We start from the raw sequence: 115343 nt of genomic DNA, 5'->3' as shown, positions 1-115343 counted from the left end.
TCTGATAAACTTACCAATCTTGGTAACCCTTGGGTCGTCCTTGATTTTGAGGAAAGTTTCTCCTGCGGCACGTTCTTTTTTCTCCTTTAGGTGGAGCTTTTCACATACAATTTTGTCGTCCAACATCAGCACGCTACGACAGGCCACCCCACGCTCCCGACATTCATCACACAGGGCAGGCAAAGACTGACCTTTGGCATCCATGGTGTTATACTGGTTCTGTATATAATTACTTACTTTGGCAAATTTCGAATCAACAGGGTTCTCCATAACAGTGTTTGGGATCACAGCCGGTTTCCCGCCATCTTCGTAAACAGGTGCTGAAGCATTAGACTTTTTATATTGGTTTAGGTGCGACATATCCTTTAGCAAGGCATCAGCATCTTTGCGCATAGACCTAAACTTATAAAAGTCAAAGATTTTATAACCAGTACCAGCCCTTTTAGCTGCATAAAAGATTGGCCCTCTACTTTCCAGCTTTATAGCAACCCCTAGTAAAAAGAAAAAAGGAGACAAGAAAAGTAAAGCCACAGAAGCAAACACCACATCGAAAGCACGTTTTACAAAAGGCATTTTGTACTCCTGTAACCCATTGAGTGCCGCACGCTTCTTTTTATCTGATAAGGCATTTTTTATAAGGAAACTAACCCTCAGCTTAAAGTCTTCGCCTGAAAAATCATACGTAAAGATTTCATTTACGCGCGCTTTGAGCAGTTTTAACCTTCTCTCGTTATCGATATCCGGAACAAGGAAAACAAACGGCAAGTGCGCAGACTCTGGGGCATTTCGCAGGTGTTGCAAAAGCGACATCCCATTAGGGCTGTTAAATTTGCCAGACGAAACCACTGCATTTACCACTCCACCCTTTTGTATCCAATTGTATAGTTTAAAGCCGTTATCAAACACAAAGACCTCAAAACTTTCTGAGGTCTTCTTCAAAAAGTTCTCCACCCTTTTTTGATCATTATCAATAAGGGCTATTTTATGGTCAGGCAGGCTTCTTCTTAAAGAACCCTGCCCAACATCTACTTTACTATCAGTATATGTTGACTTTTTCATACCTCATCAGACTTTAATTGTTCTTCTTAACAGGTTATCAACCCTTGCTTCAAGTTCTTCCGGATTAAAAGGCTTCACCATAAAATCATCAGCCCCCGCTTTCAAACATTTAATTCTTACCGAGCTTAGTTCATTGCTCGAAAGAACCAACAAAGGAATGTCTTTAAAAAAACCACTTGCTCTGATGTGCTTTATGAAATCTACCCCTTCCATTTCGGGCATGTGAAGGTCACAAATGATAAGGTCTGGCAGGTTTCCTTCGTTCATCCACTCCAAGGCCTCTGTTCCAGTACCCATGGTTTTTACATTATACTTCTTATTTAATGTATATTCTATAATTGCAAGCGTAGAATTAATATCATCAATTGCCAACACAGTAATATCATTATATCCCTTTTCCATATCTCTTCTCTCTTACTGTCTGTATGTTATGTATTCTTTCACCCCACAAGAGGGTATTTCCTCTATAAGCACTATATTATTATAACCTTGGCCATACATAATTGTTGATGTTCTTTAAAATCGTTGGTAACTTCTTTTCCAAATAGATTCTTTATTTATAAAGCACTCCCGAAGGAGGCTTTTTGTTTAGGTTTTTTTTAATGATAAATTACTTTTTATTGTTACCTTAAAGCCCAATTAAACTAGTAGGCCTTTTTTAATGTGGCAAAACAACTTCAAATCAGTCGCTTCACCTGTTTTTCAACTCTAGCATAGTTGCAATCCAGATGCGGTGATTTTATATCCCTTGCCACCCTAGCACTTATATTGATTGAGGGTTTTATAAAACAGTTTAAAAAACATGAGCAACCCGCTGCAACAGAAAGAAGCAGAGTTATATGCGGATTTAATAGTACCGGCTCCCGTACCTAATTTATATACCTATAGTATTCCAGATCATCTAAAAGGATTGGTACACCCAGGATTTAGGGTCATAGTGAGGTTTGGAAAAAAGAAAATTGTAACTGCTGTTGTAGCGCATATACACAACAACCCTCCTCAAGTATATGAGACGAAAGATATAATGGAGGTTTTAGATGATGAGCCCACCATGAATTCTTTTCAGCTGCGCATGCTACATTGGATGCAAGACTATTACCTGAGCACACCAGGTGAAGTGTTAAATGCAGCGCTGCCTTCTGGACTCAAAGTACACAGCCAATCATGGATTCAACTAAACAGTTCTTATAGTGGAGACTACCCTTTTTCAGACACTGAAGAAAATATTATAGGCATTCTTCAAATAAAGCTTGAGATCACTTTTGATGAATTGGCGAAAATGGCCGGTATCAAAAATATTTTCCCACACATAAAGTCTTTGTTGGCAAAAGAAAAAATCGTTGTTTTTGAGGAAGTAAAGGAAAAGTTTACGCCCAAAACCATCAAAAAAATAAAACTTTCACCGCTATACGAAGATCAGAAAAACCTGCAAAACTTATTTCTAACCTTAGAAAAAAAGCCTCAGCAGACTGACGTTCTTCTTCATTACCTTAAACAAGTGCCAATTCAGAAAAACTCTGAAGGACTCGAAAAGAAAAGACTAGTGGAAGTAACAGGCGCGGACTCCACCATACGCACCCTGGTAAAAAAAGAAATATTTGAAGAATTTGAGGAGGTTGTGTCCAGGTTTGGCAAAATAAGTAAAGAAAAACAGGATCTTCCCGTTTTATCAGAGCATCAGGAATCCGCGAGACAGGAGATCATGAAGCTTTTTCAAAACCAAGAAACCGTTTTATTGCATGGCATAACAGGCAGTGGCAAAACGGAAATTTTCATACACCTTATAACTCAAGCATTGCAAAGTGGCATGCAAGTGCTGTATTTGCTACCAGAAATCGCACTGACTACCCAAATGGTTGTAAGACTAAAAAAAGTATTTGGGGACAAAATGGGCATATACCATTCAAAGTTTTCGGTCAATGAAAGGGTTGAAACATGGAAAGGGATCATCAGTGGTCGTTTTTCATTTGTAATAGGCGTGCGATCTTCAATATTTCTTCCTTTTGACAATTTAGGATTAATCATAGTAGACGAGGAGCACGAAACTTCATACAAACAACAAGAACCTGCCCCAAGATACCATGCACGGGACACAGCTTTAGTCCTAGCCAAAATGCATGGAGCCAAAACTTTATTAGCGTCAGCTACCCCATCTATAGAATCTTACCATCTATGCCTCACCGGACGCCGTGGACTGGTGACCCTAAACAAACGGTTTGGAGACACCCCGCTTCCTGAAATCATTATTTCTGATACCAGAAGGGCTAAAAAGTTCAAGGAGATGCACAACGATTTTTCTCCTATGGTTTTAGGGGCACTAGAAGAGTGCTTAAAAAATAAAGAGCAGGCTATTATCTTCCGAAACCGTCGAGGTTTCTCGCCCTACTTGACGTGCGAAGAGTGTGCGCATGTCTTTAAGTGTACCAATTGCGACGTCAGCCTTACCTACCACATGCACTCCAACAACCTACGCTGTCACTACTGTGGATATAGAGAAGAAGTAGCCAAAGAGTGCCATGCTTGCGGATCGACAAGAATAGCCACAACCGGATTTGGCACAGAAAAAATAGAGCAAGACTTATCATTACTACTTCCTAACGCCAAAATTAGCCGTATGGATACAGACACTGTTCGAAGCAAAAACGGTTATGAAAAAATTATCAAAGCTTTTGAATCTAAGGAAACGGATATATTAATAGGAACGCAAATGGTCAGCAAAGGCTTTGATTTTGGAAATGTAAGCACCGTAGCCATTATGGATGCGGATCAAATGCTTAACTTTCCAGATTTCAGGTCTTTTGAAAAAACCTTTCAACTGCTGGTACAGGTCAGTGGCCGCGCCGGACGTAGAGACAAGCGGGGTAAAGTAATCATTCAGTCCAGTGATCCCCAACACCGCATTTTAAAGAAAGTGATAGACAATGACTACACCGGCCTTTTTAAAGAAGAGCTTGCAGAACGCGAAACTTTTTTATATCCTCCGTTTTCAAGAATAATTAAGATAACCATTAGGCATACAGATAGAAACCTAGCCGAACGTGCTGCTTATAAACTGGTAAACCTTTTGAGACCCAACTTAGGCAATCATAGAGTACTTGGCCCTGAGTGGCCCATTATTAGCAAAATAAGAAACTACTATCTCATAAATATACTTTTGAAACTCGAAAAAAATAAAGTGGACATTCCATACGCAAAGCAACTTATCAAAAAAGAAACCGTAAACCTTCTGAACGAAAAAACGTTTCGTCAAATACAAGTAATCTTTGATGTAGACCCGGTTTAATCTGAAATATGCGTATTTCAGATTTTAACTTTTTTTAAATATTTAAATTAAAAAGCAGTTTTTTGTGTTAAAGATCAGACAGGTAAAACAATCATGAAAAACTTAACATATTATATACTTGCAGCGTGTGTCCTATTACTTTGGTCTTGTGATGAAGCTGTTCAGGAGCACCCTATCAAAGAGACAGACATAGTTGCCCAGTCTCCCGATAGTGTAGAAAACACCTCCGACGCAGATGAAGCACCTAGCAAAGAGTTGTTTTTTAACGCAATATCCAACGAAGATAAAAACAAGTTAGCCCTAACAGAACAAGTACCTTTGGGGTCTAGCTATACAGATGTACAAACCTTGTTTTCTGAAACCGAAATATCAGAACTAGACAAATCAAAAGCGCTGTCTACAGCTACACTCCCAATCAACATTATTGACCGCAAAGGTTCTATAGTATTCAATTTTTCTTCAGATTCGTTGAACAAGTTGACATACACGCTGACAGAGACTGATTTTGAAAAAGGAGAAGAGCTATATATAGATCTACAAAACTTTTACAGCTTAAGGTATGGTCCTGCTATAGAGGATAAAGTTGAAGAGCATAACAGGTTTACCAGGGCTTGCCATTGGGACTCTGAGCTATACATAGTAACTATGACCTGGAACATGAACTCAAACCAAATTTCATGGACTATTGCCCAAAAACAAGAAGAAACAAAGGTCAATTGATTTTACAGACCGTTATAATAAAAAAAGACTGCTAAAATTAGCAGTCTTTTTTATTATTATACTGGTATACCAGCTAAAACAGCTATAGCTAGTTCCTCATTTTTTCAAGTTTGCCCTCATCCAGTAGTGTTATTGTACTACCAGACAAATCTACCAACTTCTCTTCCTTAAAATCGGCTAGGGTTCTAATAACAGTTTCTTTTGAAGCCCCTACAATATTGGAAAGATCTTCTCTGGAAACCGCCATTTTAAACTGGCTATCAGATTCTTTTTTATACCTATCCCTAAGCATAATTAGAGATTCAGCCACACGTTTTCTTACTGAGTTATAAGCAAGCTTCAAGAGCCTCTCTTCCTTCTCTATAAGGTTATTAGCAAGCATTTTAATAAATTTAGCAGAAACATCCCTATTCTGATGTACCAAAGAGAAAAAGTCCTGCTTTGGGATAACCACCAGTTCGGTTTCCTCTAAGGTTTCAGCAGATTCAGAATAATAGTTTTCCTCCAAAAGATCCGTATAGCCTATAAAGTCACCTTCTTTATAAAGACCAGTAATATACTCTCTGCCGTCTTCATTGCTTTTAAAAGTTTTTACTTTGCCTTTATTAATAAAATAAATGGCATTAGGGTAACTTCCTTCAGAGAAAATATTGTGTTTCTTTTTATAAGTAATGGTTTTCTTCTCATCAGCCAGCATCTTGTTCAACCCTTCAAAGCCTCTCGCTTCGTTCATGAACTCGTCTAGGCCTTCAGCACTTTTAGAAAATTCTGTTTTTATAATCTCATTCTTTTTCAAACGAATTTCAATAGCGTCTAGCAGTTCTAGGTCATCAAAAGGTTTGGTAAGGTAGTCATCTGCACCCAGATTCATACCTTTTCTAAAATCTTCTCTTTCAGATTTCGCAGTAAGGAAAATAAATGGTATGCCGGCAGTAGCAGGGTTCTTGGCAAGCATATGCAGTACACCAAACCCATCGAGTTCTGGCATCATAATATCGCATATAATCAAATCAGGCATTTCTTTTTTAGCCAAATCAACACCTATTTTACCATTTTCAGCAGTAAGCACATCAAAGTTTGCAAGAGACAAGATCTCCGCTGTATTTTCCCTGATATCAGGATTATCTTCAATTAGAAGTATCTTTTTCATAAAAACTTAATCATTTTAAAGGTATTCGTACAAAAAAAGTAGTGCCAACATTCTCCTGACTGGTATATTCAATGCTGCCATTTAATATATCAATATACTTCTTAACTATATTTAATCCCAACCCAGTTCCTTGCACATTTCCACAGTTGTTGGCCCTAAAAAAACGAGAAAAGAGGTGTGGCTGATCCTTTTCAGGAATCCCAATACCTTGATCTTTCACCGTTAAGGAAATTTCCTTTTTGGTAGTGCTTATAGTAAAATCAACAGCTTTTCCAGCAGGAGAATACTTAATGGCATTACTAAGTAAATTTATGATAATATTTTTCAAGATTTGCCTATCTAGATTGATTAAGCGAGTTTCTCCTGAAAAATGACAAATGATTTCCTGCCCAGATTTAGCAACAGACCGCATCTCTTCAGCAACCTCTTCCATAAAATCTTTCAAGTCGGTTTCTACTGGATTATTATAAATATTCCCTTCCTCTAACCTACTAATGGACAAAAAGTCATCTAAAATACCTTTAAGATTGTTTACCGAACTCTTAATACGGTTAATATGCTTTAAGCGTTTGTCTTCATCGGCAGGGTCGGTGTATTTTGATACCAGTGAAACCGAAGAAAGAATAGTACTCAGTGGCGTACGAAATTCATGAGATGCAATAGTAACAAATCGAGACTTCAGCTCATTAAGCTCTTTTTCTTTTTCTAGAGCTTTGCTAAGTTCAATTTGAGCGACCTTTAAACTATTATTCGAGAACTCTAGTTTCCGCACTGTTTTTTCCAACTCTTTTGTCCGCTCCTCAACCCTTGCTTCTAACTCAAAGTTCAGCTTTCGGATTTGGCCAAGGTTATACGCATGTTGTAAGCTATACCTGATGGCCCGCTCTAGGTAATGAGGGTTCAAATTCCCTTTGATCAGATAGTCTGCCGCACCTGCCCGCATTGCTTGCACATCTACCTCCACATCGCCTTGTCCGGTCAGGAGGATAAGAGGAGCGTACGCTCTTTTGCTTGTAGCCTCTTTAATAAGCTCAAGCCCGGTGCGCGCTCCTAAACGGTAGTCTATCAAATAAACATCGTGTTCTCTATTAATTATAGACTCAAGTGCCTTGTCATAAGAAGGCTCCCATTTCATTAAATAGTTCCGATTGGGAATTTCGCCAACTATATCTCTGGTAATAATAAAATCTTCCTCATCATCATCCACGAGGAGTATATTTACTTTATCCTTATAAGGCATTGTCATATTTTATTTAAGAACCTGAGTTTTTCTTATTCTTTGGCAATTCGACAATCTCAAACCAATACTTGCTCAGCGTTCTCATAATCTCTACTAGAGAAGAAAAAGTGACCGGTTTAGTGATAAAAGAGCTAACTCCGATATCATAAGTTTTTAAAATATCTTCCTCGGCTTTAGAGGTAGTAAGGATCACAACAGGTATTTTACGCAAGTCAGGGTGTTCCTTAATTTCCTTAAGGGCTTCCCTACCATCTTTGCGAGGCATGTTAAGATCTAACATGATCAAACCTGGTTTAGGATACTTTTCTTTGTCTGAAAACTTTCCGCGGTTCAGCAAGTAGTCCATAAGTTGCTCACCATCTTCAACAAACTGAAGACTATTGACCAATCTGCTTTCATCCAAAGCATCTTTAATCAACATCCGGTCTTCAGCATCATCGTCGGCTATAAGTATCACAATGGAGTTATTTAAATTATTCATGCGTAATTAAGATTTTATAGCGAATTTTTCAACTTTTTGGTTGTCTAAGTGAGAGAGAAACTATAAAAGTAGTTCCTACTCCAGGTTTACTTTGAGCTGTGATATCACCACCGTGCCTCATCGCAATTTTTCTACACACAGATAGTCCAATGCCTGAACCTTCATATTTTTGCCCCTCTAAGCGCTGAAAAATATTAAAAATTTTCTCTAAATACTTGGTATCAAAACCAATACCGTTGTCTTCAAAATAAATTTCAGCCAGTTCATCGCCCGGGGTACCTGTTAAATGTGGTTTTCTCTGCACATGCTTTGCATATACTTTGACACGAGGTGCTTCGTCATCCTTTCTAAACTTAATAGCATTAGCGATCAAGTTTTGAAAAAGCTGCCTCATTTGTGTTTCATCGGCTTCTATGGTAGGCAGGTCCTCGGCAGTGACCTCAGCCTGATTTTTTTCAATACTGATAACAAGGTCAGATTTAACTTCTTTAAAAATCTTGTTAAGGTCTACCGCAGAATATGACTCTGCCTTGGTAGTAATCCTTGAAAAGTTGAGTAAATCATTAATTAAACGTTGCATCCGAAAGGCTGCGTTGAGCATCCTGTTCAAATAATCTTTCCCTTGCTCGCTAAGTTTGTCACTATCTTTAGACTTCAGCCGATCACCAAAGGCCTGTATTTTTCTCAAAGGCTCCTGAAGGTCGTGAGAGGATACATAAGCAAAATCCTGAAGTTCGGAGTTACTACGTTCAAGTTCGGCAGCATAGCGTCTCAACTGTTCTTCAGCCATTTTTTGCTCTGTGATATCATGCACAAAACCTGTAAATATGACCCTATCCTTCAGTTTCACCTCACTAATACTTAAAAAGAAAGGGAAAGTTGTGCCATCTTTCCTCAGTCCTGTTACCTCTCTCCCTATACCAATAATCCTATGATGTCCGGTTTTTAGATAATTATTAACATAGGCGTCATGATGACTCCTATCAGGCTCAGGCATAAGCATATTAATACTTTTACCTAAAAGTTCATCCTGCTCATATCCAAAAATACGGGCAGCGGAAGGATTGACCATTTCTATAATCCCTCGTGTATTGATAGTAATAACTCCATCAACAGCAGCATTGATAATAGAAGTGATTTTATGCTCGCTCTCGACCAAAGCCTCTTCAGCCATTTTTAACTTACTGATATCATGAATAATTCCTGTGTAAATTTTCTCTCCATCAATTTCAGTTTCACTGATACTTAACAAAAATGGGAACAAAGTGCCATCTTTTTTCTTTCCTTTAACCTCCCTCCCTTTACCAATTATTTTAGCTTCTCCTGTCTTTTCATAGTTATGAATATACTGGTCATGCTTAGAGCGATCAGGTTCAGGCATAAGCATTTTTACATTCTGCCCAATAAGTTCTGACTCAGAGTATCCAAAAATTTCTAGTGTCGCAGGGTTAACAGTTTGAATAATCCCCTTATGATCTATAGTAATAATCCCATCAATTACACTATCAAAAATTGCTTTTAGCTGTTTGGCGTGAGAGCCACCGGGTGTATTCTTGCTCATTATAATATTTACGTTACTACAAACTTCTACTTAAGAACCAAAAAAAGCTAAAATAAATCTTAAGTCAAAACATGATTTTTATCATTAGAAATCTCATTTAAAAAAGTAACAAATCAATGGCTATGGTTAAAGGAGAAAAGTACGGTTAATCAAGGTTATTGAGAATCTAATTAGAAATAAAAAAAGGCAACTTCAAAAGCTGCCTTTTACCGGTATATGAGTCCCTAGATGCCATTTACAACTTTATACATAATCATAAACATGCCTCACCTTTTCAGCTGCTTTTTCCCATGTACAATCTAACAAGTTTTTATTTGCTTCTTTAATCAAACTTTCTTTCAAGGACTTATCTTCCAACAAAGAGCTAATATGCTCGCCCATTTTTTTCACATCCCAAAAATCAGCTTTCAGAGACCCGTTTAATACTTCTGCTACTCCAGACTGCTTAGAAATAACACAAGGCACTCCAAACTGAGCCGCTTCCAGAGCCGACAATCCAAAAGGTTCAGAAACAGATGGCATGCAATACACATCGCTCATAGCGTAAAGATTATGAACCTTTTCTTTGTTGAGGAAACCTGTAAAATGAAACTTATGCCCTATCTGCCTATAGGCACCTCCTTCTATTAAGCTTTTCAACCTGTCCCCTGTTCCTGCCATCACAAAGCGTACATTGGGATTGGTTTTAACAACCTGATCTGCTACTTCCAGAAAAAATTCAGGCCCTTTTTGTTCAGTAATTCTTCCGAGAAACAATACAAGGTCTTCAGGAAAATGCTTTTCTGCTTTAAATGGCACCACCGGGTCAGTACCATTATGTATAGCAACAATCTTGGCAGGGTCAACGCCATAATGATGCTGGGCAATACTGCCAGTATAATAGCTTACAGGAATGACCATATCGGCAGAATGCATTCCTAGCCTTTCAATTTCATATACCCAACTCCTACTATGTGCGCCGGCACGATCATATTCTAAGGAGTGTACATGCAGCACAAGAGGCTTTCCAGTCATTGCTTGTACTTCCAAACCCGCTGGAATAGTCATCCAGTCATGACAGTGGATAACATCAAAATCTTTTTGTGCGGCCAATAATTTAGCCTGTCTGGCAAATTCATATACTTTTTCATGCACATCTGCCCCATATAGTTCACCTGACTTAAAGATATTCTTCAGACGCACATTATCGACTGTTTCAACATCTTCTTGAAGGGCTTTCATTTTTTCTTGTGTAACTAGTGTGTCATACAACGTAGATGAATAAGGAAGGACATCTACAGGTATTTCACTTACTTTCTCAGAAAAACCTTGATATAAAACGCTTGAGCTAGAAGAGCGTCTTAATTCGTCCACGTCAAGGTTGTTTAATCCTATTAGCTCTACATTATTTACTCTGAAGTCTGGACTCGATTTAGGCAATATAACAGTCAGGTCCGCATACGCTGACAAAGCCCTGCTCAGCCCTAAACAAGCCACACCAAGGCCTCCGTTGATGACAGGAGGAAATTCCCAACCCAGCATCAGCACTTTAGGTTTTCTCATATTTATCCGGTTTGAAATTAGTTGATTATACCGCATTAAACTTACAACTAAACCTATTGTTTGAGCATTTGTATATAATTTTATAATCTTTTAAAATTGAAATACTTACAAACAAAATTCGAGCAACCAAGGGTGTTTTTGCACATAGAAACCCCTCCAAGGGTTGTTAACCACTTGGAGGAGGATGGAGCTTACCACTTGTTCTGGCTTTTAATTTTTAGGATAAGAATATTAACCCCTGCCCTTGACACTCTTCTAGTCATCCTGACGAAGGAAGGATCTGTTTGGGTAAAGGACTTTTGGCAGCTTTTGTTATTTTATTTCCTAAGTGCTAGTGTCTGACAAATCCCTCTCCCGATAGCTATCGGTGTGGGATGACAGGTTATTACTAAGGTTCTAACTAGCAGAAAGTCAAAACTTAACCGTCATTGCGAGGCGCAAGATAGTGGTGGGTAAAGTTCTATGGATTGAAGTTATAAGCCATTAGTTTTCTTATGAAAAAATGCCGCGGCAATCTGTTTGAGATAAGCAGTATAGGTTGATTGTTTGTGGGGTAATGAATATTAGACTTGACGATGAGATTGCTTCGTCGTTTCTCCTCGCAATGACGTTGGGGTGAGTTGTAATTGAGGGTGTTATGTACCAGACCTGACGATTAGAGCATCATCAAATCATTAAATTGGTCGCCTTATTAATACACCTAATGAGCTAATGTTTCCTAAAGCTCATTCTCCATTTCTTCTTACCTTTTTTGCTTGTCCAAAAAAGGTAACCAAAAAAAGACACTATGGCTGAAAGGCATATATTGCCACGCACTAAACGCACAGCCCCTCCCTGCCAGAAAAATGCCTTAACTGACGATTCATTGTCAAAGGCAGTATTTTATGGCGGCATTTTTAAAAATCCGGCACCCCACAAGCCGCAATATGCCCACACCAGCCATAGAGTCCCTGCCCGCCCTTAGTAGCTACCGGGTTGCTGATTATAAAGTTATTCCTTTAGTCTACTTTTCGGCTCTTACCAGTTTGGAGTTATCGCTGGCTTTAGTTGTTAGTTTTTGAGACTCTGCTTTTCTCAATTTGTATCCAATGCCGTATTACCCTCTGCCCTTGACACTTCTTCTTGTCGTCCTGACGCAGGAAGGATCTGCTTGGATAACAGCATGAGTGTCTTTATCTGTACCTATTACGAAGGCAGGTGCCAGCGTCTAACAGATCCCTCGTGCCTCGGGATGACAGGTTATATATCATTGCATCATCATATCATCGAATCATCCTTTTGTTTCTTATGAAAAAATGCCGCGGCAATCTTTTTGAGATAAGCAGTGTTGGTTGATTGTTAGGGTGTCAAATACCAGACCTGACGATTAGAGCATCATCAAATCATTAAATTGATCCTTTATTAATAAACCTAATGAGCTAATGTTACCTAAGGCTCATTCTCCATTTCTTCTTACCTTTTTTGCTTGTCCAAAAAAGGTAACCCAAAAAAGACACTATGGCTGAAAGGCATATTGCCACGCGCTAAACGCACAACCCCTCCCTGCCAGAAAAATGCCTTAACTGACGATTCATTGTCAAGGGCAGTTTTTAATGGCGGCATTTTTAAAAATCCGGCAGCCCACAAGCCGCAATATGCCCACACCAGCCATAGAGTCCCCGCCCGCCCTTAGCAGCTACCGGACTGCTTATTATTGAGTTATTCTTTTGTCTACTATTCGGCTCTTACCGGTTTGGAGGTTATCGCTGGCTTTGGGTGTAGCTTTTGGGGATGGTGTTTTTAAGCTTTAAAATCAACACTATAGCTGTCTCCCCGCACCTGTTGCGGGGGGCTGTTGGGGTAAAGCAGGAATGTGAATTGCCAAATATTAGGCAGGTGCCAGCGTCTAACATTAAGGTTTTAATTAGCAGAAAATCAGAATTTAACCGTCATTGCGAGGCGCAAGATAGTGGTGGGTAAAGTTCTATGGATTGAAGTTATAAGCCATTAGTTTTCTTATGAAAAAATGCCGCGGCAATCTTTTTGAGATAAGCAGTGTTGGTTGATTGTTAGGGTGTCATACTAGACCTGACGATGAGATTGCTTCGTCGTTTCCTCCTACCGATGACGTGGGGGGGGGGGGCAAAGGTAGAAAACAAACAATGTAGTTCATGCCGATAAAAAATCGGCTCTACATTCATACCTCGTATCATCGGGGGCTGTTGGGATAAAGCAGGAATGTGAGTGGCCAAATGTTAGGTAGGTGCTAGTTACTAACAGCCCACTTGTTCCTCGGGATACCCCCTATATTTCTTTGTCATGACATGTAACCGGCTTGTAAGAATTGTCGTTTCATTCTTAAATAGATCCTAAATCTCTTTTACAAATAGGGTTCCATGCTACTTTTGTAAATATCTGGATATTTAACACTTAAAAGTAATGCAAAAAAGTGTAGATATATTCTTTTGAATAATTTACAGAAACTAATAAGTTTACCACTGAAAGGAACAGCCTTAAAAAGATGCTAAAAATACTTTGCCCTACAGATCTTACAGATCATACATCAAACTCCCTGATTTACGCCAATGATTTGGCCAAAAAGTCAGACACAGAAATCATTGTGCTTCATTCCTTTTTTATCCCCCCTCCACTTCCTGCCGGCACAAAGGTAAAATCCCCTGAAGATGTATACCACTATGGCCAAAAAATGCTACAAGAGCGATGTGAAGAGTTTGTCAACCAATACATTTCTTCTGAAACCCAAAGCAAATGCATCGTAAGGCGTGGTTTTGTGCTAGAAGAAATTCTTAAAGTAATAAAAGAAGAAAATATTGACATCATATTCATGAATACCGAAGGTGCTCATGGTCTTAAAGAGCTATTTCCTGGCACCATTACCTCTAAAATCATTGAGAATGTCCTTTGTCCTGTACTGGTCATTCCAGAAAACCATACCTTCCACCCATTAGATGACATTGTATATGCTACTGACATGAAGGGCAATGAAAAAGAAAATATTAGCTTTGCCTTTAAGTTTGCCTCTATTTTTAATGCCAAAGTTACTTTTCTCAACATAAGTAAAAAACTAACACCTAAAGAACAGGAAGCTTTTAAGGCAAAAATGTCGGAAGAAGCCTCTGTTCATAATTACCAAAGCATAGACTTCGTAATAATAGAAAGCAGCAATGTTTTTGATGCATTAACAAATTTTGTTGAATCAAACGATTCCAAACTTTTAATATTAAGCACCAGAAAACGTCCTGTTTACCAACGCCTTTTCCAAAAAAGCCTTACCCGTAGAATGGCGCATCATGCTTTTGTTCCGGTTTTGGCCATGCACAAGGAATAAAAAAACACTTATGTGTAGCAAATCTTAATTTTCTTAAAGCAAAAAAAGACCTGAACTCTCATCCAGGCCTTTCTGCAGATAAAAAAATTACAAGCTAAAAAAATACATGAGTGAATACATCAAGTATTCACTTATACAATACTTACCTTTGATGGCTTTCAGAAGCCACGAAACTTTCAAACTTGCCTGACTTTTCAGTAAGCTTAATCCGGTATATAATTGCGTTTTTATCAGGAACATCCTCATGAGAAATATCCCAGCTAACTTTTGCCAACAACTCATCGTTTGAATGCACCAGAGACTTAAGTTTCTCTGAATACTTATGCATGGCATTTTTAGCGTCTGGCCCTGACAATTCTTCAAATACTCCCCAAGCCACCACACTCTTCCAGTGCGTGATATCTTTAACCGATTCGACCTCAAAACAAACCAGCGGGTTTTTTCTAAGAAAATCAGTCTTCATACCTTCGCCGGTCATACCATAAATAGATGAAGACGCTGCATCATAACTATAGGCTACCGGCACAATATATGGCTTATCTCCCACACTGCACCCAATGCGTCCAATATACTGCTGAGTCAAGACTTCATCAATTTCACTTTTCGAAAGATCTCCATGCATATTTTCCACTGTTTTCAAAAGGTACTATATTAACTTTTGCATCCATGAAATGTTCACTAAAATAACGACAAAAAAAATCACTCTAGAACCACAGCATTTTCAAGCTCTTTTTTCTCCCTGAAATCCACAATATTACCAATAGTAATATCTGCAATATTTCTCATAGCATTATTAGTAAAGAAAGCTTGATGCCCTGTTATTAACACATTAGGGAAAGTAAGTAGCCTCATAAACACGTCGTCTGTTATGATCTGATCAGACAGGTCCTCAAAAAACAAATCCCCTTCCTCTTCATACACATCTAAACCAAGGTGTCCAATTTTACTTGTTTTTAATGCTTCAATTACTGCTTTGGTATCCACAAGGGCCCCCCTGCTTGTATTGATCAGCATCACACCATCCTTCATCTTTTCAATAGTATCTTTATTGATAATATGATGCGTATCAGGCGTCAAAGGACAGTGAAGCGATACAATATCTGACTCTGAAAATATCCTGTCAATACTGGTGTATTCAACACCAAGCTTCTTGCACTCTTCATCTTCATATTTGTCATACCCCAAGACCTTACATCCAAAACCTAAAAGGATCTTTGCCGTAGCCTTTCCTATTTTACCTAAACCTATAAGGCCAGCAGTTTTGCAATGAAGGTCAAATCCCATCAACCCGTTAAGGCTAAAGTTACCCTCCTTTACCCGGTTATAAGCTCTATGGGTTTTCCGGTTTAGCGTCATGATAATAGCAATGGTATGTTCTGCCACTGAGTAAGGGGAATAAGCAGGTACCCGCACCACAGGAATATTATGCTCCGCTGCAGCTTTTAAGTCAACGTGGTTAAAACCTGCAGAACGCAAGGCAATTAATTTTACCCCCATCTCAGAAAGCTGCTCAATTATTTCACGGTTGCAAGTGTCGTTTACAAACAAGCAAACAACATCAGATCCTGAAGCTAGCAAAACTGATTCTTGATTGAGGTGCACTTCTACATAGTTACAGTCAAATCCTTTACCAGCACAAGCTGAGTCAAAAAAAGGCTTTTCATATTTTCTGGCACTAAAAAAGGTAATTCTCATAAAAAATTTAGATTTTTGAATGAATAAAATGCTTAACTAAAAGCTTAATTAAAAGTTAAAATTGACAAAAGCAAGAAAAAGCCCCTATGATATAAAGCAGATTTAGCTATAAGAAATATCATACCCATTTTTCAACTTGCACCTGATTTTTGAAAAAAGAAACAAAACATGAAACACCTACTTACTTTATTTATCTTTTTAGGCACATTAAGCACACCTTTTTTTACTTTTGCCCAGGTTGGGATTGGCGTTTACCCTTCCGGTTCAGAACCGGGACTTTCTTTTAAAACTTCTCAAAGAACAAAGTTTTTTGCTGACATAAGACTGCAAGACCTTCAGTACACCAATTTTGCAGATCAGCAACATATAAAAACCGAGTTACTGGCTAAAAGAAGGTTTAACTGGTTTGACAGGATCAATTTTGTTATTGGCATCGGGCCTAGGGCTGAGTTTTATGGGCATCAGGATAACTTTTTTGGGGTAGTTGCACCAATAGCTGTAGAAGGCTTCCCTTTCCCATTTCCCAATGCAGGGTTATTCTTTGAGGTGGCACCTTATTACAGCTCCGACTTTAACGGAAACTTCCACAGTGGCTTTAGAACAGTGTCTGGAATAAATTTTTTCTTTGTATCTAGAAAAGACGAGTTACCTCCCCCAGAAACGCCGTAAAACATAAGCTCCTAATTCTTTCAAAAACTTCCTTGAGCAAGTTGCATAATCGCAAAGTTTCTAATCCATTAAGTTTTTCATGGGCTGTTTTTTTGCATTTTTCAACCTGTAATATGCATTATATTTCGTCATGAGAAGCAAAACAACATTAGCCCTTTGGAATCGCAAAGCATAGCAGCACTGTGGTTAAGACACAAATGTGAGCGAAGCGACTGATTTTTAAAGCTACCTTGATACGTAACAATAAATTCCATTATTGCATATTTTAGGTTTAATCCGAGGGCGCCTACTATGCACTTCCCCTTCCAAGGAACAAAAAGACCAGCCCTTCAGCAAAGCAAAAACAGTCGTCAAACAATTTCTTTTTCAAGACAAAACCAATTACCTTAGCTAACTTTTTATAATATCCCATATTTTAACAGCTAATGGCCTTCAAAAAAACTTTTGTTCTACTTTTCTTCTTAAGCTCTTTTACTACTTACGGACAACAAGTAGTAATAAAAGGGCAGGTAACAGAGGAGCTATCCAAACAACCCCTCCAAGGCGTAAAGGTATCATTATCTACACCCAAAAAAGAGGGGGTTACCGACAAGGCTGGTTTTTACTCATTTACCATTGACCCGGCAGACTCGGTGGAAATTTCTTTTTCACTAATCGGTTTCACGTCAGTAACTAAGAAAGTTCCAGCCACCGAGGACTTTTCCCTTGACGTGGTATTGTCTACAGAAGACTACTACTTGGATGAAGTGGTGCTAGAAGGACAAAAACAAAAAAAAATTAGCGAAGGCGCTGAAATCAGCAGCATAGACCTTCCGGTAGAACAAATAAAAAGCATCCCAACTTTATTTGGAGAAAAAGACGTACTAAAAGCCCTTCAATTAATGCCAGGCGTACAAACAGGTTCAGAGGGCATGGCTGGTCTATACGTCAGAGGTGGCGGGCCTGGAGAAAACCTTTTCCTTGTGGACCATGCCATGGTGTATAACCCTTACCATCTTTTCGGTTTCTTTTCTTCATTTAATGGAGATGCCTTACAAAATGTAAATCTTATAAAAGGCGGGTTCCCTGCCAGGTATGGAAGTCGATTATCCTCCGTCATTAATATGGAGCTAAAAAGTGGGAATCCTGAAAGAATAACAGGAGAAGCCGGAATTGGCCTTATAGCCTCACGCTTTACACTAGAAGGACCTATTGTAAAAGACAAACTAACTTTTATGATATCCGGAAGGCGTACCTATTTAGATGTACTCACTAGGCCGTTTATGACAGGAGATTTTCGGGCAGGATACTATTTTTATGATCTTGCAGGAAAAATTTCATACAAAGTAGACCCTAAAAACACCATCTACCTCAGTGGATATAACGGGAATGACAGGTTTTCAATTTCTACTCAATTCGAAGATAATCAATCCAAAGGCAATTTAGGGTGGAGAAACCAAGCATATACGCTAGGTTGGGACAGAATTATTAATAAAAGAGTTTTTTCACAAACAGCCCTTACTTACAGTGGGTATAATTTTAATATCAGGTCTGAAGATAACTGGGGCGGAGAAACTTTTTTTCTGAACTTCAATTCCCTTGTCAGCGAAATTTCGGTAAAACAACAGTTTGAATACTTCCATTCGGACAAGCATAAACTATTTGCCGGAATATCATTAACCCATCATACTTTAAACCCTGAAGCTTTGGTGTTCCAAGGCTCATATATTAACTCTGACCTCGACTTTAGCTCCAGGACCAGGGCTCTTGAAACGGCTATTTTTATAGAAGATGAATTTAGGCCTTTTAGAGCTTTAACCATCAATGGAGGAATTCGCTTGTCAAGCTTCTATGTCAACGGAGAGCACTACATCAATCCTGAACCTAGACTAACAGCAGGCTACCAATTAAAACCTGATTTATCAATTAAAGCAGGGTATGCGGAAATGAACCAGTTTGCCCACCAGCTAACTAGTGGCGGAATAGGCATGCCCATAGACCTATGGGTTCCTGCTACAGAAAATGTCATGCCAGCCCGGTCACGACAGGTAACATTAGGTATGGCCAAGGATTTCATGCCGTTAAATACTACTTTTTCTATTGAAGGATACTATAAAAAAACCGACAGGATGGCCGGATATAGAGAAGGTGCAAGCTTTATCTTATTTGACGACCCTTACAACTTAGAAGATGGGCGATCTTGGGAAGACAATGTAACACAAGGCCAAGGCTGGTCATACGGTATTGAGTTTTTGTTACATAAAAAAGCAGGTCGCTTTTCTGGGTGGGCTGGCTACACCCTTTCCTGGACTCAACTCCAGTTTGACGATGTTAACTGGGGCAGAAAGTTTTATGCTCGCTATGACAGAAGACACGATATTTCATTGGTAGGTTTATTTAAAGCTTCTGAAAAAATCCATTTGTCAAGCACTTGGGTATATGGGACAGGAAATGCCATTACCATGCCCAACGCAGCTTTTCAACCATTCACTCCTTCAGAACAAAGCAGTCGCCCTACGGCAAGTTATACATCATACTACTATTATGAAGATAGGAACCAATTTAGAATGGCTCCATATCACCGTTTGGACCTAAGCATCCAATTTATTAAAAAGCTAAAAGGAAGAAAAGTAAGAACATGGGATTTAAGCGTTTACAACCTATACAACAGACAAAACCCTTACTTCTACTTTTTAGAAAACACCTACAGCAACACAGGAAACCAGACTGTTTTAAAACAAGTGTCATTATTTCCTATCATTCCATCTATTACCTATAACCTAAAATTCTGACATGCGCCTTGTAATCATATTTAGTTTATGCTTTATGCCCTTACTGTCCTCGTGCATTAAAACAGTTACCGACCGAGAACTGCCAGCCCCTGTTGAGAAACTGGTAGTTGGAGCATTTTTATCTCCTGACGATGAGAATATAGAGGTTAAAATTGCTAAAAGTTTCCCTCCAGGCAGTAGCACTAGTGGCGAAGACTACTATGTGAAAGATGCCGACGTTGTTATATCAAATGGAGAGCAGGAAGTAACCTTAAATTACTACCCTATGGAACAGACCTATATGACAACAACATCTGATTTACCTATCATTCCAGGTAAAACTTACTTTTTGAATGTGACCACCCCAAGCGGACTTAAAGCAAGCAGCTACACTACAGTTCCGAAAGAAAGTGTTCAAAACATAAATATTTCTATAGATTCATCATTGATTGACTCCTCAGCAAGAGAGCCTTATTATGATGTAAAAGTTTCTATTGATTGGCATAGCCCTGAACCAACGGATCACTTTAAGCTAAGAGGCGACATTGCGAGCAATTACAACAGCTCTTACTATTACACTAGCCCATCTCTATTCTTTGGCAGCCATGGATCCAGCCTTTTGGTTAACGACAAGCAGATAGCCAATGGAAAGGTTGGCCCATTCACAAGCTCTTTTTCCAAAGGTATAGGCGAAAGTGGTAAATTAATCATCACGCTTTATACCATTGATGAACACTACTATCAGTATGATGAAGACCTAAAGAACACTTTTTCAGGTGACCCCTTTTCTGAACCCAAAAATATCCATTCAAATATTGAAGGGGGACTAGGCATTTTCACTAGCTATCGTAAGCATGAATTTGTAAAAGAGTGGTAAATTTTTAATATTGATATCTATGTATCTTAATTTACAATTCCCTCTGCACATGTAAACACCATGAATGTACATGTTCATCTAAGGGAGAAAATCCCTACTTTTTATACTTTTAGTCTTTTACGGCTAAAAAAAGAACTCTTAAAGATGATTAATTACAATAATAGAACGTTTAAGTCTATAGGCAACTCAGAAAATGGAGAGGTTTCAGACGAAACGGTTTTTCATTATTTCCAAGAAGGAAACATAGTGTGGGCCAACTACTCGGGAGGACAAATCACTAAAGGCACTTTAATTGCAAAAGCAGCCCCTAATGGAGTTCTTGAAATGGTTTACCAGCATATCAATAAGGACAATGAAATCAGGACTGGAAAATGTACTTCAACACCTGAAGTCTTACCTGATGGTAAGGTAAAGCTCCATGAAAGCTGGCAATGGACCTCCGGGGATTTTTCTGAAGGAAATTCTGTTATTATTGAGGTGTAAACTTTACTGGAGTTTACATACTTTTTATATAACAGTATCAAGATCCAAAGGCAAAATTATTCTATCAAGTTACAATGGCAGCGTTAGGTATTATTGGTTTAACCATCATTATTGCAAGCGGGGTTATCACCTATTATGGTCTCCAAAGTTACAGTTACCTTAACAGATACTCTTTTAGGGTAGATGATATCTTAGCCAGAAAAGACTATAAAAGGCTTATAACGTCTGGATTTCTACATGTTAGCTGGCGCCACTATATTTTCAATATGCTCACCTTATACTTTTTCAGCAGCGGACTTGAGGACTTTATAGGGGCAGGAAAATTTTTGGCCATCTACTTTGGTAGTTTGTTAGGAGGAAATTTATTGGCATTGTTCATCCATAGGAACCATTACAACTACAGTGCTGTAGGAGCTTCAGGTGCAGTTAGCGGGATTGTTTTTGCCGCCATTGCTTTGTTCCCTGGTATTAGCATAGGGTTCTTTTTTCTTCCAGTACATATTCCTGGATGGGTTTACGGGCTACTTTATGTCCTGTACTCTATTTACGGAATAAAATCTCAGAAAGACAACATAGGGCACGAAGCACATTTGGGAGGCGGTGCCATAGGCTTACTTATCGCTTTGGCGTTTTTTCCAGAAGCCATAACAAGCAACACTTTACCGATTTTAGCTATACTTATTCCTTCTATACTATTTGTTTGGCTTATAGCAAAAAAACCTAACATAATAACGACCGGTACTAGCTTCGGACAGAAAAAGAAGTATTATGACATTGATGAAAAGTATTGGGCACAGAAAGCAGAAAGAGAGAAAGAGCTGAATTACCTCCTCGACAAAATTAGCACCAAAGGTATGGAAAGTTTATCTGACAAAGAAAAAGAAAGGCTAAAAGATCTTTCAGAAAAAACTTGGTAACACTATGAGGGGTTAGCAGAAATTAATTAAAGTGATGAGTAGTCATGTACAAAATAGGTCTAAAGATGTTGCAATTGACTTATAAAATCAAGCGATAACCGTTAAGGAACCACTCCAAGGTTTTTAAACACTTGGAGAGGGAATGGAGCTTACCAAAGTTCTTTGTCTGAAACTTTAGCCTTTAGTTTCTTATGAACAATGCCGCGGCAATCTGGTTGCGGTAAGCTGTATTGGTTGATTTTTGTGAGACAATGATACCAGACCTGACGATGAGATTGCTTCGTCGCTCCTCCTACCGATGACGTGGTGGGACAATGGAATGAATAGTGGTTTTATTAAGATTTTTTGTTATACCTTAAAATTATAATTAGCAGAAAACCAAAAATGTAACCGTCATTGCGAGGCATAAGGTAGTGGTCGGGAAAGTTCTTTGCATGAAACTTTAGCCTTTAGTTTCTTATGAAAAAATGCCGCGGCAATCTGGTTGCGGTAAGCTGTATTGGTTGATTGTTGTGAGACAATGATACTAGACCTGACGATGAGATTGCTTCGTCCTTCCTCCTCGCAATGACGTGGTGGGTAATGGAATGAATAGTGGTTTTATTAAGATTTTTTGTTATACCTTAAAATTATAATTAGCAGAAAACCAAAAATGTAACCGTCATTGCGAGGCATAAGGTAGTGGTCGGGAAAGTTCTTTGCATGAAACTTTAGCCTTTAGTTTCTTATGAAAAAATGCCGCGGCAATCTGGTTGCGGTAAGCTGTATTGGTTGATTGTTGTGAGACAATGATACTAGACCTGACGATGAGATTGCTTCGTCGCTCCTCCTACCGATGACGTGGTGGGACAATGGAATGAATAGTGGTTTTATTAAGATTTTTTGTTATACCTTAAAATTATAATTAGCAGAAAACCAAAAATGTAACCGTCATTGCGAGGCATAAGGTAGTGGTCGGGAAAGTTCTTTGCATGAAACTTTAGCCTTTAGTTTCTTATGAAAAAATGTTGCGGTAAGCTGTGTTGGTTGATTGTTCGGGGGAATATTGTTAGACCTGACGATGAGAGCATCATCAAATCATTAAATTGATCGCCCTAATAATAAACTTATGAGCTAATGTCACCTAAAGCTCATTGTCCATTTTTCCTTACCTTTTTTGCTTGTCCAAAAAAGGTAACCAAAAAAAGACACTATGGCTGAAAGGCATATTGCCACGCACTAAACGCACAGTCCCTCCCTGCCAAAAAAATGCCTTAACTGACAATTTATTGTCAGATGCAGTTCTTTATGGCGGCATTTTTAAAAATCCGGCACCGCACGAGCCGCAATATGCCCACGCCAGCCATAGAGTTCCCACCCGCCCTTAGTAGCTACCGGACTGCTGATTATTGACCTATCCTTTTGTCTACTTTTCGGCTCTTACCAGTTGGGAGGTTATCGTAAATTTTGGCTGTTAGTTTTTGGGGCTCACACGTAAAAGTTGGGGAGTCTTGGTTTGATTTGTTAATTTTAAGGCAAGATGAAAGAAAGCATTATTGCCCCTTTTTTGCCGGAAGGCATACTAGATTTTTTTGAAATAGAAGCTGTAATAGAGCTATGTGACCTGAACAGCAAAAGAGCTTTTTATAAAATCAACCTCATTGAGCAGAACCGGCTATTAGGAAAGCATAAACCTGAAGAGTACGAGTCTAAAGGTTTTTATGAACCTAAAATTGTTCAAGATTTCCCTATCAGGGGAAAAGCCGTTTATCTTGAATTTAAGCGACGAAGGTGGAGGCATAAAACATGCAAGAACAAAATAGTTTACAATGACTATTCATTTGTAGCTGAAGGCTCTAAAATCACTCAAGAGCTTTCAGATTTTTTAAAAGGTACAGGTCGAGACCCGCGAAGATACCATTGGTAACATTGGCAGCTATTATGAGGTCAAAGGGGATTTGTTGAGGAGGCACTATAAGAAGAAAAGCAGTGGGTTTAAGCAGTGGGAACAAAAAGAGCATGCAGAGGACTATTTGGTCTTTCCGGACAATATCGGAGAGCATCTTAGTATAGACGAAGTTGCACTGTCAAAAGGAGAGTTGTACACTTTTATTACCAATAAAAACGGGAGAGGCAAAAAAGGCTCTTTGGTAGCTTCTGTAAAAGGCACATTGTCGGCAAATATCATACAAGTCCTAGAGAAAATCCCTCTGGAACAAAGGAATAAAGTAAAGGAAGTAACCCTTGACATGGCAAAAAACATGGAGTCATCCGCAAGAACATGTTTCCCCATGGCAAATTTGGTTACAGACCGCTTTCATGTAGTAAGGCTGGCCCTGGAGGCTCTACAACATATAAGGGTCAATCAAAGATGGGTTGAACTAGATATGGAAAACAAGGCTATCGAAGCTGCCAAAAAGAATGGCGTTAGGTATAAAGCACCCTTATTGCCCAATGGGGACACCCCAAAGCAACTTTTGGCCCGCTGCAGGTATGTCTTTGCCAAAAAGAAAGCTGATTGGACTCAAAGCCAAGAGCAGAGAGCCAACATAGCTTTTGAAAATTATCCAGACCTCAAAAAAGCTTATGACCATGTTCTTGGGTTTAGGCTAATATATGAAAGCAACACAAAAATATCCGCTGAAAAAAAGTTTGCTGAATGGATCAATAAAACTCATGAGATGGGAACCAAGGAATTTTTAACGGTAGCAAATACAGTAAGCAACCATATGAGCAATATTCTAAACTTCTTTGACAATAGATCTACCAATGCAAATGCGGAATCTTTTAATTCAAAAATAAAGCTCTTCAGGGCAAACTTAAGAGGCGTTGTAGATACAAGGTTCTTCTTGTTCAGGCTCTCTAAGCTTTTTGCTTAAATCCCCAGAAAAATACGGTGACCCGTTTTTGGGGTAGTGTTTTAAACTCTAAAAACAAACACTATACCTGCATCCCCGCACCTGTTGCGGAGCCTGTTTGAATAAGGACTTGTGGTTGTTTCATTACCCCGTGTTGATACCAACGTAAATATTATTACCCTTTGCCCTTAATAATCATAATTGTCATGCTGAGGGACGAAGCATCTGTCGGGGTAACAGCATGAGTGCCTTTATCTGCTCTTATTACCAAGGGTGCTAGAGTCTAACAGATTCCTCCTGCGTCGGAATGACAGGTTATTATAAAGGTTATAATCAGCAGAAAACCAAAATATAACCGTCATTGCGAGGCATAAGGTAGTGGTCGGGAAAGTTCTTTGCATGAAACTTTAGCCTTTAGTTTCTTATGAAAAAATGTTGCGGTAAGCTGTGTTGGTTGATTGTTCGGGGGAATATTGTTAGACCTGACGATGAGAGCATCATCAAATCATTAAATTGATCGCCCTAATAATAAACTTATGAGCTAATGTCACCTAAAGCTCATTGTCCATTTTTCCTTACCTTTTTTGCTTGTCCAAAAAAGGTAACCAAAAAAAGACACTATGGCTGAAAGGCATATTGCCACGCACTAAACGCACAGTCCCTCCCTGCCAAAAAAATGCCTTAACTGACGATTCATTGTCAAGGGCAGTATTTTATGGCGGCATTTTTAAAAGTCCGGCACCCCACAAGCCGCAATATGCCCACACCAGCCATAGAGTCCCCGCCCGCCCTTAGTAGCTACCGGACTGCTGATTATTGAGTTATTCTTTTAGTCTACTTTTCGGATCTTACCGGTTTGGAGGTTATCGCTGGCTTTGGGTGTAGCTTTTGGGGATGGTGTTTTTAAGCTTTAAAATCAACACTATAGCTGTCTCCCCGCACCTGTTGCGGGGGGCTGTTGGGGTAAAGCAGGAATGTGAATTGCCAAATATTAAACGGTGCCGGTAAGCTGTATTGGTTGATTGTTAGGGTGTCAAATACTGGACCTGACGACTAGATTGCTTCGTCGTGCCTCCTACCGATGACGTTGGGGGTAATTTGGTGATTGTGGGGGTGTTATTATCTTATAGGTTGTAATAACATCTATCCTTAAATCCTGCCTATCCTTCCATCTTTCGAATCCCGGTTCAGACAGTATAATACCAGACCTGACAATTAAATTGCTTCGTCCTTCCTCCTCGCAATGACGTTGGGGGTGAGTTGTAATAGAGGGTGTCAAATACCAGACCTGACGATTAGAGCATCATCAAATCATTAAACTGATCCCCTTATTATTAAATTTAAGGAGCTAATGTTACCTAAGGCTCATTCTCCATTTCTTCTTACCTTTTTTGCTTGTCCAAAAAAGGTAACCAAAAAAAGACACTATGGCTGAAAGGCATATTGCCACGCGCTAAACGCACAACCCCTCCCTGCCAGAAAAATGCCTTAACTGACGATTCATTGTCAAAGGCAGTTTTTAATGGCTGCATTTTTAAAAATCCGGCACCCCACAAGCCGCAATATGCCCACACCAGCCATAGAGTCCCCGCCCGCCCTTAGTAGCTACCGGACTGCTGATTATTGAGTTATTCTTTTGTCTACTATTCGGCTCTTACCGGTTTGAAGGTTACGCTGGCTTTGGGTGTACCTTTTGGGGATGGTGTTTTTAAGCTTTAAAATCAACACTATAGCTGTCTCCCCGCACCTGTTGCGGGGGGCTGTTGGGGTAAAGCAGGAATGTGAATTGCCAAATATTAGGCAGGTGCCAGCGTCTAACATTAAGGTTTTAATTAGCAGAAAATCAGAATTTAACCGTCATTGCGAGGCGCAAGATAGTGGTGGGTAAAGTTCTATGGATTGAAGTTATAAGCCATTAGTTTTCTTATGAAAAAATGCCGCGGCAATCTGTTTGAGATAAGCAGTATAGGTTGATTGTTTGTGGGGTAATGAATATTAGACTTGACGATGAGATTGCTTCGTCGTTTCTCCTCGCAATGACGTTGGGGTGAGTTGTAATTGAGGGTGTTATGTACCAGACCTGACGATTAGAGCATCATCAAATCATTAAATTGGTCGCCTTATTAATACACCTAATGAGCTAATGTTTCCTAAAGCTCATTCTCCATTTCTTCTTACCTTTTTTGCTTGTCCAAAAAAGGTAACCAAAAAAAGACACTATGGCTGAAAGGCATATATTGCCACGCACTAAACGCACAGCCCCTCCCTGCCAGAAAAATGCCTTAACTGACGATTCATTGTCAAAGGCAGTATTTTATGGCGGCATTTTTAAAAATCCGGCACCCCACAAGCCGCAATATGCCCACACCAGCCATAGAGTCCCCACCCGCCCTTAGTAGCTACCGGACTGCTGATTATTGACCTATCCTTTTGTCAACTTTTCGGCTCTTACCAGTTGGGAGGTTATCGTAAATTTTGGCTGTTAGTTTTTGGGGTAGTGTTTTAAACTCTAAAAACAAACACTATACCTGCATCCCCGCACCTGTTGCGGAGCCTGTTTGAATAAGGACTTGTGGTTGTTTCATTACCCCGTGTTGATACCAACGTAAATATTATTACCCTTTGCCCTTAATAATCATAATTGTCATGCTGAGGGACGAAGCATCTGTCGGGGTAACAGCATGAGTGCCTTTATCTGCTCTTATTACCAGGGGTGCTAGAGTCTAACAGATTCCTCCTGCGTCGGAATGACAGGTTATTATAAAGGTTATAATCAGCAGAAAACCAAAATATAACCGTCATTGCGAGGCATAAGGTAGTGGTCGGGAAAGTTCTTTGCATGAAACTTTAGCCTTTAGTTTCTTATGAAAAAATGCCGCGGCAATCTGGTTGCGGTAAGCTGTGTTGGTTGATTGTTCGGGGTTAACTAATATGTGCCAGAGTCTGACCAGGTCTTATGGACGCTGACAGGTATTGCGCTGCCGGGCTACTGATTATGGAATTACCCTTTCCGTCTACTCTTCGGCACTTACCATCATAGAACTTACCGTCAAGGATGTTACAATTGACTTATAAAATCAAGCTATAACCGTTATTGAACCCCTCCAAGGTTTTTTGAAACACTTGGAGGGGGTGTGGAGCTTACCGCTAGTTTTATAGCTGTTAGTTTTGAGGATTATCTTTTACTCGTAATTTAGCCATGCCGATAAAAAATCGGCACTACAGGAATGCCGTTTTGTTCATCCTTAACATCAAACCTCTTATCTTTACCGATAAATTTTCACCCAATGCTATTCAACTACATATACTGGGACATACAGCCTGAAATATTCAACATTCTCGGATTTCCTGTGCGGTATTATGGCCTTCTTTTTGTTACCGGCCTGATTCTATCTGTGTATGTAATGAAATGGATTTTTCGTAAAGAGCATATTCCGGCCGAACACTTAGATAAACTAACCCTATATTCAATAATAGGAATTATTGCAGGAGCTCGGTTAGGACACTGTCTGTTCTATGAGCCTGAATATTTTCTGGCAAACCCTCTTGAAATGTTCTTACCAATACAAAAAACACCAGAGGGCGTATACTTTTTTTCAGGTTTCTCAGGACTTGCGAGTCATGGTGGTGGCCTAGGTGTATTAATAGCCTTGTTATTTTACTCCTATAAAACCAAACAACCGTTAATAAAAACCTTAGACTATATGGCAATTGCCGCCCCTCTGGCATGTGTTTTTATCCGCATGGCCAATCTGGTAAATTCTGAAATTATAGGTTACCCTACCACAAAGCCTTGGGCATTTGTTTTCCTTCAAGTAGACAACCAGCCGAGACACCCAGCCCAGCTTTATGAAGCGATTTGTTACCTTATGATATTCTGGTTACTACTATACCTTTATAGAACAGCAAATCAAAAATTAGGGAATGGTTTTTTCTTTGGCCTTTGCTTGAGTCTCATATTCATTTCACGGTTTCTAATCGAATTTGTAAAAGAACGGCAGGTGGCGTTTGAAGAAAACCTGCTCCTGGACTTGGGACAAATTCTCAGCATCCCATATATTATAGCCGGTGCTGTTTTTATTATCATAAGCCTTATAAAACAAAAACAGCAAAAGTCCACTGCTCAACTAGCTTAACCTGGAATAAAAAAACATGATCAGACATATACAACCTAACGATTACGACAAAATCATACCAAAGCTTGATGACTGGTGGGGGCGCAAACAAATGACAGACAAACTCCCACGTTTGTTTTTTGATCATTTCTCAGACACAAGCTTTATCATTGAAGAAAAGGGACTTATTAAAGGTTTTCTCATAGGCTTTATATCTCCGGCAAATCCTACCATTGGCTATGTTCACTTTATTGGTGTCAATCCTGACTTCCGAAAAGAAGGTATAGGAAGAAAACTTTATAGTGCTTTTATTGAAAAGGCAGAGCCATCAGGGGTAACAGTAATAGAATGCCTCACCTCTCCTGAAAATAGACTTTCAATTACCTTTCACAAAAAAATAGGTTTTTCAATAAAGCCAGGCGACGGACAAACAGAAGATGGATTTATGTTTACCAGAAACTATGACGGCCCGGGAGAACACAGGGTACTTTTCAATATCAGTACCAGAAAGTTCAGAAGCGTAAACAACAGTTCAGAACATCATGAAACGTTCTGAAGAGCATGAAGAGCAACTCGTCAGGAGAGCGTTTACTGAAAAGGGTTTGAAACTGAATTTTAGGATAATTATAATCTAATTTACAAATACTTAAGTTTTTTTTCTGAAAGAAATAGAAAGTCAGCCCGAATCAAATTTTGAGATAAACAGAAATATGCGGATTCTACACAAAGAAAAACAGCAAAATGTTTATCATTTCAGGAGTTTCACATCGTCCAGAAAAAAGCAATTATTATGTCTTTCCATGCCGATGCGCGGATAATAGTCTATTGCCTTAGGGGCAGACAGTAGGATAAGCTTTGCCTGAGGGGAGGCAATTTTGGTTTGTCTTATAAGCTCTTTGCCGATTCCTTGCTTCTGATAAGCCTCGTCCACGGCCAGGTCAGAAAGGTAAGTACAATACACATAATCTGTAATTGATCTGGCAACACCTACCAGCCGCCCTTCATGCCTTGCAGTAACAATCAGGTTTGCATTTTCCACCATTGCCCTGATTTTATCCATATCATCAACCGGCCTGCGTTCACCTAAAGTTGAGCGGATAAGAATATCATGAAACTCCTCCGCCAGAAGGTTATTTTCAGTCTGATAAACTATCATATCTTAAAATCCATTAAAAGTCCTCATCCTTAACTTTTACTTTCATATTATCCCATGTCTGCGGATGGAGTACAGGATACTTTTGGCAGTTTTGCCCCTGCATATAATTAATAATGTCAACAGCCCTTTCCTCAGAAGCAGGGTGTGTGGACAGGTATTTCAGGGCTGCCGGCATTTCATGGTCTTTTTCTGAAAATTGATACATCAGTTCGGCAAAAGGCTCTGGGTCAATATCAGCCTTAATAAGATAGTCTACTGATGTAAAATCAGCTTCTCTTTCCATATCCCGGCTATAGGAAGCCGCAGAAAGTAGCTTCATTAGCTGAGCGGCAGCCTCCGCACCGCCATTGCCCGCAGTCAGAGAAACAAGCACTGCCAAACCAGCTTGACGTATAAGTTTTTTCATTACATGCTTCTTTTCAATATGCGCAAGCTCATGACCAATCACGCCGGCCAGTTCCGCCTCACTGGAACACTTTGCCAACAAACCAGTATACACAACCATATGCCTGCCAGGAACAACATAAGCATTAACAACATCTTTCCGGACTACATGCAATTGAATACTTTCTCTTTCAATATCGTTGGCACTACATAGGTGATTTAACAAAGAATCTACAGGAGAATATATAGCAGGAGCCTCCACTTCCTCTTCTTCATTATTTAAATATTCTTCAAAAATTTCCCCTAGCTGATTTTCAAGTCGCTCTTCTGAATTATTCATTCCCAAAACAGAAAGCCAATTTACCTGGCTAAGCAAAAACCAGACTCCTCCTACAAAAAGGACAGCTATAGATAATTCAGACAGTACTTTCTTCATGCGCAGGTTTGCAAATTAAGTTTGTTAGGCTACCGTAAAAAAACCATTCCACATGTATTCCATTGCGGGTTTTCACAGCCGTGTAAATTGTGAAAATAAACTCTACTATATTAAACAGAAGTACAGTAAACAACCAGGAAAAGTATTGATTATCTGCTATCTGGTCTCCAAACACAATAGCAATTGTCCACCATACGAGAGAGGTGTTAAAAACCAGCAGAGAAACTTGCGACAATAAGGCCTGGATACAGTGCCAACGTACAAAGTAAGTGGCTTTCCTGTTTCCCATAAAAAAAATAAACGTAGCAATCAGGTTGACTATGGGTAGAGGCAATCCGGCAATTAGTGCCACAAGAGACATAACATAACTGTTAGATGCCCTTTCTGACTCATGATCGGATGGCGTATAAACAAATTCTTTAACTGAAATCATAAGCCTGCGCAAATAATTCTTATCCAATTTGCCAGAACAAGGATAATTAGCGGAACCGCTATATACTTCTTCCGGAAAAATGTTTCTGCTTTATTATAAAAAAGGTGTAGCGAGCTTTTATTTAACATAAGATCGAATAATATCCACAAAGGCGCAAGAACCATAATAGACAAAACAATTACCCCAAAAGGGTTCAACAGCACAGACTCTGCAAGTCCTCCGTTCAGTAAGGCCATTACTGCACGTGTTGAGCCACAGGATGGACAGGGGATACCTGTTACATTCTTGATCATGCACATACTAAAGGCGTTTTCTTTATTAGTATTGTACATATAAAAAGCTATTGTAAGCCAGATATACCCCGCCAGACAAGCAACTGACAGCAACATATACAGTTTGTTCCTGCCCATTGCCATATTAGCCAATCACCTTCATTAGCTTCTGCAGGTTCTTTTCCCTAGCAGCACCTTGTATCATAAACCAGTCAACAATAGCCCAAACTAAAAAACCTCCACAGGTCAAAAGCTTACCGATCCCCATTCCCGTATCGCCAATCATAAACCTGTCAATGCCAAGTTGGCCAGCAACAAGTGAAACAATAAGCATGGTGGTAGGATCCTTAAGAGAAACCGCTTGAATAGCTCCCCATTTGTCATCGCTAGCCGCTAAAAGCTTTTCTCTTATCGACTCAATGTGATGACTTTCAAAAAATTTACTGTTGGACATAATAAACATGTCCACTTTTTGTGCGTCCATAAATAGTAATGTGTATTTGGTTAAAGTATAATTAAAAAATTCAAATTCTATTTAAATAAGATCTCTTCGCAAGAAAAATCCCCTAAAGTCCTACATTCATCCATAAAAATGATACTATATACGCCAAGCCATTGGACAAGTTTCACATAAATAGCAAAAAACACAAGATAAATGTAAAAAAACTCCCCCTAACCTTCTTCAAATGAAACAACCGCCTCTTTACATACACTGTTGTTGAACTTAAAATTAATATCCTACCACAAAACTACCTTATCCATAAAAAACACCTTTTAAACTTATTTTTATACCAAATAATTACCTTAATCAGTATTTTTCCCTATCTTTCCGCCCACTTTATGACAGGCTTATTTCCGCATTGGTAAAAAAACTGTGGGAATTAGTAACAATTCACTAGCAGTATATGCCTCATAAAGGTTTTAGAAAAGGAAAAGTTACCATTCAATCATTGATTGAGTCATAACTTTAAGTAGGGTTATTTTACATCATTATTACTATTATGTATCATCCAAGACTAAGAGGTTCATACCATGAAATGGGGGTTAAACACGCCACCAATCTAATCAAAAACGAATATCAACTACCTGATTTAGACCAAAGCAAACTAGAGTTTGGCAAGGAAAGCTACAAAGAACTTCAACATTTCTTTCCAGAGGTTATTGATGAGATAAAAGGTTTGGCAGAAACCCTAGGTGTTTCAGAAGAACATATCGCCACACTGTTGTTAAGCCCCGGAGCTCCTGAAAAAGAATCCCAAGGCACCTCTTTTGCCTACAAAAATGAAGATCAGGTACTGTTTGCCAGAAGTTTTGATTTTCACTATAACGAGACAAAGTTTACCGAAGCCAGTCTCGTAAAACCAGATGGCAAATTTGCCTACTTAGCCCATTCAAAAACTTTTATTGGACGCGAAGATGGGTTCAATGAAAAAGGCCTAGCCATAACTGCCACCCACGTAGACGGAAAATCACATAAGCCGGGCGTAAACTACTACTTTATTGTTAGATATATTTTAGAAAACTGTAGCAGTACAGATGAAGCCATCCATATAATTGAACAAGCCCCCCTTTCCGTCTCTAGCAATTACTTAATTTCTGACAAAAAGAGATCGATGGTCGTTGTAGAAGCAGCACCGGAGAAAACTATGGTCAGAAAGCCTGAACGCAACTTCATTTCTTGCACCAATCATTTCCAATCTCCTGAAATGAAAGCTTTTGAACAGTCGGAAAATGAATGGAGTAAATCGACCATAAGACTACAGGAAACCAAAGAGCTCTTGGCAGAAAAAGAGGAAGACTTAACCATTGATGATATAAGAGAGGTCTTGGCAGACAAAAGTAAAAGTTTACTCCTAGACCTTCCTGAAATAGGTTTTGGAACGTGTTGGGCTACTATCACAGAACTAACAAGTTCAAAAATACTCAGGGCAGAAGGGCAGCCAACTGCTAAGAGATTTAAACCTGAAATCAGACTTGACTGGTTATTGTCAAAAGAAGCCAACAAAAGAACACCGAAAAGAAAAAAGGCTGTTCAAGATTAAGTCTCTCATTTTTAATCAATAAGAAAAAGTCTGACACCCACTCCTGTCAGACTTTTTTTATTAACCACTTTCCCCACCCATTACCACACCCTAATAGAAAAAGCAAAAGGCCTCCCACACAAACGATGGCGATTTTAGGATCCAAAATATTTTAAAAGTTTTCAACAATCAGGAGCCAAATAGCAAAAATAGGGGTCTAAAAAAATGATTTAGCTTATTTCCTGACTCCTTAATGACTTATAGATTTGAGTTAAAAGACCAATAGCATAAGAAAGACTTTACCCCTGATAATAAATTTAGGATTCAACAAACTACACCTTTTTTCTTAGAAATTGGCCTAGATTTTTTTTTGACATAAAAAAAGCACCTTATGACCAGATATGTAATCAAGCGCAATGGAGAATACGAACCTTTTCAGCTATATAAGATCAGTGATGCCATTCACAAAGGATTCTTAAGTGTAAAAAAAGACCCTGAGGATTCCATTATCCTAAAGCTTGTAGAAAAACTACGGCACAAAGAACTATGGTCTGTAGAGGATATACAAGACTTGATTGAGCAAGAACTTTTCAAAGCAGGTCATTTTGAAGTCATGCGCTCCTTTATGCTCTACAGGCATACGCGTAAAATGCAACGCGAACATGCCAATGGACTGAGCGAGGACACCACCTATGTTAATAGTACCCAGACCATCGAAGAGTACATTAGCCGTACTGATTGGAGAATCAAGGCTAATGCCAACACCTCCTACTCAAATGCAGGTTTAGTCAATAATGTAGCAGGAAAAGTTATAGCCAATTACTGGTTGGACAAGGTCTACTCAAAAGAAGAAGGATATGCCCACAGAAATGGTGACATTCATATACATGACCTAGACTGCCTGACCGGATACTGCGCAGGATGGAGCCTCCGTGTACTCCTCAATGAAGGTTTCAATGGTGTAAGAGGGCGTGTAGAGAGCACACCTCCCTCCCACTTCAGAGAAGCTTTAGGTCAAATGGCCAACTTCTTGGGAATCCTCCAGAGCGAATGGGCCGGCGCCCAAGCTTTTAGTTCGTTCGACACCTATTTAGCTCCTTATGTGTTCAAAGACAATTTAGCATACAATGACATTCTAAAAGCCATAAGAAGTTTTGTTTATAACCTTAACGTGCCGGCACGCTGGGGGCAATCTCCTTTTACTAACATTACCTTAGACTGGGTAGCCCCTGACGACCTAAAAGACCAAACACCTACAAAAAACAACAAGCACCTAATGGAAGGGCTAACAAGTCAGGAACTGCAAACAAAAGCAAAACAACGTGGCGCAAACAACCTAACAGACCTATGCTATAAGCATTTCCAACAGGAAATGGACATGATCAACAAAGCCTATTATACCGTTATGACAGAGGGAGATGCTAATGGACAACCGTTCACCTTTCCCATACCGACAGTAAATATTACCGAGGACTTTGACTGGGAAGGCGAAAACACGGATATTTTATTTGAAAACACTGCAAAAATTGGCTCTTCGTATTTTCAGAACTTTATTGGCAGTCAGTATATATATGATGCAGAAGGAAACCGCTTAGAAAACCCGGAGGCATATAAACCCAATGCCGTAAGGAGTATGTGCTGCCGTTTGCAACTAGACCTGAGAGAGCTTTTAAAAAGAGGGAACGGTTTATTTGGAAGTGCAGAAATGACCGGAAGCATAGGTGTAGTAACTATAAACATGGCCAGGCTGGGGTACTTATACAAAAACAACCTAACAGGCCTATACCAACGTCTCGACCATTTGTTGAACATTGCCAAATCAACTTTAGAAAAGAAAAGGAAATTTATTCAAGAAATGTATGACCGGGGGCTTTACCCTTATACCAAGCGCTACCTGCCCCATTTCAGAAACCACTTTTCTACTATTGGTGTCAATGGCATCAATGAAATGATCAGAAACTACTCCAATGACAAACTAGATATCATAACCGAAGAAGGGAAAACTATAGCGCTGGATCTACTGGAACACATCAAAAACCGCATGAAAGAGTTTCAAGAAGAAACCGGCAACCTTTATAACCTTGAAGCCACCCCGGCAGAAGGCACAACGTATAGGTTTGCCAAAGAAGACCAAAAGCGTTTCAAGGACATTATTCAAGCCGGAGAAGACGAAAACATCTACTACACCAACAGTTCTCAAATACCTGTAGACCATACAGACGACCCTTTCGAGGCTTTATTGCTTCAAGACGAGCTACAGTGCAAATATACCGGAGGAACGGTATTGCACTTATATATGCGCGAAAAAATCAGCTCGCCAGAGGCATGCAAAAAACTTGTCAAAAAAGTAATCACAAACTTCAGGTTACCATATATAACAGTAACACCAGTATTCAGCCTTTGCCCTGTTCATGGATACCTCAACGGCGAACATGAATACTGCCCACACTGCGATGACGAATTAATTCAATCTTTAAATACTCAAAACAAACAACAAGACTATGAAAGACCCGATACAATTGCTACTTGAACAAAATGAAGAAAAAAGGTCAAAATGCTTGGTTTTTACAAGAGTTATGGGCTATCACAGGCCTGTAGAAAGTTTTAACACTGGCAAGAAAGGTGAACATAAACAAAGAAAACATTTCCTTGAAAACAGAAGAAGCTGTAAAACCGGTCTATAGCATTACCCCCTTTACCATGCTGGACTATCCAGAACATACAGCCTGCATTCTATGGTTTGCAGGCTGTAACATGAAGTGCCCATACTGCTATAATCCAGAAATTGTATATGGGAAAGGACAAAAATCCTATGCCGAAGTGCTTGAGTTTTTACAAACCCGAAAAAATCTGTTAGAAGGCGTAGTACTCAGTGGCGGGGAGTTTACCCTGCACAAAGGGCTCGAAGCTTTCTTGTACAAAGTAAAAAAACTAGGTCTCAAAGTTAAAGCAGACACCAACGGTTCCAATCCGCAGATACTAAAAAGACTCACCCAACAAAAGCTCATTGATTATATAGCTCTAGACTTCAAAGCACCTCTTAACCATTTTCAAGAGGTTACAAGGTCTCATCTATTCCCAAACTTTGAAACCGCTATAGACTACCTACTTTCTGAAAACTTTCCATTTGAAGTGAGAACCACTGTCCATACCAAGCAGCTCGACCAGCAAAGCCTGCAAGACATGCTATCGTATTTGGAAGGCAAAAATTACCAAGGAGAATGGTTCCTACAAAACTTTGTAAATAATACTCCAACCCTAGGAAACCTACCAAACTCATATAAGAAAATAAAGCCATTCGACATTCCGTCACAAAAAATCAAAATCATCGTCCGAAATTAATTCTCCATAAAATATATAATTCGGTTTAAATAGCGTCATAGCAAATAACTAAAAGCTCACTTCAAAGTTGTTTAAGTCGAACAAGTCTTTGATCCCATTGTTTCACTATGAACAAACAAAAACTTAAGCGCTTTTTTTCATTATTTTTAGAATCATGGCAAATTTTTAAAGAAAACCACCCAGGAGAGTTCGCCTCAGCCATTGCTTACTTTTCACTTTTTGGCTTACCCTCCATTTTTGTAATAGTTATCTTTTGCCTCAGCTTCTTTTTTGAAACGAACACTTTATACCATGAGCTACAAAAACAATTGGCAGTAATTATTGGAGAAGACTCGGCAAATATCCTTGGGATCATAACCGAGAGATACATGATACAAGCCTCCAAAAATATCTGGTTACTCATAGCCTATACCTTTACCGTCCTCTCACTGGCTACCCAGCTTTTGGTATTCTTTCAGGACATCCTAAACAACTTGTGGCAGGTAAAACCAGCTTTCAAGAGCTTTTGGAAAAAAATGTGGGTTGAACGAGGATTAACCTTTATACTTGTCTTGGCAACAGGAATATTATTTTTTGCAAATGTTGCCTTAGAACGAGGCATTGAATATGCCACAGGCGGAGAAACTGGTACCAATGATCCTATTGTTATACTTATAATCAATATCCTAACCATACTTTTTGTTTGGCTTTGGTTTGCCGTACTTTACAAGATACTCCCCTTCGTAAAAATAAAGTGGGAGCCAACCATAGTCGGTGCAGCCATTACCACCCTTCTTTTCCTCATAGGCATTTGGTTGCTATCTGTATTAGTGGTTGACGAAGGCATAGAAGACCTGTATGATTATGCAGCCCCTATTGTGTTAGTTGCTCTATGGCTTTTTTACAATTCGCTGGCATTCTTTTACGGAGCTTCCTTCACCAAAGCCTATGCACGCATGAGAGGAAAACACATAGAGCCAGCCCATTATGCCTACAGGTTTAAATGGGTCAAGGACAAAGACTTTGACAATAAATTATAGGGCGGCTGTTCCGGGGCTTTAGCAGCCATAGGCGCATAAAAGCAACCTTTTAGCTTAAGCCCCGGAACACCAGGCTCTCCGCTATTACTCCTCGCCCTCCTATCGTCGGGACTGCGGGGTAACCGCTTCGATCCTTGCCGCAAAAGCACCGACACAGCTTACCTTCCGCCACATTCCTCAAAAAAACCTACTTTTTTGAAAACGAAAATATTTTCTTTGTAAAAAGAAATGCGATAATACCTTATGAAATATAGACTTCTTACCCCTGAAGAATTAGAAGAATTAAAACCAGAGTTCATCAACTTTTTAGCCGCCAACACCATTACGGCCGATGATTACAAAAGATTACAAGAAAATGACCCGGAGAAAGTCAAAGAGCTGATTACTATATTTTCAGATATAGTAATGGAAAAAGTTCTTTCTAAAATCACCTTCTTGGAACATCGCGAGACCAACAGCCTTATGGCCTTTGAGTGCCTCGACGACCGCATGGTATTAATTGGTTTAAATATACAAGGAGAGGCGAACTTAAAAGATGACTCTTTCATTAAGGAAATCAACGAAAACCCCGAAAAGCTAAATGACCTGCAAGTTGAAATTTTTAAGACTGAAAAACCTTACAGAAAGGAAAAGGAACAAGAGATATTTGAACTGGTCCAAAGTGGGGCTATGGTAAGCGATGGGAATATGTATCAGTTACTAAAAGCAATAAAGCAGTAAAACATGCGCAATAAGCAACTTTTTAGCAGGCTTTTTGCCAGCCTAACATTTCTCGCAGCACTGGCTATTGCTGTATTTGTTTATGCTTTTCTGTACTCTAAAGAATTAAAAGAAGAGCAGGTCATTTATTGTGGAGGTATTACTTTTCCTGACGATGGGATAAACCATAAAAAAGCTAAAGCAGCAGGTATTCATTTCAATGAAACAGGTGCCTCACTATTCAAAGAAAATTGCATAATGTGCCACAGCTTTGACAGATCAATGGTCGGGCCTAATTTGAAAGGCGTTGAAAACAGACACTCTGAGGAAGGATTAAAGAACTTTATAAAAGATCCTGGTGAAGTAATAAAGTCAGGAGATCCTTACGCAAAAGAACTTTATGAGCTTTACCAGATGCTCATGCCTTCTTTTAAGCATATGAGTGAAGCAGAACTAGACTCAATTGTTGAATACATAAAATATGAAAGCATAATAAGGTAATTCGAAAGGGTTCAGAAATTAATATTGCTTTAAAACTAAAAAAATAGCATCTTAAAAAATTACCCTTAAGCAACCTTATTACAACTACCCAATTTCCCAGCTATTGAAAAGAAGTCATGAACAGCAAATTAAGCAATAGACACAGAACCCTCTCTACGATAATTTACGTATGATGCAAAAATGAAACAATATCCTTCTAAAAAACCAACAGAGCAACAATTAGCGGAACAAAAGGCCGATAAAGCTATAAAATTAACTATCAAGGGTATTTCAATTTTAGTAGGAGCAACAATTTTCATCAATCTACTGCTTATTGCCGACCTACACCTGCCCGGCCATACATCCCGCCATAGCATTACAGCAGTTGAACCTATCTTTGACCAAGGAAGCAGGTTTAATAAAGCAGGCAAACATATTTATGACAAAGTCACCTTGTCAAACGGGAAAACCATCAAAACAGCAGCCGGTGCCGTAGAGCTGCACCAAGAAGTAAGTGTATCTTCTTCACTTCTGTTGGGCAAAGTAAAGTCTCTGAGCGTTAGCCGAAACAATAGATCAAGAACCATTGAACCATATCAGCACGCCATCCATCGCATTTATCCCTTAGTGATGATATTCCTCGGAATGGCTTTCTTCAAAATAAAAAAGGACAATCACAAACTAAGCGGCGGCACCTTCATTGTCTTTACAAACTTAGGCTTTTACCTGCTTGCTGAAATTTTCAATTAGCAAGAGAAAGCTATGGGAAAATCCAGCGTTTAAACATGTTCACCAATTGATTTCTAAAGATATTTTCACCATATTAGGAAGTTAACATTATCTAAAAAACAGGCAAACGATCAAAAACAACAAATGAACAGCAAGTGGTATCGTGAACTTGAACTTACTCCTGGCGCAGATAAAGAGCAAATAAAAAAAGCCTTTCGGCGCTTAGCCAAAAGGTACCACCCTGACATCAACCAAGCGCCTGGAGCACAGGCAAAGTTCATCCGGCTGAGACAAGCCCATGACCACCTGATGAACCCAGAAAAGTACAGGAGGCCTACCAAAGCCAACTACACTAAAACCAGTTCTACAAAAAACACCAGAAGAAGCCGTTACAGCACCTCGCAAAAAAACAGCAGCACAAACCGTAATAACGCAAAAGAAGAACAACGCAAAAAAGCAGACGAGCGAAGAAAGAAAGCTGAGGCAAAACGCTGGGCAAGGAATGAAGAAGCTATGAGAAAAATCTGCTATTTCATGAAATACCCGGTAGCTTTTCTTTTATTGTTTAATGCACTTCTTGTCATAGATTATACACTTCCCGCTGTAAAGTCTACAGAAACCACTGTTTTAATTTACCAATATGGTAAAAAAAGTGCTAGACACACCTCTAATCCTAACGCTAGGGACAAGGTTTACTTTACCAACGGGAAGGCACTTACTGTAAAACCTTATAACCTTGGACTTAACGAAGAAGTAACACTATACTCAACTCGCCTTTTTGGATTTATCAATTATGCTGAAATTTTTAATGGCGAGAGGATATTAAAATTTGAAGCGTTAATTCACCCAACTAAGACGTTCTGGCCTCTCATAGCCATTTACTTCATATGTTCCTTAATGTTTCTTCTTATAGTTAAAAGTACAGAGATTAAAATGAAAATTGGTATTGCAGGTTTATTTGATGGGATAATACACCTAACGGTCATTTATTTTCTCTCATAAAAAAACGGAGACCTATGGCCTCCGTTTTCACGCTGTATTGTCAAACCTTACTTCTCACCCCTCAAATCTTTCTTCACTAAGGTTCTTGTTTTTAACTTATCAACTTGATTGTCTGCTGATATCTCTCCTCTACCATTCCCTCTTAAGCTGCTTTCCTACGTTTTGCCCCTTCTCACTCCTCAACACTGCCAAACGCACAATCAACCCTGCTAGCTACTACCCTACTTTCCAACTTCACATAAGCTATCCAACCACACTTCAAACTCCACTTGCCAACAACACCCAACTTCACAAACCAAACCAACGTGTATCACTTACCAACCGCACTGCAACTTCCGTATCACTTCCGTATGCCCCAACTCCTCTACCTACAGCACCATACGTCAGAACAACAAGTCGAAATAAAACAGCAATTTAAAATCCAACTCCCTCTAATTCCGTCTCTCTATAAATTCAACTGGCGGTATAAGCAAATTGTTAAAGCTATATGAAAATTTTTCGCACCAAACACACAACCAACTGACTAACAAATAAAAATAACACAAACCAATTCACATCAGCCGTACTGAACACGGTATGAGCAAATCTTGAAAAAGTTCCATAAAACGAAAACAATTTAACCATTGTTGAAAAATAAGAAGGGCAATAAACATTTTAGTATGAAAGTAGCAGTGGTCATAAGTACAGTAGGTTTTCATTGGGAAGAGTTGTATGACGCTTACAAAGAGTTTCAAAAAAGCGGGTCTGAGATCAATTTTTATACGGTAAACGGGCATCAACCTAAGGGAGATCCGAAAAGTCTGGAGAAAAATGAAGTCATGAGCACATTTGGCTTGGGGCTATCTGAATCTTTTTCACCTGATACCGAAATAGGGAAAGAAATCGTCAATAAGTTTAGCCAAGTACAGCCGGTTGGAAACATGAATACGGATGAAACAGATATTATTTACCTACCGGGAGGCCATGGCTGCTTATTCGATGTAAACATAGACAGGGAGCTACACCAAAAAATATTAGAAGCTTATCAGAAAGGCAAGTTGCTATCGGCAGTATGTCACGGTACATCCACCTTTGGGTTTGTAAACGACGGAAGCAAACCCATAGTAGCCGACAAAAAGATGACAGGCTTTCCTGAAAAACTTGACAATATTTTATTAAAAGCAGGATGGGTTCACGAGAAATTTGTGCCTATCCCCTATTCTAACGAAGATAAAATGAAAAAGTCAGGAGCCAAAGTCAGCAACTTCAACTTTCTAAGGTCACTATTCACCCCTGGCCATACAGAAGTGGACTATCCTTTTGTAACTGGAGTAGGTCCTAAAGCTGCAGAAAATGTAGCAAAAAAAACATTGAAACTAGCAGAGAAAAGACTGCAAAAAGCACAAGCTTAATAAAAGGAGCAAAAGCATAATTCCGTCAACCCCGCCGTCAATCCAGCCATTTGCTGGGTTGGCGGCTATTTATCTTTATCTTGTTCTGATTCATCATCGTAGTCATTATCATCCCAGCAACAAGACCCTCCATGCACATTCTCCAACCAGGATTCTATGTCCTCATCCTTATTAGGCTCTTCGGTACACTTGCTCTGATTCACTGGTCTGCACCAATGGCAGGCATTGCCAGCTTCATCAAAACCACTATTATTACACGAAGGACATACATATCCACATCCTGCCATACTTTTTCCTTTTTTTACATATCAACCTAAAAGAAATAGAAAAAATTTAAATCGCACTCAACAAATATAATATTAATCAGGTTCTTTTATAAAACGTAAAGGGAGAAAGGTATGTGGAGGTTAGTAATAATATCGTTTTTAATCACATTTTGTGTAGTAGAATCAAAAGCACAGGTAATTACAGATTTTGAAGCCGCAGGAGCTTTAGAAGGATATAACAGAATATCAAGTCCGGGAGAAGGCATGTCAGAGTTCAATGCCGGAACAGAACTAGGCTCGGATCCTGCATTTGCACTTAGGCTAAGGTTAGGATATAGGATAGCATGCAGACATGACATATTCTTTACCTATGCCCCGCTTCAGCAGCGTTATAGTGGCACATTTGATGAAAGCTTTAGCCTTAACGGCAATGTCTTTCAGGCAAATACAGGAACAGCACTTACTTACACGCTAAACAATTACAGAGCAACATACAGGTACTTCTTTTTATTGGGAGACAGGGTACAAGCAGCAGCTGGTATCTCTGGAAATGTTATGGACAAAGCCATTTTCCTAAGACAGGGAGATATGGGCACGCAACAAACAGAACTTGACATAACGCCTTTAGTCCATTTTCATGCCGAAGCTAGATTGTTTAACAGGTTAGGTATATTGGTAGAAGGTGACGGTATTTATACAGACAATGGCCGGTTTCTGGACTACCAGGTGGCTTTACCTTACGCAGTTTCACCACATGTCACTGCGCGGATAGGTTATAGAATGATGCATACCGAAACAGGCATTAATGGAACAGACAACTCAGTACTATTTCACTATGGACTGTTTGGCGCTTCGTTTAACTTCTGAGTTTTTTCCTAAATTCCTCATGCGGCAATTGTATATTTGCAAAACGGAAAACATCAATTGCACATGACAAGGCAAAAACTGTTCTCCGGAGCTGAGTATAGCTCCGGTTTTTACATTTCAGTATTTCTCATCTTTTGGCTTACGATCAACCTCATTCAAGGCGGATTGATCCAGCTAGCGCATGACGAAAGTTACTACTGGATGTTTAGCCGTTTCCCAGACTGGGGGTATTTTGACCACCCACCTGCAATTGCTGTTTTGATTAAAGCGGGATACACGCTCTTCCAAAATGAATTTGGGGTACGTTTTTTCATCGCCATCAGCAGCACACTGGCTGTTTACCTCATTTGGAAAATGACTGATAAAGACAAAAAGGATGTCCTGCTTTTTGCAGCTATTGCTTTTTCTATCAGCATGTTCAATGCCAGTGGCTTCCTAGCTGTACCGGACATACCGCTGATCCTCTTTACTGCATTGTTCTTTTATGTATATAAATATTTTTTACAGCACCCAGGCATCAAATCAGAGTTGCTCCTTGCGGTCACCATAGCCTTACTTTTGTATAGCAAATACCATGGGGTATTAGTTTTGTTTTTCGTCATTCTGTCTAACCCACTCCTACTCATCAGGGTTTCCTTCTGGAGAATTGTACTTTTTTCTTTTGTTTTATTTCTCCCACATATATTGTGGCAAATAGATAACGACTATCCTTCTTTAAGATATCATTTGGTTACACGTTCTACAGACCCTTACCAGGTACGGTATACATTAGATTACCTGTTGGGACAACTGTTAGTAACAGGCCCATTTATTGGCATTTTTGTACTATACACTGCTTTTTCGTATAAAGTAAGCAATCAGTTTGAGCGGGCCTTGAAATACACCATGTTTGGTATTTTCTTTTTCTTCTTCTTGTCAACATTTAAAGGTTGGGTAGAAGCAAACTGGACAATTCCAGCATTTATTCCATTAATTATCCTCAGTTACAATAAAGCATTATATCATGAAAAGCTAAGAAAATGGATATTGTACCTAACCATTCCCTCTGTTATTTTTATAGCAGGAGCACGTTTTCTAATGGTTTCTGACATTACATGGAAAAGCCTAGGTTTCAAGACCCAATTTCATGGTTGGGACCAATGGGCGCAAGAGATAGAAGAAATTGCAGAAGGCCGTCCTGTAGTTTTTATCAACTCATACCAATGGGCTTCCAAATATAACTTTTATTCAGACCAAGGCACCGGACACAGTTACAACACCAGCGGAGCCAGGGGAAACATGTATGATTTTTGGCCTTTTGAAGACTCTCTACAAGGAAAAAATATTATAAAAATTCACAGGTCACCCCTGCCAGATTCTGATTCATTAAAAACAGTATTTGGAGAATATATTTACTACCGGCACATAAACAACTTTAGGTCATACAACAAAGTAGACATTGAAGTACTGCCGGAAAACCTGGAGTTTGACCAAGGTGACACTATTCGTTTACCCATCAGAATCAAAAACAACTTTAAGCAAACAGTAGACTTTAACGCAAACCCTGACCTAATGGCCAAGTTGCTCCCTAGAATGTTTGAAGAACACCCCACGCCTACACAACTCAAACAAGATATTATAACGAACCGTTTGGAACCAGGCGCTTCCGTAGACCAAGAAGTAAAAGTCATTATGCCCGATTTTGCTGGAACGTATACATTAAGGATAGATATTGCCCCCGGATGGATGAAACCTGGGCAAAACAGCAAAAACTACACGGTAATTGTAAAATAAACCCGAAATATACAATAGGAACTTCTATTACGTGACAAAGCTACCTCAAGTCAGTCAGTCGCTTGCTCGATTTTTTGTTTTGCCCCTCATGACGCCCCCTATTGCATAATCTGGATACTCCATCAAGCCCCAAAGCCATGAGCAGACCATTCTGCATGAGGTTTTGGCTCTACATAGTGGTGGTGATATTCAGCATATTTTTTGGTAAATTTTGCACCAAGAAAAAGAATCAGGCAAGAGTAATTTACCCATAAGAGAATCAAAATAACAGAACCCGCCGCTCCATAAGAAGAGGCTGGATCCATATTGCCAAAATATATACCCATGGCAAATTTGCCTATCATAAACAAAAACGAGGTAAACAAAGCACCTTTCCATAAGCTTTTCCACTGAACACGTACATCTGGGAGGAATTTAAACAACAACGAAAACAGAACGGCAATAAAAGTAAGAGAAACAACAAAATGTAATACATAAAAAAAGTAATACAAAGAAGTGGGCAAAGCTTGCCTTACCCATGAACCAAGTGCTGACAACCCTGCTGTAACGAGTAAAGATATAAGTAAGAGAAACCCGATGGCAAGGATAATCCCAAATGAGGCAATTCGGTCTCTGGCAATTTTCTTGACCCCAGTACTTTCTTTTTTTGTCCGAACCCACCAAACCCGATTCAGCGATCTTTGCAGAGATACCAACACAGAAGTAGCACCAAACAAAAGTACCGCTATACCGATAATAGTCATTAATTTGGTGTTTTCATCTTCGTAGGCATTGGCTATCATGGTTTGAACCTGAACAGCCGCTTCCTGTCCAATGGCTTCTGATATTTGAGCTTCTATCTCACCCTCCACAGCATCATGCCCAAACACATATCCTACCAAAGAAATGACAATGATCAATAAAGCCGGAAGAGAAAATATTGCATAAAAGGCCACAATTGCACTTAAGTCAAATGGTTCATCATCTATGTATTCAACCACAGCACGTTTCAAAACCTTAAAAAAATCTCTCATATTTCACTTATGCTCCTTGTAAGAAAACTGCATGTGAACCCAAAAGTTATCGGGAACCAATTCCATTAACCAACTCGTTGATTTAGTTGTAGGCTAAAGAAAAAGGAGATATGAAAGGGAAAGGTATAGTATTGACAGGAGGACTGATAGGCGGAACGGCCCTTAAAGGTATGGCACAGGTACCTGAAACAGGGTTTATCAACCTAAGTCCACAGTTTTTCTTCAGCGTTATAGCAGGTGTTATACTAGCACTTGCATTTCAGCTGCTATTATCGGCACTTGCTACCGCTACAGGTATATCCCTGATCGGTAATATAAAGGATAAGTTTACAGGAAATAAAAACGAGAACAAGTCAGACAAGAAAGACGAAAGCAGTGAAAGCAGCACACCGCTTGGTGTAAAAATAACATCGGCAGCAGGTTTGTGGTCTGTTTTGGCGTCTGCCATTTCGTTGTTCTTTGCCAGTTGGTTAGCAGTAAGGTTTAGCCTTATAGCCGATGTTGGTCTAGGTATTACTTTAGGGCTTGTCATTTGGGCTCTGACCATGACCACTGTCGCTTATTTGGATTACAGAGTAGGCAGATCCATTACCGGAACTATCTGGAACATGGCAAGAGAAGGATTTAAAGCTTCTGCAGACACTGCAAAAGCTATCTTTGGAAAATCTGAAGAAGACAAAATGGCCAATGTTGCGCAAAAAACTGTAGGTGCCATTAGGTCTGAAATTGCAGGGGTAATGGACAATAACAAAATCGTCAAAAACTTTGACGATTACATCCAAAAAATGCAGCCTAAAGATCTGGATTATGATAAAATAAAAGATGATCTAGTATCCATTTTAAATGAACTGGAATTTAAGCAAAAGACTGAGTTTACCGACGAAGGATTGCTTAAAAAGACTTTTGTGGAAATTGCAGAATCCACCCCTACTATTTCTAAGGAAAAAGCGAGTAAATTAAAGCAGACTTTTGATGAAGCAAAGGGTATTGTAAAATCTGGCGGTAGCAATGCTGATAAATTGACCGAGGCTTTTGACAAGTTTACGCCAGGCACAGATGAGGATGCTGAAAACTTTAGAAAGAAAGTAGCTGATTACTTAAACGCTACGGATAAAAAAGAGTTTACAGCAGACCGTCTGAAAAAAGATATCGAAACAATCATGAGAGATCCTGTTAGTTCAAAGGACATCATGAGAAGAAAAATAAAAAGCCTGGATCGTGCAGCTATTGTCAATGCTATTTCTGCAAGAACAGACATAGACGAAGAGGAAGCAAAAAAAGTAGTTAGCCAGGTTCAAAATGTAGTACTTAACTTAGGCAACAAGCTTAGGGAAAATAAAGAAAAAACAGCGGAAGTGGCTACTGAAGGATCAAGCAAAGCGACCAAGCAAATGGATAAGGCAGAAGGAGTCCTTACACAATTCGAAAATAAAGTAAGGAAGTACTTTAACTCTATGGATCGCGAAGAGCTAAATTACGACAGAATGAAGCAGGATTTCACCCAAATGCTTCATGATCCAAATGCGGCCGTCCCTATCCTGAAAGAACGGTTCCAAAAGTTTGACAAAGATACCATGGTAGCCCTTATCAGTGCCAACTCATCACTGAGCAAAGGCGAAGCGGAACTCATCTTTGAAAAATTTGAGGAAGCTAAACAGGACACTTTGGATTTTGCAGAAAAAGTAGAAGAAAAAACCAAAGAAACATTAGAATATGCCAAACTCTATGCGCTTCAGCAGGCTGAGAACACCAGAAAAACAGCCATGTCAGCTTCATGGTGGGTAGTGGCTACACTGGTCATCTCAGGAGTTGCTGCAGTGCTGGGAAGCCTTATTCCATTCTAAAATCATATAAGATAGGCAACAAAAAAGCTGTCCTTTAAAATAAGGGCAGCTTTTTTGTTTCTCAAGATATAAATAAAATCCAAGTTACACAGAAGGTCCTAGTGTATAGTCCTAGTTAAGTTAAGGATAAGCATTCCTGCCAGAAAAGCTACTACCAAATATATCATACATGGAATAACCACTTGTCGAAGGATATTCTTTTCTTCACCCTCCATCTTCACAGCAGCTTGAACTACCGCAATATTTTGAAGCGCCAGGGCATTTCCAATTCCAGAGCCTATCAATTGCATTCCGAGAGCAGCCACCGCACCAGCACCAGCAGCCAAAGCCGCTTCATATATCTCACGACCAAAGAGCAAATTTGATACAGTAGCACTACCGGCAGCAAAACTACCAAAGGTTCCAGCGGCAACAGCCGTAAACAGCACCCCTGCTTCAGATAAATAAGGCGTAAGTTGCCAGATAACACTAAATTCTCTACCCACAAAAAGCAAATTCTGAGCAAGTGCCGCAATAAAGAATATAGCTACCCAAGGCTTGGGAAGCACTTTAAAAGCATCTAGTGCTGCTATTTTAATCTTACTGCTCCGAAATTTTGGAGAAATGAGGTACAAAACCAATATAGCCGTTAAGAATGCCATGCCTGGTTGAAATACAGCAAAATTGCGCGTTGCTTCATACCACAGGTCAAGAATGATAACATTCCTGAAAACCAATTTGCCCACAACAAGCAACACACACAAAAGAGTATAGGGCATAAAAGCTTTTACAAGTCCGGCAAGGTCAGGCTTTGACACACCAGTCTGTGTTTCAGGCACAAGAAACTTATATCGAATACTTATGATGCACAAAAACAAGCCCAACAAACCACCGGCCATAGAAGGAAACTCCACCCCGGCAAAAGAAAGTAAGAAGTACGGGACTAAAAAACAAAGTCCTGCCCAAAGCGCAAAAGGCACTGCCTGTTTAAAATCTTTCTTCAATGTACCTCCGGTAAAGCGGACAACAAAGAACAAGATAAAAAGCGGCACCAGCAAGCCTGCCAACAAATTGACAGAAGCAGCAAACACTCCAGCAGCATTAGCACTTTCAATGCCAGCAAATCCAATTTTGACAGGCGTACCAACAGCACCAAAAGTAACAGCAGTAGTGTTGGCCATAAGTGGAAGTACCACAGCCACCATCAATGGAAAGCCCAAAGAGGCCAACAACGGTGCCACGATCATTGCAGGAGTTCCAAACCCTGACGCTCCTTCAATAAACCCTCCAAAAAGCCAAGCCAGCAAGATAGCTTGCAAGCGTTTATCCGAAGTAACACTGTTTAACGACCCCTGTATTTTATCAATAGCTCCATTTATTTTCAGAAAATTCAGAAAAAAAATGGCTCCAAAAAGGATAACAGCCAATTCTACCGCAATAAAAAAAGCATGGGTCATGGGTACAGCCAGCAATGGCATTTCAAACCCTCTCGCAATAGAAGAAATAACAACACCTGTTACGTAACTGGCCATTGCTGCTTGCCAAAGCGGCCGACGCCAACCGATGGTAAGCAGCAATAGTACAGCAAAAGGCAATACAAAAACTAATATGTTCATCTAACGACTTACTTCTGATGAAATGCAAGTAAAGGGACTTTTGCATGGTAAGCGAGCTGTTTGGTAAGGCTTCTTTCCATGAACTTTTCCAAAAGGTTCCTCTTCCTTGTAGAAGTAACCAACAGGTCAGTAGGGTTTTCTTTCATGTATTTTTCCAAACTTTTCTCCACATCGTCGCTTTCTATAAGTTTCAATTCAATACGGGGGTAACTATTACGCTCCCTTACTTCACGCATAAACCTAGCACTAACAGCCTCTTGAATCTCCTTGCCTTCGTCTGATATATTGATAATAGTAATCTCTGCATCGAGTGCTTTCGCTATAATAGTAAGCTTAGAAAGGTCTTTAATATCAGAGTCGTAATAATCGCTGGCAAAAGCAATAGTTTTAATACCTTTGTATGGTACCCGCTCAGGCACTGCCAAAACTGGACAAGAGGCATTTTCTATAACGTCTGCCGCATTGCTTCCTATAAAGAAAGATTTAACAGCCCCCGCCCCTTGGGTACCCATTATGATCATATCCACATCCCTGTCCTTAGCAAACTCAACAATCATAGAACCTGCGAAACCTTGTTTCAGAATATAAGAAGCGCTCACTTCAGGGTTCTTTTCCTTAATTGTTTTACAAAGAGCCTCTAAATCCTCAATAGCCTTATGCTTGACCCTTTCCAACTCTTCTTCAATAACACTATAAGGCATATCAGTATTAATAAGAGCAATAGAATAAGCATGAAAAACAAGAATTTCTGCATCTAAGGAATCTGCAAAGGCAACAGCATAATCCAATGCTATATGAGCATTATCTGAAAAGTCTGTTGGAAAAAGGATTGTGCGCTTCATAATATTAAAATTAATTGGTATTTGACAAGAACAGTATAAAGGTAGAAACCTCTTCTCTATAAATTAAAGGCATTAAGCACTATTGGTTATGATCAAAGTCAACAAAAAATGGTTCAGACCAAAATAAAGGTTTAATATATAAAATTAAAAGTTATTCCTTGCTTTTTAATTTACTTACAATATTTACAGCAGCCTCTGCAAAAGGGAGCAAAATAAGGTCAGCTTGATGCTTTTGTAGCTTCTCCGCATCAGAACGTCTATGTGCTGTAAGGGCTATTTTACCTTTAAAATCTAGCTCACGCAAATACTTAAGCAACGAGATACTCACGTTAACATCAGGAAAAGTACTAATAACAAATTTGGTGTTTTTTAAAGGTAAATGTTCCGCCAGCTCAGGGTCTTCCACATCACCATAGCGGGCATCCCTACCCATTTCCTGCCAACGTTGTACGACAATAGGGTCGAAATCTACACCTAGTATATTATAGTTTTCCCTTTCCAAGCTTTCTGCAATATTTTCTCCATAACGGCCAAGCCCAAAAACAATGGCATCAATTTTCTTTTGCTCCATTTGCTTGGCAATAGCCTCCCGATATGGCACAGGTTTTTCAAAAACCTTGAGCATAGGAGAAAGCTTTTCAAAAATTGGATGAGAATAAATGATCATATAGGTGGAAAGACCAATGGTAATAAGTCCTACCAAGGTAATAAGCCCTACAGTTTCAGAATCGATATGCCCTAGAGAAAAACCTAGAGCCGCCAGAATGAGCGAAAACTCACTGATTTGCGCCACCGTCAAACCCGCCAAAAAACCTGTACGGCGTCTATACCCCATCAGCCCCATAATAACAAGCACTATCAAAGGGTTACCTAAAAGGACAAAAATCGAAAATACAAACGCAGGAAGTATATGAGCGCCCATTTCAGAAAGGTCTAAGTGCGCACCCAGGTTGATAAAGAAGAACAAAAGCAAAAAATCCCTTAATGCCACGAGCCTGCCGCTGATCACTTCCCGATAATGAGTAGAAGCCAGGGACACACCAGCCAAAAACGCTCCTACTTCTTTAGAAAAGCCAATACTGTCCCCTATGGCTGCAAGTGCTACCGCCCAGGCAATGGCAAAAAGCACCAGCAACTCCTGTGACTTTGCCAATTGATGAACAAGATAAGGCAATACATACTTCATCAACAAAGCAATGGACGCCAATAATATTATCCCCTTAATAAAAACAGTCAACATAGCAGTTGTCGTGCTTTCCTCTGCCGCACCAGCCCCATAGGCAGACAAGACGATCATGAGCAAAACCACTACAATATCCTGCACGATCAGAAAACCGAGGGATATCTGTCCATGTAAAGAGTCTATTTCCTTTTTGTCAGATAATAATTTTACAATAATAATGGTACTGGAAAAAGTTAAAGCAATAGCAATATAAAGAGAGGTAATATTACTATACCCTAAAAGCAGCCCGATCAAATAACCAATGACTGAAGTAAAAATCACCTGTCCCATACCCGTTAAAAAAGCAACTTTTCCCGTTGAACGGATTAGGGCAACATCAAGCTTAAGGCCAACAGCAAATAGCAAAATAGCAATTCCTGTTTCGGCCAATAGTTCCACCTCTTCTTCAAGGCTGAGGATATCAAAACCAGCAGGCCCAGCCAAGATGCCTACTACAATAAAAGAAATAATAAGGGGTTGTTTGAGCAGTCTTCCTACAGCCCCTATCAAAGCAGCAAGGGCTAAAATTAAGGCAAACTCGGTAAAGGTATTAGGGGCTAACTCCACAACTGTACAGCTTTGATACTTTTTTGATTATAGGTTCAAATTAAAAGAAAATTCCAAAGCTGTTAAAATAAATGTGTATAAATTTAATTTAACCTCAGCGGATCAATATAAATTTTATATCAGAAAGTGCATGAAGCGCATGCATTACCCCTGCCGGAATACGCACTACAGCCCCTGTTTTCAGGAAATGTTCACTTCCGTTCATTACTAAAGCCCCATCTCCTTCAGTAATTGTCAGTATAGTATCCTCATGATTTGTATGAGGCTGCAACTCCTGCCCCGCCTTTATAGCAAGTAACAGCACCTTAGATGAGTTATGCTTGAGCAATATACTTGCAGGCCTATCATCCGCATAGGCCAACTCTGTCTTCAAATCTGAAATCAGCTTATCCATATTATGAAATTTTATGCAATATAAAATCAACCAGACTGCAAAAATATGACTGTGGCAACAGAAAAATATGACATTTGTCATCACTGGGAAATTTTAGTGCGCTAGTGGAGAACTGCTGAAAACAAAAGCAACAAAAACTGCAAACAAGTATTTATACGCAACATTGTTGCAATTAAAACATATTCATGCTTACTTTACAAAAAAAATAATAAGTGTATGAAAAACCTTCCAGTAACAGTGTTGAGTGGCTTTTTAGGCGCAGGTAAAACAACATTGCTAAACCATATTTTACATAACAAAGAAAATCTTAAAGTAGCAGTCATTGTCAACGACATGAGCGAAGTAAATGTGGATGCAGCGTTGGTAAAGAACGAAAACGTGCTTTCTAGGACCGAAGAAAAGTTAGTCGAGATGTCTAATGGTTGTATTTGCTGTACACTACGTGAAGACCTTTTAAAAGAGGTAGAAAAGTTGGCCAAAGAAGAGCGGTTCGACTACCTGCTTATAGAGTCTACAGGGATTTCAGAACCTTTGCCGGTAGCACAAACTTTTTCTTATGTAGATGAGGAGTCCGGTATAGACCTGACAAAGTTCAGCACACTAGACACTTTGGTAACAGTAGTAGATGCGTTTAATTTTTCAAAAGACTTTACCAGTGGAGACACGGTATGGACGAGAGACCTCAACGAAGACCCATCTGACAACAGAACCATCGTCAACTTGCTAACAGATCAAATCGAATTTGCCAATGTAATCATTATAAACAAAACTGACCTGGTTTCCTCTTACCAGTTAGGAGAACTAAAAGCTATACTAAAAAAACTAAACCCTGAGGCAAGGATCATAGAATCTCAAATGAGCAAAGTTCCGCCTAAGGAAATATTAAATACAGGGTTATTTGACTTCGAAAAGGCTTCATCTTCTGCAGGGAGGATCAAGGAACTAGAAACTGAGCATACTCCCGAAACTGAAGAGTACGGACTAGGGTCATTTGTATTTCGAAGTAGGGCACCTTTCCACCCAGAACGTTTCTGGAACTATGTCAACCACCTCTGGCCAGAAAACATCATCAGAAGCAAAGGCTTGTTTTGGTTAGCCTCAAGACCGGATGATGCCATAGCCTGGAGCCAAGCAGGAGGATCACTGAAAGCGGACAAAGCCGGTGTATGGTGGGCATCCAAACCTCGCGATGAGTGGAAATATTACCAAGTAGATGAAGACTTTATTTTATCACGCTTTGACCCAACTTGGGGAGACCGAATGACAGAAATTGTGATTATAGGCCAAGACTTGAATAAAGAGCAAATAATCTCAGAACTCCAAAAATGTATATGCTCTGAGGAAGAAGCAAAAGCTATCCAACAAAACCAGCTCTTACAAGATAGTTGGCCCTTATAAACCAACCTAAATAACAAAAGCCATGGATAAAGTATCCATGGCTTTAATATGCTATATATATACTATTTTTCTTTTACCCCAAACCCTTAATGACAACTATGCACCTCCTGCCCTTCTGCACCTACGGCGGGACTTACATAAGGGATGCCCAGGTTGAGGCCGCGGAGTATCAATACCAAACCCATAACCACCATCATGGCAGGGACGGCTTTGCGAATTTTAGACTTTATAGACTCGCTGGCAAAAGCGCCGCCCAAAGAAACGGCCATCATCACTGGCAGTGTCCCAAGACCAAAAGCAGCCATGAACAAGCTACCAGAAATCATACCACCGGTAGCCATACTTCCTGCCAAAGCCATATAAACCAACCCACAGGGCAAAAAACCATTTAATATTCCAGTGAACATTAAACCAGGGTAAGAACCATTGTTAAATACCCTTGTCAATCCTCTTTTGATTGAATTTACCAATCCAAACCCAATAACATTGATCTTGCCTTTTACCAAAGAAGGGTATAAAACAGCAGCAATTACCAATACGCCCAATAAAATAGACAACACCTGCTGATAACCTGCCAGATAAAACACCTTCCCTACGTTAAAACAGCCTAACCCTATCCGACAAAACCCACAAAAAAAACTGTCTATAGACAATCAAAACAATAACATGGACTTATACCCACAAATAATAAATTAAACTTGCACAACTTAAGACTAAACACTAAGTTTGCACGCATAAACTAAATCAAACAAAAAAAATAAAAAAAACATTACTCATTGCAACTTTTGCAGTCACTTTATTAATTTCTTTTAACTTACACGCCCAGATCAGAGTACCCGGAGGAACTCAAAACATCGGAAGCACATCAAATGGTAATGTAGGAATAGATGTCGCACCTAGGAATGATTCTAAATTTCATATAAATGTAACAGAATCTAATAGGCACGGAATGAGAATTCAACAGAACCAAAATACTAAATTACTTTCCCATTACAATGGAGGGTTATCAATAGGAACTTATCACACACCTCCAGCAAATGGCCTACGAGTACAAGGCGCATCTCATATATTCCATCCTAGCAGCGGAGGCAATCCATTAAACGCTTTAACTGTTGACGTACAAACATTTGGCACTGCAGCAAATGCCCGCAACAGCTATTTTTTCCAAATTAGGGACATTGGCGCAAATAGTATGAGTCCTTTTTATGTAAGAGGAGATGGAAAAGTTGCAATTAACATGAACCAAGGAGCAGACTGCTTGCCTGATGACGCCAGGTTATCAGTCAACGGAACTATATATGCAACAGAAGTAAAGGTACGTCTAACTCAAAGCCGGTGCTTCCCAGATTATGTATTTGCCAAAGACTATAAACTGAGACCATTAGAAGAAGTAGAGTCATTTATAAAAGAAAACAGCCACCTTCCTGAAGTTCCATCAGCCGCAGAAGTTGAAGAAAACGGCATTAACGTTGCCGACATGGACATCATCCTTCTAAAAAAAGTAGAAGAACTTACCCTATACATGATTGAAATGAAGAAGGAGAATGAGAAGTTGAAGAAGGAAATAGAAGTATTAAAGAAATAATGCTTGAACCTCGCTAACTACAAAGACCATAAAGGTTTTGTTTATTCAAAAATCAACTTGAACAAATAATATGAGAACTAAACCAATGCCTAATAATGAAATTTAGATTACTACTGTTATACTACATTTTTGGGATAATAACTTCTGGTATTTCGCAAAACACACGCACATGCGGAATGGGAGAGGCACAGCCAAAAAACTCTAATGGTTTATGCTCACGGCTATTGAACATAAATCCCAATTACCCATTAGGCTTCTTTAAACCTAACAACAATACAACCTACAAAGAAGTGCGGGTAAACTTAATATTCATACAATATGATGAAAATGATCCTAGGATGTTCGAAGAAGGCAACCCAGAACATCAGTATATTTTAGACGAGGCTATAGGAAGACTACATCATAGATTAAAAAACATCCTTCCACCCAATGATGGAGAATGGGAAAACCTTACGAACGGCCATCCATCTTTGTGCCGAAGCCCTGACCATATCCCTGACACCAAAATACGGTTTAATGTTTCCAAACATTATATAGTAGATCCATATTTATGGAACAATCAAAATAATGGTTTCGGACTTCCCTGCCCATCAAGCAACTCGTATTTTAATCAATTAGACGCATTAGTAAGCAATAATTCATCAATTGAGCCGGGTATCAATGTTTTCTTTACTGAGAACAAAGATACTTATGATAGTTTAACAGCATACTGTAATGGTACCATTAACGGTATTGATTGTGCTGAAAGACCTTATTATGATGACTTCAATAAATCATCGAGAGTTTCCATGACTGATCATTATAATGGCTATATCGCAGGCCAATGCTTACTTGAAGATGAAGAGAACACTCGCTCATGGCAGACAATACTAGACGATAAGGCATTTAATTTATACAAAGCACTAATTCATGAAATAGGCCACTGTTTTTTCCCATGCATAAACCATTGTAATGATTGTGAGACAAAGGTAAAACCCTGCAATGAAATAGAAGGGGAAATAAACAATCATGTAATGCATAATGCTGACCCCTATTACGCTGGAAGAACATATTTAAGCGGAGACAATATAGCTGAAATGCATCGTACATTGTCAATAACCAACATGAAAAATTTTGTTGAAACCTGCTATGCAGATGGCATACTCTTTATAGAAGAGGACATGGTATTAGATACTGACATAAGGCTTTATGAAAAAATCCGTGTTCGGCCAGGGGCAAAGCTAACTATAGATTGTAACATAACCCTTCCCGCTGATTGTGAAATATGGGTTGAAAATGGCGCAGAACTAATAATTGATTCTAATTCTGACATAAATTTTGCCTGCGATCAAAAGTGCGGTATTTCTTTCTATATACATGGAGACTTAAGGGTTAAAGAAAAAATGTTAGATATATCATATATTTTCAATGTTTATAGTACAGGAAAAGTAATATTGGAAAATAGCCCTGGCGTTTGTTTTTACAATGAAACTAGTCTTTTCCACTTCAACATCCACGAGGGAGGCACCTTTCATATTAATGGCCAAGATTACACTTCACAGTTGAGAGCCTTTAAGGATTTAAACTATGATCTTAACCTAACGTCTTCTTCCATATCAGGAAATCATTCTGCAAGCAATACCATTCTAGTAAACACAACAAATGGACAAAGCAGTGGAGCAACAGTATTAACTGCGGGGAATGAAATCAATATTCGCCCTGGCTTTGTAGCTAGGCCTGGATTTTCTGCCGGTATTCAGAGGTATATAAATAACTGTAAAGAAATAGATTGTTTTTCAGATGCACCTCAAAATAAAAAAGCTAAAGTCTATAATACCGACTTAAAAATAAAAGACGTTGAAATACCACAAAAGGTTAAAGCTGATTCTAGTTATAGCTTAACCTTATACCCCAATCCCAGTACAGGCACAATTAACCTAAATATTACAGGAAAAGATTTAAATGAATATCAAATATTCATAATTAACTCATTAGGACAAAATGTCTTTTCTATTAATACAAATAAAAGAGAAAACATAATCGATCTCAAGCATTTGCCCAAAGGTGTATATTACTTGTACACAATCAACCAAAACGAAAAACAAGGTAAAAGCTTCATATTAGAATAAATTATTGCAAGATTTTGAAGAAGGAAAATGGGGTAAAAACAACAACCTCATTTTTCTTCCAAATCTTAAAACCATAACATTTTCCGATAAGTTTATAACTATAGAAGTATAAGCCCAAAACAAGAAGGAATCTATTTCAATGACAACTATGCACCTCCTGCCCTTCTGCTCCCACGGCGGGACTTACATAAGGGATGCCGAGGTTGAGGCCGCGGAGTATCAATACCAAACCCATAACCACCATCATGGCAGGCACAGCTTTGCGAATTTTAGATTTTATAGACTCGCTGGCAAAAGCGCCGCCCAAAGAAACGGCCATCATCACTGGCAGTGTCCCAAGACCAAAAGCAGCCATGAACAAGCTACCAGAAATCATACCACCAGTAGCCATACTTCCTGCCAATGCCATATAAACCAACCCACAGGGCAAAAAACCATTTAATACTCCAGTGAACATTAAGCCAGGGTAAGAGCCATTGTTAAATACCCTTGTCAATCCTCTTTTGATTGAATTTACCAATCCAAACCCAATAACATTGATCTTGCCTTTTACCAAAGAAGGGTATAAAACAGCAGCAATTACCAATACGCCCAATAAAATAGACAATACCTGCTGATAACCTGCCAGATAAAACACCTTCCCTATAAGCCCAGAGAACAAACCCATAAATGCGTATGTGGCCGTTCGACCAAAGTTATAGAGCAACCTACCAGCGACTTTGCCAATCATATGCTTATCTCTGACAGGAAGGGCCATAGCCAAAGGCCCGCACATACCTATACAGTGCAGGCTACCAGCCACGCCGATAAGAAAGGCGGCCATGAACATTTGTGTCTCCATATTAAAGAACAATTATCTGTTCATCATAATAGTTATTCCCGCCAGACTGCCAATCTGTTTTTAACCGGTATTTCCCTTGTCTAAACTTTGACACCGGAAATACCTGCTCGCCAGAAGTCCCAGGAAAGATGCGTTCTTTGATATCAGATCCAGAATGGTCGGGCCTGTAAAAAACGATTTCACCGCTCAGCGTCTGGAAGTCTACCGATTCAGGGAATTTGACCACCACTGAGTCATTTCTTACAGACCATTTTAGCGGTTTATCAGCGGCATTAACGCTTTTATCAATCTGTTCCTGAAATTTGATCTCACGAACATAATAATCGTCAAACACCAAATCAACGTTTTGTTTATAAGTACCTACCACCAAATAAATGATAAACGCCATAAAAAAGGCAAAAGCCACTGCTATACTATATCCCCAATTCATAGCTATAAGTTTTTAAACATTCTCATTAAATAATACTCAATTAACCGGTGCCATAAAGGTAGTTTTAACTTTTTCTACCATCTTTCCGTCAGAAAACACACCAATTTCCAAACGGGTTTTAGGTTCTGTAATTTGCTGTTGGTCCAAGAGAACAAACATAGACCCAGAAGCAAGCCCATGTTTCTCCAAGCTAACATCATTGCCCCCTACCATTCTTATTTCTCCTTCGAAATTCAAAGGCATAAAGTAGAGAGGCATATCCTGACTGCTTTTATTAATGACTTTATAATTATACAAATTGCTGACATAGCCATTTTCCTGGATTTGGTACATCATACCTGGCGTTCGGAGAATAGAAGTTTGCACATCTGTTCTAGTAATTATAAGTACACCCAAGACAAAAACAAGCACTACCAGGACAGCAGAATAAGACATCATGCGCTTGGTAAAGCGAAAAGGTTGCCTATTAGCAATACCCTCTTCACTGTCATGCCTAATTAACCCTGTTGGCTGGCCAGTCCTTTTCATTACAAAATCGCAGGCATCTATACACGCCGTACAGCTAATGCATTCCATTTGGGTACCGTTCCTAATATCTATACCCGTAGGACAGACATCGACACACAAGCTACAGTCTATACAACTTCCTTTACCAGCGTTTTCCCGGTCTTCATTTTTCCTAAACTTCATACGAGGTTCGCCCCTTTTATAATCGTAGGCGACCAGTACAGAGTTCCTGTCCATAAGTACGCCTTGCAAACGCCCGTATGGACAAACAGTCGTACAAACTTGTTCTCGAAAACGTGCAAAAACCCCATAAAAAACACCTGCAAAAAGCACTAGGCTACCGAAAGTTTCTGGATGCTCAAAAGGTGACGATTTTATTAAGTCCAAAATGGCTTCCGAACCTATCATATAAGCCAGAAAGGTATTGGACACCAAAAAAGCTATTCCATAAAACACACTATGTTTAAATACTTTCTTGCCAATTTTCGCACCACTCCACGGTGCCTTATCCAATGCCTGTTGCTTCTTATAATCACCCTCAATCCAGTACTCAATCTTTCTAAACACCCCTTCCATGAAGATGGTTTGGGGACACACCCAGCCACAAAAAATCCGTCCATATATTACAGTAAACACGACTATAAAAACCATCATTATCAAAGAGGCAATAACGAAGAGATAGAAATCTTGAGGCCAGAAGACTTTGCCGAAAATAATAAACTTGCGCTCAATGACATTGAGCAGCAAAACAGGTTCCCCACCGATCCTCAAAAAAGGACCGGTGAAGAACAAGGTCAGCAAAAACAAAGACACACCCGTCCTGGCATTGGTATACCTACCCTGCGGTTTTCGAGGGTACAGCCATACCCTTTTCCCTGATTTATCAACAGTAGAAATCGAATCTCTAAAGGCAGCAGTATTTCCTGAATGCTCAGACATTGATGATCTGTTTTAATTTGTTTGTAATTACCTTTTATGAATTTCCCCTTGCGGCTCTTTAGCGTTCGGAGGGTTTGTTCCATGCATATGATAAATAAAGCTGGACACTTCCTGAATTTGCAAAGGCGTAAGTTGTCCTTGCCAGGCTATCATACCTTTCTGAGGAATTCCATATTTTATTGACTTAAAGATATCTTTAATATCACCACCATATAGCCAATACTCGTCTGCCAAGTTAGGCCCAACCCCTCCCTCACCAGCGACACCGTGGCAGGCAGCACAATTCTGGCTATAGATCGCTTCTCCACTGGCAAGGTGCGATACATCATCCAGCACTTCCACATTGTTTTCATCTATAAGATTCCCCGCTTTTTCTCTATGTTCGGCAATCCTCGCTTCCGCAATTTTCATTTCTGCATAATACTCCTCTGCCGAAGAAGGCCCATCATAGTAATGATAGTAACCCAAATAGACCACAGAGAAAACAATGGTAGCGTAAAACATAAATTTCCACCAAGGAGGCAAATTGTTATCAAGTTCCCTGATTCCGTCATATTCATGTGAGGTCAACACCTCATGCTCACGTTCAACAGGAACAGCATCAGTCAATTTGTCTTGTAAAGCAGCCCACCAAGATTGCTGAGGCTCCACAGCATTGGAGGAAGCAAACTTATTCTCAGCCTGCAAGAAATTGATCAATGCACGGAAGGCCACCAGTACAAACAACAAGACTAACACCACAAATATGATAAGAATAAGAAGTACTGACAGAAAAGCATCCTGGTTTGACAACAAAGACTGTAAAAGTCCTTTATCTTCTGCTGCAAAAGCGGACACAGGCAGTAAGTTAAGAGCCGCCAGGAGCATAGCAGGAATAAACCACTGCTTTTTCATTGTTAAAAGTTTGAAATTCATTGCACTTTCTGGTTTGAATGAAACAATACATTATCCTGACCTTCCTCATCTGCTTGTCCATCTAAGGGTAAATGCTCCATCTCTCGGAGATACTCTTTATTGGCTCCAAAAACCAGTATGAGTACTACCAAAAAGAATATGAAGAAAATAAGAAAGGAAATGATAGGATAGATTTCTATCCCACCGATTTCTGACATATGATGCTTTATAAACTTTAGCATTATCTTATATTTTATTCGTTACTTTCACCTTTGATATCTATACCTAACCTTTGCAGGTATGCAATCATGGCTATAATTTCTTTATCACTAGTTACTCTGATACCGCTTTGGGCGAGATTGTCAGATATTCCTACAGCCTGAGTTTGCAGGTCAGCCAGTGCCTTGTCTTCATACCCTTCAGGATATGGGACACCTAATTTTCTCATGGCAGAAATTTTCGCTTCTAAATTGTCAGTATCTAGCTTTCTGGTAATCATCCATGGATAAGCAGGCATGATTGAGCCAGGAGACATAGACTCTGGATCCAACATATGGTTGTAATGCCATGAATCAGGATATTTGCCACCTTCTCTATGCAAGTCCGGCCCTGTACGTTTAGATCCCCACAAGAATGGGTGGTCATAAACAAACTCTCCAGCCTTCGAATACTCGCCATACCTTTCTGTTTCTGACCTGAACGGCCTGATCATCTGGGTATGACAGTTATTGCAACCTTCTTTGATATACAAATCCCTTCCTTCTAGTTCGAGTGGTGTATAAGGTTTAACACTGGCAATAGTAGGCACATTAGACTTCACAAGGAAAGTCGGCACCATTTCAACCAATCCACCTATCAAAATCACTATTAAGCTAAAGATCAGAAGTTGCGTAGGGCGCTTTTCTATAGCTCTATGCCAGTGCTCTTTAGCATCATGCTTCTCTTCTTTAATAGCTGGCACCTGTGATGGCTCATTGGCAAGGAAAGAGCCCTTTTTAGCTGTCATGTAAAGGTTGTAGCACATAGCCAATGCACCGACAATGAACAACCCTCCACCAAATGCGCGCAGCAAATACATAGGTTTAATCTGCGTTACCGTTTCAAGGAAGTTAGGATAAGCAAGGAAACCATCAGCGGTAAACTCTTTCCACATTAAGCTTTGTGTAAATCCAGCCCAATACATAGGAAGGGCATAGAAGATAATACCTAGCGTACCAATCCAGAAGTGGAAATTGGCAAGTTTCTTTGACCATAGTTCAGTACGGTACATCTTAGGGAATAGCCAATAAAGCATACCAAAGGTAAGGAAACCGTTCCACCCTAGGCCACCTACGTGTACGTGCGCCACTACCCAGTCGGTAAAGTGTGCAATAGCGTTTACATTCTTTAATGAAAGCATAGGCCCCTCAAAGGTTGCCATACCATAAGCCGTCAGCGCAACGACCATGAATTTTAGCACGACATCTTCCCGGACTTTATCCCAAGCACCTCTTAAAGTAAGAAGTCCATTGAGCATCCCCCCCCAAGAAGGTGCGATCAACATAATAGAAAACACTACCCCTAAAGATTGTGCCCAGTCAGGAAGTGCGGTATATAGCAAGTGGTGCGGACCTGCCCATATATAAATAAATATCAATGCCCAAAAGTGAATGATCGATAACCGGTATGAATATACTGGACGGTTAGCAGCCTTAGGCACAAAATAATACATTAAACCCAAGTAAGGAGTTGTCAGGAAGAATGCCACCGCATTGTGTCCGTACCACCACTGGACCAGGGCATCTTGCACACCTGCATACCATGAATAGCTTTTCATAAAGCTTACAGGTAGCCCAAAGGAGTTTACAATATGAAGAACCGCAACAGTAACAAATGTGGCAATGTAAAACCAGATAGCCACATACATATGCTTCTCCCTCCTTTTTAAAATGGTGGCAAACATATTCCAGCCAAAAACCACCCATATACCTGTAATAGCAATATCGATTGGCCATTCAAGTTCAGCATATTCCTTACTGGAAGTGATTCCCAAAGGCAGGGTTATGACGGCAGAAAGAATAATCAATTGCCATCCCCAAAAATTAATGTTGCTCAATGCATCGCTGTACATCCTTGTCTTACAAAGGCGCTGAAGGGAATAGTAAATCCCTGCAAAAATCCCGTTTCCGACAAAAGCGAAAATAACAGCATTGGTGTGCAAAGGCCTGATACGACCAAAAGTTGTAATTTCTGAGAAATTAAGCGCAGGAAACACCAGTTGAAGTGCGGCTGTAAGTCCCACTATCATACCAATGATTCCCCAGACAGCGGCAGCGATAGAAAAGTTACGTACAATAGTGTTATCATACATAACGATCTCCTGATCGATATTACTGACCACATGCCTGTCCCGGTCTTGTGTTAGGTTGTCTTTAAGCATGGTTATTTATGAGAATTGGATTGTTGTTTACTAGGCTTTTCATCATCAAACAGCATTCTGACCGAAGGAGTAAACTCATCGTCAAACTGGCCAGACTTCATAGCCCATAAAAATGCAGCAAGGAAAGTCCCTGCGACCAATAGGCTAATCAAGATCAAAATGAAGATTACACTCATGGTTTTTTAGCTTTGTTTACTTACAAAGGAAGGCATACTTAAGCCTCCATAGAATGACCATGAACAGAAGGAAAAATGACATTTATCACTTTTGAAAAAAGCAAAGGCGAGTCATTTGATTTTCTAGAAAAATTGCCTACCAACCTAAGAAAAATTCAAAATCACAAAAAAACAACTAAACCACAAACACTTACAGCACTGCAAACACAAAAAGACCTGAGATCACTCAGGTCTTTTCTTCCATTTTAACAAACACAAATATGACTCTTTACCGCTAATCTAAATTGGAACAAAGATAAAGTTTAAATTCTTGTGTTTTTTCTCATCAAAATCAACAAGCGTTCCATTACAAACCACTTTGGCTTTATACCCTAGATTTAAAAGGAGCATAAAACTCTTGACCCTGTTCATATTATCGGCAAGTTCACAATATATTACGGGCTTATATTTTTTAATCAATTCCCTTCCTCCTTCTAATACAGCCCATTCAAAGTGCTCAACATCTAGCTTAATGCCAGTAACAGGGCCACAGTCATGCTTCAAGCATTCAAGCTCATCTAATCTTTTTACATCAGTAACAAAAAGCTCTCCCTGGCTCTGCTTAGGTATTGACTCGTCCACCATATGACACAAGCCTTGCATTTTCACAGAATCTTTAACCGGCATCACCATAGACATTTCCTTTTCCTCATTACCTAGTGCATGTTGAAAAAAGCTTACATTGCCACACCCAAAAAAATCTGAAACCCTTTTCAAAGCTTTGTAATTATTTGGGACAGGTTCGAACGAAAATATCTGGCTTTTCTTAAATTTTCTAGAAAGTGTAACTGTCATTAGGCCAATATTTGCTCCTATATCCAGTACAACACCCTCCTCAGGCAGCAACTTCATAAACTCCAGAAAATCTCTTTCCGAAGAATCATACCTCATCATCCAAATCTTGTAGAGCGAAAACCCAAAAAGATAGTTCTCAAACCCTAGGCTCTTCTGGAGCGCTTTCTTGATTTTTGTTTTCATACATCGCCAGTTAAAAGTTACTTCTTCTTCTCTCACTATTAAAAATATAAATATTATGTCCACCAAAAGGTTATCGAAACTTGCTTTTTTTTAAAAAAAAAAGAGAAAGAAGCAAGAGTATGCTAAACTAATAAGGCAAGAAGGTTTTATGAAAACATCAATTCCCTATGCTTGGGAACCTATTTAGGACCTGCTGAAAAAGTCACAAGTGTGTGTAGCCTTACACGAAGACGTATTGGAATACTTCGAATGTAAGACCAAAAAGTAGATTGTGCATTTGTGGCTAGTCTCAAAAAAGTATTGATTAAACCTGAAATATGCAATAGAACTTTCTATTACGTAGCAAAACAACTTCAAATCAGTCGCTTTGCTCGCATTTTTGCTTTAACCATAGCACCACTATGCTTTGCAGCAAAAATGCGCTGATTTTTTGTTCTTTTGCCACTCATTACGAACCCTATGGCATGATTCGAGTTAAAGAAGAAAATAGAAAAACTATGTTCAAGCAGTTTTTAGCAACCAATGACAACGACTTTTCCACATTTATCATAAGGGTAACCTTAGGAGCCGTCATATTTCCACACGGGGCACAGAAACTATTTGGGTGGTTTGGCGGGGCTGGATTCTCCGGTACTATGGAGTTTTTTACAACATCCCTGGGAGTACCGGCTGCAGTGGCTTTCTTGGTAATAATGGCAGAGTCTATTGGCGCTGTAGGTTTGATTATTGGGTTCTTAACCAGATTTATGGCACTGTCTATCGGAATTGTTATGATCGGTGCTATTTTTATGGTTCATTTGCAATATGGCTTTTTCATAGATTGGCAGGGAAATCAAGAAGGACATGGGATAGAGTTCCATCTGCTTACAATAGGCATGGCCACAGCCCTTATCATTAAAGGTGGCGGATGGGCGTCTACAGACGGACTGTTAGCGGAGCCCAAAGGCCGCGGAAGAGCTAAATACTGGTAACGACAAACATTAAAAACTATGGCAATTTCCAGAGACACACTCCGAGTAGGAAAGAAATATAAAATAAAAAACTTTGGAGAAGTAACAGAGTTTATTGTAGAAGAAATAAGCCCTAAAAACATAAAAATCAAATCATTGCTCACACTGGAAACCTTAACACTAGAAGAACTTACCCAGTATGGCAAAGGCAGTGATTATGACCTTAGGGAAATAGGCGAATAGCAATAAAAAAGCTCAGGGAATAACCCTGAGCAAAAATTCACAAAACTTATTCAAAGTCCACTTCACCGTCTGAACAATAAGTCTGGAGCAAAGCCTCAGCCTTTGCATGGCCAAATTGAGCAGCCAAAGTGGCTTTACGACAACCATCCGCAAAGGAGTCCTCGTCTTTGAAACAACATTTTGCCATTCCATATAAAGCACCTGCATGCTCATCATCGATACGAAGAACTACATCATAGAATTTCATCGCCTGGTCATAGTCTTCTAATTTGTAATAAGAATCACCAATTTTTAAAGCGGCATCAACACTATTTCTGTGATCGTCAAAGAACTCCCTATACAATTTTGCTGCCGAAGCATAATCGAGCATATGGGCTGAATATATATCGCCAAGGAACAATGAAACACTATCCCTTTTAGGAGTTTCTTCATATACCTTATCTAAGTGAACATACGCTTCTTCATATTTACCGATCTTATACAAACACTTTCCATAAACAAAATGCATGTCTATCGTAGGAGCATCGCTATACAACATGGCCATTTTAATTTGTGAAACACATTCTTCATAATTCTTCCATTCCATCAACAAGCCAGCCTTAAACAAATAGGCATCTGCATATTCATTATCACGAATCAAGGCATTTTTAGCATATTGCATAGCCCAATACTCATCGCCCTGCTCTAAAAACTGTTTAGCTTCTTTTAGATAGTTTCTGGCGGAGTAGTAATTCATATAATTGAAAAAAACTACAGCAATAGTCACTAAACCAACAAAAACACCTATACCAATAAAAACATATTTTGAAGAATTGCTTTTTTGTGGCTTTTCAGGCTTGACTACCTTCTTCTTTTTGCCTACTTTTTTTGTAACAGTCCTGTTCATCTAATTTTATTTTTACTTCTTTATACTTGATAAAATCTCCTTTTTCATTAAAATAGCCAAGCTTTGCTTTCTGGATACCTGAGCTAAAAAAATATAACACAGGCGTTTTCCCTACAAATTTGGGAATATCCAATCCCGCCAACGCAATGTAAGCAGAATTATAAGCGCGATCCACTACCCTCGCTACCGGCTTAAAAACATGTTCCTGGTCGCTAACCACCAACTTACCTGACATAGTCATTAATTTGTTTAAATGTGTTCTGTTATAAAAAGGACACAAGTTAAATATATGCCAACGACCCTTAATAAGATCTTTATAGGTGATTATGTGTGATATGAGGAATACCACAAAAATAACTTTAAAAAAGTTGACTATAAGCCAAAGGTCTGAAGATTGCACCCCACTATAATACAGCACACTTGCATACTCAAACATTTCAATAGCAAAAAGCCCTGCCAAGAAGCGCCAAACCCTATTCTTTAACCGCAATGATTTGTCATAATAAAAATTAGAACTAACGTTTAAGCTATTCCCCAAAATCATTCCGTAGATAAATATTAATACAAGAACCAATACAATAGAAAGGGAACTGGTATCTCTTACCCCATCATCTATTTCAAGAAAATAATCATAAACACCATGTAAAAATGCACTAGCAGCAAAAGCCATTAACAAATAAAGTCCGACCAATTTCTTTTTATAAAATCTATTGTAGATTACTGCATAAGCCAAAAAACTAGTCAAGACAACATGAACAATAGTGGGACTAAAACCTCTAACAGACACAATATTATGCCCGTATTTATCCAGATAAGTAATGTTTTCAATAAATGAAAAAGCCAAACCAGACATTCCAGCCATAAGCAAAATAGCAACAGAGTCTTTAGGCCTAAAAATCAAATAACATACTATAAAAGGAATTCCCTTCACAAGCTCTTCCACCACACCTACCACCATTACATAGTAAACAAAATAATCTGATGGCGAAACTTGTAATAAACTTATACCATAAAACTTGTATAAAAACTCAGTTAAGAATAGAGTAGAAAGTGCGCTCAAGGCCAACGTGGCAAAAACAGCAGGAAAGATCCTCGCTTCAAAAATATTTAAGCTAATGAGTAGAAAAAACCAAATAATAGCTACGAACAAACTTGCATAAAACGGAAACTTAAAAACATCAATACCAACCTTTTCAACAAAAAACTCCAAAGAAGAAACATTAGCCTTTAATAATTTTAAATATTCCCCTTCACTTAAATATTGTTTGGTTTCTGGGTAGTTTTGGATCAAATTATAAGCAGCACCCCAATCTTCAGACGCTAAACTTGCCACTATAAGGTATTTCTTACAAGAATCTTCATAAATCTGTCTTTCTAGGCTTTCCTCTATTAACAGAGAAGCATCAAGGTAAGCGCCTTCAAGGGCCAAAGACCTGCCACGCCAATAAACTACAAGGTCATGATCATAAAACCCTTCAAGCCTATTAAAGTATTCTAAAGAAACCTCCCCTTCACCGAGCACAGAGTAATACATTCCCAAAGCCAGAAAACCAATTTCTCTAGCATTGGGGTTTTCAGAATGTAAATAAGATTGATAATATTTTAAAAAAGATTCATGCTTGCGCACCACCTCCCCTTCCATAGACATTTGTCGAAGAGGAGTATGCACAAACTTCTCGATTTGAGGGTACTGAAAATCGAAATCTAAAGTATCGTCAACAATTTGGTAGTCATCATCTAGTTTAACAATGGCAAAAGACGCAGGCAAAACCTCATCAACATACTTTTCTTTTTCTGGTGCATTAAAGATCAAACGCAATAACACTATAGCCAGAATGAGAAAAGAAAAAAGAAGTAAATGTTTCTTCATTAATCAGAGAAATTAAACCTGCCGAGCAAATCAGCACAGCCACAGGCCTAGAATAGACAAAAATAAGACAAAAACATATAAAAATAAACAAAATACACATATTTATAATTAAGCATTTTCATTTATTAGACGAAACACCTAATACAAGTCTTGCACTATTTCCAAGCACACCAAAACTTAAACCAATAAAAAGCTATCCAAAAATCCAATAGATAAGGTAGAGCAATAAAAGGGTTCCAGCAAAAGCCAAAATCCTGAGCATAAACCAAAACTGAGGGGGCTTTTCATTATGCGGGTTGCTCCTTGCCATAAACTTTTAGGTTAAACTGATTGATTAATTTTTGCAGGTAGGAATGAGCTTCTGGGAATTCTTCAGCGGGCGCCCATGAAGCAAAATTTTTATCTGTAGAGGCGGTATATGGCCCATGTTTGATCTCATAAATTACCGAACCAGGTTCTAGGCAGATAAGCGTATGCCATACGCGAGGGGGAATTTCCAACCCATAACTTCCTGATTCAGCTTTCAACACATGCACTTCTTGGGGGGTACCATCTGCATCAAATATAACTACTGCAATTGAGCCCCGCAGAATAATGAACGCTTCCGTCTTGTCAGGATCCTCATGTTTATGTGGCTGAACATAAGTACCAGGCTCCATGGCATTGAGCATACGGTGCATACTATCTTCCATGGTCGAATGAAAGTTATAGTTCATTCTCCTGCGGGGACTTGCAGCAGCTTTTGTGGATGTCTCATCCAGTAGTGCACTATCAATCTTAATCATTAAAAAACTCTAATTTGTCAATATTCCGTTAACCCGGAACAGCTAATAATGTTAAAAATAACGATCCTTAAGAAACACTTTCATCGACCTGAAGATGCTTCCTTTGCTGAGGCCGCTCATCGCCTGCGTATTTTTGGATCTTTTCTACAAACATCTCCATACGTGCCACTCGTGATGGATTTTCCTTTCCGCTCCAGATCTCTTCAAGTACTGATAGCAGGAAGAAAACAACTGATACATAAAATGCAGCAAGAAATACTGCAAGACTAAAAACTCCTTGAAACAAGGATCTAAAATACAGCAACAGATTTCTCATAACGGTAATGTTTGTTTGTAATACTAATTTAATAGTTGAATCATCAGAAATCAATAGGTAAATGTAATTTTTTCATTAACAATCCACGATTTTTTATTCTTAATATATAAAAGGCAAGAGGGGATGAACATGAAGAGGTTACTTACATTACTTGTATCACTATCTATCGCCTCATTGACACATCAAGTCAAGGGGCAAGAACTAGGGGTTTACATAAGTCCCTTTGGGGCTGGTTATTCGGAATTCAACTATCAGCTTCCAGAGGTTACTACACCATTTGAAAGCCGAGGACTCAATGCATCACCTAACGCATTTGTTACGCTTAGGGTAAACAGATTAAGGTTAGGCGCCGAAGCAGGTTTCTCCGGCGTAGGAATTCGCGATATTGATGTACCGACAGGAATACAACCTACAGTGCAAAGGAGAACTCATTGGAGAACGATGTATATGGGCGGCGGAAGAATTGGGTTTGATTTGATTCAAGCACCATTCTTTCATTTGTCTCCCGCTTTTACACTTGGCACTTTCAGAACGGTAAGGGACGATTTCAACGAGACAATGTCCAATAGGATGTTCACAAAATTTAGCATGCTGTTGGAGTTTCGGGGAGCTACTGTATTTTCAGTCTTCCTAGAACCTAGCTTTAGTCGTTTTAGCTATGACTCTATGGAAGCTCCTGATTTCTCTGGAAGGATGTATAACTATAACCTAAACCTTGGTATAGCATTTAGACTATAAGAGATAAAACCCAAGAACAATATTAATTTAGGAAACTAAGCCTTTCTTATAATATCAAGAAAGGCTTAGTGCTTTGAAAACCAGTATAAACGTTATACGCAGGACTTTATCTTTTAATAGCTTCTATTTCCAATCAGCCTTACTTTACAAGCACCGCTTTAACAGCTCCGTTTAGCCAACGGGCTGCAATGCTGCATCGTCAACTTTTCCATCTCTAATGCGAATGACTTGGGCTACATCGGTTACAAAAATCTTTCCATCACCTATTTCTCCAGTAGCACCATGAGCAAGGATGGCTTGAATAACGTCATCTGCAATATCTTCAGGAACAACAATATTCAATTGTGTCCGGGCAATAGAACCTAAATCATACTCTACCCCCCTATAAGTTCCCCGCTCACTTTTTTGGTTGCCTACGCCTTTCACGTCTGCAAAAGTAAAAAAGTCTACACCTATAGCATGAAGGGCTTCTTTTACTGTATTGAACATGGACGTTCTTATAATAGCTTCGATTTTTTTCATGGCTAAGTTTTTTTAGAATTTACATACCAACAAGTGCAATCTTGCAATTGTTATCCTAAAATACAGCACTTAGCAAACATTTACAAAACACTATTTTTCAATAATTTAGAAAACACACCCTTAAATCATGACGCTATTATAACAATCATGGTATTGTTTAACAGAACACCCTTAAAATTTAAGGGACTTTTCTTACAATTGTATCAAAAAACTCAAAAAACACCTTCAAAAAAACTCCGCAAAAAAATAATTATTTCTTAAAATTCCCTGGAAATACAAGCGCTACTACTACCTTTGGCATATTTTTTTAAACGCACAGTAAGTGCAGCTTTTCTCATCTTCGGTCTGCAAAAAAGGTACGTCAGCGTCACTTAGTTCTTGGAGCTTTTCAGCAAGTTTATCGCCAAACCAGCAAGGGTCTGATCCCGAAGGATACTGAAGCTGGAGAATATGGTTATCACGAAGAAAATGAAGTTGCAGGGACGGGAATGGCACCGATTTAACGTTTTGATAAAGCCATCCATACATTGCCATTTGAAATATATACCTAAACTTTTGCTGGTTTCCAATAACCTCTTCCACATAAAGTTCAGGTTCAGCGAGTAACTTCACAGGTTCTTTTTGGCTTTTTCCGGTTTTATAATCTACCAAACAAACCTCCCCTGCCCTTTCTCTCACTTGATCAATTTTCCCTCCTAATTCAAAAACATGGCCACCTACTTTTATGCCTGTCCGAATTTTTTCTTCCGAAGAGAGCACTTTGAAGGGAACGGACTCCAAGTCATTTAGCAAAATATTCAGGACATATTTCCGTAGTGCCGCAAGCAATAAGTTATTAAACCCCTTCCTCCTATATTGGCTAATCATTTCCTCATCCAACACTTTGTCCATGACAGCATTGGCCTTTTTCTGCAATTCTTTAATATCGCTGGCAGTAACAGGCTGTCCACTTTCTACATGTGCCTCATACAACAGTTCCATAGTCCGGTGAACAATATTACCCATAGCCCATGCCTCAAGATCTTCAGTTCCCTCTTCAGGGACTTTTACTTTTTTGATATAGGTAAAGTAAAACTGAAGTGGGCAGTTAAGGTAAACACTAAGGGCCGAGGGAGACAAGTAAAATCCCTTTCCGCTCCCTTCGGTATAATTTAATATTTCACGAAGGACATTTGCGTCTTTAGGTATAGAAATAGGCTTAGGCTCTACACTTTTACCAAGGTCAAAGGAAAAAATACGACTGGAAAAATCAAAAGCCCCTTTTTGGCCCGAGAGCTCATATTTAAGTTGCTGAAAATACCGGCTTATTTCGCCTTTTCCTGCTCCAGAAGCTTCCGTATTGTAAAAACAATAAACATTTTCTGCCCGTTGAATCAGGTTATAAAACTGGTAAGAGTAATTTGCATCGTGCGTTTCATAATCAGGCAACCCATAAGCTTTCCGAACCTGGTATGGCAAAAGCGTGTCTGAAGAAGGTTTTGCGGGATAAATCCCTTCATTCGCTGATAAGATAAATATATTTTTAAAATCCAGACAACGTGTTTCCATAGGCCCCATTACCTGCAAACTTCCTGAAGCATTTCCTTCTAAAGGGAGCGTGGCCGAAGCAAACACTTCACGAAGCAGCTTCCAAGCTGTATGAAAAGACAGTGAAAATGCTTCTGTTTTCAAATAAGCGTTACTGATAATTTTATCAAGTACGGCATTTGCAAAAACTAAGGACTCTTTATCTATGGCAGACATAGCCATAGGTGCTTTTTGCAAATAGCGGTTCATTTGTATCAAAAGCTGAAAGAATGCTTTCCCCTTACGGCGGTCATAAGAAAAAATCAAGTCCAGCAATTGTTGCAAAGCAGGCAATGTTTTACAACTTTCTGCCACAAGTTTCAGGTTTTCATGACTAGCCAAAAGAAGGTTTTGCGTATTTAAAGCTTCGGTAAATCTTTCAATAGCGCCAGATGCTAATGGGTAGATCAGTGGGTGGCGTAAAATCCGCGTCAGGTTGTTTATGCTTACAAGGAAAGCAGCCTCTTCTTGTTTACCCTCCCTATAGGTTTGGTATAGGTATTCATACAATGTCAGCAAATGTGACCTCCGCAAGTTTATACCCATGGTCACATTAATGTTTTCCAAGCGCTCAGGCAAAGAAAACAACAAGGGCTGCAACATATTTTGATCGGGCAGCACCACCATAGTCTCTGCAGGGTTAAGTCCTTCATCCAATAACTGATTCAATACATAATGCAATGCTTTTACCTGCCCTGCTTGCAATGCATTACCATAAGTATATATATTCTTTTTATCTGATTGAAGTCCGGCAGAAACCACTATAGATTCATAAGCCTCCCACCGTTTAGCATATTTTCTAATAAACATGCCTGCCTCCTGCATAGGATTGTTGACATAGTAATCATCGCCATCCCAAAAGATGGCAGCCTGCTTACCGACAAGAAGCTTTTCAACAATAGCAGCCTCAGATTTATTAAGGGCATTAAAACCTGCAAAAATGGCTTTTTTCCCAGGCACTGCTATTTTCCCTTCAGAAAGCATTCGATAGTTTAGGCCATCCCATGCAAGCCCTTCGCTAATAACCTCGGCTTTCAAATTTTTATATAGATCTGAAGCCAACTTCCATAGCCACAAATATTGCTCCCTTATCTTGTTATTTCCATAAGATCTAAAAGCCTGAAAAAATTGCTTAACGCCTTCATAGGAAAACAAGCTTTCCATATCAGAAAACTCATATTCCTTCAACAAAGACATATCGCTAAACAACTGATCAATATCCGCCAAAGCGAAATCCATCTCATTAAAATCCCGCAGCATGGTTACTGACAAGGGGTAAAAACGGTCAAAGTCCATGGCGGTTCCTTCTTTTACAAGGGAACAGTAAATTCGGTACATGCGCACAGACAAATCAAGTGGGTCTGCTGACAGGTAGGGTGATTGGGCTTTGACAAACTCACTGAATGTAGCCACTTGTGGCATCATCACAACACCATCTTCTCCACGCGCCCGAATAAAGGCTTTCAAATGGTCTCTGAAATAGACTCCTGCCCTTCTAGAAGGAAAAACATAGCAGTAATCAGAAGCTGATTTGTCCCAAGTCTGTTCTGCTACTATTTGCAAAAATTTCTTCTTCATAACGCTACATTAAACCTTCAGAAGTTTTTTATCTTCAGTAAACAACAAGTATGTTTCCACATGGGCAAACCCACAACGTTGCAACAAGCCAGCATATTTGTCCATCTGCCGCTTATACCTATCCAACAACAAGCTCTCTACTCCTTCATCTCCCCCCTCTTCATCCATAAAACTTACTTTATAATCCAGTACCACAACCTTGTTACCTCTAGTCATAATTCTATCTGGTCGGTATATCTTGTCATTTTGGGCATCGTATAGTTCTCGCTCCCGATAGTTGCGCCACTGCTGATCGTCAGAAAACCATTCTTGCAAATGGCTGTCAGCATTTAATAGTTCATCAAGATGGGCAACAAAGGCCTCCTGCTCTTCCAACTGAAAAAGTCCTTCGTCGACAGCAGAACGTACGGCGCGATTGATATCTGCATGGCTGTTTATATTTTCGAGGACCTTATGAAGCAAAAGGCCTTTGGCAACCGCTGCCGAAACAGCTTTTTCACTTTCAGCCACAGAAAGTGGCATTAAACCTTTTGCGGGATAACTATTAAGTTTTGCTTGCGCAGAATCTTCCGTAGTAACCTGTGCTTCCTCTTCCAATTTCTCCCCTCTGCTATAAAAATCGTCAACAAATTCTCCCACTTCAAAATTTTTGCATGCTTGGTACAGAAAAACATTCAAATCATTGAACGTATCATATTCAGGCAGCCCTTCCTTGTTGGGTTTTAATGTAAAAAGGTATAGTTCCTTTTCAGCTCTGGTTGTAGCCACATAGAGGCTATTGACTTCGTCTGTAAAGTTATTCTCCCACTCTTGCCCGTATTGTTCCGCAAAAGCACTGTTCATTAGCTCTTTTCCGGCAGAAAGTGGCACATAAGGTATGCCATACCTTTCAGGTTCTGGCACCACGGTCCAAAATACAGATCCTGACTTAGGCTGGGTGGGCCAGCAGGCAAATGGCAGAATGACTACCGGGTACTCGAGCCCTTTAGATTTATGTATCGTGACAATTTGAACAGCATCTTCTCCCTCTGGAACAATCACGGAATATTTACCACTTTCAATTTCCTCGTCCCACCATTTTACAAAGCCATATATATCTGTCCCCTGTTTGTTGAGATACTCAAGCGCTAAATCTTGAAAACGCTGTAAGTAAGCGGGTGCTTCATGTTCAAGTGCAAATATTTTAATAAGATATTCTACAGCCTCATAAATATTCATAGGCCGTATATGTTCAGCAACCTTAAATACTTGGCCACTAACGACTTCTATTCCTACCAAGCCTATACCATCATAAATACCTACCCCTTTGAGCTCGGCAGAAAATTTTGCAGCTAAATTTGCCGAAACACCGTCGTTGTTATCTGCCGAAAGTTTCAAAATCGCCACTATAAACTGTACTACAGGTGCATTTTGAACAAAAAGACTTTCTGATGAAATAAAAGGAATGCCAGCCTCTTTTAAAATAGATGCCAGCAGCACCCCTTCGCTATTTTTACGAATAACGATGCCTATATCTTTAAATCTAAAATTACGGTTCCTTAAATCATCGATGGTTTCTATAGTCAATTCAGCCGCCTTTGCCTTCCATCCACCATTTTCTTTATCATCGTCAAGAAAACCTACTTCCACATATCCCTTATCTGGAGCACCTGGCTTGCAATATTGCCTATGCCCTTCATAAACCTTGGCAAGTTTTTTCCATGGGTAAGATGAAAACATTCCCAACTGGTCATAAAGGCTGTTATTAAATTCTATTATATTTTTACAACTTCTCCAATTCGTATTTAAAACCTGACTTTCAGGATTAAAAACGACCAGTTCATCTTCAATCTGGTTCATAAGAAGACTTAAGTCCCCACCACGCCAACGATAAATGGACTGCTTCACATCTCCTACAATAACCACCCTTCCATTTCCTGCCAATACATTTTCTACCAATGGCCTTAAGCTTGCCCATTGCACCATAGAAGTGTCTTGCGCTTCATCAATCAGCATATGCTTGATATAAGTGCCGGTTTTCTCAAAAACAAAAGGAGCATCCTCGGCATCTTTAATGATATCGTTGATGTAACCCAAGGTTTCCCAAGGCGTAATTTGCCTGAACTCAGCGATATACTCCTTCTTCATTTCATCGAGGTAATTCAACACCCCAAAGACATAAATATTCTTTAAAATTTCACCGGCAGTAAGGAAATGCTGGTAAAACTCTTGCATCAGCTCATTGGCCTCTTGAAGTTTAGGGTATAATTGCTCATAAACCAATGGCATGATTAGATTGCGGCTTTTGTGCTTCGCGCCAACCCATTTTTCTGGATCTTCAAGACATTGCTGAACATAACTGTTCATACCTATGGCATCTTCAAAATTCTGTAAGTTTTCAAAGAACTTATACACGCCCCTTGAGGACTGAAAAAAATCTTTGGCACATAAGTTATGTTGGAGACAAGTATCCAAAGCCTCTTTGCCACATTGTCTAAATTGAGTTTTAATTTCACTCCTGTAGGCATTTAAACGTGCAATTACTTGATTGAAAAAAGATAAATCCAGGTTTTCCTGAAAGGAAACAGCAGAAGTGATGCGGAAAAAATTTTCAGAGAACAATTCCCCAGCAAGTTTTGCGAAAGACTGTTTAATGCCAGGAACAGATTTTCCCTCTGCAATTTGCCTATACACATACTTTTTGAGCCAATCTTCAAGCTCTTTATCGTCCTCAGTACACAACAGCATGTTATCGACCATCCATTCGATCATTCTGCTATTGTCCAACTCCATATCGTACTGCATATAAAGCCCGAGTTCAGCACTGAAGGACTTTAATACAAATTGAAAAAACGAGTCAATGGTGGTTGCGGAAAACCGCCCATAATCGTGAAGAATATTGGTAAGGACCTCTTGCGCCCGACCAGCCACCACTTTTTCAGAAAGGCCAGTAGCTTTTTGCAAAGCCTCAGAAAGGGGCAAAACCTCTTCTTTTCCATCAGCCAGTCCTGATAAAAAGCGAATAATCCGGCTTTTCATCTCAGCGGTAGCTTTGTTGGTAAAGGTTATGGCAAGAACATTTTTATAAGCGCGAGGGTTGGCAATAACTATTTGCAGATACTCCCTAGCCAAATTATAAGTTTTGCCACTGCCGGCAGAAGATTTATAAATAGTAAGCGACATGCTGACAAAGGTAAAAGGAAAGAACGCAGCCTATCTGCGAAGTAAAGAGGGTTTATAAGAATAAGTAAAAGCAGGGGATTACCAATATCCCCTACCATCGCCTATTTCCATATGCCAGCGTGGATCAATGCATATTTCATTCTTTTCCACAAAACCTTCTTTTTGAGACTGAAGGTTAGTCACAAAAAACTTCTGGCCCTCTACTTTAGTGACTTTCCATTTTTCGTTGCTCTTAGGCTGGACAAGCACATCGCCAGGCTTAATAATAGTATGTTTTTCAACAGGTATCATATGACCAGATTTATTAATTTCAGATAGACGCAAATATAACATAGTTGCCGGATTTTTCCCGAATTAATCATAAAAGCTGAACGAAAAGCGTTTTCCTTATAAAATTTAATATTTTATGATTATTTTTTTGTTAGATTAGAAACCCAAAACTTTTTTCTAAATGGAAAACGACATTAAGACCATAAAAAATATCCTTACTGCATTGTTAGGCTTTCTTTTCATATACCTTCTTAATGTCTTTTCCACACTTGTGATCCCTCTGCTTCTTGCACTTTTTATGGCTATGCTTTTGCAGCCTGCCCTGGCATGGTTTGAAAAAAAAAATTGGCCTTATGGTTTAAGCTTATCAGTAATCTCATTAGGAAGCTTGACTTGTTTGGCATTGATTGGGTTGGTCATCTATCAAACAGGTATCGAGATGATGTCGGAAAAAGCACACCTATCTCTACAGATCAGAGAAAGCCTCACCGATATCCTAACCTGGGCCAACAACAAGTTTAACTTAACCATAGAGCATAAAGATGCTATCAATTATGTCTACCAATATTTCTCCCTTAGCTCATTTCTAAAGTCTACCGGCGTCATTTTAGGAAACGTCACCAACTTGCTATTTATGACCAGTTTATACCTCATCGTATTTATGGGAGGTATCTTGAAATATGAGCAGTTTATCCGCTATCTGGAAGAAGGAGGGCCACAAACAGGCAAAATTCTTAGCGGTTTCGAAGAGGTCAAAAACTCTATTGCCACTTATATGAAGGTTAAAGTTGCCGTTAGCCTTTTAACTGGTTTAGGCTATGGGTTTGTGTGCTGGGTTTTTGGTCTTGACTTTTACTTTTTCTGGGGGTTCTTAGCTTTTGTATTAAACTTTATCCCCACATTTGGATCCATAATAGCCACTATACCACCACTGCTTTTGAGTGTGGTTCAGCTAGACCCTTTAAGCATCATGTTTTTGTCTACTTGCCTTCTTACTATACAGATGTCGTTTGGCAACATCCTTGAACCCCGTTTACTAGGCAGCAGTCTTTCCCTAAACACTATCACAGTACTCGCAGGACTTATGTTTTGGGGTTATTTATGGGGAGCTATAGGCATGATTTTATCTGTACCGCTTCTTGTTTTAATGAAAGTAGTACTTGCTCAATTTCCTGATGCAAGAATTATTGTCAAACTTATGGGAAGCACCAATCTCAGCAAAAATGATGACAGAAAAGTATTTGATGAAGTAAAGGAGTTTGTTGACGGCGAACCAGTGTCAGAGGGTTAACATTCTCCCCTTTGGGTGGTGTATTATTTTTTTTGAATATAGTACACCACCTGTTCATTAATATAACTTTTCATCTCACTCTCCAGTTGGGGGTTTTTCCTAACCAATACAAACTCAAACCGAAAACAAATTGACTCTTTACTAATTCTCAACACCCTAAGCAAAGCACTTCCTCCTTTTATAAAGCTTGCATATTTAGAAACTTTCTCTTGGAGGTAGCTATTAATTTCGTCTGGATTATTAGTGGAATTTGCCGGTAGCTCAAACTCAACCCCCACTTTTTCATTTCGGCCTTTGCTAAAGTTAACTACGTCTGAAACAAAAATGGTATTATTGGGAATATATACCAGGTTCTCATCTTCACTTTTCAGTATTATATTTTTGAGTGTAATATCAATAATTTTTCCTGTATGATTAGAAATCCTCACAAAATCATTCAGTGCAAGCTGATTCGAAAACATTACCACCATACCATTGATCATATTCGAAATATAGTCTTTGAATATCAAGGTAAGAGCTACGGCAAAAATACTTAAGGAGGTAAAAATCTCTCCCGGATGTATCCTGAAAAAGATAAAAACAGCGACAACACCTGTAAAAAAGTACAAAAGCGAAGCAATTTGATTGATCCCGATTATAAAGTTATCCTTATAAGAAATATGTCGCCTTTTCCTTTTAACATAAAAATACACAACCACCATACGTATGATAGAGACAAGCAACAAGGTGGTAATTAAAAACATTAGACTAGAAGCTAGCCGAAAAGACTCCGATCTTATCAAACCAGGTTGGGCATATTCCAAGTAAACCAACCCAACAAAAAGGACTAACTGCAAACAAAAAAACAATATACGCTTTTTCTCAATCCTCCTCAGCTCATTTATTCTCTTATATGTAACCATCTAAAAATTGCTTTGCCTTTTTTAGAATTAACTAGCGTGTAAGAGCAAAGGTTATAAAAAAAGGGAGCCATTAGCCCCCATATTCTCTCAAGCAAAACAGGTCATAAAACTCCTACATTGCGATAAGCCGCACGCACCTACCGCGAGTGCGAATAATTATAGCATGGAGTCCCCTCTGGGCAACTCTCAGCCACTTTAGAAGTAAAAATACCTCCCAGCAGCATAACAATACCAACAAGCAAATGTGGCAGCCAAACCAGTCCGCTAAACCCAAACAGCCAAGGAGAAACGGCCAAGAATATACCAGCCACTATATCTATAGAAAGATGGGTATTCATAGGCAATTTTCTCGAAGCGGACATTTCATGGTCTGAAAACATACTATATAAAATCGTACCAATACCTAAAACTACTGGAATAATAGTTTCAGCGCCACCTGCTGCAAATCCCAACAGCCAAGGCGCTATAATTAACAATGCACCGATTATATAGTCCATATAAGCGTGTGCACGCGTGGATATGAATCTCATAATACCAACTTTTTTAGTTCCACATATATACCTCTAATAAAAAAACATAGTGTTGATAACTATAGTTCGAAGGGAAAACCCTCAGATCAGACCACAAGCTACTGCTAATCAATATAAAAATACATTTAAACCTATAACATTAACTCACTGAGACAAACAACAGAAAGCAAAAACGGCAATGAATATTCATTGTCAAATCAAACAAGGAAGCCTAAACATTAGTATATTTGAAGTCAAGAGCATGCATGCTTTTCCATGCATAGTTTTGGTTCTATTGCTAAAAAAACAAAAAAATGATTCCTGACCCAGAAGTTTTACACGCTCATTGCAACTTACTGAACACTAGTTTTACTAAACTGTTAGGCCGCCCTTTAGTAGAGGATACGACATCGGGATCATTGGTAAATCAAATGCTTAATGCACCTTTTGTGATTGTTTCTCACAATACCGAAAATGATCCCATATTTAATTTTGCGAACCACTGCGCACTAAATCTCTGGAAGATGAATTGGGAAGAATTTACTAGCTTACCGTCAAGGTATTCGGCCGAAGCTATGGAAAGAGGGCAAAGAGAAGCATTCTTGAAACAAGCCCAAGAGAAAGGGTATGTAGATCAATATTCTGGTATCAGAATTGCCAAAGACGGTAAAAGGTTTAGAATTTCAGATGCCATTATCTGGAACTTGCACGACGATGAAAGTAACTTCAAAGGGCAGGCAGCCACATTTAACCAATGGGAGTATCTATAAAGACTGCTGACTTTTTTGAGCAGGTATATGAAGTCGTGAAACTTATACCACCTGGACGGGTCACCTCCTACGGTTCCATAGCCAAATATTTAGGCGCAGTAAAAAGTGCCAGAATCGTAGGGTGGGCTATGAATGCCGCATCGAGCATGGAAGAAGTCCCTGCGCACCGCGTTGTCAATAGGCAAGGATTACTATCCGGCAAAATGCACTTTTCTACACCAAACGAAATGCAGGAAAAACTGGAACAAGAAGGGATAAAGGTCAAAAATAGCCAAATCATGGATTTTGACAGCGTCTTTTGGGATCCGGCAAAAGAGCTATTGTGACCATTTATCAAATCTGCTAAACTAACTTTTCCTTAACTGTGTCTACCTTTTCATCAACCTTGGTATTAGGAGAATAAGAGCATGCCAATAATCCTAAAAAGCAAATAAATCCATTAATGATAAGGTTTTCGTAAGCAAACTGGTAACGTGTATTGCTTTCAATAGCCATAGTCAGGAAAAATGTCGCTAAAGGCGCTAAAACACAGACAAGTGGAATAAACTTGTCACGAACTTTACGTTTGGAAAGGACGCCAAAAGCAAATAAACCAAGCAAAGGGCCATAAGTATAGCTAGCGGCTTTAAGCACCATATGGATGACGGACTTCTCCCCTATTTCATAAACGACCACAATAATAAGCAAGAATAACAGCGAAAAACCAATATGGACTAAGGTTTTTTGCTTCTGCTTGACACTTTCAGGCTTACTTTTAAAGTTTAGAAAATCTATGCAGAAAGAAGTCGTTAGTGCCGCAAGCGCAGAATCAGAGCTTGCATAAGTAGAGGCTGTTATACCCAACAAAAAGAAAATACCCACGACAATGCCAAAGTGATTTAAGGCCAACATTGGGTATAATTCATCGGTATCAGCAGGAATGGCAATGTTCTGGCTCGTAGCGTAAATATACAACATAGCACCTAGGGTCAAGAACAGCAGGTTTACAAAAACCATACATACGGTAAACCACAACATATTCTTCTGCGCATCTTTTAGGTTACGGCAAGAAAGGTTCTTTTGCATAAGATCCTGGTCCAGTCCAGTCATTACCAAGGCAATAAACGCCCCAGACAGAAACTGTTTAAAAAAATTATTGCTTTCCCAAATGCTTTCCGTGAAAAAGGTTTTGGAGTAAGCACTTTCCCCTACCTGCTTTACCATTTCAAAGAGCGACCACCCCAAGTGGTCAGATATCATATAAACACTTATCAGTACGGCCGTTACCAAAAAGAAAGTTTGAAAAGTATCCGTCCATACAATCGTTTTGATGCCCCCTTTAAAAGTATACAGCCAAATAAGAAGAATAGTAATAGCCACAGTAACAACAAAAGGGACTCCCCATGCTTCGAAAAGGAATAAGTGAAGTACCATTGCCGCTAAATAAAGTCGAAGCGAAGAACCTACAGCCCTAGAAACCAAAAAGAAAAAAGATCCGGTTTTATATGCCCAATACCCAAAACGGTCTTCCAGGTAAGAGTATATGGAAATAAGGTTTAAGCGATAATACAAAGGCATCAAAACAGTAGCAATAACGAAATACCCCACCACATAGCCAAGGACAAGCTGAAAGTATGCAAAACCTTTAATCTCATCACCTGCCATAGCCCCTACGGCACCTGGCACAGATATAAAGGTTACTCCAGAAAGCGAAGTACCAATCATACCAAAAGCCACTAGATACCAAGGTGCCTGCCGGTTAGCAACAAAAAAAGATTCGGAGTCTGCATTTCTGCTGGTAATCCAGGAGATCGCCAAAAGAACGGCAAAGTATATAAATATGACAGATAATATAAGGCCTGATGACATAAATTATTTAAGAAATAATCCCAAAATTGATTAAAATTCGTTAAATTTGCTAAAAGGATATTTTACTAACAACGAAATAGTATGAATAAATTTTATAGCGTCAACCCATTTCATCAGGAAGATTCAGATGTGTTGGAAGAAGTAAACTCTTCAGAACACTTTGAACTGGTGGTTTTCAATGACGATGTCAATACTTTTGACCATGTTATTGAAACGCTGATTAAAGTTTGCAAACATACAAGAGAACAAGCTGAGCAGTGTACAATGATCATTCATTACAAAGGCAAATGTTCAGTAAAAATCGGAACCTTCGAAGAGCTAACCCCTATGCGTCAAGGCATATGTGACAAAGGCATTTCTGCGGAAATCGTCTAACATATACCAAACAGCATTTTCCCCGTTATACATGGGGTACAAACAAATTTTCTGGCAAAATATATGAATTTTCCTTCCCGGCTTATAGAAAATGCGGTCAACGAAATCTCAAAACTGCCGGGTATCGGCAAAAAAACAGCATTGAGACTGGCTTTGCATTTACTGAAGGAAAATGAAGAAAAATCTATTGCCCTAGCCTCGGCAATAACAGACTTGCGGACAAAAACGCAATATTGCCGAGCGTGCCATAATATCTCTGATGCAGAGCTATGCAATGTGTGCGCAAGTACCCGAAGAGACCGGAGTACTATATGTGTGGTTGAAGATACACGCGATGTATTGGCCATTGAAAACACATCGCAATACCATGGTCTTTACCATATTCTAGGAGGCGTCATATCACCTATAGAAGGTATTGGCCCTTCGGACTTGCATTTGGAGTCTCTTCTCGGACGTGTAAATCAGTCTTCTGAACTGAAAGAGATCATCCTTGCCCTGAGCCCAACCATGGAAGGTGATACGACTGCTTTTTATATCACCAAAAGGCTTAAGGGCTTAAACATAAAAGTTTCGACAATAGCCAGAGGTATCCCTGTCGGCGGGGAACTAGAATTTACAGATGAGGTTACATTAGGAAGAAGTATCATAAGCCGTACAAGCTTCGGACAAACGGACAGCCATTGAAGAAACTTAGCATTGTCATCGTCAACTACAATGTACGTCACTTTTTAGAACAGACGTTACATTCTGTATTTAACGCCTTGCACAATATTGATGCAGAGGTATTTGTCGTCGACAATAACTCTGTTGATGGATCTGTGGATATGGTCCGCAAGCTTTTCCCACAAGTCAAATTAATAGCAAACAAGCATAATTCTGGATTTTCAAAGGCTAACAATCAAGCCATTCGCCAGGCTACTGGAGAGTATATACTTTTGCTTAACCCTGACACAATAGTTCAGGAAGACACTTTCAGGAAGTGTATAGACTTTATGGACGCCCACCCGGAAGGTGGCGGACTAGGGGTAAAAATGCTCGACGGCCAAGGCAGATTTTTGCCTGAATCCAAAAGGGGGCTTCCCTCTCCAGAAGTTGCCTTCTATAAAATATTCGGTTTAGCAGCCCTTTTTCCAAAATCTAAACGTTTTGGAAAATACCACTTAGGATACCTTGACGAAAACCAAACGCATGAGGTAGACATACTTTCTGGCGCATACATGTTCTTAAGAAAGGAAACCTTAGACAAGATAGGCCTGTTGGAAGAAGAGTACTTCATGTATGGCGAAGACATAGACCTCTCTTGGAGAATAATTTTAGGTGGTTATAAAAACTACTATTTTCCTGAAACCAGGATTATCCACTATAAAGGAGAAAGCACCAAAAAGACCAGTATCAACTACGTCTTTATTTTTTATAAGGCAATGATCATTTTTGCCAGCAAATATTTTTCTAGCAGAAATGCCAAACTATTTTCTTTTCTTATACACTCGGCCATCTACTTCCGTGCGTCCTTGTCCATAATAAAAAGGTTTATAGACAAAACTATCATTCCCATAGCAGATTTCACCGTTACTTTAGGTGGTTTTTATCTACTTAAAAACTTTTGGGAAATTAACTATAAACAGCAGCCCAACTATTTTCCGGAAGAACTGATGCTGTATGCGGCCCCGCTATACTGCCTTATTTGGCAAGGGTCGACTTATTTCACAGGAGGGTATAAACGCGGGAGCAGCCTCTTCAAGATATTTCAAGGGGTAATTATCGGGACTATCATTATTTCTGCTTTTTCAAACTTCTTTGACAGCTATAGATTTTCCAGGGCTTTGATCCTTTTAGGCAGTGTTTGGGGCTTTGCAGCCATGGCAGGAATAAGAATGCTAGCCCACTACAAAACATATAGAAACTTCAGGATTGGGGAAACAGGCAAGAACATTTTGCTCATAGGTAGCGAAACAGAAAGCATTCGTATTATCGAGCGCATTAAGGAAACACGTCCAGCATGGAATATTACCGGTTTTATAAGCCCAGGCCCGGAAGATGTAAAAAATGACTTATGCTTAGGCACGGTTCAGCAAATAGAAGAAATTATTGATATTCATAAAATCAATGAAATCCTCTTTTGCAGCAAAGACTTACCGGCCCACCAAATCATTGAACTGATGTCTGGCATTGATGTCCGCAACCTTCAGTTTAAAATTATACCTGGAGAAAGCAACTATATTATAGGCAGCAGCTCGCGCGACACGCAAGGAGATTTCTTTACCCTAAACCTTGAACTAAACATTTCAAGCAAGGTAAACCTCAGAAAAAAGCGTTTCTTGGACTTGGGCATAAGCTGTGTTTTATTAGTTTTTTCTCCTATAATAATGTGGTTTTTCAATAAGCCTTTAAAGTTTATAGGCAATATATTCTCCGTGTTCAGCGGCAAATATTCATGGGTCGGTTATGAGGGAACCGGCGACAGAACATTGCCTACGATAAAAAAAGGAATTATTTCACCTGCAAGTGTCCTTCCTCCACATAAACGGGACCTGAACACTATAGGAAATGTCAATTTTGATTACGCAAGGAACTACAATCCTTTAACCGATTTACTATTAATCATAAAATCATTTTGGAAATTAGGTGTCTGAGCTTGCTAAAAATCAAATTTCTCTGGAAAGATTAGCTTATTATGCCTAATTTTACCCGCAAAAAAAACCAACATACAGAAATGACAACAATTACCGATCAAAACATGCTTTCTGCAAGACTGAATGCGCTCTCTGAATCAGAGACACTTGCCATGACAAAAAAGGCAAGAGAATTAGCTGCTCAGGGACACAGTGTAATAAGCCTGAGTGTGGGTGAGCCTGACTTCCAGACTCCTCAGCACATAAAGGACGCTGCCAAGAAAGCCATAGATGACGGTTACACTTTTTACTCTCCTGTTCCAGGATATCCTGAATTAAGAAAAGCTATTGCTGAGAAACTTCAGAAAGACAATAACCTGGACTGGGCTGCAGAAAACATCGTTGTATCTACTGGTGCTAAGCAATCAATAGCCAATGTCTTACTAAGTATCATAGACCCAGGTGATGAAGTAATCATCCTTGCGCCTTATTGGGTAAGCTATATTGAAATGGTGAAACTTGCAGAAGGTACTCCTGTCGTCGTAACCGGCACTATCGAAGCTGACTTCAAAGCCACTGCAAAGCAAATTGAAGAAGCTATTACAGATAAAACAAAAGCAATCCTTTTCTCAACGCCTAGCAATCCTACAGGATCTGTCTTTAGCGAACAAGAGTTAAGGGCTATTGGCGAAGTGGTAGCAAAAAATGAAAGGATTACTGTTATCGCTGACGAAATATACGAATATATCAATTTTGAAGGTACACACTTCAGTATAGGCAGCATTCCTTCTATTAAAGAAAGAGTTGTCACTGTCAATGGATTCTCTAAAGGTTATGCTATGACCGGATGGAGAGTTGGATATATAGGAGCTCCTAAATGGATAGCTGCTGCTTGTGACAAAATACAAGGGCAGGTAACTTCAGGCACATGCTCTATTGCACAAAAAGCTGCTTTTGCAGGCATCACTGGCGATCTAGGTTTTGCAAAAGATATGGCCGATGCTTACAAAAGAAGAAGAGACTTGGTTATTTCTCTATTAAAAGAAATTCCTGGTGTAAAAATAAATGTACCTCAAGGTGCTTTTTACATATTCCCTGATATCAGCGAATACATAGGCAAGAGCTACAATGGTACTAAAATTGAAAAAGCTAGCGATTTGGCTATGTTCATCCTCAATGAAGCCCATGTTTCATGTGTAGGTGGTGATGCTTTTGGTGCGCCTAAAAACTTAAGGATTTCTTTTGCCGCTTCTGATGATAACCTTAAAGAAGCAATGAGAAGAATTAAAGAATGCCTGGCAAAACTACAGTAAATATACCTGATACAATTGACGGGGTCTTCAGAGCTTTTGAAGGATTAAAAGTCCTGATCATTGGAGATGTTATGATCGACTCGTACCTGTGGGGAAAAGTCGATAGGATTTCTCCTGAAGCTCCTGTGCCTATCGTCAATGTTCAACAAAAGGACAAAAGATTAGGGGGTGCTGCCAATGTTGCGCTGAATATTCAGGCACTTGGGGCTACCCCCCTTCTTTGTACTGTCATAGGAAATGACCCTGACGGAGATGATTTTGTATCAATTCTCCAAAAAAATGGCATTTCTGACAAGGGTGTCATAAGAAGTGCTCAACGAATCACTTCTATCAAACACAGAATTATCTCAGGCTCTCAGCACATGCTACGGGTAGATTCTGAAATGGACACTCCATTGTCAAACAGCGATGAAGACTTAGTGCTTCACCAAATTGAAAAGCTGGCAAGTGTTGCAGATGTGATCATCTTTCAAGACTATGACAAAGGTGTAATTACCGAGAAGGTCATTAGGGAAAGTGTCAAATCCGCACAAAAACTCAATATACCGACAGTTACAGACCCTAAGAAGCGAAACTTCTTAAGCTATAACCAGGTATCGCTCTTCAAGCCTAACAGAAAAGAGCTAAAAGAAGGCCTCAAGCTCGATTCGCCCCTTTCAGAAATTAAGGAAGTAGAAGAAGCTGTCCTTCAACTCAAGAAACAGTTAAACACGGAAACTGTACTCATAACATTATCGGAGAAAGGTATTTTTATAGATTCAGAAAACCAAAAACATTGGATCCCTGCACATTTAAGAGAAATATGTGATGTTTCAGGTGCCGGAGATACTGTTATAAGTGTAGCGGCATTGTGCAAAGCGCTGCAACTTCCACCCCATGCTTTAGCCTCTCTTTCCAATTTGGCAGGAGGTATTGTGTGTGAACAAGTCGGTGTGGTACCTGTCAATAAAGAAAAGTTTGTAAAAGAAGCACAAAAACTTCAGCTCTTTTAGCCAGCATTTATGGCAAACTGGAAAGAAAATCTAAATACCCAACTATACGAAAGCAAAAGGGACGTTTACTACATCCTGAGAGTATTCAGCGTAATTATCTCTGTCATCGCATTTGCTTTGACCATGACACGCTATGGTTTTTATCTCTCTGAAGACGAGGTAAGTCTTATACATACGGCTTGGATTATTTTATTGCTATGCTTCCTATTTGCATACCTCTTCCGAATACTATACTCTTTTCACCGACGGGATTTTTTACGAAGAACCTGGTTTGAGGGATCGCTCATGTTGACAAACCTCGCCTATTTTATACTTCTCTTACTTGGCTTCAATTTGATAGACAAAGGTTTAGAAAGCTATGTAGCACTGTTTATTATATTTTTATCTGTATTTGAGTTTGTAAAAATCAGTCCAAGGATTAACCTGATAAAAATACAGCCTACTACCATATTCATTGCCAGTTTCTTATTGCTGATTACGGTAGGGACTTGTATTCTGATGTTGCCTACGGTTACCACCGTCGAAGGGAGCATGCCATTTATAGACGCCCTTTTTACCGCAGTAAGTGCCAGTTGCGTAACGGGTCTTATTGTAGTAGATACAGGAACTTACTTTACGTTAAAAGGCCATATTCTATTACTGATATTGTTTCAGTTAGGAGGACTAAGTATTATTTCCTTTGCGACTTTTTTTAGTACCCTCTTTCCCAAAAGTGTTGGCATTAAACATCAGTCAATCATCAAAAACATCTATAGCAGTGAGTCTCTCGTATCTGCCCAAAAGTTATTTAAGCAGATTGTTTTGATTACAATCTTTATAGAAGCTTTAATTACAGCAGCTATTTTTTTCACATGGGGGCCAGAAGTAGAGTTTAAAGGAACAGGGCAAAAAATATTCTATTCGTTGTTTCATGCAGTAGCCGCTTTTTGCAATTCAGGTTTTAGCCTATATACCGATGGTTTATATACGGAATTTATAAGAGATGCCTACATATTGCACATAGTAATAGCCTTAGCTATTATTTTTGGAGGTATTGGTTTTCCGGTTATCCAAGATGTCCTTTCCATTAAGAAAATGAGGGAAAGGCTAAAATACCCATGGAAAGACTGGACAACAGGCTCAAAAGTAGCCATTTATACATCCATTGCACTATTGATTTTTGGAACAGCTACCGTTTGGTTGATAGAATCAAACAATACCCTTAAAGAAATGAACCTAATGCAGGCTTTCATAGCCTCTTTTTTTCAATCAGTCACGGCTAGGAGTGCAGGGTTCAATACCATTGACACCTCTGCCTTACAGGTTCAAACACATCTGATTCTTATATTTTTAATGTTCGTAGGAGCATCGCCCGCCTCGACAGGTGGAGGTATAAAAACTACTACATTTCTACTAATCGTAGTTTCGTCTTTAGCTACTATTAAAGAAAGTACCCACATAGAAATAGGCAAGCGAACCATACCAAACGAACTAATATCCAAGGCTTTTTCTCTATTTACTTTTGCAGTGGCATTTAATTTCATAGGAATCCTTGTCCTATCTTTTACAGAACAAGGAGCCAGCCTTATGACGGTTATATTTGAGCAGATTTCGGCTTTTACAACTACAGGGCTCAGTGCAGGACTTACCCCAGAATTAACACCCCCTGGCAAACTAATGATTATTATTTCCATGTTTTCAGGAAGGGTGGGAATTTTAACAGTTGCCCTAGCTTTGAGCAGAAAGGTAAGCACTACCTCCTACCGATACCCAGACACTCATATAATGATAGGATAACAAAAACACTTAAAGTGCGATACCCTTACTAAAACTTTTATTGCTAGCGAAACAGTTAGCAGCAACCACTCATTAGGAATCGAGTAGGAGGAAAATAAAATAGTTTTCCTCCTATTTTATTTTCCGACCTCTCACACCACCTTGCGTACCGTTCGGTACAGGGCGGTTCCTTAAGTTTTGACCCTAACCTTTTGGTAGTAGTCTGACAGGAATATATAGCCTGCCTGTCTAAGTCTATCTATGGTGATAGTGGTATTAAGGATAAAGCTATTGGCTATATGCCAATAGCCTTTCCTCGTGTTTGCCCACTCTAAAGCTTTGAATTTATTAACACCAAGCTTAACAAGATTCCTCAGTTTGGTTTTCACCCGTTTCCACTGTTTCCAGATAACCATTCTGATTCTCCTCCTGTACCATTCATCTATCCTTAGTAACAGGCTTTGCATATCTGCCAGTTTAAAGTAGCCCACCCAGCCGACAATGTATTGGCGAAGCTTTTCCTTCCTACGTGCATTTCCCCAGCCGTTGCTGCGTGATGTCAGTTCTTTTAGTTTCACTTTCATCTTCAATACACTTTTTGGGTGTATACGCAACCGACCTACCCCCTTCGTTTTATAAAACGAATAGCCAAGGAATTTGACCTTGGATATAGGAACGGTTTGGCTTTTCTCCTTGTTCACTTTCAGGAACAGCTTATCTTCTATGAAGCAGATTAGCGACCTCTTTACACGTTCTGCACTTCGCTTGCTCCTGCACCAGATAACCATGTCATCTGCGTAACGTACAAACTTGTGCCCCCTTCGTTCCAGCTCACCGTCCAGCTCATTGAGCATAATATTACTCAACAAGGGGCTTAGAGGGCCTCCTTGAGGCACTCCCATTTCACTGGTCTCAAAGCTTCCCCCTACCTGCACTCCGGCGTTCAGGTATTTGTGTATCAGCGATACTACCCGTCCGTCCTTGATTGTGCGCGAAAGTACTTCTATCAGTTTGCTATGGTTCACCTTATCGAAGAACTTCTCCAAGTCCAAATCGACTGCGTAAACGTAGCCCTCTGTGATATAGCTTCTACACTTTTCTAGAGCCTGGTGGGCGTTGCGCTTTGGCCTAAACCCATAACTGTGGTCGCTGAATTGGGGTTCGTAGAGGGGGATAAGTGACTGGGCAATTGCTTGTTGAATTACTCTGTCCACTACCGTGGGTATGCCCAATTGTCGCTTTTGTCCGTTGTCCTTAGGTATTTCTACCCTGCGGACAGGATTGGGGCGGTACTTGCCCTGCAATATGGATGTTACCAGTTCGTCCTTGTTTGCGACAAGATAACCTTTGAGGGATTCGACTTCCATCTCATCAACACCTCCTGCTCCTTTGTTGCGCTTTACCTGTTTATAGGCTGCGTTCAGGTTGGATGGCGACAGAACAAACTCTAACAGTCCATACCCTAATCGATTAGTATCCGTGAGGTTGTTTTCAGTTATCCACATGAAAGTCTGCCCTCCCACATATCCTTCGGATGCCGTCCTATTCTTTTGTGGGCAGGTCTTTTCTTCAAAGATATTCTGCTTTCTTCCTTTCATGCGGTAACATTCATTCACTTCTCACTCCTTAAAGTTCAGCCCTTCCCAGATCTAGTCGTTATCTGGTACTATGGCTTCGGCTGACTTCTCATGGCAAGCTTTACTCCGTGCTTCTTACTCTGTTTCCGCACGTCCATGAGACCTCCCGTGGTAAGGCAACTCACTTTCTCTCCATGTCCCCGCCTCATTTACATTCCGATGTCCGTGTAATCTTTGGACTTCGACTTGTTTGGTAGTCTCATCCCACCGGTTATGCCTGATAAGGTTCGTGTTCCTCGGGGCAGAGTTTTGCCGCCAGCTTCCTTCAGATTCCACTTCACAGTGGACACCCTTGCTATTGGCTAGTGGTTGGCGATTACAAACCCCCACAGTGGACTTTCACCACCTAGTTAGTTACCATGCACGGCACACCAAAAAAAAGCGATAAAGCCAGAAAAACCTTATCGCTTTTACTATCATGTAGCAAAACCTACCTAAAGCCTAAATTCCTTTACGGTGTCCACGAAGCATTTCACCTTATCCTTGTCGGTATCAGGATATACACCATGCCCAAGGTTGGCAATATGCCTGTGATTTCCAAACGACTCAAGCATCTGTACTGTAAAGCGCTTAATTTCAGAAAAAGAAGAGTATAACAAACAAGGGTCTAAGTTTCCTTGCAAAGTTTTGTGTTCTCCTATAAGTTTCCGGGACTCTTTAATTCCCATATTCCAGTCAAGTCCGATGGTCTCGCAGTTAAGCCTTCCCATATCTTCTCTGGCAAAAAAAGCACCTTTTGCAAAAACGGTAACAGGCACATTACGGATAGCATTACATATATCAGAAATGTAGCTTAATGAAAACTCACGATAATGATATGGAGGTAAAATACCTGCCCAAGAATCAAAAATCTGAATCATATCGGCACCTGCTTCAACCTGCTTCTTAAGATAATCTATGGTTACTTCGGTAATTTTCTTAAGCAATTTATGAGACAACTCAGGCTCTTCATAAAGCATTCTCCGTGCTTTAGAAAAAGTTTTAGAGCCACTACCTTCTACCATATAAGCAAGTATCGTCCAAGGAGCACCGGCAAAACCCAACAAAGGCACCCTGCCGTCTAATTCCTTTTTGGTAAGCCTAATTGCTTCATAAACATATTCCAGTTCATCAGAAGCTTCAACACCCAAGAGCTTGTCTATATCAGCGGCATTTTTAACCACTTCAGGAAATACAGGCCCTTTTTTTTCATACATCTCATAAGTCAATCCCATTGCTTCTGGCACAACAAGTATGTCTGAAAAAATAATAGCAGCATCTACACCTAAAATATCTACCGGTTGTACTGTAACTTCGGCAGCTAAATGAGGGGTAGTAGCCAGTTCTTTGAACCCGCTAACACTTGCTCTAACAGCTCTGTATTCTGGCAGGATTCTTCCTGCCTGCCGCATAAGCCATACAGGGGGCCTTTCGGTTTTCATTCCTTTAGCGGCGCGTAATATAAGGTCATTTTTATATTGCATGTGGCAAAGATAAGTGATATTTAGAAGTCGATTAGCATTTTTTTACATGAATTATCTCATTTAAGAGTATATTGTTTTCCTAAATTCATAATTCCTGACAAAAAAACGGTTTTCTCCATTACCCAACAACAATTTTTATCATAAGTGGTAGAGATATATAGCATTTTATGTTCCCAACATATCCGAATCAATATTTTTTTCATGAGATTTGCCTAGATTGTTTTATGAGAGTTAATTGAAAATGATTCCAATATACAATCAAATTTATTCGCTATATTTTGCATAAGTCTTATTTTTCAGAACTCCTTTAAAACAAAAAAACAATTATAGGGTTTATAAGCCACAAACATCACTTAAGAGAAGTAAAGAAAAAACATTCAAACACAATTCGGGTGATACAATGGTGCTAGAAAAAAATGTTCGGATTTATTGTACTTAACGAAATAAAACAAACCAACTGGCATCATTATTGCGCACCTGAACTAGAAAATTTTTGACAACTATACTTAAAGGGTTAATGCATAAGAAATTATCCAAACAACCTAATACAAACACCTAATTATCAAATAAAAAGAATTTAAAAAATACTAAGTATTAATATTTCAATATTATATTTACTTTATAAGCACAAAACGCAATTAATTCTTTTGTTTTAACAGAAAAAAGCGTAGTTTTAACATTAGTTTATTAAAAACAAATCAGATAAAAACGATTATCTAATACTTTAACAAATGGCTGGAATATCTACTTCAACTGCAGGCAACCTGCACCAGGGTGACGAATCAGGTAAAAATTATACCATCCCGTTACTGGCTTTGACAGTTTTGTTTTTTATGTGGGGTTTTATCACCTGCATGAACGACATAATGATTCCTTTCTTCAAAATTGCTTTCAAGCTGGAAAACTTCGAAGCAGGTCTTGTGCAGTTTTTCTTTTTCTTTGCCTATTTCTCCATTTCGCTCGTCTACTTTATAATATCCTCCAGGTTCGGAGACCCGATATCAAAAATTGGTTATAAAAACGGTATTATAGCAGGTTTAATTACTGCAGGTATAGGAAGCTGCCTGTTTTTCCCAGCAGCCGAAATGAAAAGCTACCCTGCTTTCTTATTTGCTTTCTTTGTACTTGCCGCTGGTGTTGTATTGCTGCAAATGGCTGCCAACCCTTATGTGGCCTTACTAGGTAGCCCTAAGACTTCTTCAAGCAGGCTTAATATGACACAGGCCTTCAACTCCCTTGGTACGACAGTTGCACCGATCATTGGTAGTAAAGTTATTTTCGGAAACATGGACTTAGCAGCTGAAGTACACTCTTTAGATGTTGTAAAAATGCCTTATTTGGTATTAGCGGGGACTTTATTTGCCCTTGCTGTTTTCATCAGCGCTTTTAAACTTCCTAGATTTACAGGAGAAAAAATAGAAAAAGGTCTTGGTGTACTTAGATTCAGCCATCTAACTTTAGGTATTGTAGCACTATTCATGTATGTGGGTGCAGAAGTTGCTTTAGGTAGCTTTATGGCTAATTACTTTGGAGAAATTCGCGGGTTCAATGAAGAAGTTGCAAGTAAATTCATTGCCTTTTTCTGGGGCGGAGCCATGATTGGTCGTTTTATGGGCGCCCTATCACTATCAAACTCAATGGAAAAGTTGAAAAGGTACGGTCTAATAGCCCTAATAACTGTAGTGGCAACTACCATAGTGTATTTCTTTATGGTAGATGTAGTCGAAGAATTCGGACTTACTTTCATATCTCCAGGTCAAACTGCCCTCATCGTATTAGGGTTAATAGCTTTAAATATCATCGCATTCCAAATTGGCGCTACCATCCCATCAAGGACTTTAGGTATATTTGCCATCTTTAATGCAGGGCTACTTATATTGTCAACCTCTACCAGCGGTGCAGTGTCTATGTGGTCATTAATTGCAGTAGGGTTGTTTAACTCTATCATGTTCCCTACAATATTTACATTGGCCATCGAAGGTCTTGGAAAGTACACCTCGCAAGGCTCTTCCTTGTTAATGATTGGTATCGTTGGAGGTGCGATTGTAACTCCTATTGTGGGTAAGTTTGCAGATTTATACAACTATCAGTTCGCTTATATTATCCCTGTTATTTGTTACCTATACATAGTATATTATGGTTTTGCAGGATACAAAGTCAAGTTAAGGGCAGATCAGGTAGTTGACGCTCCAGACAATGCAGAAAAGCCCAAAAATACTGAAAAGCTATCAACAGCAGACGCTTAAAATTATAAGATTCAAAAAAAAGAGGTTTTTCTATAATAGAGAAGCCTCTTTTTTTTCAATTAACCAAAGGCCTTCCTAAAACTTACCCCCCTTACCTCACAACAGAGTTTAAACCACTCGAAAACGAAAGGGAAACATGTGAACGATAATTATATTCTTTAGAAAAAAACATTGTTAAAATTAAAGCATTCGCACTTTTTTAGAAAATCATTCAAGTTTTTTTAACAAACATGTGAGCAGGCCGGTTCTATAATTAAATGACTATATTTTATATAAATTAAATTGTTTAGAAATGGTAAAGGATATTGTAGAGAAGGTATTTCGAGCAACAATGGCTTTTTCACTTATGATGTTGGTTGGCTTTAATGGTTTTGCCCAAGAACCAGGAATGCAGCCAGACCAAGAACAACAAGAAGTAAGGACTGATTTTAGTGAAGAAGAGATTGAGCAGTTTGTAGAGGCTACAGAGAAAGTAATGCCAATTGAGATGGCTGCGCAGGAAAAAATGACTGAAATAGTAGAAGAAGAAGGACTTACCGTAGAGCGCTATAATGAAATTGCGACCATGCAACAGTTAGGCATGGAAGGCCAGATTTCTGAAGAGGAAGAAGAAGCTTTTGAAGCTGCTACTGCCCGTGTAACTGAAATTCAAGCTGAAGCAGAAGCTGAAATCAGAGAAACTTTAAACGATGAGGGGCTTTCACTTGAAGAATTCCAAGAAATTATTTCAGCATACCACCAAGATCCTGAGCTGAGACAAAGAGTGGATGAGAAAATGGACATGTAAACCTTACTAGATAATACAGGAATAAAAAAGAGTCCGGTAAACCGGACTTTTTTTTATTATATACTTATACACAAGCTAAATTCAAATCACCCATCTTTTTTCTTCCATGCTACCAAACGGTCATAGGCCTGGTTCATTCTTTCCAAAGGCACACATAGTGAAGCCCTCATATATCCATCACCATTACTTCCAAAAATAAACCCTGGAGTAAAAAACACATTAGCTTCATACAGGACCTTATCAATGTACTGTGCTATATCATCTATACCTTTTTCAGGACTTGGTTTACACCAAATAAACATACCTACCTGTGAAGTATCATATTCAAACCCTAGTAAGTCAAGGATCTTAAAAACAACTTCTCTCCTAGCTTTATATGATTCGTTTCTTTCTTTGTGCCACTGTTCACCCAACCCTAAGGCAGTAATCGCTGCTTTCTGAAGGCCTAAAAACATCCCAGAGTCAATATTACTTTTGACTGTTAAGATAGTGCTGAGGTAATCCTCTGCACCTAAAACCATACCCAATCGCCACCCAGCCATATTATGAGACTTGCTAAGCGAGTTAAACTCTACAGCCACATCTTTTGCACCTGGAACCGCCAAAATACTTACAGGCTTATCTTCATTCAACACTAGACTATATGGGTTGTCATAACACAATAAAATATTATTTTTCCTGGCAAAGTCCACCAGTTTCTGAAGAACATCCATCCTGCCTGGAGTACCTGTAGGCATGTGAGGGTAGTTAAGCCACATAATTTTTACTGAAGACAAATCACTGCTTTCCAAAGCATCTAGGTCCGGCTGCCAACCTGAGCTTTCAGTTAGGTCATAATACCTAACCTTTGCCCCTGTAAGGTTAGAAAGTGAAGAGTAAGTTGGGTAACCCGGATTAGGCACCAACACTTCATCGCCAGGGTTCAAAAAAGCCATCGACACATGTAAGATTCCTTCTTTAGAGCCCATCAGCGGCAATACCTCTTTATGGGGATCTAAGGCAACCCCGTAGGTATTTTTATAAAAAGAAGCTATCCCCTCTCGAAGTTCAGGAATCCCACGGTAGGGCTGATATCCATGGGTATTTTTCTTAGAAGCAGTATCATATAGGGTTTGGATAACAGATTCGTCAGGCGCCATATCAGGGCTTCCTATTCCAAAACTGATAATATCTTTTCCTTCTTTATTTAAGCGGGCAATTTCTTCTAACTTTTTTACAAAATAATATTCCCTAACATTATTTAGACGGGAAGCTTTTGGAATAATCATGAATTGTTTCTCCTTTTTTATACTCTCCAAGGATCTTTAGGTTCTTAACTTTATTTTTAACTTCTATACTTCGTCTGAAATCTTCGTAGTCGCTCCACTCACAATCTACGTAAAAAGTATATTCATTGGGTTTACCCAAAATAGGCAGTGACTGGATTTTGGTCAAGTTAATATTATTGTTCACAATAATACTTAGCATATTGGCCAATGCCCCTACTTCATTAGATAGCTGAAAACTGATAGTCGCCTTGCCCTCCCCATCAATTTTAAATTTCTTATCCCTACTTAAAATGTAAAACCTGGTAAAGTTTCTTTTCTCTGTCTCAATACCTTCAGCAAGGATTTCAAGGTTATAGAGGCTTGCGGCCATTCTACCTGCCACAGCCCCGATCTTTGTCCGATTGTTTTTCCTAATATCACGAGCACTATCTGCTGTGTCATGATACTCTTCCAGTTTAAGGTGCGGGTAACGAGAAAAAAACTCCTCACACTGGAGCAAAGCCATATAATGTGACCTGACTATTTTTAAATCTTCCAACTTAATGCCAGGAAGTGCCATCAGGTTCATTTCAATCCGAAGCTGTATTTCACCTATAATACCAAAATCATACTCCCTAATCAGGGCATAATTATGAAGTATGCTGCCTGCAATGGCATTTTCAATAGCCATCACTGCAAAATCAGCATCCCCTTTGGCCAATACTTCACTTAGTTCCTTAAATGAATTACAGGGCACACTTTCAATATGATTCCCAAAATATAATCTGGCTGCAATATCATGAAAAGAGGCTTGTCCTCCCTGAATGGCTATCTTCATTTTCCCGTTTCACAAGTGAAGTAAATTCTACAAAAAAAGCGAAAAACAGGCACACATACCAATTTTTTTTATGATTAATAAAAATGTTTATAAAATCCGGGACCAAAAAAATGCCGGAAGAAAATATTCCCGGCATCTCGATCACAGTGTGTAGGTGTCTTTAAAAGATTTTACGCACTTCATCTTTCACAAAACTCAATGCCCCCGCTACAGGGTCATGTTCTTTGCTCGTGTACACCTCTATAATTTTTTTTGCCAGCTCAATGCCTTTAGCATCTTTAGGAATATTGTTTGCTGCCGTATTGACCACGCCTACTATTTCATCCTTGGTGTTTCTCACTACTTGCCAAGCCCTATCAGACATATACACTTGCTGGGACAAATTATGGTTAAACTCTTCTCTTATTTCATGCAAAAGAACTTGATGAAGCTGACCAGCATTAAGAGAACCGTCATTGACCCTTAATAAAATATTATGAGGGGAAATCCGCTCAAGCAGAAGACATATCCGCTCGTAAGCCTGAAGCCTATTGGGCAAAATGGTATTGCTGTTGTTCATTTTGAGGTCCAAAAGTTTTTTTTCAAACTCTTTGGTCAAAAAAGCTTTTACAGTAAAGTAAATAGCCAAAAGTGCAACACCTGCAGGAAGCAAAATTTTAATTAGATCATTTAAAATTTCCATATTTATGTATATTTAGCGCAAAAATATAAAGTTTCAGAACAATTTCGTACTTTATAGTATTCTAAAAAATTATGACAAAGGATTTACCATTTTCGTTCACTGAAGCCGCTTTAAAAGAAATAAAAAACATAATAAACCATAAGAACGTGCCCCTTGATTACGGCCTCAGGGTAGGTATACGTGGTGGAGGTTGCTCAGGTATGTCATACTTGCTCGGCTTTGACCAACAAAGCGACCAAGATCTTGTTTACTTCCAAGGTGAAATAAAGATTTTCTTAGAGAAAAAACATGCCATGTACATCATAGGCAAAACCATTGATTTTGAAGATGGCATCAATGCAAGAGGTTTTATTTTTAAAGACTAATGCGTAGATGTCATGGTTTTAGGAACAGCAATTATATAGTCGGCCTTTTCGAATACCTCTTCCTCTAATTTCTCTGGATTTTCTGCCTCTACAGTAGTAATGGTAAGAATACTCATCTCTGGATTTTCTTGGTTCAAAAACCAGTATATACCTTCATAATAATCGGAGTGGTATGCACCATTGATATGGAAAAACACTTTTCCTTCTTCACGATGTTTCATAATACGGTGGGCCATAGTAGCATCTTTAACAGCTTGGGCATCGACCATATGTTTCATACCATGGGCATGAGCTGCCATGTCTTTCATTTGCTTATAGCTCTTAAGTTCCTCATCGTAGGTAAATGGGAGCGGCACCATATATCCTTTGGCCTGTTCTGAAAACTTTTCCAAGGAATCCTTGCCATGTTTAGCAGCAAAGCCTGCATACCTCCTTGGAATATTAGTAGCCACAAAAGGGACATTATTTTCCTGAGCAAATGACAACAGGGGACGGTAGTCGGTAGAGAAATTTGGCCACACCCGTGCTTCACGTTCTAAATGAGCCATTGGAATCAACCCTGCCATATATTCATCTATCACAACTTGGACATCTGCCTCAAAAAACTCTCCTCCTAAAATAACATCTGCTTTATTGGCCACCTCCTTCAAAGTTTCTAGTTGCAACCAGTGAGCAATGGGATTATCATGCAATTCTCCGAAAAGAACCACATCGTTTTTGCTCATATCTTTTACCAAGTTGTTATACTTTACCTGCTTACCCTTTTTATTATAAAGCACATAAGCAGGCTTTTGAGCGGCGACCAACATAGGTACACATATTAAGGCTATAAAGAACAATAAACGTCTGTTCATCTTTTCTTTGTTAATTTTACCCGAGAACTACTACAAACACCACCTATAGGCGGGTTCATCTTTTGCAGAGCAACCTCAACAGATTCAACAACAGTAAAATCTTGCAAAACCTTGCCTGCAATCTTTTCCACAACAGTCTCCAATAGTTTAGAAGGCTGTTTCATTATTTCATCGGCGATATTATACAATGCGCAATAGTCAACCGTGCTTTCCAATTCATCATTCAAGATATTATCAGGAGGCTTAAGGAAAACGGTAATATCTAAAAGAAAGCGATTACCTTTTACCCGCTCATCTTTAAAATAACCATGGTGAGCAATAAATTCTAGGCCATTGAGTGAAATTTCGAGCATAACTACAACTTATCAAAAAACGATCCTTGTTCATCAGAAGCGCTGCCTGGTTTGCTTTTATTCTCCTGAACAGGAGAAGTCTTTTGTTGAGGTTCAGCCTTAGGCTTATTCTCCTTGTCTAATTTTGACTCCTGCTCAACTTCATGAGCAGAATGATCCATATCAGAGCTTAATTGTAGCTTCCGCTCAATGTTCATGTTTTTTAATTCACGAAACTTATTGAGCACATCCTGCCGGCTACCCCGTCCTTGGTTTCTTGAAATCTTCTCCAGAAGGTCATTGGCTAAGCTTTTCATTTCACCCAAAAAATTATCTCTTTGATTTTCAAGAAAGCTATAATCCCGTTCGACCATGTTGATCTCATCCTGAAGCTGCTCAATAATATCCCGTGCTTTATCCTCAGCATCTTCCAAAAGGTTTCTGGCACGTGATTTTGCGTCATTTAGAATAGCTTCCGCTTTAAGATGAGCCTCTCTCAGGTGAAGTTCAGCACTCTTATTGGCTTGTTCTATCATGTTAGAACCAGTATCTTCGGCGGTTTTCAATGCTTTATACAAGCTATGCTCTACTTCTCTAAGCTTACCAACCTCCTTTTCAGATGACTCCAAGCGTCTTTTCAGCTCTTTGTTTTCATCAATCATCTTTTCCCATTCCTGGGATAGGGAAGTTAAAAAAGCATCTACTTCATCTTTTTCATACCCTCTAAAAGCTTTTTCAAACTCTTTCTGCCTAATTTCAATAGGAGTTATCTTCATTATATACTTTCTTTTAAATCCCAAACAGATATAGAACGGTCATCACTGCACGAAACCAATTGGTTGTTATAAGAAGACCAATATAGTTTATTTACTGAGGTACCGTGCCCGGCATGTCTGGCTTTGTCAATTACTTTAAGTAGGGCAAACCTTTCGGCATCCCATATTTTTATAGACTTATCCATACTACATGTAGCAAAAAGATTCCCATTGCTGTTATAGTCTATACTATTAATAGCATACATGTGAGCAACAATAGAACTATGCAGTTTGAAATTTTGTTCACACGACCATACTTTCAGATGGGCATCCCTGCTGCCACTAAGCAAAAATTTCCCATCTGGAGAAAACCGCAAAGTAAAGATGGAGTTTTCATGTGCTGTCACCTCATATACCTTCTTAAAATTATCCTGAAGGTCAAACACCCTAAAGCTATTATCACTAAAACCTGCTGCCAGAAACCTTCCCAAAGGGTCGACAGCAAAGGTTCTCAAACTTTTGTCAGAAACTTTAAACTTTGCTATGGTTGATAAGTCTTCAAGAGACAAAATAATCAAAAAACCATCTCCAGTACCTACAAAAAGCCAATCTTGGTAAGATTTTATATCAAAAATAGCAGCTTTAGTAATAGAGGCGGACTGCACCTCCGCTTTAGAATGAGGGTCTACCATATGAATGCCCTCAAAATTGTGACCGATATAAAGGTATTTCTTTTCTGGACTAAAGTGGAGGCTATATACCGAATTTTTAACTTTGGCTATCAAAGTACCTTTATCAGGTTCATTTAAATCCCAATTTACCACCATACCGTCTCCCGCCCCTGAGAAAAAACGGCTTTCACAATCTTTTTCCAAGGTGTATACACAGTCGCGATGCCCAGAATATGTTGCTGATTTTTTTACGGTAATTGCACCCATTGTTTTCCTTTGCTTGCCTAAATTTAAAGAAATTATTAAATCTTGGAAAATAGCAGTGAATTAATTGCAATACTTTTACAAGGCAAGAAACTACTTAAAGGTAAAACGTTGGCAATAAGAATAACGTACATATTCCCAAAGGCACTTTAAATAAATACTATTTTTAGTATCTTTATAAAAATATAATCCAGATTATGAGAAGTATATTACTTATACTAGCGCCTGTACTTATCATTTTAAGTGCCTTCAAGTCAGATCAGCCGGATTATAAACCAGGAGACAAGGTTCATAATTTCACACTGCTGAACAGTATTGACAATACACATGTAAGCCTTTTTGATTTTAGTGACAAAAAAGGCATAGTTATTATATTCACCAGCCATAGTTGCCCTTACAATAAAATTTACGAAGAGAGAATTTTAAAACTTGCTAATGAGTTTAACGACAAAGACATTCAGTTTTTACTTATAAACCCTAATGATCCCTCAGTAAGTAATGAAGACGCCCCTAACTTAATGGCTCAGTGGGCACAAGAAAAAGAGTACCCTATCCCCTATCTAATTGATAGCGATCAAAAAGTTTGCAACCAATTTGGGGCAACAAAAACGCCAGAGGTTTTTGTCATGAAAAACATCAACGACAACCTTATCTTGTTTTACAAAGGTGCCATAGACAACAACCCACAAGTAGCCACACAAGCAAGCCAGCACTTTTTAAGAGATGCATTAAACTGTCTGGTAAACAACAAAGTGGTAAAAATTTCTGATAAAAAAGCAGTTGGGTGTATCGTAAAAAAACTCTAAGGCACCTATTGGCGCATCATCAATTTCAGCGAGTTTTTCTACCATAGCACCATCCAAGAATTCTATACACTTGCAAAGTAAAAAGTAAACAGACTTAGTCGATATTCTCGTTTTCATCGGCTATGGTTGCCAATAACAACTGTACTTCCTCTATTTTTGAAGTGTCTCCAACTTTTTCAAAAGAGACCTTCAGGTTTCGCAATACCCTTTTGACAATATCTACATTTGAGCAAGGCTCGTAAAAAATATCCATGGGTGTCAAGTTCAAATGAGAAATATAGTTATCTATATCACCTTTTGAAAATATTAACCCTTTGTTAAATACATTAATGTAAAATTGTGTGTCTGCGGTTTTATAAGTCAGTATAAATAGATTTGGCAAGTTTACTCCATAAACAGGAAGTTTCAGCTTTTGCGCCACCAACATATATATCACACAAAGAGAAATGGGATTCCCTTTTTTGCTTTCCAACACCACATTAATCATGGAGTTAGACGGCGAGTGAAAGTTCTTGGTATTGGCACTAAATTTAAGTTTATTAAATAAAACTCCATTTATAATCCTAACTTGCTCAAAAGGTTGGATATCGTTTTTCATCTCCAACCATGCCTCATAATAAATCTGCTCCAAGTCTTTCCGTATTTTTTCAAGCTCTAGGTCGGGATACTGATAAGTAGCAACCAACCACATGCCTTCTAACAAATCTTTTGCACCTTGTTCTTTCCAGACATGTAGCCTTTCTCGCAGAAGGTCAAAATGAACGGTATGGATAAGTTCCTCAATCCTCCTTTGTACTACAGGATTGAAGTTTTTTTCCCATTCACTTTCAAGAAAAGGAATAATCCCTTCACCTAAAGAAATTATCTCCCTCTCTACCTGAGAGACTACTTCTGTGTCCTCGTCATCAAGCAATGAAATTAGCGCTTTTATTTTATTATTGTCCATTCACAAAATTAAACAATTAAAAATTAAGTCTGAATCACACCTACATTAAAAGGTTTTTCCGGAGGTGCATTGTTGGCAGCCTCTATCCCCACTGATATAACCCTTCTTGTTTCTAATGGATCAATAATACCATCTATCCACAACCTTGATGCTGCATAGTAAGGAGATAACTGTTCATTGTACTTGGTTGTTACCTCTTCTTGCAATTTTTTCTCATCTTCAGGGGTAACTTTTTCCCCTTTTGCTTTTAATGAAGCAATTTTAATCTGCAAAAGTGTTTTAGCCGCTGCGGCGCCACTCATAACAGCCAATTGGGCAGATGGCCAAGCAAAAATAAGCCGTGGATCGTACGCTTTTCCGCACATGGCATAATTACCAGCACCGTAAGAATTTCCAATAATAAAAGTAAATTTTGGAACCACAGAGTTGGCCATGGCATTGACCATTTTTGCGCCGTCTTTAATAATCCCACCATGTTCAGACCGACTACCTACCATAAAGCCCGTTACATCCTGCAGAAAAACAAGGGGAATTTTCTTTTGGTTACAGTTCATTATAAAGCGGGCAGCCTTATCTGCAGAGTCAGAATAAATAACCCCGCCCATTTGCATTTCGTCCTTTTTGCTTTTTACAATTTTACGCTGGTTGGCCACGATCCCAACCGCCCAGCCATCTATACGGGCATAACAGCAAATTAAGGTTTGCCCATACAGGGCTTTATATTCGTCGATTTCAGAATTATCTACCAGTCTTAAAATAATTTCCTTCATATCATAAGGCTTTACCCTATCTGAAGGTAAAATTCCATAAATATCTTTTGGCTCTAATGCTGGCGGCTGAGGAGCTATCCGATCATAACCAGCTTTTATGGCCGCGCCTACCCGAGACATAAGGCGCCTGATATATTCCAGGCAGCTTTCATCGTCTGGAAATTTATTGTCGGTAACGCCCGATATCTCACAATGTGTTGATGCCCCGCCTAAGGTTTCATTGTCTACGTCCTCTCCAATGGCAGCTTTTACCAAATATGGCCCTGCCAAATAAATACTTCCTGTTCCTTCCACAATCATAGCCTCGTCAGACATAATGGGCAAATAAGCGCCACCAGCCACACAGCTCCCCATAATTGCAGCGATCTGAACTATTCCCATAGCAGACATTTGGGCATTGTTGCGGAACATGCGCCCGAAATGCTCTTTGTCAGGGAAAACTTCCTCTTGCAATGGCAGAAAAACACCAGCACTGTCTACCAAGTAAATGATCGGCAATCTGTTTTCAATAGAAATTTCTTGGGCACGTAGATTTTTCTTAGCAGTAATAGGAAACCATGCACCTGCTTTCACAGTGGCATCATTGGCTACAATAACGCACTGCCTCCCACTTACATAACCTATACCTGCCACAACCCCTCCTGAAGGGCAGCCGCCGTATTCTTCATACATCCCTTCTCCTGCAAAGGCACAGATTTCCATAAACCAACTGTCTTTGTCAATGAGCTTTTCAACTCGCTCACGAGCGGTCAGCTTGCCTTTATCGTGTTGGCTCTGGATTTTCTTTTCCCCGCCTCCCAACTTTACTTTTTCAAGTTTGGTTTTCAATCGCCAAACTTCTTGCTTATTATGATCTTCGTTTTTATCAAATTCGATGCTCATACCTCTGAACTTTGCTTCTAAATTAAGAAATAGATCAATAATCTTAGAAGAATATACTGAAATATTATACCTTAAGTTCTGACCAAAAATAAAAAAGCCCAAAACGATTCGTCAGGGGCTTTTTTAAAAAACAAAGGGTGAAAAAATAAAAACTTCAATTGATAGAAAAAGAACTTATATTTAACTGTTCACATACAACAATCTCCTATTTACATCCAATAAAATCATTACTTCATTGGTATTTCCATCAACAATAATTGACTGTCACTTGTGGCGTTAACTTTTACCTCACTAAGGTTATCTAAGCCGATAGCGTCCCTCCTTTGAAGTGTTTCACCAGTTACTTCCACCGATCCTTCAATGACAAATAAATAAACTCCATTGCCAGGCTTATTTAATTTGTAATCCAGCGCCGTTCCTTTTTGAGGGTTTCCTAAAGAAAACCAAGCATCTTGGTTGATCGTAACTGTTTGCTCCGATGGCCCTGGCGCAACTACCAGTTGCCACTGATTGATCCTACCTGCAATGTCAAAGGTCCTTTGGTCATACCGAGGTTGTATGTTCTTTTCTTTGGGGAATACCCATATTTGAAAAAACTTTACAGGTTCTGATTTCGAATGGTTAAATTCACTGTGCTTAACACCCGTGCCAGCAGACATAATTTGGACATCTCCAGTCCGAATTACTGTAGCATTGCCCATATTATCTTTATGTTCCAACTCTCCAGACAAAGGAATGCTAATAATCTCCATATTTTCATGAGGGTGCATTCCAAAGCCTTTTCCTGGTGCCACTGAGTCATCATTAAGTACCCGTAAGGCACCAAAGTTTACCTTTTCTGGGTCATAATATCCTGCAAAAGAAAATGAGTGATAAGATTTTAACCAACCATGGTCTGCATATCCTCTTTCTCCGGATCTGTGAATAACTTTATCCATATTCGTTTGGTCTGAAATAGTTGTAAACATAAATAGAACAAATAAGGGGCAAATGTTTATTAAATTGGCTAACATAAACATCCAAACAATTAATGTACATACATAGTTTTAAGCAAAAAAATATTTTACCCTCTTAATTTATCCAACAAGTTATTTACAAGCTTTGCTTCCTCTTCAGTAAGGCCGCCCATAATTTGGTACCAATCATCTTCGCTTTCGTCCAGTTTTGCCAAGACCTCCCTTCCAGCGTCAGTAATCAATATATCCACCTGCCTCCTATCTTTAGAACATTCTTTACGTTCCACATAACCTTTTTGCCTAAGCTTTTCTACAATTCTTGAAGCATTGGAGGATTTATCAAGCATCCTTTCGGTAAGTAACATAATAGTACTTGGTTTAGGATACCTTCCACGCAAAATTCGTAAGATGTTAAATTGTTCCGGCGAAATATTATAAGGCTTCAGCCTTTGAAGGGTAAAATTGCGAAGCCAACTGGCTGTATAAATAATATTTATTCCAAGCTTTTGATACTGGCTTTGAAATTTAGATTGATTGATTTCTTTCTCAAGTTCCATATATAATCAAATAACCGTCACACAGGTATTATGGCTATACTATAACCATAAACATAAAAAAACCTAAATAGATAAGATTTGCAAAACCTAATAGATTTCAAGAACTAAACTTAAAATGCTTTTAAGAGACAAGCAAGGAAAAACAATTAAATCTAATAAATCTATTGGCCTGTCTGAACTTTATTGCCTTTACCTACTTCTTTGATATCGGCGTCAACATCTTTGTTTTCCTTCGCAGCCTTTTCTTGCTCTTTCTTTCTCTTTCTGTCGCCACTGCCGATAGAAATTAAAGAAAAATTAACATACCTTTTAGGATTCTCCTGAAAATCTATAAGCAGATTATCCAGGTCATACAATGAACTGCTAAGGTTATTGTATAAAGTAGAGTCATGCACCAGTTTACCCAAATTACCTTCACCACGATCAATTTTAGCTGTAATTTGCTCAAGGTTACTCAAAGATTGGTTAGCATTATCCACCACTCTTTTAATATCTGCATCATCCAGGGAATCAGCAATGGCATTAAGTTTAGATATTACAGGCTTGATAGATCTTTCGGTTTCTTTTAATGAGTTTGTAAGATTAGCCAGATTGGTCGAAATGCTATTGATCTTATATTTATTGTTGGATAGGATCTCTTCTAAGTCCTTGGAAGCATTTTGGATACTGCCCATTGTACCTTGAATAGAGTTCTCCATATCCCGCCCAAACATTTGATTGACTTTTATGATCGTGGAGTCGATATTGCTCAAAAGAGGCATAGCCTTTTCGCTAAGTTGCTGAGTAATATTATGATCTTTTTGAGCAATCAGTGTGTCACCATTTTTCAATACCCTAGTTCCATTATTAATAAACAGCTCAATGCTTTTGCCACCCAAGATGTCAGAACTGGTAAGCCTAGCATAGGTAGAATCGGTAAGCGGTATATTCTTATCAACATCTAATGTTACTAGCAAATCGTTACTTGCTGGCTGAAACTTTATGTTGTTTACCCTTCCTACATTAAACCCATTGATAAGAACCGGGTTAGAAGCCGTCAGTCCATCTATGTTATCATAAACCACATGAAACTTGTTGGTCGGCGAAAGGAAATCCATTCCTTTCAAAAAGTTAAACCCGATATATAAAATCACACCAGCAGTCAGAGCCAGTAAACCTACTTTAAATTCTTTAGACATTAGTTCATTGATTCAAGTTCTTCCTTATATTCTTTAAAGGCCCTATATATACCCGAGGCGACATATACCTGATTCGTTTTATCGTTAAGGTATTTTTCATCTTCAGCATTAGAAAGAAAGCCTATTTCTATTAATGCACCTGGCATAGTAGTTTTCCATAACACCAGTAGTCCCGCCTGTTTCACCCCTCTGCTAGGCCTCCCTACTCTTTCCTTAAACTGGTTCTCTACTTTATCGGCAAACTTCAAACTATTGCCAATATGGGCCTGCTGGTAATTAGCCAGCAAAATATGCGACATTGGACTAGTCGGGTCAAAGCCGTCATAATTTTTTTTGTAGTCCCGTTCTTGCAATATAACAGAATTCTCTCTTTTGGCCACCTCAAGGTTGCCTTCAGACGAGTGAAGCCCCATTGTATAAGTTTCGGTACCTTTTACATGTTTTGGCCCTGAGTTACAATGGATAGAAATAAACAGATCTGCATTGTTTTTATTAGCAACACCTGCTCTATCATGAAGCTCAACGAACTTATTGGTCTCTCTTGTATACACAACCTTCACATCTGGAATATTTTCCCGAATAATCCGCCCCAATTCCAATGCTACTTTTAATGACACATCGGACTCTCGAGAGAAGCTGCCGATACACCCTGGGTCTTTTCCACCATGACCGGGGTCAATGACAACAGTTTTTACTTTATACTGTTTTATTTCCACTGGAGTGAACGCAGACAACAATAAAACAATAGACGCAAAAGTTATGAAGATAATTTTTTTCACTTTTTTGTTTTTTACAAGTTATTCGCAATAACTTTACCACAAAATTGTAAATTTTTTTCTAAACTGAAAAAACTATTACATATTTTACTCCTAGTGCCGATTTTAGGCCTAACCCTTACTTGTTCCTATGCACAGGTTCCAGACGGGGATACTATTCCTAACACCGAAATACCCAATATTGTTTCACCTGAGCCTGGACTTGAAGAACCTACCGAACCTACTGACACGCTGCCAGTTAGAGATACTCTAACGGTTCCTCCACAACAAGAAGGTGATATAGAAACTACAATTTTATACCATGCCAGGGACTCTATCATGCTAGATGTTGTCACCATGACTGTTTTTCTATACGGAGAAGCAAGCATTCAGTATGGAAATATAACGATGGAGGCCGAATATATTGAGATAGATTACGAAAACAATACAGTGTATGCCACTGGAATAATAGATACAGCAGGAAAATATATCGGAATACCTGTTTTTCGAGACCAAGACGACATGTATAATGCCGACTCCATCAGGTACAACTTTCAGACCCAAAAAGGTATAATACATGGAATGGTAACGGAACAGGGAGAAGGGTACCTGCATGGCGAACGGATAAAAAGAAGTGCCCAGGGCAATCTCTATATAAACCATGGCAAGTACACGACCTGTAATTTAGCACACCCGCACTTTTATATTGACGCCCATAGGCTTAAGGTTATTCCAGAAGATAAAATTATATCTGGTCCATTTAATGTGGTCATAGGAGATATTCCAACCCCTATAGGTTTCTTTCTCGGCTACTTCCCTGTGCCCAAAACAAGACGATCCGGTATTATTTTTCCGGCTTTCGGTGAAGATGCCAGCTTTGGTTTCAACTTAAGGGAAGGTGGTTTTTATTGGGCCATCGCAGACTATGTTGGGGTTACATTTACTGGTGATATTTTTTCAAACGGTAGCTGGAGGGGACATGTTGGTGCTGATTATGTAAAAAGGTACTCGTTTGCAGGTAATTTCCACTTTAATTATAGCCGCTTGCACGAAGGGTTTGATGATGACCCTGATATTGCAAGAGATTATAACTTTACTTGGTCACATAAATCCCAGAGTCAAGGGACAAGCCAGTTTTCTGCAAGTGTCAACTTTGGTTCCAGTAACTACTTCAGAAGAAACGTGATGGATCCTATGGCTGCCCAAATGGGAACATTAAATTCGACCATAACCTATTTTAAAACCTTTGCCAATACCCCTTTTACACTAGGTGTCTCTCTAAGGCAAGACCAGAATACAGTAAACAATGTAGCAACCTTCGTCCTGCCTTCCGTAAATTTAGGCATGAGCCGTGTCTACCCTTTTAAAGGAGCTGTAGCGCGTGGCCGCTGGTATGAACAAATATTTACTGATTACCAGATGAACACTCAGTTTCAGACCAACAACAGGGTGGGCGCTGCCGCGGACACAGGTTTTGTGTTAACATTTGACAACATACCTGACCTGCTCGACAGAGGCCAATATGGTATGACCCATGCAGCCAACGTGGGTACCACCATTAAGCCTAGAAGGACATTCCTCCAATTTTTCAACATCAACCCTTCATTTAACTTTACAGACTACTGGTATCCTGAAAGGCTGGAATTTGGAGAATTTGATGAAGACCTTAACCAATTTCAAAGAGACACGGTGAGTGGTTTCTTTAGAAGTAGCGAATATAGTATGAACGCCAACCTAACGACTAAAATTAATGGTTTCTATGAATTTAGGAGTAGGACTTTTCAGGCCATGCGACATGTTATAATTCCTACACTTACCTACCAATATATGCCAGATTTTGGGGTACAGGGAACAAGCCACCAATTGGTAGAGAGAAATGGGAATGGACATACAGAATATGTTAACCGATACACAGGCTTTGTAATGGGTGCCCCTTCACGAGGGCTGAGAAATGCACTTTCTTTTAATATTACCAATACATTAGAAGCTAAAGTTAGGACACAAGATACAACAAATCCCATTCAAAAGATTCCTATACTAGACAACCTGAGCATTACCGGAGATTATAACTTTGCGGCTGATTCCTTAAACCTATCTATGATCAACATCAATGGACGTACTAGGTTGTTGAACAGGATAGATATCAACTTTTTGGCACAGTTAGACCCTTATATTTACGTAGGGAACACCAGGGTGAACAGGTTAGCAATTAGAGAAGGTAGAGGTATTGGGCAGATAGTAACATCAAACATTTCCATAGGGACTAGTTTGAACCCTAGGGCCAGACAACGACCCCAGCCGCCACCTAATGCCACTCCTGAGCAAATGGCCCATATCACTGGAAATTCAGCCATGTATGTAGACTTTAATATACCATGGAACTTAAATGTGGCTTACAACTATAGTTTCAGTCAGTTTCATGAATATCAAAGAACGCCTACGGCAAATTCCATAACATTTAATGGAGATCTTAACCTAACCGAAAATTGGAAAGTCAGAGTAATGACGGGATATGACTTACTAAATGGTCAAATTACAATGACCAATGTAACTGTAGATAGAGACTTGCACTGCTGGCAAATGTCATTTACCGTGATTCCATTTGGCTTTAGGCGGTCCTACCACTTTACATTGGTAGCAAAAGCTTCTATCCTACAAGACCTCAAACTTAACAAGAGAAGCCCAGGAGCATTTGGAGCAATGCACTAAAACATTAATAGTTTTACCTTACATATCTGTCATGAAGTAGCGTAGAAACTGATTAAACAAGGAAGCAGCAGAGAAACCCGAACAGCAGCCTGAAGATATTTTTATTATCAGATAGTTTTAGAAAGGAAGGGGAAAAAACTAAAAACGGAAGTTAACAAACCTCCGTTTTCAGTAAAGCTAAATTATGCGATAGATTTTGTCACAAGGAACAAAATGACAATAAATCGGCTTTTTCCTATGGTTAAGACACCAATATGAGCGAAGCGACTGATTTAAAGTTATTTTCCTACCTAATAGAAAGTCCTATTGCATATTTCAGTTTAAAGTATCAATCTGCACGCACCATGCGAATTTCCATATCATGACCTTCTGGATTTCTGTGTTCAAGCAACATAAAATCAGCACCAGAATCAACTATAGAAAACACCAGAGTAACATCCATTGACCCAAATTGGGGGTTTTCAACTGTTGCTACCACTGTAATAGCTGAACTCCCCTCATCAAAAGACCAGGTACCATCTGCGTCTACTGTATTGCCCATATAATAATAGTTTTCAACCTCTACAGTCATATCATCTTTAAAATGAATTCGACCAGGCTCGTCTTCAGGCACATTCTGATCTTCTCCATCAATTTTCACTTCCTCATATACCCACCGACCATAGATTTGCTCTTTGCTGGATATAGAGCTTTCTCCATTTTCGCCATTGTCATCACCGTTCTCACCATTACCTTCACCGTTCTCTCCCCCATTTCCATTTTCTTCCTCTGTTGCCGGCTTGTCCTCAGGTTCCTCTTCATCTTTTTTACATGAAAAAATCATCAGTGAAGCGGCTAAACAAAAAACAATCAATCTTAATTTACTCATAATAAAACATTTACAATTAAACAGGAAATATAATTAAAGATACGAAAAAGCTACCACAAGATTGCGAGGTATTTTCCTATAACAAAACTAATGAAAAATATAACAAAAAAAAGACAGCACCAAAAATGACACTGTCAATATGAAAAAGTAATAGAACCGAACTGTAAATATAAGGCTTTAACCAGGATTATGCATTAGATTTCGTTATGAGGGGCAAAGGAACAAAAGATCAGCGTATTGGCTTGCAAAAAATAGTGGTTCTATGGTTAAAGCCAAATGCGAGCGAAGCGTCTGATTTGAAGTTATTTTGCCACACAATAGAAAGTTCTAATGAATATTTCAGGTTTAATAATGCTGCCCCTTCATAATAAGTACAGGCACTCTTAAAGACTGTACCATCTTTTTGGTATGACTTTTATTGATAACCAGTTTATCCAACAAGTTCCGCTTATAAGTAGCCATTACCACCATGTCTGCCTGGTTTTTATCGGCATACTCATTAAGGCCTTTTATCAGGTTAGAAGCCGTAATAAGCCTAAACTGCGTATTTTCATAATATATATTTTCCAAAATAGCCGTCTTTGCAGCATCAAATTTAGCTATTTCTTTAGAATCAGCCTCTTCGGTAAAATACAAGAAAGAAATATCAGGTCTAAGGGGTTTTAACAAGTCCAAGGTTTGATTAATAGTTTGGAATTTAAATCCAGAAATATCAATCGAATAAACAACTTTGTTTACTTTTGGCAAAGTACTATCAACAGGTAAGACCAACACAGGGCATTCAGAATTTTCCAAAAGAGACAAAACAGTATCGCCAGAAAAAACCCCTTCTCCAGCAGATGTATTTGCTGAAGGCGCTCCTGTAATAATCAAGCTCACCCGCCTCTGCTGAACAACCTCATTAATACCCCCTATATTAAAACCCTCATCTTTTATATAATCACATTTACTGGATTTTCCTTTCCGTTTTGCCTCAGCCTTAAGGCTGTTACACAAGTCGATTAACTGTTCCTGTATCTCATGGCTCCCTTTAAATGCCTTCTTTTTTCCATCTGGAAATTCTGCACCAGAAACAGTAACGGGCACATAGGAACTGTGATATAGCAATAAATCTGCATTTAATGACAAAGCTAAATCACTTGCATACTGTACAACTTTAGATGAGTAGTCAGTAAAATCGGCGGTACATAGGATGGTTTGGTTCATAAGCAGCATGATTGTCTACACATAATAACTTTTTACAAATCGAAAATGTTTTTCATAAACGTACCTTTCCGCTTTAAAGACCATCACATAAAGCAATGAGTCAAATGACCGCATTTCTTCCATTGCGGTCATTTGCACACAGGTTTATTATCAAATACCATCTCCGATAAACTTAAGAGCAACTGCACTCTTCAGAATTTTCACTCATATAAGTGTAGAAGCTTTCTTTCAACACCCTAATACCTCTTAGTACTTGATAAAATATAGTGTTCTCGTCTCCTTCCTTAAGCTTAGTTTCTTCTATATCTGCCAAGTCATCCCTTAAGAGAATAGAGATATCCCGCTCTCTGGTATTCACTTTGGCCACAAGACCACCTAAAATCCCTTTATACGCTTCAAACTCTTTCCAATAAGCATCAAGGATTTTTATCCTATCTCTATCCTTAGTATGTAAATAACTCTTCTTTAGAAGTTTAAGAAAGAAATCAATCTCTTGCATCAAAAACTTACTCTCTGAAGTAAGCTCGAGATTTTCAACGTGTATTTCTGCTACGTTTTTCATAGTATTACCTTTTTTAATGAGTTAAGTCTGTTTACAAATATGAAAAAAGGAAAGCGCCATCCAAATGACTATTAAAGCTTTAAAAACTGATTAAAATCATTGCCATCCTCCTATTTGAAATTATTTTTATTTTTTTTAGAAAAACTACAATAAAAGAAAACAATTGTACGTACATTAGTTGTTTATACACCAAATTAGCAAAAATTAAAAATCATGAAAAAGTTATCATTTGTTTATGTAATCGCAGCGGCCATAGCCATGCTATCTTTCAGAGTAAACAGTGACAAGGAAAAAACTACCAACTATCAATTTGACACTGAAAAGAGTCGAATAACCTGGTTGGGCAAAAAAGTTACCGGGGAACATACAGGTAACATTAAATTAGCAGAAGGCAACGTGCATGCTAATGGAGGAAAACTTACTGCCGGTTCATTCAAAATAGACATGAACTCTATCACCTGTACAGACCTAGAAGATGAAAAGTATAACGCGAAATTAATAGGGCACCTAAAGTCAGATGACTTTTTCAGCAGTGACAAACACAAACATGCGGAGTTTATCATCAAATCTGTAAAACCTGCCAAGAACAACCAACATGAAGTTACAGGCGATTTAACCATAAAAGGGATAAAGCAGACCATTACTTTTCCTGCAACAGTAAAAATAGACGGGAAACAGTTAACCGCAACTGCCAAAGTTAAAGTAAACCGTACCAAATTTGATATTAAGTATGGTTCTGGCAGCTTTTTTGACGGGCTGGGGGACAAAATGATCTATGATGATTTTGAATTAGACCTTAACCTTGTAGCTACCACAAAATAAGTACTCAAATAATCCGGCATAGAAGTAGGTAAAACCGCTTGCTATGCTGGATTACCTATTTAAGGTATCTGAAAAACACCCAAAACATTGATTCATATTTACTCTTATAAGAGATAGAAACATTGTGTTCATTACCAGGCAGGTTAAAACAAACCTATTTTTCT

Annotated in this window: 105 protein-coding genes (1 of these 105 cut by a window edge); 46 read left to right on the top strand and 59 right to left on the bottom strand. The window is 39.1% G+C overall.

Annotated features, from left to right (window positions below):
- Window positions 1-1059: the 5' portion of a sugar transferase gene (locus RCC89_08525; GenBank protein WMJ73205.1), read on the bottom strand. It extends 306 nt beyond the left edge of the window; the window shows 1059 of its 1365 coding nt (coding positions 1-1059); it begins with the start codon at window positions 1057-1059; its stop codon lies off the left edge, out of view.
- A 6-nt stretch (window positions 1060-1065) separates the two neighbouring features.
- Window positions 1066-1461: a response regulator gene (locus tag RCC89_08520; protein ID WMJ73204.1), complete on the bottom strand. Its 396-nt coding sequence runs from the start codon at window positions 1459-1461 to the stop codon at window positions 1066-1068.
- Window positions 1462-1861: 400 nt separating this feature from the next.
- On the opposite strand from RCC89_08520, the gene priA reads away from it, so the two are divergent.
- Window positions 1862-4342, top strand: a complete 2481-nt coding sequence (priA, locus tag RCC89_08515) for a primosomal protein N' (GenBank protein WMJ73203.1) — start codon at window positions 1862-1864, stop codon at window positions 4340-4342.
- 93 nt (window positions 4343-4435) lie between these two features.
- Complete coding sequence (locus tag RCC89_08510) at window positions 4436-5062, top strand: hypothetical protein (protein ID WMJ73202.1); 627 nt, start codon at window positions 4436-4438, stop codon at window positions 5060-5062.
- Window positions 5063-5150: 88 nt separating this feature from the next.
- Here RCC89_08510 and RCC89_08505 read toward each other — a convergent pair whose 3' ends face one another.
- The 5 genes from RCC89_08505 to RCC89_08485 all read right to left on the bottom strand — a co-directional run bounded on the left by RCC89_08505 (window position 5151) and on the right by RCC89_08485 (window position 11036).
- A complete protein-coding gene (locus RCC89_08505) occupies window positions 5151-6212 on the bottom strand; it encodes a response regulator (GenBank protein WMJ73201.1) in 1062 nt (353 codons plus the stop codon).
- 10 nt (window positions 6213-6222) lie between these two features.
- Entirely contained in the window at window positions 6223-7458 is a 1236-nt protein-coding gene (locus tag RCC89_08500) for a hybrid sensor histidine kinase/response regulator (GenBank protein WMJ73200.1), read from the bottom strand.
- A gap of 7 nt (window positions 7459-7465) precedes the next feature.
- Complete coding sequence (locus tag RCC89_08495) at window positions 7466-7933, bottom strand: response regulator (GenBank protein ID WMJ73199.1); 468 nt, start codon at window positions 7931-7933, stop codon at window positions 7466-7468.
- A 28-nt stretch (window positions 7934-7961) separates the two neighbouring features.
- Complete coding sequence (locus RCC89_08490) at window positions 7962-9494, bottom strand: PAS domain S-box protein (protein ID WMJ73198.1); 1533 nt, start codon at window positions 9492-9494, stop codon at window positions 7962-7964.
- A 243-nt stretch (window positions 9495-9737) separates the two neighbouring features.
- Window positions 9738-11036: a glycosyltransferase gene (locus RCC89_08485; protein WMJ73197.1), complete on the bottom strand. Its 1299-nt coding sequence runs from the start codon at window positions 11034-11036 to the stop codon at window positions 9738-9740.
- A gap of 2500 nt (window positions 11037-13536) precedes the next feature.
- Here RCC89_08485 and RCC89_08480 point away from each other — a divergent pair.
- Window positions 13537-14364 (top strand): universal stress protein, encoded by an 828-nt coding sequence (locus RCC89_08480; GenBank protein WMJ73196.1) that lies wholly within the window; start codon window positions 13537-13539, stop codon window positions 14362-14364.
- Between the two features lie 142 nt (window positions 14365-14506).
- Here RCC89_08480 and RCC89_08475 read toward each other — a convergent pair whose 3' ends face one another.
- Together RCC89_08475 and RCC89_08470 are read right to left on the bottom strand one after the other, a co-directional pair.
- Window positions 14507-14986: a pyridoxamine 5'-phosphate oxidase family protein gene (locus RCC89_08475; protein ID WMJ75649.1), complete on the bottom strand. Its 480-nt coding sequence runs from the start codon at window positions 14984-14986 to the stop codon at window positions 14507-14509.
- A gap of 77 nt (window positions 14987-15063) precedes the next feature.
- Complete coding sequence (locus RCC89_08470; protein ID WMJ73195.1) at window positions 15064-16059, bottom strand: 2-hydroxyacid dehydrogenase; 996 nt, start codon at window positions 16057-16059, stop codon at window positions 15064-15066.
- 168 nt (window positions 16060-16227) lie between these two features.
- On the opposite strand from RCC89_08470, the gene RCC89_08465 reads away from it, so the two are divergent.
- From RCC89_08465 to RCC89_08425, 9 genes are all read left to right on the top strand, one after another.
- On the top strand, window positions 16228-16728 hold the full coding sequence (locus RCC89_08465; GenBank protein ID WMJ73194.1) for a hypothetical protein: 501 nt from the start codon (window positions 16228-16230) through the stop codon (window positions 16726-16728).
- Window positions 16729-17153: 425 nt separating this feature from the next.
- Entirely contained in the window at window positions 17154-19499 is a 2346-nt protein-coding gene (locus tag RCC89_08460; GenBank protein ID WMJ73193.1) for a TonB-dependent receptor, read from the top strand.
- 34 nt (window positions 19500-19533) lie between these two features.
- Window positions 19534-20355 (top strand): DUF4249 domain-containing protein, encoded by an 822-nt coding sequence (locus RCC89_08455; GenBank protein WMJ73192.1) that lies wholly within the window; start codon window positions 19534-19536, stop codon window positions 20353-20355.
- A 60-nt stretch (window positions 20356-20415) separates the two neighbouring features.
- Window positions 20416-20838 (top strand): n-acetylglutamate synthase, encoded by a 423-nt coding sequence (locus RCC89_08450; GenBank protein WMJ73191.1) that lies wholly within the window; start codon window positions 20416-20418, stop codon window positions 20836-20838.
- A gap of 74 nt (window positions 20839-20912) precedes the next feature.
- A complete protein-coding gene (locus tag RCC89_08445; protein WMJ73190.1) occupies window positions 20913-21755 on the top strand; it encodes a rhomboid family intramembrane serine protease in 843 nt (280 codons plus the stop codon).
- Window positions 21756-23274: 1519 nt separating this feature from the next.
- The gene (locus RCC89_08440) at window positions 23275-23661 is read left to right on the top strand and encodes a hypothetical protein (GenBank protein ID WMJ73189.1); all 387 of its coding nucleotides are present in this window, start codon (window positions 23275-23277) and stop codon (window positions 23659-23661) included.
- Between the two features lie 31 nt (window positions 23662-23692).
- On the top strand, window positions 23693-24613 hold the full coding sequence (locus RCC89_08435; protein ID WMJ73188.1) for a transposase: 921 nt from the start codon (window positions 23693-23695) through the stop codon (window positions 24611-24613).
- A gap of 3266 nt (window positions 24614-27879) precedes the next feature.
- Window positions 27880-28728, top strand: a complete 849-nt coding sequence (gene lgt, locus RCC89_08430) for a prolipoprotein diacylglyceryl transferase (GenBank protein WMJ73187.1) — start codon at window positions 27880-27882, stop codon at window positions 28726-28728.
- Between the two features lie 16 nt (window positions 28729-28744).
- The gene (locus tag RCC89_08425) at window positions 28745-29263 is read left to right on the top strand and encodes a GNAT family N-acetyltransferase (GenBank protein ID WMJ73186.1); all 519 of its coding nucleotides are present in this window, start codon (window positions 28745-28747) and stop codon (window positions 29261-29263) included.
- A gap of 192 nt (window positions 29264-29455) precedes the next feature.
- Here the strand turns inward: RCC89_08425 and RCC89_08420 are convergent, their stop codons facing one another.
- From RCC89_08420 to RCC89_08400, 5 genes are read right to left on the bottom strand one after another with little or no spacing between them, the layout of a single operon-like run.
- Complete coding sequence (locus RCC89_08420; GenBank protein ID WMJ73185.1) at window positions 29456-29863, bottom strand: GNAT family N-acetyltransferase; 408 nt, start codon at window positions 29861-29863, stop codon at window positions 29456-29458.
- 13 nt (window positions 29864-29876) lie between these two features.
- Window positions 29877-30683 (bottom strand): M48 family metallopeptidase, encoded by an 807-nt coding sequence (locus RCC89_08415; protein ID WMJ73184.1) that lies wholly within the window; start codon window positions 30681-30683, stop codon window positions 29877-29879.
- On the bottom strand, window positions 30664-31116 hold the full coding sequence (locus RCC89_08410; GenBank protein WMJ73183.1) for a DUF4870 domain-containing protein: 453 nt from the start codon (window positions 31114-31116) through the stop codon (window positions 30664-30666). Before RCC89_08410 ends, RCC89_08415 begins: the two co-directional genes overlap by 20 nt.
- A complete protein-coding gene (locus RCC89_08405; GenBank protein ID WMJ73182.1) occupies window positions 31113-31526 on the bottom strand; it encodes a DUF2752 domain-containing protein in 414 nt (137 codons plus the stop codon). Before RCC89_08405 ends, RCC89_08410 begins: the two co-directional genes overlap by 4 nt.
- Window positions 31527-31533: 7 nt before the next feature.
- On the bottom strand, window positions 31534-31842 hold the full coding sequence (locus RCC89_08400) for a TM2 domain-containing protein (protein ID WMJ73181.1): 309 nt from the start codon (window positions 31840-31842) through the stop codon (window positions 31534-31536).
- A gap of 547 nt (window positions 31843-32389) precedes the next feature.
- Between RCC89_08400 and RCC89_08395 the strand changes: the two genes are divergently transcribed.
- The 10 genes from RCC89_08395 (at window position 32390) to RCC89_08350 (ending at window position 42071) form a co-directional block, all read left to right on the top strand.
- Window positions 32390-33430, top strand: a complete 1041-nt coding sequence (locus tag RCC89_08395) for a C45 family peptidase (protein ID WMJ73180.1) — start codon at window positions 32390-32392, stop codon at window positions 33428-33430.
- A 370-nt stretch (window positions 33431-33800) separates the two neighbouring features.
- Window positions 33801-35939 carry a ribonucleoside triphosphate reductase gene (locus RCC89_08390; protein ID WMJ73179.1) on the top strand — a complete coding sequence of 713 codons (2139 nt, stop codon included), beginning with the start codon at window positions 33801-33803 and terminating at the stop codon, window positions 35937-35939.
- Window positions 35911-36093, top strand: coding sequence for an anaerobic ribonucleoside-triphosphate reductase (gene nrdD / locus RCC89_08385; GenBank protein ID WMJ73178.1), 183 nt, complete (start codon window positions 35911-35913; stop codon window positions 36091-36093). Before RCC89_08390 ends, nrdD begins: the two co-directional genes overlap by 29 nt.
- On the top strand, window positions 36032-36751 hold the full coding sequence (locus RCC89_08380) for an anaerobic ribonucleoside-triphosphate reductase activating protein (GenBank protein WMJ73177.1): 720 nt from the start codon (window positions 36032-36034) through the stop codon (window positions 36749-36751). Before nrdD ends, RCC89_08380 begins: the two co-directional genes overlap by 62 nt.
- 107 nt (window positions 36752-36858) lie before the next feature.
- Window positions 36859-37770 carry a YihY/virulence factor BrkB family protein gene (locus RCC89_08375; GenBank protein WMJ73176.1) on the top strand — a complete coding sequence of 304 codons (912 nt, stop codon included), beginning with the start codon at window positions 36859-36861 and terminating at the stop codon, window positions 37768-37770.
- Window positions 37771-38013: 243 nt separating this feature from the next.
- The gene (locus RCC89_08370) at window positions 38014-38490 is read left to right on the top strand and encodes a DUF6495 family protein (GenBank protein WMJ73175.1); all 477 of its coding nucleotides are present in this window, start codon (window positions 38014-38016) and stop codon (window positions 38488-38490) included.
- Window positions 38491-38493: 3 nt separating this feature from the next.
- A complete protein-coding gene (locus tag RCC89_08365; GenBank protein ID WMJ73174.1) occupies window positions 38494-38970 on the top strand; it encodes a cytochrome c in 477 nt (158 codons plus the stop codon).
- Between the two features lie 180 nt (window positions 38971-39150).
- Complete coding sequence (locus RCC89_08360) at window positions 39151-39699, top strand: hypothetical protein (protein ID WMJ73173.1); 549 nt, start codon at window positions 39151-39153, stop codon at window positions 39697-39699.
- A gap of 123 nt (window positions 39700-39822) precedes the next feature.
- Window positions 39823-40680, top strand: coding sequence for a DnaJ domain-containing protein (locus RCC89_08355; GenBank protein WMJ73172.1), 858 nt, complete (start codon window positions 39823-39825; stop codon window positions 40678-40680).
- 659 nt (window positions 40681-41339) lie between these two features.
- Entirely contained in the window at window positions 41340-42071 is a 732-nt protein-coding gene (locus RCC89_08350) for a DJ-1/PfpI family protein (protein ID WMJ73171.1), read from the top strand.
- Window positions 42072-42136: 65 nt separating this feature from the next.
- Here RCC89_08350 and RCC89_08345 read toward each other — a convergent pair whose 3' ends face one another.
- A complete protein-coding gene (locus tag RCC89_08345; GenBank protein ID WMJ73170.1) occupies window positions 42137-42358 on the bottom strand; it encodes a hypothetical protein in 222 nt (73 codons plus the stop codon).
- A 111-nt stretch (window positions 42359-42469) separates the two neighbouring features.
- On the opposite strand from RCC89_08345, the gene RCC89_08340 reads away from it, so the two are divergent.
- Both RCC89_08340 and RCC89_08335 read left to right on the top strand, forming a co-directional pair.
- Entirely contained in the window at window positions 42470-43204 is a 735-nt protein-coding gene (locus RCC89_08340; GenBank protein ID WMJ73169.1) for a hypothetical protein, read from the top strand.
- 63 nt (window positions 43205-43267) lie between these two features.
- A complete protein-coding gene (locus tag RCC89_08335) occupies window positions 43268-44977 on the top strand; it encodes a glycosyltransferase family 39 protein (GenBank protein WMJ73168.1) in 1710 nt (569 codons plus the stop codon).
- Window positions 44978-45099: 122 nt separating this feature from the next.
- Here the strand turns inward: RCC89_08335 and RCC89_08330 are convergent, their stop codons facing one another.
- The gene (locus tag RCC89_08330; GenBank protein ID WMJ73167.1) at window positions 45100-45990 is read right to left on the bottom strand and encodes a YihY/virulence factor BrkB family protein; all 891 of its coding nucleotides are present in this window, start codon (window positions 45988-45990) and stop codon (window positions 45100-45102) included.
- 110 nt (window positions 45991-46100) lie between these two features.
- Between RCC89_08330 and RCC89_08325 the strand changes: the two genes are divergently transcribed.
- Window positions 46101-47834: a hypothetical protein gene (locus RCC89_08325; GenBank protein ID WMJ73166.1), complete on the top strand. Its 1734-nt coding sequence runs from the start codon at window positions 46101-46103 to the stop codon at window positions 47832-47834.
- 98 nt (window positions 47835-47932) lie between these two features.
- On the opposite strand, the gene RCC89_08320 is transcribed toward RCC89_08325, so the two are convergent.
- The 4 genes from RCC89_08320 to RCC89_08305 all read right to left on the bottom strand — a co-directional run bounded on the left by RCC89_08320 (window position 47933) and on the right by RCC89_08305 (window position 52454).
- On the bottom strand, window positions 47933-49429 hold the full coding sequence (locus RCC89_08320) for an L-lactate permease (protein ID WMJ73165.1): 1497 nt from the start codon (window positions 49427-49429) through the stop codon (window positions 47933-47935).
- An 8-nt stretch (window positions 49430-49437) separates the two neighbouring features.
- A complete protein-coding gene (locus RCC89_08315; protein ID WMJ73164.1) occupies window positions 49438-50271 on the bottom strand; it encodes a universal stress protein in 834 nt (277 codons plus the stop codon).
- A gap of 151 nt (window positions 50272-50422) precedes the next feature.
- Window positions 50423-52060, bottom strand: coding sequence for a cation:proton antiporter (locus RCC89_08310; protein WMJ73163.1), 1638 nt, complete (start codon window positions 52058-52060; stop codon window positions 50423-50425).
- 94 nt (window positions 52061-52154) lie between these two features.
- On the bottom strand, window positions 52155-52454 hold the full coding sequence (locus tag RCC89_08305) for a cupin domain-containing protein (GenBank protein ID WMJ73162.1): 300 nt from the start codon (window positions 52452-52454) through the stop codon (window positions 52155-52157).
- A gap of 216 nt (window positions 52455-52670) precedes the next feature.
- Here RCC89_08305 and RCC89_08300 point away from each other — a divergent pair, with 216 nt between their 5' ends.
- Complete coding sequence (locus tag RCC89_08300; protein ID WMJ73161.1) at window positions 52671-53852, top strand: GTP-binding protein; 1182 nt, start codon at window positions 52671-52673, stop codon at window positions 53850-53852.
- Between the two features lie 86 nt (window positions 53853-53938).
- Here RCC89_08300 and RCC89_08295 read toward each other — a convergent pair whose 3' ends face one another.
- Window positions 53939-54505 carry a sulfite exporter TauE/SafE family protein gene (locus RCC89_08295; protein WMJ73160.1) on the bottom strand — a complete coding sequence of 189 codons (567 nt, stop codon included), beginning with the start codon at window positions 54503-54505 and terminating at the stop codon, window positions 53939-53941.
- A 296-nt stretch (window positions 54506-54801) separates the two neighbouring features.
- Here RCC89_08295 and RCC89_08290 point away from each other — a divergent pair, with 296 nt between their 5' ends.
- Both RCC89_08290 and RCC89_08285 read left to right on the top strand, forming a co-directional pair.
- Window positions 54802-55437, top strand: coding sequence for a hypothetical protein (locus tag RCC89_08290; GenBank protein WMJ73159.1), 636 nt, complete (start codon window positions 54802-54804; stop codon window positions 55435-55437).
- 95 nt (window positions 55438-55532) lie between these two features.
- Window positions 55533-57545, top strand: coding sequence for a T9SS type A sorting domain-containing protein (locus RCC89_08285; GenBank protein ID WMJ73158.1), 2013 nt, complete (start codon window positions 55533-55535; stop codon window positions 57543-57545).
- Between the two features lie 136 nt (window positions 57546-57681).
- Here the strand turns inward: RCC89_08285 and RCC89_08280 are convergent, their stop codons facing one another.
- The 8 genes from RCC89_08280 to RCC89_08245 all read right to left on the bottom strand — a co-directional run bounded on the left by RCC89_08280 (window position 57682) and on the right by RCC89_08245 (window position 64768).
- On the bottom strand, window positions 57682-58386 hold the full coding sequence (locus RCC89_08280) for a sulfite exporter TauE/SafE family protein (protein ID WMJ73157.1): 705 nt from the start codon (window positions 58384-58386) through the stop codon (window positions 57682-57684).
- A gap of 1 nt (window position 58387) precedes the next feature.
- The gene (locus RCC89_08275) at window positions 58388-58816 is read right to left on the bottom strand and encodes a FixH family protein (GenBank protein ID WMJ73156.1); all 429 of its coding nucleotides are present in this window, start codon (window positions 58814-58816) and stop codon (window positions 58388-58390) included.
- A 36-nt stretch (window positions 58817-58852) separates the two neighbouring features.
- On the bottom strand, window positions 58853-60262 hold the full coding sequence (gene ccoG / locus RCC89_08270; GenBank protein ID WMJ73155.1) for a cytochrome c oxidase accessory protein CcoG: 1410 nt from the start codon (window positions 60260-60262) through the stop codon (window positions 58853-58855).
- A gap of 27 nt (window positions 60263-60289) precedes the next feature.
- Window positions 60290-61177: a cbb3-type cytochrome c oxidase N-terminal domain-containing protein gene (locus tag RCC89_08265; GenBank protein WMJ73154.1), complete on the bottom strand. Its 888-nt coding sequence runs from the start codon at window positions 61175-61177 to the stop codon at window positions 60290-60292.
- Window positions 61174-61374 (bottom strand): CcoQ/FixQ family Cbb3-type cytochrome c oxidase assembly chaperone, encoded by a 201-nt coding sequence (locus tag RCC89_08260; protein WMJ73153.1) that lies wholly within the window; start codon window positions 61372-61374, stop codon window positions 61174-61176. Before RCC89_08260 ends, RCC89_08265 begins: the two co-directional genes overlap by 4 nt.
- Before the next feature lie 35 nt (window positions 61375-61409).
- Window positions 61410-63575, bottom strand: a complete 2166-nt coding sequence (gene ccoN, locus RCC89_08255; protein ID WMJ73152.1) for a cytochrome-c oxidase, cbb3-type subunit I — start codon at window positions 63573-63575, stop codon at window positions 61410-61412.
- A 2-nt stretch (window positions 63576-63577) separates the two neighbouring features.
- The gene (gene ccoS / locus RCC89_08250; protein ID WMJ73151.1) at window positions 63578-63751 is read right to left on the bottom strand and encodes a cbb3-type cytochrome oxidase assembly protein CcoS; all 174 of its coding nucleotides are present in this window, start codon (window positions 63749-63751) and stop codon (window positions 63578-63580) included.
- 279 nt (window positions 63752-64030) lie between these two features.
- A complete protein-coding gene (locus RCC89_08245) occupies window positions 64031-64768 on the bottom strand; it encodes an FkbM family methyltransferase (protein WMJ73150.1) in 738 nt (245 codons plus the stop codon).
- A 497-nt stretch (window positions 64769-65265) separates the two neighbouring features.
- Between RCC89_08245 and RCC89_08240 the strand changes: the two genes are divergently transcribed.
- Entirely contained in the window at window positions 65266-65739 is a 474-nt protein-coding gene (locus tag RCC89_08240; GenBank protein WMJ73149.1) for a DoxX family protein, read from the top strand.
- Between the two features lie 18 nt (window positions 65740-65757).
- Window positions 65758-65961: a hypothetical protein gene (locus RCC89_08235; protein ID WMJ73148.1), complete on the top strand. Its 204-nt coding sequence runs from the start codon at window positions 65758-65760 to the stop codon at window positions 65959-65961.
- 46 nt (window positions 65962-66007) lie between these two features.
- On the opposite strand, the gene RCC89_08230 is transcribed toward RCC89_08235, so the two are convergent.
- From RCC89_08230 to RCC89_08215, 4 genes are all read right to left on the bottom strand, one after another.
- Window positions 66008-66847, bottom strand: coding sequence for a CDC27 family protein (locus tag RCC89_08230; GenBank protein ID WMJ73147.1), 840 nt, complete (start codon window positions 66845-66847; stop codon window positions 66008-66010).
- The gene (locus RCC89_08225) at window positions 66792-68717 is read right to left on the bottom strand and encodes a PrsW family glutamic-type intramembrane protease (GenBank protein ID WMJ73146.1); all 1926 of its coding nucleotides are present in this window, start codon (window positions 68715-68717) and stop codon (window positions 66792-66794) included. The genes RCC89_08230 and RCC89_08225 overlap by 56 nt, the downstream gene beginning before the upstream one ends.
- Before the next feature lie 287 nt (window positions 68718-69004).
- Window positions 69005-69502 carry a WbuC family cupin fold metalloprotein gene (locus RCC89_08220; GenBank protein ID WMJ73145.1) on the bottom strand — a complete coding sequence of 166 codons (498 nt, stop codon included), beginning with the start codon at window positions 69500-69502 and terminating at the stop codon, window positions 69005-69007.
- A gap of 67 nt (window positions 69503-69569) precedes the next feature.
- On the bottom strand, window positions 69570-69818 hold the full coding sequence (locus RCC89_08215; protein WMJ73144.1) for a hypothetical protein: 249 nt from the start codon (window positions 69816-69818) through the stop codon (window positions 69570-69572).
- 129 nt (window positions 69819-69947) lie between these two features.
- On the opposite strand from RCC89_08215, the gene RCC89_08210 reads away from it, so the two are divergent.
- Entirely contained in the window at window positions 69948-70556 is a 609-nt protein-coding gene (locus tag RCC89_08210) for a hypothetical protein (GenBank protein WMJ73143.1), read from the top strand.
- A gap of 171 nt (window positions 70557-70727) precedes the next feature.
- Here RCC89_08210 and RCC89_08205 read toward each other — a convergent pair whose 3' ends face one another.
- The 4 genes from RCC89_08205 to RCC89_08190 all read right to left on the bottom strand — a co-directional run bounded on the left by RCC89_08205 (window position 70728) and on the right by RCC89_08190 (window position 77717).
- Window positions 70728-71078 (bottom strand): P-II family nitrogen regulator, encoded by a 351-nt coding sequence (locus tag RCC89_08205; GenBank protein WMJ73142.1) that lies wholly within the window; start codon window positions 71076-71078, stop codon window positions 70728-70730.
- A gap of 288 nt (window positions 71079-71366) precedes the next feature.
- Window positions 71367-74222 carry a PD-(D/E)XK nuclease family protein gene (locus tag RCC89_08200; protein WMJ73141.1) on the bottom strand — a complete coding sequence of 952 codons (2856 nt, stop codon included), beginning with the start codon at window positions 74220-74222 and terminating at the stop codon, window positions 71367-71369.
- 9 nt (window positions 74223-74231) lie between these two features.
- Window positions 74232-77384: a UvrD-helicase domain-containing protein gene (locus RCC89_08195; protein WMJ73140.1), complete on the bottom strand. Its 3153-nt coding sequence runs from the start codon at window positions 77382-77384 to the stop codon at window positions 74232-74234.
- Window positions 77385-77462: 78 nt separating this feature from the next.
- Window positions 77463-77717 (bottom strand): hypothetical protein, encoded by a 255-nt coding sequence (locus tag RCC89_08190; protein ID WMJ73139.1) that lies wholly within the window; start codon window positions 77715-77717, stop codon window positions 77463-77465.
- A 118-nt stretch (window positions 77718-77835) separates the two neighbouring features.
- Between RCC89_08190 and RCC89_08185 the strand changes: the two genes are divergently transcribed.
- Window positions 77836-78945: an AI-2E family transporter gene (locus RCC89_08185; GenBank protein ID WMJ73138.1), complete on the top strand. Its 1110-nt coding sequence runs from the start codon at window positions 77836-77838 to the stop codon at window positions 78943-78945.
- 23 nt (window positions 78946-78968) lie between these two features.
- On the opposite strand, the gene RCC89_08180 is transcribed toward RCC89_08185, so the two are convergent.
- Both RCC89_08180 and RCC89_08175 read right to left on the bottom strand, forming a co-directional pair.
- Window positions 78969-79847, bottom strand: a complete 879-nt coding sequence (locus RCC89_08180; GenBank protein WMJ73137.1) for a mechanosensitive ion channel — start codon at window positions 79845-79847, stop codon at window positions 78969-78971.
- Between the two features lie 137 nt (window positions 79848-79984).
- Window positions 79985-80377, bottom strand: a complete 393-nt coding sequence (locus tag RCC89_08175) for an SPW repeat protein (protein WMJ73136.1) — start codon at window positions 80375-80377, stop codon at window positions 79985-79987.
- Between the two features lie 293 nt (window positions 80378-80670).
- On the opposite strand from RCC89_08175, the gene RCC89_08170 reads away from it, so the two are divergent.
- Window positions 80671-81126 (top strand): MEKHLA domain-containing protein, encoded by a 456-nt coding sequence (locus tag RCC89_08170; GenBank protein ID WMJ73135.1) that lies wholly within the window; start codon window positions 80671-80673, stop codon window positions 81124-81126.
- Window positions 81111-81452, top strand: coding sequence for an MGMT family protein (locus RCC89_08165; protein ID WMJ73134.1), 342 nt, complete (start codon window positions 81111-81113; stop codon window positions 81450-81452). The genes RCC89_08170 and RCC89_08165 overlap by 16 nt, the downstream gene beginning before the upstream one ends.
- A 16-nt stretch (window positions 81453-81468) precedes the next feature.
- Here the strand turns inward: RCC89_08165 and RCC89_08160 are convergent, their stop codons facing one another.
- Window positions 81469-82974 carry a sodium:solute symporter gene (locus tag RCC89_08160; protein ID WMJ73133.1) on the bottom strand — a complete coding sequence of 502 codons (1506 nt, stop codon included), beginning with the start codon at window positions 82972-82974 and terminating at the stop codon, window positions 81469-81471.
- A gap of 81 nt (window positions 82975-83055) precedes the next feature.
- Between RCC89_08160 and RCC89_08155 the strand changes: the two genes are divergently transcribed.
- From RCC89_08155 to RCC89_08130, 6 genes are all read left to right on the top strand, one after another.
- Window positions 83056-83349 carry an ATP-dependent Clp protease adaptor ClpS gene (locus tag RCC89_08155; GenBank protein WMJ73132.1) on the top strand — a complete coding sequence of 98 codons (294 nt, stop codon included), beginning with the start codon at window positions 83056-83058 and terminating at the stop codon, window positions 83347-83349.
- Window positions 83350-83412: 63 nt separating this feature from the next.
- Window positions 83413-84033: a recombination mediator RecR gene (gene recR, locus RCC89_08150; GenBank protein ID WMJ73131.1), complete on the top strand. Its 621-nt coding sequence runs from the start codon at window positions 83413-83415 to the stop codon at window positions 84031-84033.
- Entirely contained in the window at window positions 84030-85982 is a 1953-nt protein-coding gene (locus tag RCC89_08145) for a glycosyltransferase (protein ID WMJ73130.1), read from the top strand. The genes recR and RCC89_08145 overlap by 4 nt, the downstream gene beginning before the upstream one ends.
- An 80-nt stretch (window positions 85983-86062) precedes the next feature.
- Window positions 86063-87274 carry a pyridoxal phosphate-dependent aminotransferase gene (locus tag RCC89_08140; protein WMJ73129.1) on the top strand — a complete coding sequence of 404 codons (1212 nt, stop codon included), beginning with the start codon at window positions 86063-86065 and terminating at the stop codon, window positions 87272-87274.
- Window positions 87253-88266, top strand: a complete 1014-nt coding sequence (locus RCC89_08135; protein ID WMJ73128.1) for a bifunctional ADP-heptose synthase — start codon at window positions 87253-87255, stop codon at window positions 88264-88266. Before RCC89_08140 ends, RCC89_08135 begins: the two co-directional genes overlap by 22 nt.
- Window positions 88267-88275: 9 nt before the next feature.
- Complete coding sequence (locus tag RCC89_08130; GenBank protein ID WMJ73127.1) at window positions 88276-90042, top strand: potassium transporter TrkG; 1767 nt, start codon at window positions 88276-88278, stop codon at window positions 90040-90042.
- Between the two features lie 170 nt (window positions 90043-90212).
- Here RCC89_08130 and ltrA read toward each other — a convergent pair whose 3' ends face one another.
- From ltrA to hemE, 3 genes are all read right to left on the bottom strand, one after another.
- Window positions 90213-91619 carry a group II intron reverse transcriptase/maturase gene (ltrA, locus tag RCC89_08125; GenBank protein ID WMJ73126.1) on the bottom strand — a complete coding sequence of 469 codons (1407 nt, stop codon included), beginning with the start codon at window positions 91617-91619 and terminating at the stop codon, window positions 90213-90215.
- Window positions 91620-91733: 114 nt separating this feature from the next.
- Window positions 91734-91934, bottom strand: coding sequence for a hypothetical protein (locus RCC89_08120; protein ID WMJ73125.1), 201 nt, complete (start codon window positions 91932-91934; stop codon window positions 91734-91736).
- A gap of 158 nt (window positions 91935-92092) precedes the next feature.
- Window positions 92093-93121, bottom strand: a complete 1029-nt coding sequence (gene hemE, locus RCC89_08115; GenBank protein ID WMJ73124.1) for a uroporphyrinogen decarboxylase — start codon at window positions 93119-93121, stop codon at window positions 92093-92095.
- A 731-nt stretch (window positions 93122-93852) separates the two neighbouring features.
- Between hemE and RCC89_08110 the strand changes: the two genes are divergently transcribed.
- Together RCC89_08110 and RCC89_08105 are read left to right on the top strand one after the other, a co-directional pair.
- Window positions 93853-95367 (top strand): sugar MFS transporter, encoded by a 1515-nt coding sequence (locus RCC89_08110; protein WMJ73123.1) that lies wholly within the window; start codon window positions 93853-93855, stop codon window positions 95365-95367.
- 292 nt (window positions 95368-95659) lie between these two features.
- Window positions 95660-96154: a DUF4168 domain-containing protein gene (locus RCC89_08105; GenBank protein WMJ73122.1), complete on the top strand. Its 495-nt coding sequence runs from the start codon at window positions 95660-95662 to the stop codon at window positions 96152-96154.
- Between the two features lie 86 nt (window positions 96155-96240).
- On the opposite strand, the gene RCC89_08100 is transcribed toward RCC89_08105, so the two are convergent.
- From RCC89_08100 to RCC89_08090, 3 genes are all read right to left on the bottom strand, one after another.
- Window positions 96241-97422: an aminotransferase class I/II-fold pyridoxal phosphate-dependent enzyme gene (locus RCC89_08100; protein ID WMJ73121.1), complete on the bottom strand. Its 1182-nt coding sequence runs from the start codon at window positions 97420-97422 to the stop codon at window positions 96241-96243.
- Entirely contained in the window at window positions 97391-98239 is an 849-nt protein-coding gene (locus tag RCC89_08095; GenBank protein WMJ73120.1) for a prephenate dehydratase, read from the bottom strand. Before RCC89_08095 ends, RCC89_08100 begins: the two co-directional genes overlap by 32 nt.
- 160 nt (window positions 98240-98399) lie before the next feature.
- Window positions 98400-98921, bottom strand: a complete 522-nt coding sequence (locus RCC89_08090) for a hypothetical protein (protein ID WMJ73119.1) — start codon at window positions 98919-98921, stop codon at window positions 98400-98402.
- Between the two features lie 71 nt (window positions 98922-98992).
- Here RCC89_08090 and RCC89_08085 point away from each other — a divergent pair, with 71 nt between their 5' ends.
- Window positions 98993-99286 carry an iron-sulfur cluster assembly accessory protein gene (locus RCC89_08085; GenBank protein WMJ73118.1) on the top strand — a complete coding sequence of 98 codons (294 nt, stop codon included), beginning with the start codon at window positions 98993-98995 and terminating at the stop codon, window positions 99284-99286.
- On the opposite strand, the gene RCC89_08080 is transcribed toward RCC89_08085, so the two are convergent.
- The 4 genes from RCC89_08080 to RCC89_08065 are packed head-to-tail and all read right to left on the bottom strand — an operon-like array spanning window position 99283 to window position 102165.
- A complete protein-coding gene (locus tag RCC89_08080; protein WMJ73117.1) occupies window positions 99283-100140 on the bottom strand; it encodes a ChaN family lipoprotein in 858 nt (285 codons plus the stop codon). The genes RCC89_08085 and RCC89_08080 overlap by 4 nt on opposite strands.
- Entirely contained in the window at window positions 100137-100493 is a 357-nt protein-coding gene (gene folB / locus RCC89_08075) for a dihydroneopterin aldolase (protein ID WMJ73116.1), read from the bottom strand. The genes RCC89_08080 and folB overlap by 4 nt, the downstream gene beginning before the upstream one ends.
- A gap of 2 nt (window positions 100494-100495) precedes the next feature.
- Complete coding sequence (locus tag RCC89_08070; protein WMJ73115.1) at window positions 100496-101248, bottom strand: DivIVA domain-containing protein; 753 nt, start codon at window positions 101246-101248, stop codon at window positions 100496-100498.
- Window positions 101248-102165, bottom strand: a complete 918-nt coding sequence (locus RCC89_08065; protein WMJ73114.1) for a WD40 repeat domain-containing protein — start codon at window positions 102163-102165, stop codon at window positions 101248-101250. Before RCC89_08065 ends, RCC89_08070 begins: the two co-directional genes overlap by 1 nt.
- A gap of 194 nt (window positions 102166-102359) precedes the next feature.
- Between RCC89_08065 and RCC89_08060 the strand changes: the two genes are divergently transcribed.
- Window positions 102360-102968 (top strand): thioredoxin family protein, encoded by a 609-nt coding sequence (locus tag RCC89_08060; GenBank protein WMJ73113.1) that lies wholly within the window; start codon window positions 102360-102362, stop codon window positions 102966-102968.
- Window positions 102969-103062: 94 nt separating this feature from the next.
- Here the strand turns inward: RCC89_08060 and RCC89_08055 are convergent, their stop codons facing one another.
- The 6 genes from RCC89_08055 to RCC89_08030 form a co-directional block, all read right to left on the bottom strand.
- Window positions 103063-103914 carry a transglutaminase-like domain-containing protein gene (locus RCC89_08055; protein WMJ73112.1) on the bottom strand — a complete coding sequence of 284 codons (852 nt, stop codon included), beginning with the start codon at window positions 103912-103914 and terminating at the stop codon, window positions 103063-103065.
- Window positions 103915-103937: 23 nt separating this feature from the next.
- The gene (locus RCC89_08050) at window positions 103938-105566 is read right to left on the bottom strand and encodes an acyl-CoA carboxylase subunit beta (protein ID WMJ73111.1); all 1629 of its coding nucleotides are present in this window, start codon (window positions 105564-105566) and stop codon (window positions 103938-103940) included.
- Between the two features lie 227 nt (window positions 105567-105793).
- A complete protein-coding gene (locus RCC89_08045; protein WMJ73110.1) occupies window positions 105794-106504 on the bottom strand; it encodes a pirin family protein in 711 nt (236 codons plus the stop codon).
- A 125-nt stretch (window positions 106505-106629) separates the two neighbouring features.
- Window positions 106630-107079, bottom strand: coding sequence for a MarR family transcriptional regulator (locus RCC89_08040; protein ID WMJ73109.1), 450 nt, complete (start codon window positions 107077-107079; stop codon window positions 106630-106632).
- 161 nt (window positions 107080-107240) lie between these two features.
- The gene (locus RCC89_08035) at window positions 107241-108257 is read right to left on the bottom strand and encodes an MlaD family protein (protein WMJ73108.1); all 1017 of its coding nucleotides are present in this window, start codon (window positions 108255-108257) and stop codon (window positions 107241-107243) included.
- A complete protein-coding gene (locus tag RCC89_08030; protein WMJ73107.1) occupies window positions 108257-109036 on the bottom strand; it encodes an N-acetylmuramoyl-L-alanine amidase in 780 nt (259 codons plus the stop codon). The genes RCC89_08035 and RCC89_08030 overlap by 1 nt, the downstream gene beginning before the upstream one ends.
- A 93-nt stretch (window positions 109037-109129) precedes the next feature.
- On the opposite strand from RCC89_08030, the gene RCC89_08025 reads away from it, so the two are divergent.
- Complete coding sequence (locus RCC89_08025; GenBank protein WMJ73106.1) at window positions 109130-111721, top strand: putative LPS assembly protein LptD; 2592 nt, start codon at window positions 109130-109132, stop codon at window positions 111719-111721.
- 328 nt (window positions 111722-112049) lie between these two features.
- On the opposite strand, the gene RCC89_08020 is transcribed toward RCC89_08025, so the two are convergent.
- The 3 genes from RCC89_08020 to RCC89_08010 form a co-directional block, all read right to left on the bottom strand.
- Complete coding sequence (locus tag RCC89_08020) at window positions 112050-112589, bottom strand: lipocalin family protein (GenBank protein WMJ73105.1); 540 nt, start codon at window positions 112587-112589, stop codon at window positions 112050-112052.
- A gap of 345 nt (window positions 112590-112934) precedes the next feature.
- The gene (locus tag RCC89_08015; protein WMJ73104.1) at window positions 112935-113795 is read right to left on the bottom strand and encodes a universal stress protein; all 861 of its coding nucleotides are present in this window, start codon (window positions 113793-113795) and stop codon (window positions 112935-112937) included.
- Window positions 113796-113967: 172 nt separating this feature from the next.
- Window positions 113968-114357 (bottom strand): hypothetical protein, encoded by a 390-nt coding sequence (locus RCC89_08010; GenBank protein ID WMJ73103.1) that lies wholly within the window; start codon window positions 114355-114357, stop codon window positions 113968-113970.
- 213 nt (window positions 114358-114570) lie between these two features.
- Between RCC89_08010 and RCC89_08005 the strand changes: the two genes are divergently transcribed.
- Window positions 114571-115179 (top strand): YceI family protein, encoded by a 609-nt coding sequence (locus tag RCC89_08005; protein WMJ73102.1) that lies wholly within the window; start codon window positions 114571-114573, stop codon window positions 115177-115179.
- Window positions 115180-115343 lie beyond the last annotated feature (164 nt).

The organism is Cytophagaceae bacterium ABcell3 (assembly GCA_030913385.1).
Taxonomy (GTDB): Bacteria; Bacteroidota; Bacteroidia; order Cytophagales; family Cytophagaceae; genus ABcell3.
Note: the sequence above shows the minus strand (reverse complement) of the source record. Positions and strands in the feature narration are given on the sequence as shown.

Coding starts and splice junctions, on each gene's coding strand:
- RCC89_08520 (WMJ73204.1), bottom strand. CDS start 1,461: ATGGAAAAGGGATATAATGATATTACTGTGTTGGCAATTGATGATATT.
- priA (WMJ73203.1), top strand. CDS start 1,862: ATGAGCAACCCGCTGCAACAGAAAGAAGCAGAGTTATATGCGGATTTA.
- RCC89_08510 (WMJ73202.1), top strand. CDS start 4,436: ATGAAAAACTTAACATATTATATACTTGCAGCGTGTGTCCTATTACTT.
- RCC89_08505 (WMJ73201.1), bottom strand. CDS start 6,212: ATGAAAAAGATACTTCTAATTGAAGATAATCCTGATATCAGGGAAAAT.
- RCC89_08500 (WMJ73200.1), bottom strand. CDS start 7,458: ATGACAATGCCTTATAAGGATAAAGTAAATATACTCCTCGTGGATGAT.
- RCC89_08495 (WMJ73199.1), bottom strand. CDS start 7,933: ATGAATAATTTAAATAACTCCATTGTGATACTTATAGCCGACGATGAT.
- RCC89_08490 (WMJ73198.1), bottom strand. CDS start 9,494: ATGAGCAAGAATACACCCGGTGGCTCTCACGCCAAACAGCTAAAAGCA.
- RCC89_08485 (WMJ73197.1), bottom strand. CDS start 11,036: ATGAGAAAACCTAAAGTGCTGATGCTGGGTTGGGAATTTCCTCCTGTC.
- RCC89_08480 (WMJ73196.1), top strand. CDS start 13,537: ATGCTAAAAATACTTTGCCCTACAGATCTTACAGATCATACATCAAAC.
- RCC89_08475 (WMJ75649.1), bottom strand. CDS start 14,986: ATGCATGGAGATCTTTCGAAAAGTGAAATTGATGAAGTCTTGACTCAG.
- RCC89_08470 (WMJ73195.1), bottom strand. CDS start 16,059: ATGAGAATTACCTTTTTTAGTGCCAGAAAATATGAAAAGCCTTTTTTT.
- RCC89_08465 (WMJ73194.1), top strand. CDS start 16,228: ATGAAACACCTACTTACTTTATTTATCTTTTTAGGCACATTAAGCACA.
- RCC89_08460 (WMJ73193.1), top strand. CDS start 17,154: ATGGCCTTCAAAAAAACTTTTGTTCTACTTTTCTTCTTAAGCTCTTTT.
- RCC89_08455 (WMJ73192.1), top strand. CDS start 19,534: ATGCCCTTACTGTCCTCGTGCATTAAAACAGTTACCGACCGAGAACTG.
- RCC89_08450 (WMJ73191.1), top strand. CDS start 20,416: ATGAATGTACATGTTCATCTAAGGGAGAAAATCCCTACTTTTTATACT.
- RCC89_08445 (WMJ73190.1), top strand. CDS start 20,913: ATGGCAGCGTTAGGTATTATTGGTTTAACCATCATTATTGCAAGCGGG.
- RCC89_08440 (WMJ73189.1), top strand. CDS start 23,275: ATGAAAGAAAGCATTATTGCCCCTTTTTTGCCGGAAGGCATACTAGAT.
- lgt (WMJ73187.1), top strand. CDS start 27,880: ATGCTATTCAACTACATATACTGGGACATACAGCCTGAAATATTCAAC.
- RCC89_08425 (WMJ73186.1), top strand. CDS start 28,745: ATGATCAGACATATACAACCTAACGATTACGACAAAATCATACCAAAG.
- RCC89_08420 (WMJ73185.1), bottom strand. CDS start 29,863: ATGATAGTTTATCAGACTGAAAATAACCTTCTGGCGGAGGAGTTTCAT.
- RCC89_08415 (WMJ73184.1), bottom strand. CDS start 30,683: ATGAAGAAAGTACTGTCTGAATTATCTATAGCTGTCCTTTTTGTAGGA.
- RCC89_08410 (WMJ73183.1), bottom strand. CDS start 31,116: ATGATTTCAGTTAAAGAATTTGTTTATACGCCATCCGATCATGAGTCA.
- RCC89_08405 (WMJ73182.1), bottom strand. CDS start 31,526: ATGGGCAGGAACAAACTGTATATGTTGCTGTCAGTTGCTTGTCTGGCG.
- RCC89_08400 (WMJ73181.1), bottom strand. CDS start 31,842: ATGTCCAACAGTAAATTTTTTGAAAGTCATCACATTGAGTCGATAAGA.
- RCC89_08395 (WMJ73180.1), top strand. CDS start 32,390: ATGTATCATCCAAGACTAAGAGGTTCATACCATGAAATGGGGGTTAAA.
- RCC89_08390 (WMJ73179.1), top strand. CDS start 33,801: ATGACCAGATATGTAATCAAGCGCAATGGAGAATACGAACCTTTTCAG.
- nrdD (WMJ73178.1), top strand. CDS start 35,911: ATGAAAGACCCGATACAATTGCTACTTGAACAAAATGAAGAAAAAAGG.
- RCC89_08375 (WMJ73176.1), top strand. CDS start 36,859: ATGAACAAACAAAAACTTAAGCGCTTTTTTTCATTATTTTTAGAATCA.
- RCC89_08370 (WMJ73175.1), top strand. CDS start 38,014: ATGAAATATAGACTTCTTACCCCTGAAGAATTAGAAGAATTAAAACCA.
- RCC89_08365 (WMJ73174.1), top strand. CDS start 38,494: ATGCGCAATAAGCAACTTTTTAGCAGGCTTTTTGCCAGCCTAACATTT.
- RCC89_08360 (WMJ73173.1), top strand. CDS start 39,151: ATGAAACAATATCCTTCTAAAAAACCAACAGAGCAACAATTAGCGGAA.
- RCC89_08355 (WMJ73172.1), top strand. CDS start 39,823: ATGAACAGCAAGTGGTATCGTGAACTTGAACTTACTCCTGGCGCAGAT.
- RCC89_08350 (WMJ73171.1), top strand. CDS start 41,340: ATGAAAGTAGCAGTGGTCATAAGTACAGTAGGTTTTCATTGGGAAGAG.
- RCC89_08345 (WMJ73170.1), bottom strand. CDS start 42,358: ATGGCAGGATGTGGATATGTATGTCCTTCGTGTAATAATAGTGGTTTT.
- RCC89_08340 (WMJ73169.1), top strand. CDS start 42,470: ATGTGGAGGTTAGTAATAATATCGTTTTTAATCACATTTTGTGTAGTA.
- RCC89_08335 (WMJ73168.1), top strand. CDS start 43,268: ATGACAAGGCAAAAACTGTTCTCCGGAGCTGAGTATAGCTCCGGTTTT.
- RCC89_08330 (WMJ73167.1), bottom strand. CDS start 45,990: ATGAGAGATTTTTTTAAGGTTTTGAAACGTGCTGTGGTTGAATACATA.
- RCC89_08325 (WMJ73166.1), top strand. CDS start 46,101: ATGAAAGGGAAAGGTATAGTATTGACAGGAGGACTGATAGGCGGAACG.
- RCC89_08320 (WMJ73165.1), bottom strand. CDS start 49,429: ATGAACATATTAGTTTTTGTATTGCCTTTTGCTGTACTATTGCTGCTT.
- RCC89_08315 (WMJ73164.1), bottom strand. CDS start 50,271: ATGAAGCGCACAATCCTTTTTCCAACAGACTTTTCAGATAATGCTCAT.
- RCC89_08305 (WMJ73162.1), bottom strand. CDS start 52,454: ATGGATAAGCTGATTTCAGATTTGAAGACAGAGTTGGCCTATGCGGAT.
- RCC89_08300 (WMJ73161.1), top strand. CDS start 52,671: ATGAAAAACCTTCCAGTAACAGTGTTGAGTGGCTTTTTAGGCGCAGGT.
- RCC89_08290 (WMJ73159.1), top strand. CDS start 54,802: ATGAGAATTCAACAGAACCAAAATACTAAATTACTTTCCCATTACAAT.
- RCC89_08285 (WMJ73158.1), top strand. CDS start 55,533: ATGAAATTTAGATTACTACTGTTATACTACATTTTTGGGATAATAACT.
- RCC89_08280 (WMJ73157.1), bottom strand. CDS start 58,386: ATGGAGACACAAATGTTCATGGCCGCCTTTCTTATCGGCGTGGCTGGT.
- RCC89_08275 (WMJ73156.1), bottom strand. CDS start 58,816: ATGAATTGGGGATATAGTATAGCAGTGGCTTTTGCCTTTTTTATGGCG.
- ccoG (WMJ73155.1), bottom strand. CDS start 60,262: ATGTCTGAGCATTCAGGAAATACTGCTGCCTTTAGAGATTCGATTTCT.
- RCC89_08265 (WMJ73154.1), bottom strand. CDS start 61,177: ATGAATTTCAAACTTTTAACAATGAAAAAGCAGTGGTTTATTCCTGCT.
- RCC89_08260 (WMJ73153.1), bottom strand. CDS start 61,374: ATGTCAGAAATCGGTGGGATAGAAATCTATCCTATCATTTCCTTTCTT.
- ccoN (WMJ73152.1), bottom strand. CDS start 63,575: ATGCTTAAAGACAACCTAACACAAGACCGGGACAGGCATGTGGTCAGT.
- ccoS (WMJ73151.1), bottom strand. CDS start 63,751: ATGAGTGTAATCTTCATTTTGATCTTGATTAGCCTATTGGTCGCAGGG.
- RCC89_08245 (WMJ73150.1), bottom strand. CDS start 64,768: ATGAAAACAAAAATCAAGAAAGCGCTCCAGAAGAGCCTAGGGTTTGAG.
- RCC89_08240 (WMJ73149.1), top strand. CDS start 65,266: ATGTTCAAGCAGTTTTTAGCAACCAATGACAACGACTTTTCCACATTT.
- RCC89_08235 (WMJ73148.1), top strand. CDS start 65,758: ATGGCAATTTCCAGAGACACACTCCGAGTAGGAAAGAAATATAAAATA.
- RCC89_08230 (WMJ73147.1), bottom strand. CDS start 66,847: ATGAACAGGACTGTTACAAAAAAAGTAGGCAAAAAGAAGAAGGTAGTC.
- RCC89_08225 (WMJ73146.1), bottom strand. CDS start 68,717: ATGAAGAAACATTTACTTCTTTTTTCTTTTCTCATTCTGGCTATAGTG.
- RCC89_08220 (WMJ73145.1), bottom strand. CDS start 69,502: ATGATTAAGATTGATAGTGCACTACTGGATGAGACATCCACAAAAGCT.
- RCC89_08215 (WMJ73144.1), bottom strand. CDS start 69,818: ATGAGAAATCTGTTGCTGTATTTTAGATCCTTGTTTCAAGGAGTTTTT.
- RCC89_08210 (WMJ73143.1), top strand. CDS start 69,948: ATGAAGAGGTTACTTACATTACTTGTATCACTATCTATCGCCTCATTG.
- RCC89_08205 (WMJ73142.1), bottom strand. CDS start 71,078: ATGAAAAAAATCGAAGCTATTATAAGAACGTCCATGTTCAATACAGTA.
- RCC89_08200 (WMJ73141.1), bottom strand. CDS start 74,222: ATGAAGAAGAAATTTTTGCAAATAGTAGCAGAACAGACTTGGGACAAA.
- RCC89_08195 (WMJ73140.1), bottom strand. CDS start 77,384: ATGTCGCTTACTATTTATAAATCTTCTGCCGGCAGTGGCAAAACTTAT.
- RCC89_08190 (WMJ73139.1), bottom strand. CDS start 77,717: ATGTTATATTTGCGTCTATCTGAAATTAATAAATCTGGTCATATGATA.
- RCC89_08185 (WMJ73138.1), top strand. CDS start 77,836: ATGGAAAACGACATTAAGACCATAAAAAATATCCTTACTGCATTGTTA.
- RCC89_08180 (WMJ73137.1), bottom strand. CDS start 79,847: ATGGTTACATATAAGAGAATAAATGAGCTGAGGAGGATTGAGAAAAAG.
- RCC89_08175 (WMJ73136.1), bottom strand. CDS start 80,377: ATGAGATTCATATCCACGCGTGCACACGCTTATATGGACTATATAATC.
- RCC89_08170 (WMJ73135.1), top strand. CDS start 80,671: ATGATTCCTGACCCAGAAGTTTTACACGCTCATTGCAACTTACTGAAC.
- RCC89_08165 (WMJ73134.1), top strand. CDS start 81,111: ATGGGAGTATCTATAAAGACTGCTGACTTTTTTGAGCAGGTATATGAA.
- RCC89_08160 (WMJ73133.1), bottom strand. CDS start 82,974: ATGTCATCAGGCCTTATATTATCTGTCATATTTATATACTTTGCCGTT.
- RCC89_08155 (WMJ73132.1), top strand. CDS start 83,056: ATGAATAAATTTTATAGCGTCAACCCATTTCATCAGGAAGATTCAGAT.
- recR (WMJ73131.1), top strand. CDS start 83,413: ATGAATTTTCCTTCCCGGCTTATAGAAAATGCGGTCAACGAAATCTCA.
- RCC89_08140 (WMJ73129.1), top strand. CDS start 86,063: ATGACAACAATTACCGATCAAAACATGCTTTCTGCAAGACTGAATGCG.
- RCC89_08135 (WMJ73128.1), top strand. CDS start 87,253: ATGCCTGGCAAAACTACAGTAAATATACCTGATACAATTGACGGGGTC.
- RCC89_08130 (WMJ73127.1), top strand. CDS start 88,276: ATGGCAAACTGGAAAGAAAATCTAAATACCCAACTATACGAAAGCAAA.
- ltrA (WMJ73126.1), bottom strand. CDS start 91,619: ATGAAAGGAAGAAAGCAGAATATCTTTGAAGAAAAGACCTGCCCACAA.
- hemE (WMJ73124.1), bottom strand. CDS start 93,121: ATGCAATATAAAAATGACCTTATATTACGCGCCGCTAAAGGAATGAAA.
- RCC89_08110 (WMJ73123.1), top strand. CDS start 93,853: ATGGCTGGAATATCTACTTCAACTGCAGGCAACCTGCACCAGGGTGAC.
- RCC89_08105 (WMJ73122.1), top strand. CDS start 95,660: ATGGTAAAGGATATTGTAGAGAAGGTATTTCGAGCAACAATGGCTTTT.
- RCC89_08100 (WMJ73121.1), bottom strand. CDS start 97,422: ATGATTATTCCAAAAGCTTCCCGTCTAAATAATGTTAGGGAATATTAT.
- RCC89_08095 (WMJ73120.1), bottom strand. CDS start 98,239: ATGAAGATAGCCATTCAGGGAGGACAAGCCTCTTTTCATGATATTGCA.
- RCC89_08090 (WMJ73119.1), bottom strand. CDS start 98,921: ATGGAAATTTTAAATGATCTAATTAAAATTTTGCTTCCTGCAGGTGTT.
- RCC89_08085 (WMJ73118.1), top strand. CDS start 98,993: ATGACAAAGGATTTACCATTTTCGTTCACTGAAGCCGCTTTAAAAGAA.
- RCC89_08080 (WMJ73117.1), bottom strand. CDS start 100,140: ATGAACAGACGTTTATTGTTCTTTATAGCCTTAATATGTGTACCTATG.
- folB (WMJ73116.1), bottom strand. CDS start 100,493: ATGCTCGAAATTTCACTCAATGGCCTAGAATTTATTGCTCACCATGGT.
- RCC89_08070 (WMJ73115.1), bottom strand. CDS start 101,248: ATGAAGATAACTCCTATTGAAATTAGGCAGAAAGAGTTTGAAAAAGCT.
- RCC89_08065 (WMJ73114.1), bottom strand. CDS start 102,165: ATGGGTGCAATTACCGTAAAAAAATCAGCAACATATTCTGGGCATCGC.
- RCC89_08060 (WMJ73113.1), top strand. CDS start 102,360: ATGAGAAGTATATTACTTATACTAGCGCCTGTACTTATCATTTTAAGT.
- RCC89_08055 (WMJ73112.1), bottom strand. CDS start 103,914: ATGGACAATAATAAAATAAAAGCGCTAATTTCATTGCTTGATGACGAG.
- RCC89_08050 (WMJ73111.1), bottom strand. CDS start 105,566: ATGAGCATCGAATTTGATAAAAACGAAGATCATAATAAGCAAGAAGTT.
- RCC89_08045 (WMJ73110.1), bottom strand. CDS start 106,504: ATGGATAAAGTTATTCACAGATCCGGAGAAAGAGGATATGCAGACCAT.
- RCC89_08040 (WMJ73109.1), bottom strand. CDS start 107,079: ATGGAACTTGAGAAAGAAATCAATCAATCTAAATTTCAAAGCCAGTAT.
- RCC89_08035 (WMJ73108.1), bottom strand. CDS start 108,257: ATGTCTAAAGAATTTAAAGTAGGTTTACTGGCTCTGACTGCTGGTGTG.
- RCC89_08020 (WMJ73105.1), bottom strand. CDS start 112,589: ATGAGTAAATTAAGATTGATTGTTTTTTGTTTAGCCGCTTCACTGATG.
- RCC89_08015 (WMJ73104.1), bottom strand. CDS start 113,795: ATGAACCAAACCATCCTATGTACCGCCGATTTTACTGACTACTCATCT.
- RCC89_08010 (WMJ73103.1), bottom strand. CDS start 114,357: ATGAAAAACGTAGCAGAAATACACGTTGAAAATCTCGAGCTTACTTCA.
- RCC89_08005 (WMJ73102.1), top strand. CDS start 114,571: ATGAAAAAGTTATCATTTGTTTATGTAATCGCAGCGGCCATAGCCATG.